The organism is Micromonospora sp. DT227, from assembly GCF_049841835.1.
Lineage (GTDB): Bacteria > Actinomycetota > Actinomycetes > Mycobacteriales > Micromonosporaceae > Micromonospora.
This window is the reverse complement of record NZ_JBNCLA010000007.1, coordinates 279,903-368,550: the sequence shown is the minus strand read 5'-3', so window position 1 is coordinate 368,550 and position 88,648 is coordinate 279,903. Positions and strand designations below refer to the sequence as shown.

At 73.4% G+C, this 88,648-nt stretch carries 94 protein-coding genes and 2 riboswitches (1 of these 96 running past the window's edge); of the genes, 45 read left to right on the top strand and 49 right to left on the bottom strand.

All coding sequences use genetic code 11. The annotated features are described in order from the left end of the window. Positions 1-342 precede the first annotated feature (342 nt). Positions 343-1,026: a response regulator gene (locus ACLQ2W_RS24705; RefSeq protein ID WP_405091361.1), complete on the bottom strand. Its 684-nt coding sequence runs from the start codon at positions 1,024-1,026 to the stop codon at positions 343-345. Between the two features lie 21 nt (positions 1,027-1,047). Further along, a complete protein-coding gene (locus ACLQ2W_RS24700) occupies positions 1,048-2,328 on the bottom strand; it encodes a sensor histidine kinase (protein WP_425789043.1) in 1,281 nt (426 codons plus the stop codon). A gap of 190 nt (positions 2,329-2,518) precedes the next feature. On the opposite strand from ACLQ2W_RS24700, the gene phoU reads away from it, so the two are divergent. Then, positions 2,519-3,163, top strand: a complete 645-nt coding sequence (phoU, locus tag ACLQ2W_RS24695) for a phosphate signaling complex protein PhoU (RefSeq protein WP_425789000.1) — start codon at positions 2,519-2,521, stop codon at positions 3,161-3,163. A gap of 102 nt (positions 3,164-3,265) precedes the next feature. On the opposite strand, the gene ACLQ2W_RS24690 is transcribed toward phoU, so the two are convergent. Then, positions 3,266-4,033: a phosphoglyceromutase gene (locus ACLQ2W_RS24690; RefSeq protein WP_405091362.1), complete on the bottom strand. Its 768-nt coding sequence runs from the start codon at positions 4,031-4,033 to the stop codon at positions 3,266-3,268. Between the two features lie 150 nt (positions 4,034-4,183). Here ACLQ2W_RS24690 and ACLQ2W_RS24685 point away from each other — a divergent pair, with 150 nt between their 5' ends. Then, entirely contained in the window at positions 4,184-5,509 is a 1,326-nt protein-coding gene (locus ACLQ2W_RS24685) for an MDR family MFS transporter (protein ID WP_425788997.1), read from the top strand. Between the two features lie 80 nt (positions 5,510-5,589). Continuing rightward, positions 5,590-6,840, top strand: a complete 1,251-nt coding sequence (locus tag ACLQ2W_RS24680) for an MFS transporter (protein ID WP_425788995.1) — start codon at positions 5,590-5,592, stop codon at positions 6,838-6,840. Between the two features lie 368 nt (positions 6,841-7,208). Here the strand turns inward: ACLQ2W_RS24680 and ACLQ2W_RS24675 are convergent, their stop codons facing one another. From ACLQ2W_RS24675 to mshA, 3 genes are all read right to left on the bottom strand, one after another. After that, on the bottom strand, positions 7,209-8,030 hold the full coding sequence (locus ACLQ2W_RS24675; protein ID WP_425789041.1) for a hypothetical protein: 822 nt from the start codon (positions 8,028-8,030) through the stop codon (positions 7,209-7,211). 188 nt (positions 8,031-8,218) lie between these two features. Then, positions 8,219-8,752 carry a YbjN domain-containing protein gene (locus ACLQ2W_RS24670; RefSeq protein ID WP_357300155.1) on the bottom strand — a complete coding sequence of 178 codons (534 nt, stop codon included), beginning with the start codon at positions 8,750-8,752 and terminating at the stop codon, positions 8,219-8,221. Between the two features lie 45 nt (positions 8,753-8,797). Then, on the bottom strand, positions 8,798-10,159 hold the full coding sequence (gene mshA / locus ACLQ2W_RS24665; RefSeq protein ID WP_425788993.1) for a D-inositol-3-phosphate glycosyltransferase: 1,362 nt from the start codon (positions 10,157-10,159) through the stop codon (positions 8,798-8,800). A 171-nt stretch (positions 10,160-10,330) separates the two neighbouring features. Between mshA and ACLQ2W_RS24660 the strand changes: the two genes are divergently transcribed. After that, positions 10,331-11,092, top strand: coding sequence for an SDR family NAD(P)-dependent oxidoreductase (locus ACLQ2W_RS24660; RefSeq protein ID WP_425788991.1), 762 nt, complete (start codon positions 10,331-10,333; stop codon positions 11,090-11,092). A gap of 62 nt (positions 11,093-11,154) precedes the next feature. Beyond that, positions 11,155-11,934, top strand: a complete 780-nt coding sequence (locus ACLQ2W_RS24655; protein WP_425788989.1) for a class I SAM-dependent methyltransferase — start codon at positions 11,155-11,157, stop codon at positions 11,932-11,934. Positions 11,935-12,137: 203 nt separating this feature from the next. On the opposite strand, the gene ACLQ2W_RS24650 is transcribed toward ACLQ2W_RS24655, so the two are convergent. Then, positions 12,138-13,235 (bottom strand): UDP-N-acetylmuramate dehydrogenase, encoded by a 1,098-nt coding sequence (locus ACLQ2W_RS24650; protein ID WP_425788987.1) that lies wholly within the window; start codon positions 13,233-13,235, stop codon positions 12,138-12,140. A 70-nt stretch (positions 13,236-13,305) separates the two neighbouring features. Here ACLQ2W_RS24650 and ACLQ2W_RS24645 point away from each other — a divergent pair, with 70 nt between their 5' ends. From ACLQ2W_RS24645 to ACLQ2W_RS24615, 7 genes are all read left to right on the top strand, one after another. Further along, on the top strand, positions 13,306-14,061 hold the full coding sequence (locus ACLQ2W_RS24645; RefSeq protein ID WP_425788985.1) for a maleylpyruvate isomerase family mycothiol-dependent enzyme: 756 nt from the start codon (positions 13,306-13,308) through the stop codon (positions 14,059-14,061). A gap of 178 nt (positions 14,062-14,239) precedes the next feature. After that, positions 14,240-15,547, top strand: a complete 1,308-nt coding sequence (locus ACLQ2W_RS24640) for an extracellular solute-binding protein (RefSeq protein ID WP_425788983.1) — start codon at positions 14,240-14,242, stop codon at positions 15,545-15,547. Positions 15,548-15,616: 69 nt separating this feature from the next. After that, complete coding sequence (locus ACLQ2W_RS24635) at positions 15,617-16,606, top strand: carbohydrate ABC transporter permease (RefSeq protein WP_425788981.1); 990 nt, start codon at positions 15,617-15,619, stop codon at positions 16,604-16,606. After that, positions 16,603-17,436: a carbohydrate ABC transporter permease gene (locus ACLQ2W_RS24630; protein WP_107160444.1), complete on the top strand. Its 834-nt coding sequence runs from the start codon at positions 16,603-16,605 to the stop codon at positions 17,434-17,436. The genes ACLQ2W_RS24635 and ACLQ2W_RS24630 overlap by 4 nt, the downstream gene beginning before the upstream one ends. Beyond that, a complete protein-coding gene (locus ACLQ2W_RS24625) occupies positions 17,433-18,800 on the top strand; it encodes a GH1 family beta-glucosidase (protein ID WP_425788978.1) in 1,368 nt (455 codons plus the stop codon). Before ACLQ2W_RS24630 ends, ACLQ2W_RS24625 begins: the two co-directional genes overlap by 4 nt. Positions 18,801-18,819: 19 nt before the next feature. Then, positions 18,820-19,827, top strand: coding sequence for a LacI family DNA-binding transcriptional regulator (locus tag ACLQ2W_RS24620; protein WP_425788976.1), 1,008 nt, complete (start codon positions 18,820-18,822; stop codon positions 19,825-19,827). A gap of 93 nt (positions 19,828-19,920) precedes the next feature. Further along, positions 19,921-20,826 carry a GNAT family N-acetyltransferase gene (locus ACLQ2W_RS24615; RefSeq protein WP_425788974.1) on the top strand — a complete coding sequence of 302 codons (906 nt, stop codon included), beginning with the start codon at positions 19,921-19,923 and terminating at the stop codon, positions 20,824-20,826. 60 nt (positions 20,827-20,886) lie between these two features. Here ACLQ2W_RS24615 and ACLQ2W_RS24610 read toward each other — a convergent pair whose 3' ends face one another. Both ACLQ2W_RS24610 and ACLQ2W_RS24605 read right to left on the bottom strand, forming a co-directional pair. Then, complete coding sequence (locus tag ACLQ2W_RS24610) at positions 20,887-21,408, bottom strand: O-acetyl-ADP-ribose deacetylase (RefSeq protein ID WP_425788972.1); 522 nt, start codon at positions 21,406-21,408, stop codon at positions 20,887-20,889. Positions 21,409-21,434: 26 nt separating this feature from the next. Further along, positions 21,435-22,226, bottom strand: a complete 792-nt coding sequence (locus ACLQ2W_RS24605; RefSeq protein WP_425788970.1) for an EI24 domain-containing protein — start codon at positions 22,224-22,226, stop codon at positions 21,435-21,437. Between the two features lie 41 nt (positions 22,227-22,267). On the opposite strand from ACLQ2W_RS24605, the gene ACLQ2W_RS24600 reads away from it, so the two are divergent. Beyond that, a complete protein-coding gene (locus ACLQ2W_RS24600) occupies positions 22,268-23,296 on the top strand; it encodes a helix-turn-helix transcriptional regulator (RefSeq protein ID WP_425788968.1) in 1,029 nt (342 codons plus the stop codon). Here the strand turns inward: ACLQ2W_RS24600 and ACLQ2W_RS24595 are convergent. Then, on the bottom strand, positions 23,287-24,201 hold the full coding sequence (locus ACLQ2W_RS24595) for an SDR family oxidoreductase (RefSeq protein ID WP_425788966.1): 915 nt from the start codon (positions 24,199-24,201) through the stop codon (positions 23,287-23,289). The genes ACLQ2W_RS24600 and ACLQ2W_RS24595 overlap by 10 nt on opposite strands. A gap of 75 nt (positions 24,202-24,276) precedes the next feature. Between ACLQ2W_RS24595 and ACLQ2W_RS24590 the strand changes: the two genes are divergently transcribed. Beyond that, entirely contained in the window at positions 24,277-24,948 is a 672-nt protein-coding gene (locus ACLQ2W_RS24590) for a nucleotidyltransferase domain-containing protein (RefSeq protein WP_425788964.1), read from the top strand. Between the two features lies 1 nt (position 24,949). On the opposite strand, the gene ACLQ2W_RS24585 is transcribed toward ACLQ2W_RS24590, so the two are convergent. From ACLQ2W_RS24585 to ACLQ2W_RS24565, 5 genes are all read right to left on the bottom strand, one after another. Beyond that, entirely contained in the window at positions 24,950-25,687 is a 738-nt protein-coding gene (locus ACLQ2W_RS24585; protein WP_107160463.1) for an alanyl-tRNA editing protein, read from the bottom strand. Positions 25,688-25,698: 11 nt separating this feature from the next. Then, complete coding sequence (locus ACLQ2W_RS24580; protein WP_425788962.1) at positions 25,699-26,586, bottom strand: alpha/beta fold hydrolase; 888 nt, start codon at positions 26,584-26,586, stop codon at positions 25,699-25,701. Next, positions 26,583-26,897 carry a DUF2516 family protein gene (locus ACLQ2W_RS24575; RefSeq protein ID WP_343444853.1) on the bottom strand — a complete coding sequence of 105 codons (315 nt, stop codon included), beginning with the start codon at positions 26,895-26,897 and terminating at the stop codon, positions 26,583-26,585. Before ACLQ2W_RS24575 ends, ACLQ2W_RS24580 begins: the two co-directional genes overlap by 4 nt. 72 nt (positions 26,898-26,969) lie before the next feature. Next, positions 26,970-27,701: a hypothetical protein gene (locus ACLQ2W_RS24570; RefSeq protein ID WP_425788959.1), complete on the bottom strand. Its 732-nt coding sequence runs from the start codon at positions 27,699-27,701 to the stop codon at positions 26,970-26,972. Next, positions 27,698-28,357: a helix-turn-helix domain-containing protein gene (locus tag ACLQ2W_RS24565; RefSeq protein WP_425788957.1), complete on the bottom strand. Its 660-nt coding sequence runs from the start codon at positions 28,355-28,357 to the stop codon at positions 27,698-27,700. Before ACLQ2W_RS24565 ends, ACLQ2W_RS24570 begins: the two co-directional genes overlap by 4 nt. A gap of 112 nt (positions 28,358-28,469) precedes the next feature. Here ACLQ2W_RS24565 and ACLQ2W_RS24560 point away from each other — a divergent pair, with 112 nt between their 5' ends. Continuing rightward, positions 28,470-29,267 carry an alpha/beta fold hydrolase gene (locus ACLQ2W_RS24560; protein ID WP_425788955.1) on the top strand — a complete coding sequence of 266 codons (798 nt, stop codon included), beginning with the start codon at positions 28,470-28,472 and terminating at the stop codon, positions 29,265-29,267. Positions 29,268-29,353: 86 nt separating this feature from the next. On the opposite strand, the gene ACLQ2W_RS24555 is transcribed toward ACLQ2W_RS24560, so the two are convergent. The 4 genes from ACLQ2W_RS24555 to ACLQ2W_RS24540 form a co-directional block, all read right to left on the bottom strand. Beyond that, positions 29,354-30,313, bottom strand: a complete 960-nt coding sequence (locus tag ACLQ2W_RS24555; RefSeq protein ID WP_425788953.1) for an asparaginase — start codon at positions 30,311-30,313, stop codon at positions 29,354-29,356. A 94-nt stretch (positions 30,314-30,407) separates the two neighbouring features. Next, the gene (locus ACLQ2W_RS24550) at positions 30,408-31,235 is read right to left on the bottom strand and encodes a 3-keto-5-aminohexanoate cleavage protein (protein WP_425788951.1); all 828 of its coding nucleotides are present in this window, start codon (positions 31,233-31,235) and stop codon (positions 30,408-30,410) included. Between the two features lie 101 nt (positions 31,236-31,336). Then, entirely contained in the window at positions 31,337-32,446 is a 1,110-nt protein-coding gene (locus ACLQ2W_RS24545) for a YgfZ/GcvT domain-containing protein (RefSeq protein ID WP_425788949.1), read from the bottom strand. Further along, entirely contained in the window at positions 32,443-32,874 is a 432-nt protein-coding gene (locus ACLQ2W_RS24540; RefSeq protein WP_405091385.1) for a Fur family transcriptional regulator, read from the bottom strand. The genes ACLQ2W_RS24545 and ACLQ2W_RS24540 overlap by 4 nt, the downstream gene beginning before the upstream one ends. A 137-nt stretch (positions 32,875-33,011) precedes the next feature. Between ACLQ2W_RS24540 and ACLQ2W_RS24535 the strand changes: the two genes are divergently transcribed. Further along, positions 33,012-33,875 (top strand): aminotransferase class IV, encoded by an 864-nt coding sequence (locus ACLQ2W_RS24535; RefSeq protein WP_425788947.1) that lies wholly within the window; start codon positions 33,012-33,014, stop codon positions 33,873-33,875. Positions 33,876-33,970: 95 nt separating this feature from the next. Here ACLQ2W_RS24535 and ACLQ2W_RS24530 read toward each other — a convergent pair whose 3' ends face one another. Both ACLQ2W_RS24530 and mtfM read right to left on the bottom strand, forming a co-directional pair. Beyond that, positions 33,971-34,558, bottom strand: a complete 588-nt coding sequence (locus tag ACLQ2W_RS24530; protein WP_405091386.1) for an FABP family protein — start codon at positions 34,556-34,558, stop codon at positions 33,971-33,973. Positions 34,559-34,562: 4 nt separating this feature from the next. Beyond that, positions 34,563-34,667, bottom strand: a complete 105-nt coding sequence (gene mtfM / locus ACLQ2W_RS24525; protein ID WP_013288813.1) for a small membrane protein MtfM — start codon at positions 34,665-34,667, stop codon at positions 34,563-34,565. Positions 34,668-34,679: 12 nt separating this feature from the next. Between mtfM and ACLQ2W_RS24520 the strand changes: the two genes are divergently transcribed. The 3 genes from ACLQ2W_RS24520 to ACLQ2W_RS24510 all read left to right on the top strand — a co-directional run bounded on the left by ACLQ2W_RS24520 (position 34,680) and on the right by ACLQ2W_RS24510 (position 37,567). Then, complete coding sequence (locus ACLQ2W_RS24520; protein ID WP_425788944.1) at positions 34,680-35,054, top strand: DsrE family protein; 375 nt, start codon at positions 34,680-34,682, stop codon at positions 35,052-35,054. A gap of 78 nt (positions 35,055-35,132) precedes the next feature. Beyond that, positions 35,133-35,516 carry an SCP2 sterol-binding domain-containing protein gene (locus ACLQ2W_RS24515; protein ID WP_425788942.1) on the top strand — a complete coding sequence of 128 codons (384 nt, stop codon included), beginning with the start codon at positions 35,133-35,135 and terminating at the stop codon, positions 35,514-35,516. Continuing rightward, complete coding sequence (locus ACLQ2W_RS24510; protein WP_425788940.1) at positions 35,513-37,567, top strand: glycogen debranching N-terminal domain-containing protein; 2,055 nt, start codon at positions 35,513-35,515, stop codon at positions 37,565-37,567. The genes ACLQ2W_RS24515 and ACLQ2W_RS24510 overlap by 4 nt, the downstream gene beginning before the upstream one ends. Positions 37,568-37,576: 9 nt before the next feature. Here the strand turns inward: ACLQ2W_RS24510 and ACLQ2W_RS24505 are convergent, their stop codons facing one another. The 6 genes from ACLQ2W_RS24505 to ACLQ2W_RS24480 form a co-directional block, all read right to left on the bottom strand. Next, complete coding sequence (locus ACLQ2W_RS24505; protein ID WP_425788938.1) at positions 37,577-38,440, bottom strand: hypothetical protein; 864 nt, start codon at positions 38,438-38,440, stop codon at positions 37,577-37,579. Positions 38,441-38,660: 220 nt separating this feature from the next. Then, positions 38,661-38,993, bottom strand: a complete 333-nt coding sequence (locus ACLQ2W_RS24500) for a DUF1416 domain-containing protein (protein ID WP_405091391.1) — start codon at positions 38,991-38,993, stop codon at positions 38,661-38,663. Between the two features lies 1 nt (position 38,994). Beyond that, positions 38,995-39,843, bottom strand: coding sequence for a sulfurtransferase (locus tag ACLQ2W_RS24495; RefSeq protein ID WP_405091392.1), 849 nt, complete (start codon positions 39,841-39,843; stop codon positions 38,995-38,997). 196 nt (positions 39,844-40,039) lie between these two features. After that, positions 40,040-40,117: an Ms5788A family Cys-rich leader peptide gene (locus tag ACLQ2W_RS24490; protein WP_310503780.1), complete on the bottom strand. Its 78-nt coding sequence runs from the start codon at positions 40,115-40,117 to the stop codon at positions 40,040-40,042. A gap of 60 nt (positions 40,118-40,177) precedes the next feature. Further along, a complete protein-coding gene (locus ACLQ2W_RS24485) occupies positions 40,178-40,960 on the bottom strand; it encodes an LmeA family phospholipid-binding protein (protein ID WP_357300087.1) in 783 nt (260 codons plus the stop codon). 82 nt (positions 40,961-41,042) lie between these two features. Next, a complete protein-coding gene (locus ACLQ2W_RS24480; RefSeq protein WP_425788935.1) occupies positions 41,043-42,095 on the bottom strand; it encodes a hypothetical protein in 1,053 nt (350 codons plus the stop codon). Positions 42,096-42,341: 246 nt separating this feature from the next. Here ACLQ2W_RS24480 and ACLQ2W_RS24475 point away from each other — a divergent pair, with 246 nt between their 5' ends. The 7 genes from ACLQ2W_RS24475 (at position 42,342) to pstB (ending at position 49,472) form a co-directional block, all read left to right on the top strand. Then, positions 42,342-43,061: a winged helix-turn-helix transcriptional regulator gene (locus ACLQ2W_RS24475; RefSeq protein ID WP_199199901.1), complete on the top strand. Its 720-nt coding sequence runs from the start codon at positions 42,342-42,344 to the stop codon at positions 43,059-43,061. Positions 43,062-43,210: 149 nt separating this feature from the next. Then, a complete protein-coding gene (locus tag ACLQ2W_RS24470) occupies positions 43,211-44,041 on the top strand; it encodes a polysaccharide deacetylase family protein (protein ID WP_425788932.1) in 831 nt (276 codons plus the stop codon). 67 nt (positions 44,042-44,108) lie between these two features. Next, the gene (mshD, locus tag ACLQ2W_RS24465; protein ID WP_425788930.1) at positions 44,109-45,065 is read left to right on the top strand and encodes a mycothiol synthase; all 957 of its coding nucleotides are present in this window, start codon (positions 44,109-44,111) and stop codon (positions 45,063-45,065) included. Between the two features lie 291 nt (positions 45,066-45,356). Next, positions 45,357-46,460 (top strand): phosphate ABC transporter substrate-binding protein PstS, encoded by a 1,104-nt coding sequence (gene pstS, locus ACLQ2W_RS24460; RefSeq protein ID WP_281938408.1) that lies wholly within the window; start codon positions 45,357-45,359, stop codon positions 46,458-46,460. Positions 46,461-46,501: 41 nt separating this feature from the next. Next, positions 46,502-47,587: a phosphate ABC transporter permease subunit PstC gene (gene pstC / locus ACLQ2W_RS24455; RefSeq protein ID WP_281938409.1), complete on the top strand. Its 1,086-nt coding sequence runs from the start codon at positions 46,502-46,504 to the stop codon at positions 47,585-47,587. After that, positions 47,587-48,675 (top strand): phosphate ABC transporter permease PstA, encoded by a 1,089-nt coding sequence (pstA, locus tag ACLQ2W_RS24450; RefSeq protein ID WP_281938410.1) that lies wholly within the window; start codon positions 47,587-47,589, stop codon positions 48,673-48,675. The genes pstC and pstA overlap by 1 nt, the downstream gene beginning before the upstream one ends. A 20-nt stretch (positions 48,676-48,695) precedes the next feature. Further along, positions 48,696-49,472, top strand: a complete 777-nt coding sequence (pstB, locus tag ACLQ2W_RS24445) for a phosphate ABC transporter ATP-binding protein PstB (protein ID WP_425789039.1) — start codon at positions 48,696-48,698, stop codon at positions 49,470-49,472. Between the two features lie 65 nt (positions 49,473-49,537). Here pstB and ACLQ2W_RS24440 read toward each other — a convergent pair whose 3' ends face one another. The 3 genes from ACLQ2W_RS24440 to ACLQ2W_RS24430 form a co-directional block, all read right to left on the bottom strand. Continuing rightward, positions 49,538-50,365 carry an NUDIX hydrolase gene (locus ACLQ2W_RS24440; RefSeq protein WP_425788927.1) on the bottom strand — a complete coding sequence of 276 codons (828 nt, stop codon included), beginning with the start codon at positions 50,363-50,365 and terminating at the stop codon, positions 49,538-49,540. A gap of 310 nt (positions 50,366-50,675) precedes the next feature. Next, positions 50,676-50,885 carry a hypothetical protein gene (locus tag ACLQ2W_RS24435; protein ID WP_425788926.1) on the bottom strand — a complete coding sequence of 70 codons (210 nt, stop codon included), beginning with the start codon at positions 50,883-50,885 and terminating at the stop codon, positions 50,676-50,678. A gap of 116 nt (positions 50,886-51,001) precedes the next feature. After that, entirely contained in the window at positions 51,002-51,133 is a 132-nt protein-coding gene (locus ACLQ2W_RS24430; protein ID WP_425788924.1) for a hypothetical protein, read from the bottom strand. Between the two features lie 245 nt (positions 51,134-51,378). Here ACLQ2W_RS24430 and ACLQ2W_RS24425 point away from each other — a divergent pair, with 245 nt between their 5' ends. From ACLQ2W_RS24425 to ACLQ2W_RS24415, 3 genes are read left to right on the top strand one after another with little or no spacing between them, the layout of a single operon-like run. Further along, positions 51,379-52,185 (top strand): helix-turn-helix domain-containing protein, encoded by an 807-nt coding sequence (locus tag ACLQ2W_RS24425; RefSeq protein ID WP_405091404.1) that lies wholly within the window; start codon positions 51,379-51,381, stop codon positions 52,183-52,185. Beyond that, positions 52,172-52,363 carry a DUF397 domain-containing protein gene (locus tag ACLQ2W_RS24420; RefSeq protein WP_425788922.1) on the top strand — a complete coding sequence of 64 codons (192 nt, stop codon included), beginning with the start codon at positions 52,172-52,174 and terminating at the stop codon, positions 52,361-52,363. The genes ACLQ2W_RS24425 and ACLQ2W_RS24420 overlap by 14 nt, the downstream gene beginning before the upstream one ends. A gap of 59 nt (positions 52,364-52,422) precedes the next feature. Next, the gene (locus ACLQ2W_RS24415) at positions 52,423-53,391 is read left to right on the top strand and encodes a Gfo/Idh/MocA family protein (RefSeq protein ID WP_425788920.1); all 969 of its coding nucleotides are present in this window, start codon (positions 52,423-52,425) and stop codon (positions 53,389-53,391) included. Positions 53,392-53,467: 76 nt separating this feature from the next. Here ACLQ2W_RS24415 and ACLQ2W_RS24410 read toward each other — a convergent pair whose 3' ends face one another. From ACLQ2W_RS24410 to ACLQ2W_RS24400, 3 genes are all read right to left on the bottom strand, one after another. Further along, positions 53,468-54,472: an inorganic phosphate transporter gene (locus ACLQ2W_RS24410; RefSeq protein ID WP_343444820.1), complete on the bottom strand. Its 1,005-nt coding sequence runs from the start codon at positions 54,470-54,472 to the stop codon at positions 53,468-53,470. A 4-nt stretch (positions 54,473-54,476) separates the two neighbouring features. Continuing rightward, positions 54,477-55,103, bottom strand: a complete 627-nt coding sequence (locus ACLQ2W_RS24405) for a DUF47 domain-containing protein (protein WP_089157475.1) — start codon at positions 55,101-55,103, stop codon at positions 54,477-54,479. Between the two features lie 120 nt (positions 55,104-55,223). Beyond that, positions 55,224-56,204, bottom strand: coding sequence for a PPK2 family polyphosphate kinase (locus ACLQ2W_RS24400; RefSeq protein ID WP_425788917.1), 981 nt, complete (start codon positions 56,202-56,204; stop codon positions 55,224-55,226). Between the two features lie 260 nt (positions 56,205-56,464). On the opposite strand from ACLQ2W_RS24400, the gene ACLQ2W_RS24395 reads away from it, so the two are divergent. Beyond that, positions 56,465-56,605, top strand: coding sequence for a sigma factor (locus tag ACLQ2W_RS24395; protein ID WP_425788915.1), 141 nt, complete (start codon positions 56,465-56,467; stop codon positions 56,603-56,605). A gap of 85 nt (positions 56,606-56,690) precedes the next feature. On the opposite strand, the gene ACLQ2W_RS24390 is transcribed toward ACLQ2W_RS24395, so the two are convergent. Further along, positions 56,691-57,197, bottom strand: a complete 507-nt coding sequence (locus tag ACLQ2W_RS24390) for a DUF402 domain-containing protein (protein ID WP_425788913.1) — start codon at positions 57,195-57,197, stop codon at positions 56,691-56,693. 124 nt (positions 57,198-57,321) lie between these two features. On the opposite strand from ACLQ2W_RS24390, the gene ACLQ2W_RS24385 reads away from it, so the two are divergent. Next, positions 57,322-59,454 (top strand): ATP-dependent DNA helicase, encoded by a 2,133-nt coding sequence (locus ACLQ2W_RS24385; protein WP_425788911.1) that lies wholly within the window; start codon positions 57,322-57,324, stop codon positions 59,452-59,454. Positions 59,455-59,506: 52 nt separating this feature from the next. Here the strand turns inward: ACLQ2W_RS24385 and ACLQ2W_RS24380 are convergent, their stop codons facing one another. Next, entirely contained in the window at positions 59,507-60,787 is a 1,281-nt protein-coding gene (locus ACLQ2W_RS24380; RefSeq protein ID WP_425789037.1) for an AI-2E family transporter, read from the bottom strand. Between the two features lie 172 nt (positions 60,788-60,959). Here ACLQ2W_RS24380 and ACLQ2W_RS24375 point away from each other — a divergent pair, with 172 nt between their 5' ends. Continuing rightward, positions 60,960-61,307 (top strand): GroES family chaperonin, encoded by a 348-nt coding sequence (locus tag ACLQ2W_RS24375; protein ID WP_396773744.1) that lies wholly within the window; start codon positions 60,960-60,962, stop codon positions 61,305-61,307. Between the two features lie 81 nt (positions 61,308-61,388). Then, a complete protein-coding gene (locus ACLQ2W_RS24370) occupies positions 61,389-61,556 on the top strand; it encodes a hypothetical protein (protein ID WP_199199902.1) in 168 nt (55 codons plus the stop codon). Positions 61,557-61,613: 57 nt separating this feature from the next. Here the strand turns inward: ACLQ2W_RS24370 and ACLQ2W_RS24365 are convergent, their stop codons facing one another. Then, positions 61,614-63,062, bottom strand: coding sequence for a PrsW family intramembrane metalloprotease (locus ACLQ2W_RS24365; protein WP_396773746.1), 1,449 nt, complete (start codon positions 63,060-63,062; stop codon positions 61,614-61,616). 23 nt (positions 63,063-63,085) lie between these two features. Then, a riboswitch (SAM riboswitch) is annotated at positions 63,086-63,207 on the top strand. 44 nt (positions 63,208-63,251) lie between these two features. Between ACLQ2W_RS24365 and ACLQ2W_RS24360 the strand changes: the two genes are divergently transcribed. Beyond that, positions 63,252-64,532: an aminotransferase class V-fold PLP-dependent enzyme gene (locus tag ACLQ2W_RS24360; protein ID WP_425788908.1), complete on the top strand. Its 1,281-nt coding sequence runs from the start codon at positions 63,252-63,254 to the stop codon at positions 64,530-64,532. A 97-nt stretch (positions 64,533-64,629) separates the two neighbouring features. Here ACLQ2W_RS24360 and ACLQ2W_RS24355 read toward each other — a convergent pair whose 3' ends face one another. Continuing rightward, entirely contained in the window at positions 64,630-65,835 is a 1,206-nt protein-coding gene (locus ACLQ2W_RS24355; RefSeq protein ID WP_425788906.1) for an FUSC family protein, read from the bottom strand. A 105-nt stretch (positions 65,836-65,940) separates the two neighbouring features. On the opposite strand from ACLQ2W_RS24355, the gene ACLQ2W_RS24350 reads away from it, so the two are divergent. After that, on the top strand, positions 65,941-66,576 hold the full coding sequence (locus tag ACLQ2W_RS24350) for an HD domain-containing protein (protein WP_425788904.1): 636 nt from the start codon (positions 65,941-65,943) through the stop codon (positions 66,574-66,576). On the opposite strand, the gene ACLQ2W_RS24345 is transcribed toward ACLQ2W_RS24350, so the two are convergent. Next, complete coding sequence (locus tag ACLQ2W_RS24345; protein ID WP_425788902.1) at positions 66,502-66,852, bottom strand: DUF4031 domain-containing protein; 351 nt, start codon at positions 66,850-66,852, stop codon at positions 66,502-66,504. The two genes, ACLQ2W_RS24350 and ACLQ2W_RS24345, sit on opposite strands and share 75 nt — an antisense overlap. Positions 66,853-66,883: 31 nt before the next feature. Between ACLQ2W_RS24345 and ACLQ2W_RS24340 the strand changes: the two genes are divergently transcribed. Beyond that, positions 66,884-68,284 (top strand): FAD-binding oxidoreductase, encoded by a 1,401-nt coding sequence (locus tag ACLQ2W_RS24340; RefSeq protein WP_425788900.1) that lies wholly within the window; start codon positions 66,884-66,886, stop codon positions 68,282-68,284. A 1-nt stretch (position 68,285) separates the two neighbouring features. Here ACLQ2W_RS24340 and ACLQ2W_RS24335 read toward each other — a convergent pair whose 3' ends face one another. Then, positions 68,286-68,795: a hypothetical protein gene (locus ACLQ2W_RS24335; protein WP_425788898.1), complete on the bottom strand. Its 510-nt coding sequence runs from the start codon at positions 68,793-68,795 to the stop codon at positions 68,286-68,288. 67 nt (positions 68,796-68,862) lie between these two features. After that, positions 68,863-70,665 (bottom strand): glycerol-3-phosphate dehydrogenase/oxidase, encoded by a 1,803-nt coding sequence (locus tag ACLQ2W_RS24330; RefSeq protein ID WP_425789035.1) that lies wholly within the window; start codon positions 70,663-70,665, stop codon positions 68,863-68,865. Positions 70,666-70,733: 68 nt separating this feature from the next. On the opposite strand from ACLQ2W_RS24330, the gene ACLQ2W_RS24325 reads away from it, so the two are divergent. From ACLQ2W_RS24325 to ACLQ2W_RS24315, 3 genes are all read left to right on the top strand, one after another. After that, positions 70,734-73,241 (top strand): S8 family serine peptidase, encoded by a 2,508-nt coding sequence (locus ACLQ2W_RS24325; protein WP_425788896.1) that lies wholly within the window; start codon positions 70,734-70,736, stop codon positions 73,239-73,241. Positions 73,242-73,274: 33 nt separating this feature from the next. Then, positions 73,275-74,201: a GNAT family N-acetyltransferase gene (locus tag ACLQ2W_RS24320; RefSeq protein ID WP_425788894.1), complete on the top strand. Its 927-nt coding sequence runs from the start codon at positions 73,275-73,277 to the stop codon at positions 74,199-74,201. A 63-nt stretch (positions 74,202-74,264) separates the two neighbouring features. Next, on the top strand, positions 74,265-74,483 hold the full coding sequence (locus ACLQ2W_RS24315) for a hypothetical protein (protein ID WP_281938453.1): 219 nt from the start codon (positions 74,265-74,267) through the stop codon (positions 74,481-74,483). A 69-nt stretch (positions 74,484-74,552) separates the two neighbouring features. Here ACLQ2W_RS24315 and groL read toward each other — a convergent pair whose 3' ends face one another. From groL to ACLQ2W_RS24300, 3 genes are all read right to left on the bottom strand, one after another. Further along, positions 74,553-76,175, bottom strand: a complete 1,623-nt coding sequence (gene groL, locus ACLQ2W_RS24310; RefSeq protein WP_107161321.1) for a chaperonin GroEL — start codon at positions 76,173-76,175, stop codon at positions 74,553-74,555. A gap of 274 nt (positions 76,176-76,449) precedes the next feature. Beyond that, positions 76,450-78,066 carry a hypothetical protein gene (locus ACLQ2W_RS24305; RefSeq protein WP_425788892.1) on the bottom strand — a complete coding sequence of 539 codons (1,617 nt, stop codon included), beginning with the start codon at positions 78,064-78,066 and terminating at the stop codon, positions 76,450-76,452. 109 nt (positions 78,067-78,175) lie between these two features. Then, on the bottom strand, positions 78,176-78,379 hold the full coding sequence (locus ACLQ2W_RS24300; RefSeq protein ID WP_107161326.1) for a cold-shock protein: 204 nt from the start codon (positions 78,377-78,379) through the stop codon (positions 78,176-78,178). 223 nt (positions 78,380-78,602) lie between these two features. Here ACLQ2W_RS24300 and ACLQ2W_RS24295 point away from each other — a divergent pair, with 223 nt between their 5' ends. Beyond that, complete coding sequence (locus ACLQ2W_RS24295) at positions 78,603-79,118, top strand: GNAT family N-acetyltransferase (RefSeq protein WP_425788889.1); 516 nt, start codon at positions 78,603-78,605, stop codon at positions 79,116-79,118. Between the two features lie 60 nt (positions 79,119-79,178). Here the strand turns inward: ACLQ2W_RS24295 and paaN are convergent, their stop codons facing one another. The 3 genes from paaN to thrC form a co-directional block, all read right to left on the bottom strand. Further along, positions 79,179-80,852: a phenylacetic acid degradation protein PaaN gene (gene paaN / locus ACLQ2W_RS24290; RefSeq protein WP_425788887.1), complete on the bottom strand. Its 1,674-nt coding sequence runs from the start codon at positions 80,850-80,852 to the stop codon at positions 79,179-79,181. Positions 80,853-80,904: 52 nt separating this feature from the next. After that, positions 80,905-81,924: a GNAT family N-acetyltransferase gene (locus tag ACLQ2W_RS24285; protein WP_425788885.1), complete on the bottom strand. Its 1,020-nt coding sequence runs from the start codon at positions 81,922-81,924 to the stop codon at positions 80,905-80,907. Between the two features lie 381 nt (positions 81,925-82,305). Continuing rightward, a complete protein-coding gene (gene thrC, locus ACLQ2W_RS24280) occupies positions 82,306-83,595 on the bottom strand; it encodes a threonine synthase (protein WP_405091422.1) in 1,290 nt (429 codons plus the stop codon). A 13-nt stretch (positions 83,596-83,608) separates the two neighbouring features. Beyond that, a riboswitch (SAM riboswitch) is annotated at positions 83,609-83,742 on the bottom strand. A gap of 211 nt (positions 83,743-83,953) precedes the next feature. On the opposite strand from thrC, the gene ACLQ2W_RS24275 reads away from it, so the two are divergent. Continuing rightward, positions 83,954-84,586 carry a DUF4232 domain-containing protein gene (locus ACLQ2W_RS24275; protein WP_425788883.1) on the top strand — a complete coding sequence of 211 codons (633 nt, stop codon included), beginning with the start codon at positions 83,954-83,956 and terminating at the stop codon, positions 84,584-84,586. 12 nt (positions 84,587-84,598) lie between these two features. Here ACLQ2W_RS24275 and ACLQ2W_RS24270 read toward each other — a convergent pair whose 3' ends face one another. Next, the gene (locus ACLQ2W_RS24270) at positions 84,599-84,838 is read right to left on the bottom strand and encodes a winged helix-turn-helix domain-containing protein (RefSeq protein ID WP_281938467.1); all 240 of its coding nucleotides are present in this window, start codon (positions 84,836-84,838) and stop codon (positions 84,599-84,601) included. A 203-nt stretch (positions 84,839-85,041) separates the two neighbouring features. Here ACLQ2W_RS24270 and ACLQ2W_RS24265 point away from each other — a divergent pair, with 203 nt between their 5' ends. Both ACLQ2W_RS24265 and ACLQ2W_RS24260 read left to right on the top strand, forming a co-directional pair. Then, a complete protein-coding gene (locus ACLQ2W_RS24265; protein WP_425788881.1) occupies positions 85,042-85,584 on the top strand; it encodes a hypothetical protein in 543 nt (180 codons plus the stop codon). Beyond that, positions 85,581-85,820, top strand: a complete 240-nt coding sequence (locus ACLQ2W_RS24260; RefSeq protein WP_343444792.1) for a hypothetical protein — start codon at positions 85,581-85,583, stop codon at positions 85,818-85,820. The genes ACLQ2W_RS24265 and ACLQ2W_RS24260 overlap by 4 nt, the downstream gene beginning before the upstream one ends. A gap of 66 nt (positions 85,821-85,886) precedes the next feature. Here ACLQ2W_RS24260 and ACLQ2W_RS24255 read toward each other — a convergent pair whose 3' ends face one another. Next, on the bottom strand, positions 85,887-86,345 hold the full coding sequence (locus ACLQ2W_RS24255) for a DoxX family protein (RefSeq protein ID WP_425788879.1): 459 nt from the start codon (positions 86,343-86,345) through the stop codon (positions 85,887-85,889). Positions 86,346-86,559: 214 nt separating this feature from the next. Here ACLQ2W_RS24255 and ACLQ2W_RS24250 point away from each other — a divergent pair, with 214 nt between their 5' ends. Then, positions 86,560-86,928, top strand: a complete 369-nt coding sequence (locus tag ACLQ2W_RS24250) for a hypothetical protein (RefSeq protein WP_425788877.1) — start codon at positions 86,560-86,562, stop codon at positions 86,926-86,928. Beyond that, positions 86,921-88,543 (top strand): hypothetical protein, encoded by a 1,623-nt coding sequence (locus ACLQ2W_RS24245; RefSeq protein WP_425788875.1) that lies wholly within the window; start codon positions 86,921-86,923, stop codon positions 88,541-88,543. Before ACLQ2W_RS24250 ends, ACLQ2W_RS24245 begins: the two co-directional genes overlap by 8 nt. A 6-nt stretch (positions 88,544-88,549) precedes the next feature. Here ACLQ2W_RS24245 and ACLQ2W_RS24240 read toward each other — a convergent pair whose 3' ends face one another. Then, positions 88,550-88,648, bottom strand: partial view of an ABC transporter permease gene (locus ACLQ2W_RS24240; RefSeq protein WP_425788873.1) — the final stretch only. It continues 786 nt past the right edge of the window; 99 of the gene's 885 nt are visible here — the last part of the coding sequence; its start codon lies off the right edge, out of view; the stop codon is at positions 88,550-88,552.

The window sequence follows — 88,648 nt, the reverse complement described above, 5'->3', positions numbered from 1 at the left end:
GCCTTCCTCGGCCGTGCACCGGGATACAACGCCGCGACCCCCCGACCCATTCCACCGCCAGCGTGCCGCCCACCACCACCCAACCGGACAAACCACGCACCGGGCCCTTTCGGCAGCACACCACCGGCACCTCGGAGCGCCCCAGACACCCACACCGTTCCACCCACCGAGAACTCCCCGCACCACATCCGACAAAGCGCCAGCGATCATGAAGTTGACCGGACCTGGCGTCCGATTTGTCGGCGCCAACTTCATGATCGACGCAGGCGGGCAGACGGCGGGCGGCAGGCGGCGGGCGGCGGGCGGCGAGCGGCGGGCGGCGGGGCCAGAGAGTCGGGGTGGTTACGGCTCGAACTTGTAGCCCAGGCCCCGGACCGTGACGATGTAGCGCGGCGCGGACGGTTCCGGCTCGATCTTGGAGCGCAGCCGCTTCACGTGCACGTCGAGCGTCTTGGTGTCGCCCACGTAGTCGGCACCCCAGACCCGGTCGATGAGCTGCCCCCGGGTGAGCACCCGGCCGGCGTTGCGCAGCAGCAGCTCCAGCAGCTCGAACTCCTTGAGCGGAAGCTGGACGCTCGCGCCCTCCACGGTCACCACGTGCCGCTCGATGTCCATCCGGACCGGGCCGGCGGCCAGCGTCGGCGCGCCCGACTCGCTCGCCTCGGTGCTCTGCCGGCGCAGCACCGCCCGGATCCGGGCGACCAGCTCACGGGGCGAGTACGGCTTGGTCACGTAGTCGTCGGCGCCGATCTCCAGGCCGACCACCTTGTCGATCTCGCTGTCCCGGGCGGTGACCATGATGATCGGGACGTGCGACCGCTGGCGGAGCTGGCGGCAGACCTCGGTGCCCGACATCTCCGGCAGCATCAGGTCGAGCAGCACGATGTCGGCGCCGGTCCGGTCGAACTCGGTGAGGGCGGAGGTGCCGGTCGCGGCGACCGAGACCTCGAACCCCTCCTTGCGGAGCATGTAGGACAGGGCGTCGGAGAACGACTCCTCGTCCTCGACCACCAGTACGCGGCTCAACGGGTGTTTCCTTTCCTGTGGTCAGACCTGCCGGAGCTCGGCCGGGCCGGCCTCGATCCCAGCGGAGGCGAGTGTCGCCTCCAGGTCGTCCGGGGGGCGGGCAGGCAGCCGGAGGGTGAACGTCGAGCCCCCACCAAGGGTGCTCGACACATCCACCCGACCGCCATGGTTGCTGGCGATGTGTTTCACGATGGCCAGCCCCAGGCCGGTGCCACCGGTCGCCCGGGAGCGGGCCTGGTCGGCGCGGTAGAAACGCTCGAAGATCCGGTCGACGTCGTTCGGGGCGATGCCGATGCCCTGGTCGGCCACCGCGATCTCGACGTGTTCGTCGGTGGCCCGCGTGGTCACCCGGACCGTGGTGTCCTCGGCCGAGTAGGTGACCGCGTTCTCCACCAGGTTGGCCACCGCGGTGGCGAGCTGGCTGTCGCTCCCGTACGCGGTCAGGCCCCGCTGCCCGGCCACGACGATCTCCACCCGGCGGGCGGTGGCCGCGGTGCGGGTCCGGTCGACCACCTCGGCGAGCACCCAGTCCAGCGAGACCGGCTCGGGTGGGGGCTGGGGTTCGGCGCCCTGGAGCCGGGTCAGCTCCAGCAGCTCCTGCACCAGCCGGCCGAGCCGGGTCGACTCGTGCTGGATCCGCTCGGCGAACCGCCGCGCGGCGATCAGGTCCTCGGACAGGCCGGGCCCGTCGTCGGCGGCCGGCTCGGTGGCGTCCACCAGCGCCTCGGCGAGCAGTTGGAGCGCGCCGATCGGGGTCTTCAGCTCGTGGCTCACGTTGGCCACGAAGTCGCGGCGGACCCGGGCCAGACGGTGCGACTCGGTGACGTCGACCGCCTCGATCGAGATGAAACCGGCGCCGAGTCCCATGGCTCGCAGGTGCACGCCGAGCGGGTTGTCACCGGCGCTGTCGCGACCTCGGGGCAGGTCCAGCTCGATCTCGCGACGCACGCCCGTGCGGCGGACCTGACCGGCCAGCGTACGGATCAGCGGGTGCGCCGCGATCGAGCCCGGCGTCGCCCCGGCCCGGAGCAGGCCCATCGCGCGGGCCGCCGGGTTCACCAGCACCGGCACGTCGTTCGGGTCGAGCACCACCACGCCTGCGCGCAACGAGTCGATCGTCTTGCGGCCGAGCCCGGAGAGGCCCCCCTGCGCTTCGTCCGGAATCGTCGGCCTCCCTGCGTCACGGCGGGCGGTCCCGCCGCCCCTCGACGCCCACCGGCGCCGCCACTGCCCCACCGGCCCGGACAGCATCGACCCGGCGACCAGTCCGGTCACCAGCGCCACGGCCACCGCGATGGCCACTGCCCACTCCACCCGGCGATCGTAGGGTCATTGTTAACCCAGGGATCGGTCAGAAAGGGATGAATCACCCTCGCTTCCGGGAATGTTCACCCACGGGTCCCGCGTCGTTCATCCGCGTTCACCCTGGTGCCGGCCGTCCGGCCTACCGTGGGGCGCGCACCTGCTCATGCCGTACCCGAAGGAAGTGACGATGCGCGACGAGTTCCGGGCCGACCTGCAGATTGTCAGCCAACTGCTGGTGGACATGGCCGAGGCGGTGCGCGCGGCCATGCGGCAGGCCACCAGAGGGCTGCTCACCGCGGACCGCGTGGCGGCCGAGACGGTGATCGCGCGGGACGCCGAGATCGACGATCTCTACCGGCACGTGGAGGAGCGGGTCTGCGACCTGCTGGCGCGGCAGGCCCCGGTCGCCTCCGACCTGCGGGCCATGATCACCGCGTTGCACGTGGCGGCCGACCTGGAGCGGATGGGCGACCTGGCCGACCACGTGGCCAAGACGGCGTTGCGCCGGCACCCCTCCCCCGCGGTGCCGGCCGAGCTGCGGCCGGTCTTCACCGACATGGCCGGTATCGCGGACCGGATGGCCGAGAAGATCGGCGCGGTGCTGGCCAAGCCCGACGCGGACGTCGCCGCCGAACTGGACCGCGACGACGACGCGATGGACGACCTGCACAAGAGCCTGTTCGGCGTGCTGCTCGGCGACGACTGGCCGTACGGGGTGGAGACCGCGATCGACGCGACGCTGCTGGGCCGCTTCTACGAGCGCTTCGCCGACCACGCGGTGAACGCCGGAGAGCACGTGGTCTACCTGATCACCGGCACGCCGTCCGCCTGACCCGCCCGGCCCCGGGGCAAGGAGGGGCCCCTTCTTAACAGGGGAGTGTTAAGAAGGGGCCCCTCCTCTACCGCAAGCGTTAAGAAGGGGCCCCGCCTTACATCAGCGGCCCTGGTTGGCTACTGCGGCGGCAGCCGTCTTGGCCGCGTCGGGGTCGAGGTAGGTGCCGCCGAGCACCTGGGGGCGCAGGTCGGCGTCCAGGTCGTAGCGCAGCGGGATGCCGGTCGGGATGTTCAGCTTGGCGATGGCCTCGTCGGAGATCTGGTCGAGGTGCTTCACCAGGGCGCGCAGCGAGTTGCCGTGCGCCGCCACCAGCACCGTCCGGCCGGCCAGGATGTCCGGCACGATCGAGTCGTACCAGTAGGGCAGCATCCGGTCGACGACGTCCTTGAGGCACTCGGTGCGCGGCATCAGCTCGGTCGGCAGCAGCGCGTACCGGGGGTCGCCGACCTGCGACCACTCGTCCGCGTCGTCGATCGGCGGCGGCGGCGTGTCGTACGACCGGCGCCAGAGCATGAACTGCTCCTCGCCGTACTCGTCCAGGGTCTGCTTCTTGTCCTTGCCCTGGAGCGCGCCGTAGTGGCGCTCGTTGAGCCGCCACGACCGGCGTACCGCGATCCAGTGCCGGTCGGCGGCGTTCAGCGCCAGCTCGGAGGTGCGGATCGCCCGGCGCAGCAGGCTGGTGTGCACCACGTCCGGCAGCAGGCCGTGCTCACGGAGCAGTTCGCCGCCGCGCCGCGCCTCGTTCTCGCCCTTCTCGGTCAGGTCGACGTCCACCCAGCCGGTGAAGAGGTTCTTGGCGTTCCAGTCGCTCTCGCCGTGCCGCAGCAGGACCAGCGTCCCGATGGTGGGCCCTTCGCTCGCAGTCATGCCGATCATCCTGCCGTACCGGCCCGGTGGACACGCGGGGACCGGTGGTGACGACCACCACGTGGAAATGCGGGTGACCGGCGTTCCGGCAGGCCACTAGGTTGTAAGGCATCTGCGTTTGATCGGTCATTACCAACGGGGGCGTCGGGGATGCGGACGGTACAGGGCTGGTTCCGGGACACGGCGGGCGGCTTGCCGCGTTCCTTCTGGTACCTCTGGACCGGCACGCTGATCAACCGGCTCGGCTCGTTCGTGCTGATCTTCCTCGCCATCTACCTGACCCGGGAGCGGGGCTTCTCGGCGGTCCAGGCCGGCCTGGTGATCGGCCTCTGGGGCGTCGGTGGCGCGATCGGCACCACCATCGGCGGCACACTCACCGACCGCTGGGGGCGGCGGCCCACGCTGCTCACCGCGCACCTCGGCGCGGCCACCATGATGGTCGGGCTCGGCCTGGCCCGCCCGCTCTGGGCGGTGGCCGCGGGCGCGCTGCTGCTCGGCCTGTTCGCCGAGGCGGCCCGCCCGGCGTTCGGCGCGATGATGGTCGACGTGGTGCCGGAGAAGGACCGGCTCCGCGCGTTCTCGCTCAACTACTGGGCGATCAATCTCGGCTTCGCCTGCGCCGCCGTGCTGGCCGGGCTCGCCGCCCAGGCCGGGTACCTGCTGCTCTTCCTGGTGGACGCGACCACCACGCTGGTCACCGCGCTGATCATCTTCACCCGGGTCAAGGAGACCCGGGTCGCGCCGACGGTCGTGGTCGCCAAGGGCGCGGTGGTTCCGGCCGGCGCGCTGCGCACCATCCTCCGGGACCGGGTCTTCCTCGGCTTCGTGGCGCTCAACCTGTTCGCCGCGCTGGTCTTCCTCCAGCACATCTCGATGCTGCCGATCGCCATGGGCGACTCCGGGCTCAGCCCGGCCACCTACGGCTCGGTGATCGCGCTCAACGGCGTGCTCATCGTGGTCGGGCAACTCTTCGTGCCCCGGCTCATCGCCGGCCGCAGCCGGTCGCACGTGCTGGCGTTGTCCGCGCTGATCATGGGCGTCGGGTTCGGGCTGACCGCGTTCGCGGACACGGTCTGGCTCTACGGCCTCACGGTGCTCATCTGGACGCTCGGCGAGATGCTCAACTCGCCCTCCAACGCCACCCTGATCGCGGAGCTGTCGCCGGCCGCACTGCGCGGTCGCTACCAGGGCGTGTTCTCCCTCTCCTGGCAGCTCGCCGGCGCCAGCGCGCCGATCCTCGGCGGCCTGCTCCGGGAGCAGGCCGGCAACACCGCGCTGTGGCTGGCCTGCGCCGCGATCGGCGCGCTGACCGCGATCACCCACCTGGTCTCCGGCCCGGCCCGGGAACGGCGGGCCGCCCAGCTCCGCGCCGCCGGCACCCCGGTCGCACCGGTCACCCTCACCCGCACCCCGGCGCCGGAGTCGGCCGAGGCCGCGGCGGCGTCCCCCGCCGCGCCGGTCCGAGCCGGTTCCTGAGTACGCCCGCGCGCGCCCGCCACCGACCCGGTCGCTACCGTGTCGGAAGGGATCAGTAAGGAAACTTTCCTGGAGGACGGGTGCGCGGCCTAAGGCGCTGGTGGGACGACACGGCCGGCGGGCTGCCCGCCACCTTCTGGTACCTCTGGTCCGGCCTGCTGATCAACCGGGCCGGCGCGTTCGCGCTGCTGTTCCTGTCGCTCTACCTCACCGCCGCGCGGGGCGCCTCGCCGTCGCTGGCCGGGCTCGTCGTCGGCGCCTACGGGGTCGGCGGCGCGGCCGGCACGCTGCTCGGCGGCGTACTGGCCGACCGCTGGGGCCGGCGGGCCACCCTGCTCGCCGCCCACCTCGCCGCCGCCGGGCTGATGGCCGCGCTGGCGTTCAGCCGGCACCTGGCGGTGATCGCCGTGCTGGCCACGCTGGTCGGGGTGGCGCACTCGATGCCGAGCCCCGCGTTCGTGGCGGCCATCGTGGACGTGGTGCCGGAGGCCCGCCGGTCCCGCGCGTTCAACCTCCAGTTCTGGGCGTTCAACCTGGGCATGGCGGTCGCCTCGCTGCTGGCCGGGGTGCTCGCCGAGGCGAGCTTCCGGGCGCTGTTCCTGGTCGACGCCGGGGCCACCCTGGCGGCGGCGGTGGTCATTGCGCTCACGGTGCCGGAGACGCTGCGCCACCGTCCGGCGGTGACCCCGGAGGCGGTGGTGGGGCGGCGACCCGGACTGCACACCGCGCTGACCGACCGCACCTTCCTCACCTTCGTCGCGCTGACGTTCCTGCTGGCGGTGCTGACCATGCAGACGTCGACGATCATGCCGCTGGCGATGCGCGCGGACGGCCTGCGCCCGTCGGCGTACGGGCTGGTGGTGGCGCTCGGCGGGGCGCTGATCGTGGCCGGGCAGCTCTTCGTGCCACGGCTGATCGAGCCGTACCGGCGCTCGACCGTGCTGGCCGTCTCGACCGGGCTGATGGCGCTCGGCTTCGGCACGCTGACCGTCGCCGACGGGCTGCCGCTCTATCTGGGGGCGGCGGTGGTCTGGACCGCCGGGCAGATGCTCGCCGCGCCACCGAACGCGCAGATCAACGCGGATCTCGCGCCACCGGAGCTGCGCGCCCGCTACCAGTCGGTGTTCTACCTGACGTTCCCGGCGGCGTCCTTCGTGGCGCCGGCGCTCGGCGGGCTCAGCCTGGAGCGACTCGGCGACCGGCACTGGCTGGTGGTGGGCGGGCTGGGCCTGCTGGCCGCCGCCGGCCACCTGATCGCCGGGCCGCCACGGGAACGCCGGGTCGCCGCGCTGCGGGCCGCGTCCCGACCGGTGGCGACGATCCGCCGGTGAGAACGGCCGAGCGCCCACCCCGACCCCCGTCGAGATGGGCGCTCGCACCGTACGCCCGGCGGCGGCGGGCGACACTCACCCCCGTAAGCGTCGCCCGCTCGCGCCGCCGGTTTCCCCGGGCGGCACCGTCCCCCAACGGTGTGCTCCGCCCGATCTTCGCGTCGCGCCTGCGCGGATCTGATCGATCCGCCGCTCCCCCGAACGAAAACAAGCGGGACGCGGTGCAATAAAGTTAGTTCGCCCGGATTCCGGATTCAACCCGGATCGCTGTCTTACCCGTCACAGCACCCGTGTCGGGAATCCGGCTCCCTGCTGCGGCCTCCCGGGGTGGCCAACACGCGGATTCCCGCCGGCCATTCCCGTAAACCTCAGCCGTCCTCGCGATTCGGGTTCTCGGTACGGAAGAAGTTGCTCTGCCGGCCGTCCCGCAGCTGCTCCTGGTAGATCAGATTGAGCCGCCGTGAGTCGAACGTCCGGAACCAGGCGTCCCAGGTGATCTCCCGGAGCCGGCTGCTCTCCCGGTAACCCGGCAGGTTGAACGTCAACACGCCGGGCCGGTCGCCCCGCTCGGTGCCGGCGATGGTGGCCGGTTTCGCGCCCCGGGCCCGCGCCCAGCGCTGGATCACCTCGTGGTTGCGGGTCACCAGGCTGCGCCCCGGGCGCTCCGGGCGGTCCGCGAGCGACGTGATGAGCTGGGACGATCCGATCGACCGACTGGACGCCGGCCCGCGCGTCGGCGCGGCCTGCGCCCGTGCCGGAGCCGACTTCCGTGCCGGCGCCGCCTTCGCCCGGGAGGGCACTGCCCCGGCCCGCGCCGGTGCCGCCTTCGCGCGGGCGGGTGTCGCCTTCGCGCGGGACGGTGTCGCCTTCGCGCGGGCGGGGGCCGCCTTGCGCGTACCCGTCGCCTTGGCCCGGGCGCCGGTGGCCCGGGTGGCCGGCGCGGCCTTGGCCGCGGAGGTGGCCTTCCGGCGGGCCGGCGTGGTCTTCCGGGCGGCGGTCTTCTTCGCGGCGGTGGTCTTCTTCGCCGCCGCCGGCCGACCGGCCGGGCCGGTGCTCCGCCGGGCCGCGCCGCCGCGCCCCTCCGCGCGCATGGTGCGCGCGAGCGTCCTCACCAGCTCCGGCTTGCGCAGCGTGGAGGTCCCGGAGACCCCGCGCCGACGGAGCTGGCCCCGGATGTCGTCGACCTTCATCCGGGAGATCTCGGACTCCGACACCTTCGGGGTGTTCGGCGTCCGGTTACCGGTGTGCCGCTTGGTCCGGGTCGCGGTCGTGCCGCGACCTGAGCTGTTGCGCTGAGCCATGGGACACGCTCCTCGACAGTCCGTCCTCGGCGCGCGGCGGGTCCCGATGCTCCGCACCGCGCGAGGCGGCATACCCGTCAGGCGGGCCCTGAACCTCCGGCGGCCGGACCGGCCGGGGTCGACGGCTCGAAGAGGTGGGCGAACGCGGCCAGGTTGGCGGTCGACTCGCCGCGCTTCACCCGCCACTCCCACTCCCGGCGGATGGCGGTCCCGAAGCCGATCTCCAGCATGCTGTCGAACGACTCGTCGGCATAGGTCAGCACGGAGCCGAACAGGCGGTCCAGCTCGTCGGCGTCGAGCCCGGCCAGGTTGACCCGGCCGGTCAGGTAGACGTCGCCGACCGCGTCGATGGAGAACGAGACGCCGTACATCCGCGCGTTGCGCTGCAACAGCCAGGCCCACAGCTCCTCGCGGCGCTCGTCGGGCTGGCGCATCACGAACGCCTCGATCCGCAACGCGTGCTCGCCGACGATCAGGTTGCAGATCGTCTTGAGCTTGTGCGTGCCCGGCAGGGTCACCGCGTACGACGCCTCGCCGGTGGACTCCCACTCCAGCTCGCGCTCCGCGCAGACGGCCTCGATCAGCGCGGCGACCTCACTCGTACGGCTCATCGCGTCCACTCTACGGTCGGCCGGGCCTCCTCGCCCGACGGGCGGTCACCAGGAGCAGCTCAGCGCCGGGTCGCCGAGCCGGCCGGCCAGCCGGGCCCGATGCTCGGTGATCGCCTCCCCGTAGACCGCGAGCAGCCCGGCGACGGTCCGGTGCCAGGAGAAGTCGCGGGCGTGCCGCTCGGCGCCCCGGGCCAGCACGGCGCGACGCCTCCGCTCGGGCAGCAGGCGGGCCAGGGCGTCGGCCCACTCGACCGGGTCGTGCCCGTCGATCAGCATCCCGCTGACGCCGTCGCGTACCGCGGTGACCAGCCCGCCCACGGCGGCGGCCAGCACCGGCGTGCCGCAGGCCTGCGCCTCCAGCGCGACCAGCCCGAACGACTCGTTGTGCGACGGCACCGCGACCAGGTCGGCGGCGCGGTAGAGCGCGGGGAGGTCGTCGCCGGTCCGCGGCGGGAGGAAGCGGACCCGGTCGGCCACGCCGAGCGAGTGGGCCAACTCGATCAGCGCGGTGGGCCGGTCCAGCCCGCTGCCGCTGGGGCCGCCGCAGATCACCACCGTCAGCTCGTCGGCGAGTGCCGGATCCCGTTCGCGCAGCGCGGCGACGGCGCGGACCAGCACGTCCGGGGCCTTGAGCGGCTGGATGCGGCCGACGAACGCGACCACGTACCCGTCGACCGGCAGGCCGAGCCGGCGGCGGGCGGCCCGGGTCGCGGCCTCCCGGTCACCGGCGGCCGGGCGGAAGCGGTCCAGGTCCACGCCGGGCTCCACCACGGCCACCCGGTCGGGGTCGGCGGCGTACCTGTCGAGCAGGTCGCGGGCCTCCACCCGGGTGTTGGCGATGAGCCGGTCCGCCTCGGCGACCACCTGCTCCTCGCCGATCACCCGGGCCTTCGGCTCCGGCCGGTCCCCGGCCGCCAGCCGGGCGTTCTTGACCTTGGCCAGGGTGTGCGCGGTGTGCACCAGCGGGACGCCCCAGCGCTCCTTGGCCAGCCAGCCGACCTGGCCGGAGAGCCAGTAGTGCGAGTGGATCAGGTCGTAGTGGCCGGGCGGGCGGGCCGCCTCGGCCCGCAGCACGCCGGCGGTGAACGCGCAGAGCTGCCCGGGCAGCTCCTCCTTGGTCAGCCCCTCCAACGGCCCGGCGGTGACGTGCCGGACGGTCACCCCGGGCGCCATCTCGACCACCGGGGGCAGGTCACGGGCGGTGGCCCGGGTGAAGATCTCCACCTCGACGTCGGCCTCGGCCAGCCGCCGGGCGACCTCCAGGATGTAGACGTTCATGCCGCCCGCGTCGCCCGTGCCGGGCTGGTGCAACGGCGAGGTGTGCACCGACAGGGTGGCGATGCGACGCGGCCGGGGCCACGGCAGAGCACCTCGCTGACGACCGACACCGGTGTGCACATCCGCCACGTCCGCTCCCTCTGTCACGGTTGATGCCGTCCCGCACGACCGGCGCCTCTCGGTCAACCCGTACGCCGGGTGTCATCTTCCCCATCGGGGTTCGGAAATGCCTGTCGCGGGTTCCCGGGCGTGACGGACCTCATCACGTCGCGGGCCGCGACGGCGGGAGAGAATGACCGGATGACCTCAGTCGCCATCGTCACCGGAGCGTCCAGCGGGATCGGCGCGGCCACCGCCCGCCGGCTGGCCGCCGAGGGTTTCCACGTGCTGGCCGCGGCGCGGCGTACCGACCGGCTGGCCGCGCTGGTCGCCGAGATCGAGGCGGCCGGCGGTACGGCCACCGCGGTGGCGTGCGACGTGACCTCGGACGAATCCGTCGCCGGCCTGGCCGCCGCCGCGGACGCCGCGCCCGGGCCGGTCACGCTGCTGGTGAACAACGCCGGCGGCGCGCGCGGCCTGGACCCGGTCGAGACCGCCGACGTCGGCGACTGGCAGTGGATGTACGACGTCAACGTGCTCGGCACCCTGCGGGTCACCAAGGCGCTGCTGCCCGCGCTGGAACGCTCCGGCGCCGGCACCGTGGTGATCGTCAGCTCGACCGCCGGGCACGTCGTCTACGAGGGCGGTGGTGGCTACACGGCGGCCAAGCACGCGCAGACCGCGATCGCCGGCACGCTCCGCCTGGAGTTGTGCGGCCGGCCGGTCCGGGTGGTCGAGATCGACCCGGGCATGGTGCGGACCGAGGAGTTCGGCCTGGTGCGGTTCGACGGTGACGCGGAGCGCGCCGAGGCGGTCTACGCAGGGGTGGCCGAGCCGCTTGTCGCCGACGACGTGGCCGACTGCGTCGCCTGGTGTGCCACCCGCCCGCACCACGTCAACGTCGACCGGCTCGTGGTCCGCCCGCTGGCCCAGGCCGCGCAGCACAAGGTGCACCGGGTCTAGCGTGAAGCGCGAGGAGTGAGCCGGGTCTGCGAGCCCCGCAGCCGCGAACCGGGGAGGCGCTGATGAAGCCCCTGGGCGTCGTCACCCGGGGCACGACGAACCCGAACCGGCTCCGGCGGGTGGACAACTGGATCGTCGGGGCCTGCGGCGACGCGCTCCGCGCCGCCGCCGACCCGCTCGTGGTGGACCTCGGCTACGGCACCACCCCGGTCACCCCGGTCGAGCTGCGGGCCCGGCTCGCGACCGGCGTCCGCGCGGACGTGCGGGTGGTCGGGCTGGAGATCGATCCGGTACGCGTGGCCGCCGCCCAGCCGGCCGCGGACCCGCCCGGGCTGACGTTCGCCCGGGGCGGCTTCGAGCTGGCCGGGTTGCGTCCCGCCCTGGTGCGGGCGTGCAACGTGCTGCGCCAGTACGACGAGAGCGAGGTCGCCGACGCCTGGCGCACGATCACCGGGCAGCTCGCGCCGGGCGGGCTGCTGGTCGAGGGGACCTGCGACGAGCTGGGCCGGCTCGGCGCCTGGGTGCTGCTGGACGCCACCGGCCCGCGCACGCTCACGTTGGCCGCGAAGCTGACCACGCTGGAGAGCCCGGCGTCGCTCGCCGAGCGGCTGCCGAAGGCGCTGATCCACCGCAACGTGCCGGGTGAGCGCGTGCACGAGCTGTTCGGCGCGCTGGAGCACGGCTGGCGCTCGGCCGCCGGCTACGCCCCGTTCGGCCCTCGCCAGCGCTGGCTGCGCACCGTGGCCGCCCTGAAGGAGGCCGGCTGGCCGGTCCAGGACCGCCCCCGAGCCTGGCGCCACGGTTACCTGACCCTCCCCTGGCCCGCCCTCGCCCCCACCTGACCCACCCTGCCCTGCCCCGCCCCGCCTGTCCTGCCCCGCCCCGCCCTGCCCCGCCCTGCCCCGCCTCAGCGATCTTGCAGTTGCGGCCCTCGAAATGCGGCATTGGCGATGATTGTCCGGGCCGAAAGTGCAAGATCGACGGGCGGAGGGGGCGGAGGGGCGGTGGGGGCGGAGTGGGGCGGGTGGGGCCGGAGGGACGGGGGTTAGAGGGTGCAGTTGATCAGGACGGGCTCGGGGTGGAGGGGGACGCCGAAGCGGGCGTGCACGCCGTCGCGGATCTCCCGGGCCAGCGCCACCAGCGCGGCGGTGCTGGCGGTGCCGGACCGGTTGGTGAGCGCCAGCGTGTGCTTGGTGGAGATGGCGACGCCCTCCGGGCCGGCGTACCCCTTGCCGAAGCCGGCCTGCTCGATCAACCAGGCCGCGCTGATCTTCACCACGTCACCGGCGCCCGGCCAGGCCGGCGGCTCACCCACGCCCAGGTCGGCCGCGCGCGCCCGGAGCAGCTCGTACGCCTCGCGGTCGAGCACCGGGTTGGTGAAGAACGAGCCGACCGACCAGGTGTCCGGATCGGTCGCGTCGAGCACCATGCCCTTGCCGGCCCGCAGTCGACGCACGGTGGCCCGGGTGTCGGCCAGTGGCGCCCGGTCCCCCACCTCGACGCCGAGCGCGCGGGCCAGCTCGGCGTAGCGGATCGGGGCGGACAGCGGCGAGCGGGTGAGCCGGAAGTCGACCGAGAGCACCACCCAGCGGTCGCTGTACTTGAAGATGCTGCCCCGGTAGGCGAACCCGCAGTCGGCCGCCGGGATGTGGACCACCTCGCGGTGCGCGCGGTCGTACGCCTCGACCGCGACGATCGTGTCGGCGACCTCCTGGCCGTACGCGCCGACGTTCTGGATCGGCGTCGCGCCGGTCGAGCCGGGGATGCCGGAGAGGCACTCCAGGCCGGCCCAGCCGCGCTCGACGGTGGCCGCGACCAACTCGTCCCACGGCTCGCCGGCGGCGACGCGTACCGTGACGGTGTCGCCGTGCTCGGCGACGACCGTGAGGCCCCGGGAGCGGACGAGCACGACGGTGCCGGGGAAACCCTGGTCGCCGATCACCACGTTGCTGCCGCCGGCCAGCACCAGGACGGCCTGGTCGCGGGCCTCCGCCGCGCGCACCTTCGCCACCAGCTCGGCGGCGTCGCCGGCGATCTCCAGCCGCCCGGCCGGGCCGCCGAGCCGCAGCGTGGTGTAGCGCGCCAGGCTGGCCGGATCGGTCGGCCCGGCGGCGGTCGTCGGTTCGGCGTAGACGTCTGGCACGCCTTTCACCCTAGGCTGAGGGGTAGCCGTGGCACCCACTGGTGGCCCGGTCACCCCCGGGAGGATGGCGATGAGCAGACTGCACCACACGAAGGACTTCTGGATCGGCGCGTTGCGGACGGAGGGGCCCGCGTTCGCCACGGCGGTGGCGGAGGCGCCTCCCGAGACACCCGTGCTGTCCTGTCCCGGCTGGACGGTCACCGATCTCGCCCATCACCTGAGCCGCGCCTACCTCTGGGTGGGCACGGTGCTGACCGCCGGTGGCACCGCCCGTCCGGAGCGGCACGAGGTGGAGCCGCCAGCCGGTCTCACCCCGGCCCAGTGGTACGCCCAGGAGTACGAGCGGCTGACCGCGCTCCTGGAGGGGCTGGACCCGGAGGCGCCGGCGTGGAACTTCGCGCCCCAGCCGAAGAAGGCCGGTTTCTGGCCGCGCCGGGTGGCGCACGAGACGGCCGTGCACCGCTGGGACGCCCAGCTCGCCATCGGCGCGGGCGACCCGATCGAGGCCAAGCTCGCGTCCGACGGCGTGAGCGAGGTGCTGGACACCTGGCTGCCGGCGGGCCGGCGGGTGCGGCCCGGCCAGTGGCACGGGGTGGTCCAGTTGACCGCCACCGACGCCGCGCAGGAGTGGTACCTGCGGTTGCGGGGTGAGGGGGTCGCGCTGCTGGACACCGCGACGATCCTGGACCACGACGACCACCGGGCGCGGGCGCAGGTGACCGGCACGGCAAGTGATCTGCTGCTGGCGCTGATGGGCCGGATCAGCTTCGACACGCTGGGCGTGGCCGGTGACCGCACCCTGTTGGAGGGGCTGCGGGTGGGCTGACCGAGGCTGTGATACCGGGCGGAGAGGGGCGGGAACGGCTCCTCTCCGCTTTTTTCGGGCAGTAAGAGAGCGCTCTCTTGACAGGATCGAGGGCATCGACCACGCTCTCGTGAGAGCGCTCTCTGAGTACCGGAACCGCCCTCCACCACCAGTTACGACCCCGAGAGGTCAGGACAGCATGCTCACCTTCACGCGCCGTCGACTGGCGGCGGTGGCCCTCGTCGCCGCCACCGCACTGCTCGGCACCACCGGCTGCGGCGGCGGCGACGAGCCCGCCGCCGACGGGCCGGTCACGCTCACCGTCGACGTCTTCGGCCAGTTCGGCTACGCGGACCTCTACCAGGAGTACATGGCCAGCCACCCCGACGTGAAGATCGTCGAGCGGGGCACCGGCAGCAACCTCGACGAGTACTCGCCGAAGCTCACCCAGTGGCTCGCCGCCGGCAAGGGCGCCGGCGACGTGGTCGCCATCGAGGAGGGGCTGCTGGTCGAGTACAAGGCCAACCCGCAGAACTTCGTGAACCTGCTCGACCACGGCGCGGCCGACCTGAAGGGCAACTTCCTCGACTGGAAGTGGAACCAGGGGCTCACCGCCGACGGCAAGCAGCTCATCGGCCTCGGCACCGACGTCGGTGGCATGGCCATGTGCTACCGCAAGGACCTGTTCGCCAAGGCCGGCCTGCCCACCGACCGGGAGGCCGTGTCCAAGCTCTGGCCCACCTGGCAGGACTACGTCAAGGTCGGCGAGCAGTTCACCGCGAAGAAGACCGGCGCCGCGTTCCTCGACGCCGCGACGAACACGTTCAACACCATCCTGCTCCAGACCGCCGGCAACACCAGCGGCTACAGCTACTACGACACCGGCAACAACCTGGTCGTGGGCAGCAACCCGGCGGTACGGCAGGCGTACGACACCACCATGGACATCATCGACTCCGGCCTCTCCGGCAAGTACGGCTCCTGGTCCGAGGAGTGGGTCTCCGCGTTCAAGCAGTCGAAGTTCGCCACCATCGCCTGCCCGGCGTGGATGACCGGCGTGATCGAGGGCAACGCCGGCCCGGCCGCCAAGGGCAAGTGGGACATCGCCCAGATCCCCGGCAACGGCGGCAACTGGGGCGGCTCCTTCCTCGCCGTGCCGAAGCAGAGCAAGCACCAGGCCGAGGCGATCGAGCTGGCCAAGTTCCTGACCAGCGCCAAGGGTCAGATCGGCGCGTTCAAGCTCAAGGGCCCGCTGCCCTCGTCCCCGCAGGCGCTGGCCGACCCGGCGATCGTCGACTCGAAGAACGCCTACTTCTCCGAGGCCCCGGTCGGCAAGATCTTCGCCGAGGGCGCCAAGAACCTGAAGCCGGTCTACATGGGCCCGAAGAACCAGGCCGTCCGCACCGAGGTGGAGAACGCCGTGCGCACCGTGGAGCTGGGCAAGCGCTCCCCGCAGCAGGGCTGGACCGACGCCGTCACCAACGCCGAGAAGGCCGCCGCCAAGTAACCCGAGCAGCGCGTGCGGGCGGTCCCGGCGACGGGTGCCGCCCGCACGGCGGAGAGGAGTTCTCAGGTCATGGCCGTCCAGCTCGACGCCCGCCCGCCGGTCACACCGGCCCCCCGGCACAGCCGTCCCGTCCGGGGCGCCCGGCTCAGCCGGTTCGACACGAAATACTCGCCGTACCTGTACATCGCCCCGTTCTTCCTGCTCTTCGGCGTCTTCGGGGCGTACCCGCTGGCGTACACGTTCTGGGTCTCGCTGCACGACTGGGACCTGCTCGGCGCGGAGCACCCGTTCATCGGCCTCGACAACTACAGCCAGCTCCTCGCCGACCCGGACTTCTGGCACTCCGTGGTCAACACGCTGGGCATCTTCGTCATCTCCACGGTCCCGCAGCTGCTGGCCGCGCTCTGGCTGGCCAACCTGCTCAACCGCCAGCTCCGGGCCCGCACCACGTGGCGGATGGCGGTGCTGGTCCCGAACGTGACCTCGACCGCCGCGGTGGCGATCGTGTTCGCGGTGCTGTTCGGCCGCGAGTTCGGCATGATCAACTGGCTGCTCGACCACGTCGGCGTGAGCGCGATCGACTGGAAGGCGAACAGGTTCGCCGCCTGGGTCGCCATCTCCACCATGGTCGACTGGCGGTGGACCGGCTACAACGCGCTGATCTTCCTGGCCGCCATGCAGGCCATCCCGCGCGACCTGTACGAGTCGGCGTCGATCGACGGCGCCGGCCGGGCCCGGCAGTTCTGGTCCATCACCGTGCCGCTGCTCAAGCCCACCATCATCTTCGCGGTCATCATCTCCACCATCGGCGGCCTGCAACTCTTCACCGAGCCGCGGATGTTCAACTCCGGCACCAACGCGATCCGCGGCGGGCCACTGCGCGAGTCGCAGACCGTGACCATGTACATGTTCGAGAACGCGTTCGCGCCGCACTACAACTTCGGTTACGGCTCCGCCATCGCCTGGCTGCTCTTCGCGCTGATCGCGGTGGTCGCGGCGATCAACGTCCTGCTCCTGCGCCGGCTCGGCGGCGGCTCCCGCAAGGAGGTCTCCCGATGACCCGCGTCTGGTCGGCCAGCCGGCTCACCTACCTGGCCCTGGGGCTGTCGGCCCTGCTGTCGATCTTCCCGATCTACTGGATGTTCGTGGTGGCCAGCCGCACCAGCGACGCCATGGGTCAGGTCCCGCCGCCGCTCACCCCCGGCGGCAACCTGGGCGCCAACATCGCCCGGCTGTTCGACAACACCGACGCGTACTTCCTCACCGGCCTGATCAACTCGACGATCGTGGCCGTCACGGTGACCGTCTCGGTGGTCTTCTTCGCCACGCTGGCCGGGTTCGCGTTCGCCAAACTGCGCTTCCGCGGACGCAACGCGCTGCTGCTGGTCATCGTCGCCACCATGATGGTGCCCACCCAGCTCGGCGTGATCCCGCTCTACCTGCTGATGACGAAACTGAACTGGAACGACCGGCTGCCCGCCGTGATCGTGCCGGCGCTGGTCACCGGCTTCGGCGTGTTCATGATGCGGCAGTACGCCGGCCAGGCGGTCAGCACCGAGCTGATCGAGGCGGCCCGGATGGACGGCTGCAACACCGCCCGGATCTACTGGAACGTGGTGCTGCCCGCGCTGCGCCCGGCCGCCGCCGTGCTCGGCCTGCTCACGTTCATGACCACCTGGAACGACTTCCTGTGGCCGTACGCGGTGCTCAACGACCCGGAGAACCCCACCGTGCAGCTGTCGCTGCGGGCCCTCTCCGACGGTTACTACCAGGACATGTCGCAGGTGTTCACCGGCACGGCCATCGCCACGTTGCCGCTGCTGCTGGTCTTCGTCCTGTTCGGCCGCCAGATCATCGGCGGGATCATGGAAGGTGCGGTCAAGGCATGACGGATCTCCGATTTCCCGAGGGCTTCGTCTGGGGGGCGGCCACCGCCGCGTACCAGATCGAGGGCGCTGCCCGCGAGGACGGCCGCGGCCCGTCGGTCTGGGACACCTTCAGCCGTACGCCGGGCGCGGTGCACTCCGGCCACACCGGCGACGTCGCCTGCGACCACTACCACCGGTACGCCGAGGACGTCGCGTTGATGGCCGAGCTGGGGCTGCGCGCGTACCGGTTCTCGGTGGCCTGGCCCCGGATCCAGCCGGACGGCACCGGCCCGGTCGAGCCGCGCGGGCTGGACTTCTACGACCGGCTCACCGACTCGCTGCTGGCGCGGGGCATCGACCCGATCGTCACGCTCTACCACTGGGACCTGCCGCAGTCGCTGGAGGACCGGGGCGGCTGGACCGTCCGGGAGACCGCCGAGCACTTCGCCGACTACGCGGTCGCGGTGCACCGCTGCCTCGGCGACCGGGTCCGCACCTGGACCACGCTCAACGAGCCGTGGTGCTCGGCGTACCTCGGCTACGGCAACGGGGTGCACGCGCCGGGCCGGCAGGACGCCGGGGACGCGTTCCGGGCCGTACACCATCTGCTGCTCGGCCACGGCCTGGCCGCGCGGGCGCTGCGCGCGGCCGGCGCGGAGACGCTCGGGATCACGCTCAACCTGGCCGACGTGCAACCGGCCGACGCCGCCAGCGCCGCCGACGCCGAGGCGGTACGGCTCGTCGACGGGCTGCACAACCGGATCTTCCTGGACCCGCTGACCGGCGCCGGCTACCCGGAGGACGTGCTGGCGCACGTCAGCCGGATCGTGGCGACGGACTTCGTGCGGGACGGCGACGAGAAGATCATCGCCGCGCCGCTGGACCTGCTCGGCCTGAACTACTACTCGCCCACCTACGTCGCCGGGCGGGCGGACGGCGCGGGCGGCAGCGCGTACCCGGGCACCGAAGGCGCGGTCGAGTTCCTGCCGGCGGCCGGGCCGCTCACCGACATGGGCTGGGCCATCGAGCCGGCCGGGCTCACCCGGCTGCTGGAACGGGTGGCCGCCGACCACCCCGGGCTGCCGCTGATGATCACCGAGAACGGCGGCGCGTTCCCGGACGCCACCCGGGACTCCTCGGGCCGGGTGGCCGACGCCGACCGGACCGCCTACCTCGACGGACACCTCCGCGCCGCGCACCGGGCCATCGCCCGCGGGGTCGACCTGCGCGGCTATCTCGTATGGTCGTTGCTGGACAACTTCGAATGGGCCGAGGGTTACCGGAAGCGGTTCGGGATCGTCCACGTCGACTACCTGACCCAGCGGCGCACACCCAAGCAGAGCGCCCGCTGGTACCAGGAGGTGATCGCCCGGAACGGGCTGTGACGAGGTGGTGGTAACGGGGATGACGACGGCACAACGGCCGACCCTGGAGGCGGTGGCCCGGCGGGCCGGCGTCTCCCGGGCCACGGTCTCCCGGGTGGTCAACGGCTCGACCACGGTCGCCGAGTCGATCCAACAGGCGGTCCGCCGGGCGGTCGAGGAACTCGGGTACGTCCCGAACCTCGCCGCCCGCAGCCTGGTCACCCAGCGCACCGACTCGGTCGCGCTGGTCATGCCCGAGGCGGCCACCCGGGTCTTCTCCGACGACCAGGTCTTCCCCGGCATCATCCGGGGCGCCGCCCAGGAGCTGGAGGCGGCCGACAAGCAGCTCGTGCTGATGCTGGCCGGCTCGCCGGCCGGGCACGAGCGGGTCGAGCGGTACACCACCGGGCGGCACGTCGACGGCGTGCTCTTCGCCTCGCTGCACGGCGAGGATCCGCTGCCCGGCCGGCTCGCCCGGCTCGGCATCCCGGTGGTGTGCAGCGGCCGGCCACTCGGCGGCGCCGACGTGCCGTACGTCGACGTGGACCACACCGGCGGGGTGACCCGGGCGGTGGAGCACCTGATCGCCACCGGCCGGCGGCGGATCGCCACCATCGCCGGCCCGCAGGACATGGTCGCCGGCATCGAGCGGCTGATCGGCTACCGCGCCGCGCTCACCGCCGCCGGGCTGCCGGAGCTGGTCGCGTACGGCGACTTCACCCGGGAGTCCGGCACCGCCGCGATGCGCGAACTGCTCGCCGCCGACCCGGAGCTGGACGCGGTGTTCGCCGCCTCCGACCTGATGGCGCACGCCGCCCTGCGGGCCCTGCGCGAGGCCGGGCGGCGGGTGCCCGAGGACGTCGCGGTGATCGGGTTCGACGACATCGAGACGGCCGCCTACACCGAGCCGCCGCTGACCACCGTGCGGCAGCCGATAGTGGAGCTGGGCCGGGCGATGACCCGGCAGCTCCTGCGCATCGCCGCCGGCGAGCACGTCGAGCAGGCGCTGATGCTCCCGACGGAGCTCATCCTGCGCGACTCCGCGTAAGGCGGGGCCCCCTGTTAACGCATTCTGCATAGCAGGGGGCCCCGCTTAACAAACCGGTCGCGGGGTCGACGTGGGGTGGCTAGCGTCGCCCGGATGAGTGAAGCCCTGATCCGGCCCGCCCACGTCGACGACGCGCCCGCCGTGGTGGCGCTGCGCGCGCTGGTCTTCCCCTACCTGGTACGCGGCGTCGAGTCGACCCGCCGGATGATCGGCCAGCCGCCACCCGGCGAGGACTGGGCGGCCTGGGTCGCCGAGGCGGACGGGCAGGTGGTCGGCTGGACGTCGGCGTACCGCAACACGCAGACCTCGACGCCCGGGGTCGGTGAGATCTCCACGCTGCACGTCCACCCGGGCCATCGCGGCCGGGGCACCGGCACCGCGCTGCTCGACACCGCGCTCGACCATCTGCGGACGCTCGGGTCGACCCGGGTCCTCGCCCACGCCCGCGCCGAGTCGCTCCCGTTCGCGCAGCGGCACGGCTTCACGCCCAGCCGGGAACTGCGCTACTCCGCGCTCGACCTCGACCCGGCCCCACCGGCGCCGGAGCCGCCGCCGGGCGTACGGCTGCTGCCGACCGCCGGGCTCGACCCGCTCCGGGTCCACCGGGTGGACTCCGAGTCGGCCCGCGACGAACCGGGTGACGTGCCGACGGACGCGCTCGGCTACGACCTGTGGCTCCACGAGTGCTGGGAGAACCTCGGGCTGGACCGGGAGGCCAGCACCGTCGCCGAGATCGACGGCGAACTGGTCGCGGTGAGCCTGGTGAAACGCGACGGCGACCGGATGTGGTCGGACTTCACCGGCACGCTGCCCGCGTACCGGGGTCGGGGGTTGGCCCGGCTGACCAAGCAGGCCGCGCTGCACGCCGCCGCCGCGCGCGGGGTGCGGACCGCGTACACCTCCAACGACGAGGCGAACGCGCCGATGCTGGCCATCAACGCGGCGCTCGGCTACCGGCCGGTCGACAGCCAGTGGTCGTGCCGGCGCACGCTCACCTGAACCGCCCGGCAACCCGGTGGCCGTGCCGGCGCACGCGCTCAGCGTCGTGCCGGCGCACGCTCAGCTCAGCGGCCCGGCGGCGACCCGCACCGCGGTCGCGTACGCGTCGGCGCCGAACAGCACCAGCCGGGCCTCGACCAGGTGCGCCGGGTCGGCCGCGTGCAGCACGGTCAGTGCCTGCGCGACCGCGTCCTCGACCGGCCAGCCGTAGATCCCGGCCGAGATCAGCGGAAACGCGACCCGGGTCGCGCCCAGCTCGTCGGCGACGCGCAGGCTGTTGGCGTAGCAGTCGCGCAGCAACGCCGAGCGGTCCTCGCGCGGCGAGAAGACCGGCCCGACGGTGTGCACCACCCAGCGCGCCGGCAGGTCGCCGGCGGTGGTGGCGACCGCCTGCCCGGTCGGCAACCCTCGCCCGTAGCGGGAAGCGCGCAGTGCCCGGCACTCGGCCAGGATCGCCGGCCCGCCGCGCCGGTGTATCGCGCCGTCCACGCCCCCGCCGCCGAGCAGCGACGAGTTCGCCGCGTTGACGATCGCGTCGACCTGCTGGGCGGTGATGTCGCCCTGGATCAGCACGGTGTCCATGGTGTCAGCGCTCCTCGTCAATGGTGTCAGCGCTCCTCGACGTGCTGGCCGAGCGACCGGCGGGTCAGCAGGGCGGCCCCGGCGACGGCGGCCGGCATGACCAGCACCGCGCCGAGCGGGATCAGGAAACACAGGAAGACCGCCACCCCGAAGCCCAGCGCGGTCGGCCGGTCCGCCCGGAGCTTCGACCGCCGGTCCGGCAGCCGCATCCCGCGCCGCTGGAACGGCGCGCCGACCAGCTCCAGCGCCAGGAACCAGCCGCCGACCAGGGCGCCGACCACCGGCACCACCGTCTGCCCCACCAGCGGGATGAAACCAGCCACGAACAGGGGTACGCCGACCAGCGCGGAGATGGCCACCAGGCGCAACGAGTCGGCGATGCTGCGCCGCATCGAGGCCCAGAACGGCACGTCCACCATGCCCGGGGTGCCGCCGAGCCGGTCCTCGACCCGCTCGGAGATGGCCTCGTAGAACGGGTCGCCGACGGCCAGCGTGACCGCAGTGAACGTGAGCACCCCGACCAGTGCGGCCACCCCGACGACGGCCAGCCCGGCGGCGACCCGCAGCAGCCCGCGCGCGGTCGACGACCAGTCGTCGGCGAACGGGGTGAGCCAGGCGGCCAGGTCGTCCACGAAGTAGAGCAGGGTGGCGAAGAGGGCCAGGTAGAGCACGCCGGAGATGAGCGCCGGCACCACGCCGAGCAGCATCAGTTTCGGACTGCGGACGTACATGCCGAAGCCACGCAGCAGCAGGCCGGCGCCGCCGAGGAAGCGGGTCGCCGCGCCGGTGACGGGCGCGACGGTACGGGAGGCGTTCACGACGGCACAGCCTAGTGGGCTCACGCACGCACAATGGGTGGGTGCGTGCGTCGCGGCTGATCTCGTTGGTGCTGCTGCTCCAGTCCCGGGAGACGATGACGGCGGCCGAGCTGGCCCGCGCGCTTGAGGTCTCGGAACGCACCGTCTACCGGGACGTGCTGGCGCTCTCCGCCGCCGGGGTGCCGGTCTACGCCGACCGGGGCCGGGCCGGCGGCTACCGGCTGCTCGGCGGCTACCGGACCCGGCTGACCGGGTTGAGCCGCGACGAGGCCGAGGCGTTGTTCCTGGCCGGGCTGCCCGGACCGGCCGGCGACATGGGACTGGCCGACGCGGTGGCCGCCGCCGAGTTGAAGGTGCTGGCCGCGCTGCCGCCGAGCCTGCGGGACGCGCCCGCGCGTACCGGTCAGCGGTTCCACCTGGACGTGCCGGGCTGGTTCCGGGAGAGCGCGCCGCCGCCCCGGCTGGCCGAGCTGGCCGGGGCGGTCTGGCGGGACCGGACCGTCGAGCTGCGCTACCGGCGCGGTGACCGGGAGGTGACCCGCACGCTGGCGCCGTACGGGCTGGTGCTGAAGAACGGCGTCTGGTATCTCGTCGGCCGCGTCGGCGACGGGTGGCGGACGTACCGGGTGGACCGGGTGGTCGACGTCGAGGTGGGCCCGGAACGCTTCGACCGGGACGAACGCTTCGACCTCGGCGCGTACTGGCGGGAGCAGGCCGGGGCGTTCCTGCGCGACCTGCTGCGGGACCGGGTCACCGTACGGCTCGGGCCGGCCGGGCTGCGCGTGCTGCGGCACCTGGTGGACGCGCCGTTCGTGTACGAGGAGGCGGTCGCCGCGGCCGGCCGGCCCGACGGACAGGGCCGGCTGGTGCTCCGGCTGCCCGTCGAGTCGGTCGACGTGGCGTACGCCCAACTGCTGGCGCTCGGCCCCGAGGTGGAGGTGCTGGCGCCGCCGGAGCTGCGGGCCCGGTTCGCCGAGGCGGCCCGCCGCGCGGCGGCGCTGTACGCGGACCCGCCGCCGGACGCCGGGCCGCCCGGAGACGGACCGTCCGGGGATGCCGGTCAGCGGTAGCCGGTGTCGTCGGCCGGCTTGCCCGGCGCGACCACCTCGTCGTGGTAGCGGGCCCAGTGCGGGCGGGTGCCGTCGAGGTCGGTGAAGCCGTACACCTGGGCCAGCCCGCCGCTGTCAAGCGACTGCCCGTTCCAGCGGTGCCGGTCCGGGTCGGCGGCCAGCGCGGCCACCGCCCGCCCGACGAACGCCGGTGTCTCGGACATCACGAAGTGCGGCTCCGTCGTCGCGCCGTCGCGCCAGTTGGCCTCCGTGACGCCGAAGTGCTCCAGCATCGCCTCGGAGCGCAGCCAGCCGGGCGTGAGCGCGACCGCGGTGCCGCCGTGCGGGGCCAGCTCGTGCGCCTGGGTGAAGCCGAGCCGGTTCACCGACACCTTGGCCAGGTCGTAGAAGACGGAGAGGCGGTACGTCGTGTCGTTGTACGCCTTCGTGCCGTCGCCGATCTCGACGACCAGCCCGCCCGGGTTGCGGATCAACAGCGGCAGCGCGAAGTGGCTGGTGATGATGTGGGTGTCGACGGCCAGCCGCAGCGTCCGGAAGCCGGCGTCGAGCGGCTGCTCCCAGACCGGCTTCTCCCAGGTGATCAGCGGGTCCGCGCCCCAGATGTCGTTGACCAGCACGTCGAGCCGGCCCTGCTCGGCGTCGATCCGCTCGACCAGGCGGCGTACCTGTTCCGGGTCGAGGTGGTCGACGGCGACCCCGATGCCGGTGCCGCCGGCGGCGGTGACCAGCTCGGCGGTCTCCTCGATGGTCTCCGGCCGGCCCATCTCCGAGCGGCGGTCCCGGGTGGTGCGGCCGGTGGCGTAGACGGTGGCTCCGGCGGCGCCGAGCTGGACGGCGATCTGCCGGCCGGCGCCCCGGGTCGCGCCCGCGACGAGCGCGACCTTTCCGGTCAGTGGTGAGTTCATGGGTTCACCGTGTCACCGATACCTGACAGCCGAAGTCCGGTTTCCCGACGACTGTGGATCGGCGATCATGACGGCATGCACCTGCTGCTCTCCGGCATCGTCGGCTCGGTCGCGTACGGGCTGGCCGGCCCCGGCTCGGACACCGACCGGCTCGGCGTCTTCGCGGCGCCGACGGTGGCGTTCCACGGCCTGCGTCCGCCCCGGGAGTCGGTGGTCACCACCGACCCGGACGTCACGCTGCACGAGGCCCGGAAGTACGCGCTGCTGGCGCTGAGCGGCAACCCGACCGCCACCGAGCTGATGTGGTTGCCGGACGACTGCTACGAGACCCGGACCGGGTTCGGCGAGCGGTTGATCGGCATCCGGTCGGCGTTCCTCAGCGCGCCCCGGGTCCGGGACGCCTATCTCGGCTACGCCGCCCAGCAGTTCCGGAGGCTGACCACCGCGCCGGCGGACGTGGGCGGCCGGCGACGGTCGGCCAAGCACGCCCGGCACCTGGCCCGGCTTCTGCACCAGGGCCGGGTCCTCTACGCCACCGGCGTGCTGGAGATCCGGCTGGCCGACCCGGAGTGGTTCCGGGCGTTCGGCGAGCGGGTCGCCGGTGGCGCGCTGGCCGAGGCGCAGGCGCTGGTGGCGAGCGCCGAGGCAGACTTCGCCCGGATCCGCACACCGCTGCCGGAGCGCCCGGACGAGGAGCCGGTGGAGCGGTGGCTGCTCGACGTCCGGGCGGCCCACCTACCGCACTGACTCAGTCCGCCAGGCGGACCCGGACCCGGCGGTTGGCCCGGCCCTTGCTCTCCACCTTGACCACCTGGACCTTGCCGATCTGGGCGGTGGAGGCGACGTGCGTGCCGCCGTCGGCCTGCACGTCCAGCCCGACGATGTCGACGATCCGCACCTCCTGCTCGTCCGGCGGGATCAGGTTGGACTGGGTCCGGATGATGTCCGGCAGCGCCAACGCGTCGGCGCGCGGCAGCACCCGGACCGCGACCGAACGGTCGGCGGCCACCTCGGCGTTGACCAGCTCCTCGATGCGGGTCTTGAAGTCCGACGGCACCTCGGGGAGGTTGAAGTCCATCCGGGCCTCGCCCGGTTCCATGTTGCCGCCGGTGACCAGCGCGCCGAAGTCCCGGAACACCACGCCGCAGAGCACGTGCAGCCCGGAGTGGGTCCGCATCAGCATGGTCCGGCGGGCGTCCTCCACCGCGCCGGTGACGTCGACGCCGACCGGCGGCACCGGATCACCCTCGGCCGGGATCAGCCACAGGTCGTCGCCCTTGCGGGTGCCCACGATCCGGGTCTGTACGCCCTGCCAGAGCAGCACCCCGTGGTCCGGTGGCTGGCCCCCGCCGCCCGGGTAGAACGCCGACCGGTCCAGCACGATGCCCTGCTCGGGGTCGGCCGCCAGCACCCGGCACGTCCACTCGCGCAGCGTGGGGTCGGCGAGGTCGAGGCGGTGCGTACGGCCGTGGTGTGTGACGCCCATGCCGCCCGACGTTACCCGTTGAGGAACGACGAGACGCGCTCCCGCACGTCGGCGCGTTCGGTCCAGAGCACGCCGGGCCGGTCGTACACGTGCAGGGTGGCGGCCGGCAGCGCGGCGGCGAGCTGCTCGGCGACGGCGACCGGGTGCAGGTCGTCGTCGACGCAGCCGATCACCAGCGCCGGGGCGGTGACCGCGGCGAGCGCGCCGGCGTCGTCCAGCGGGGCCTGGTCGGGCAGGCTGGCCAGGCCGGGCGCGAGCCCGTCGCGCAGCAGTTGGTCGAGCCGTTGCCGCAGGTAGGCCCAGCCGGCCGGGGTGTTGCGGACCGACGGTGGCAGCTCCAGCGACACGACCTCGGCGAGCGCGTGCGCGTCGCCGTCGGCCACCGCGTCGAGCAGGCCGGTGAGCCGGGCCCGCGCCACCTCGCCGCGCGGCGCGTCCAGCACCGCGGGGAGGAAAAAGACGAGTTTCTCGAAGCGGGCCGGGCTCTCGGCGAGCAGCCGGCACAGCGCGCCCGCGCCGAGGCTGGCGCCGAACGCCCGGGTGGCGCCGCCCAGGTCGGCGACGGCCCGTAGGTCCCGGGCGAGGTCGAGGTAGGTCCACGGCCCGGGTGGGGAGTCGGACCGGCCGTGCCCGCGGAACTGGAAGAAGATCCGCCGGCCGGTGACGCCGCTGCCGAACGGCCGGGTGGTGGCGATGCCGTTGCCCAACCCGTGCGCGAACACGGTGACCGGATCGCCGACGCCGGTGACCAGGCGTTCCAGGCTCACCCCGTGCGGGGTGTCGACAAGTTCGGTGTCCGGCTCGGGCAGCGCCGGCCGGCCGGTCCGTGGCCCGCCGGGGCCAGGCCCCCAGGTGCGGGGGCCGCCGTCCGGCGGCGGGGGCCAGCGGAAACCTCTCACCAGGACCCTCGGCCGTCGTGCAGGTCCCGTAGGCCGGGTCGCACGTCGAGCAGGTAGATGAGGCCGGCCGCGATGCCGACCAGTCCGAAGAGGCTGATCGGGCCGAAGCCCAGCAGGGTCAGCAGCAGGCAGACCGCCAGGATGGCGATCCAACCGCCCTTGGGCAGCGTGCCGAGGGCGGCGAAGCCGTCGCCGCGCTGGGTGAGTGCGTGCACCAGGGCCACGCCCTGGATGACCAGGGCGAAGACGAGCAGGATCAGCTGAATCACGGAGCGGACTTCGAACGCGAAGATCGGCGCGGCGTAGGCCATGTCGGCAAGCTTATGCCGAGACCCCGGAAACGTCCGACAGGACGCTGTCCGGGGTCTCGGTGGAGAGTCGGGTCACTCGGCGGCGGGGCGGGTCCGCTTCGTGGCCTTCGGCAGCTTCGCCGACGGGGTGGCCGGCTTGCCGGCGGCGGCCCGGGTGGCGGTCGCCTTGGTGGCCCGGGTCCGCTTCACGGCGGCCGGCTTGGCGGCCATCGCCTCGGCGACCTCGGCCGGGCTCGGCACCTCGGTCTTCGGGGCCTCGGTCGTCCCGGTCTTCGTGGCCACCGTCGACACGGCGGCCGGGGCGGTCTCGGCGGTCGCCTCGATGTCGGCGTTCACCGTGTCGGCGGCCTCCAGCACGCCGGCGCCGACGACCCGCTCGCCCCGGGCGACCAGCTCGGCGTACGCGGCCAGGGCGCGCTCCTGCGCGGCGTACGCGCCGGCCACCACGGCGGCGGCGTTGCGGGTGGCGGCCTCGCGGAGCTTGTCCAACTGAGCAGCCTCGCGGAGCTTGTCCAGATGAGCGGCCTCGCGGAGCTTGTCCAACTGGGCGGCCTCGCGGAGCTGGTCGAGGTCGGTGGAGCGCAGCCCGGTGGCGGTCAGGTTGGCCGTCTTCAGCGTCTCGGTGGCCTTCTGGCGCAGCTCGTAGCCGGTGCCGACGGCCTTGCCGCCGAGGTCGGCCACGACCCGCGTGCCCAGGCCGCTGACCACGGTGGGCAGCTTGCGGAGCTGCTCCAGGGCCAGCTCACCGGCGCCGGCGGCGGCGTAGAGGGGGGCGGGGATGCGGTTGGTCTTCGGCTGGGTCATGACTGCTGCTCCTCTTCGGCCGCACCGGCGGCCTTCCGGGCCGCCCGGCGGGCGGTCGTGCGTTCACGGGCGGCGGTGGTCGGCGCGGGCGCGGGGCCCGCCTCGGTGACGGCTACCGATTCGAGGACCGCCTCGGTCGGGGTGCCGTCGGGTGTCACGGGGCCGGTCGCGGCCGGCGCGACGGTGGCCGGGGCCTCGGGCGCGGCAGCCGGCTCGGCGGGCTCGGCGACCTCCGCAGCCTCCACCGGCCCGGGCGTGGCAGCCGTCGGCTCGGTGGGCTCCACCGGGCCGGCCGTGCCGGTCGCCTCGGCCAGGCGCGCGTTCTCCCGGCGGAACGTCTCGTAGATCTGGGTGAGCGACTGCTTCTGGGCCATGGTCAGCTCGGCGTCGACCGCGATGGCCGCGAGCACGCCCTGCCCCTCCTTGTCGTCCAGCAGTCCGGCCCGCAGGTACATGGCCGGGGTGGAGACGCGTAGCGCGCTGGCGAGCTGCTGGAGCACCTCGGCGCTCGGCTTGCGCAGCCCGCGCTCGATCTGGCTCAGGTACGGGTTGCTGACGCCGGCCTGCTCGGCGAGCTGACGCAGTGAGATCTTCGCGTTGCGCCGCAGGTCGCGAATGAACCCGCCGACATCGGGAAGGTCCTTGCTGGTGGCCATGACTCAACGCTAGCGCGGACTGCTAGCTGCTGCAAGCAAAGTGCTAGCCAGAGTTAGCGACGTCACCCGAAGTCGGTTGCGGGGTCGGCGTCCGCCTCCGTACCGTTCCGCCGTGAAGAAGATCGAGATCAACGGCGCGACGCTCGCCTACGACGAAGCGGGCAGCGGCAGCGCCGTGGTGCTGCTCCACGCCGGCATCGCGGACCGGCGGATGTGGCGCGACCAGGTGCCGGCGCTCGCCGCCCGGCACCGGGTGATCGTCCCGGACCTGCGCGGCTACGGCGAGTCGGAGCTGCCGCCCGAGCCGTTCGCCCACCACGACGACGTGGTCGGGCTGCTCGACGCGTTGGGCGTCGAGCGGGCCGCGCTGGTGGGCTGCTCGTTCGGCGGCCGGGTCGCGGTGGACACCGCGCTGGCCCACCCGGATCGGGTGAGCGCGCTGGCACTGTTCGGCGCCCCGCTCTCCGGCCACGAGTGGTCCGAGGAGACCGAACAGCTCTGGGAGAACCTGGTCGGCGATGTGGACCCGGAGGACTTCGGGGCCACCGCCGCCGGCGAGGTGCGGTTCTGGGTGGTCGGCCCGAGCCGGCAGCCGGCCGACGTCGACCCCGAGTTGATCCGGTTCGCCGAGGAGATGGACCGTCGGGCGCTCGCCGCCGAGCAGGCGCTCAGCGCGATCGAGGTGGGCGAGCTGGACCCGCCGGCCGTCGACCGCCTGGGCGAGCTGCGGATGCCGGTGCTGGCCGCGGCCGGCGCCGACGACATCCCCGACATCCGCCGCCTGGCCGACCGCATCGCCGCCGAGGCCCCCCACGTGGTACGCCTCCCCGACATCCCGAACGCCGCCCACCTGTTCCCCCTGGAGCACCCCACCGAGGTCAACACCGCCCTCCTCGCCTTCCTCCCCTGACCACCCCTCGTTGATCTTGCACTTGCCGCCCCGGCAAACCGGGCACAACGGGCGGGACAGGGGCCGCAAGTGCAAGATCAGCGGGGTCACCAGAGGGGGCGGACGGCACCTACCGGGAGGCCGCCGCCCAGCAGGGGCACCTCGGCGTACTCGGTGAGGATGGGGGCGGTCAGGCCCAGGCGGGTCAGGGCGGAGGTCAGGACCGGCATCCTCGGGCGGGCCGCGCCGTCGTCGATCTTCAGGGCCACCGCGCCGACGCCCGGAACCGCCGCCGCGATCACCCCCTCCGCGCCGATCTTGGCGAGCAGACCGGGTACGCCACGCATCAGCCGGGTGTCATCGGCCTGGGTGCCGCCGACCAACTCCGGGTACGCGCGCATGGCGTCCGCCACGGTCCGCTCCACGGTGCCCGGCTCGGCGGTGACCAGACGCAGGAAGGCGCGCGCCAGCCCGGTCACCGACACGGCGTGCACGGGTGCGCCGCAGCCGTCCACCCCGATCGCCGCCGCCCGCTCCCCGGTGAACTCCTCCACGGTGGCGGTCAGCCGGTGCTGGAGCGGGTGCTCCGGCCGCCAGTACCCATCCTGCGGCCAGCCGGCGGCCCGGCAGGTCAACAGCATGCCGGCGTGCTTGCCGGAGCAGTTCATCAGCACCCGGGACGGGCCGCCACCGGCCCGCAGCACCGCCTCCCGGGCGGCCTCACCGAACGGCAGGTCCGGCGGGCAGTGCAGCGCCTCCGGGGTCAGGCCGGCGCCCCGCAGCAGCGCGGTGACGCGTTCGACGTGGAACTCCTCACCGGCGTGGCTGGCGGCGACAAGCGCCACGTCCGCCGGGTCGGTCAGCGCGAGCCCGGCCCGGAGCATGCCGATCGCCTGCATCGGCTTGTTCGACGACCGGGGGAAGATCGGCGAGCCGACGTCGCCGGCGCCGGCGACCGGCGTGCCGGTGGCGTCCAGCACCACCACGGAACCACGGTGGACGCCCTCCACGAACCCGGACCGGACCACCTCGGCGAGCGGCACGCCACCCTCGTACGTCTTTCCCACGAGATGGACGGTACCGACGGGACGATCACAGCCGGCAGCGGGGTGACCTGGGATGTCGGCCGCGCGCGTACAGGTGCGGGTGTTTGTGCGCCGCTTACACGCCGAGCAGCGCGCGGGCCTCGGTGGTGGTCAGCGGCGGGCGCTGCGCGAGCTGGGCGAAGCCGACCGCGCGCGCGACGAGCTGCATGTTGGACTCCACCGGGCGGCCCTTCGCGTAGGTGACCGTGTCCTCCATCCCGACCCGCAGGTGACCGCCGGTGGCGAGCGAGGACAGCATCACCGGGATGGTGCTGCGGCCGATGCCGGTGGCCGCGAACGTGGTGCCCTCGGGCAGGTCGCGGAGCATCTGCTGGGCGGCGACGAGGGTGGCGGTGGTGCCCGGCATGCCGCCCGGCACGCCCATCACGAAGTCGACGTGGACGTGCCCGCCGTGCGGCAGGCCGTACTTGCCGAGCAGCCGCTGCAACGCGGTGAGGTGACCCAGGTCGAAGATCTCGTACTCGGGGACGACGCCCCGCTCCTGCATCCGGGTGTGCAGGTCGACGATGAACTCCCAGCGGTTGAGGAACACGTCGTCACCGAAGTTGACCGTGCCCATGGTGCAGGAGGCCATGTCCGGCCCGGCGTCGAGCACCGCGAGCCGGTGCGCCTCCGGGTCGGTCACCGCGCCGCCGGAGGAGAGCTGCACGATCAGGTCGGTGCTCTCCCGCAGCGCCGACACGGTGTCCCGCAGCCGGCCCTGGTCGAGCGTGGGCCGCGCCTCGTCGTCCCGGATGTGGACGTGGATCACGGCCGCGCCGAGCGCCTCGCACTCCTTGGCGGTCAGCAGCAACTCGTCGAGCGTCACCGGCAGCGCCGGCACCTCCGCCTTGGCCGACTCCGCACCGGTGGGGGCAACCGTGATCAACGTCCCTGTCGTCATGCCCCGGATCCTAGACCGCCCGCCAACCGCAAGTCTTCCCGTGTATGACGTGTTAAGCGGGGGCCCTTCCTCTACCGGAGGCGTTAATAGGGGGCCCTTCCTTACACGTCGACGGCGGCGGCGGTGTCGCCCACCATCAGGCGGGCGTCGTCGGAGGTGTTGCGCTTGAGCACGGCGAGCGCGATCTGCCCCAGCTCGTAGTGGTGCACGGCGGTGCCGACGAAGCCGACCGTCCGGCCGTCAAGCGTGACCGGCGTGCCGGCGGGCGGCGGCTGGTCGGTGGTCACGCCGTCCAGGTGCAGCAGCGCGAGCCGGCGCGGCGGCTTGCCCAGGTTGTGCACCCGGGCCACCGTCTCCTGCCCCCGGTAACAGCCCTTGTCCAGGTGCACGGCCGGAGCGATCAGGTCCACCTCGGCGGGGATGGTGCGGTGGTCGGTGTCCACCCCGACCCGGACCCGCCGGGCGGCCACCCGGATCGCCTCGTACGCCCACAGCCCGGCCACCGGCACGCCCGCGCCGCGCAGCGCGGTCACCACGTCGGCCATGGCCGGACGCGGCACCAGCAGGTCGACGCCGAGCGCCACCCGCCGGGCCCAGCCGCCGGACGGCAGCGGCTTGACGTCGTACACCACGGTGGGCCGCGCGGGCAGCTCGCCGGAACGGAACTTCGGACCCGGCACCCCGACCAGGTCGGGTGCGGCCAGGCCGGTGACGCCGAGCGTGCCGAGCGCGTCGACGGCCTCCGGCCCGACCAGCGAGAGCACCGCGTGCTCGGCGGTCGCGTCGCGCGGGTCGACCTTGCTGAAGAAGCGCATCTTCTCCAGGTACGACAAAAGCCCGCCGGTCATCCCCGGCTCGGTGTCCAGCCAGGTGGTCTCGCCGTCCTCGGCGACCAGCGCGTGCTGCTCGACGTGCCCGTGCGGGGAGAGCACCAGCAGCTCGGTGCCCTGCCCGGGCGCCAGCGCGGCCAGGTGCTGGCTGGTCAGCGTGTGCAGCCAGCCGATCCGCTCCTCGCCGGGCACCGCGATGACGCCCCGGTGCGAGCGGTCGACCAGGCCGACGCCGGTGGCGAGGACGCGCTGTTCGCGCATCGGGTCGCCGTAGTGCGCGGCCACCGGCGCGACGCCGGCCGCCCGGTGGACCGGCTCGGGCTGGTCCCGGGTCTCCTCGTCGATGGCGTCGGCGGCCACCGCGCCCGCGATGTCGATCATTTGCGTTCCCCGTCCTGTGCGCACCGGCCGCAGACCCCGAAGAGCGCCACGTGCCCGATGTCGACCTGAAATCCGCGCTGCCCGGCGAGCTGGTCGGCGAGCGGCCCGAGCATCTCCGGGGAGATCTCGTCGATCGCCCCGCACTCCCGGCACACCAGGTGCACGTGCTCGTGCTCGCCGGCCGCGTGGTAGGTCGGCGAGCCGTGCGACAGGTGGGTGTGGGTCACCAGGCCGAGCCGTTCCAGCAGCTCCAGCGTGCGGTAGATGGTGGTGATGTTGACCCCGGCCGCCACCTCGCGGACCGCCGTGTGCACCTGCTCCGGGGTGGCGTGCCCCAGATCCAGGACGGCCCGGAGGACGAGCTGCCGCTGCGCCGTGAGCCGCAGCCCGCGCGAGCGGAGCAGTTCCGCCAGGGAGGATTCCGACACCCTCCGATCATAGTTCGGCCGCCGCGCCGGTCCCGGTCGCCGCCGGGGTACGCCGCTACGCTGCGCCGGTGGAGGGTGCTCGGCGGCAGCATGGCCGGCCTGATCGCCGCCCGGGTGCTGAGCGAGGCGCGACCCGGGTGGCGGTGCCCGGCCGAGGGCTGGTCCCGGCCGGCGAGCCGGTGCTGCGCGGCGACGACCGGGGCGTCCTGCACGGCGACGGCCTGTTCGAGACGCTGCACCTGCGCGACGGCCGGCCCTGGCTGCGCGACGCCCACCTGGCCCGGCTGCGGGCCGGCGCGGCGGCGATCGACCTGCCGCTGCCGCCGGTCGAGGCGCTGTTGGAGCTGCTGGACGCGGTGCGGGTCGGCTGGCCGGCGGAGACCGAGGGCGCGTTGCGGCTGGTCTGCACGCGCGGGCCGGAGGACGACGGCCCGCCCACGGCGTACGCCACGCTCGGCGAGGTGCCGGCGGCGGTTCGGCGGGCCCGGCGGGACGGGGTGACGGTGGCCACCCTGCCGCTCGGCGTGACCGCCCGGTCCCGCCCCGAGCTGGGCTGGCTGCCGGCCGGTGTGAAGTCCATCTCGTACGCGACGAGCACTGCGGCCCGGCGGTGGGCGCGGCGCGTCGGCGTGGACGACGTGCTCTGGGTCTCGACGGACGGCTACGTGCTGGAGGCGCCCACCGCGAACGTGGTGTGGCTGACCGCGGGCACGCTGCTGACCGTGCCGGCGGCGGCGACCGGCGTGCTGCCCGGCGTGACCGCCGACCACCTGCTGGCAAGGGCCACCGAGCTGGGCCTGACCGCGGCCGAGCACCTGCCCACCGTCGCCGACCTGCACGACGCCGAGGCGATCTGGCTGACCAGCTCCCTACGCGGCCCCACCGAGGTCACATCCCTGAACGGAACCCCCCGCCCCCGCTCCCCCCTGACCCCCCGCCTGCAATCCCTCCTGGGCTTCCCCGCCCCGGGCCCCCTCTCCCACCCCGAGCGTCGATCATGAAGTTGGCGGTCTCGGCTGTCCGATTCGTCACCGTCAACTTCATGATCGACGAGGCGGGGTGGGGGTGGGGTGGGGTGGGGTGGGGTGGGTGGGGGTCAGCCGGCTACTCGGGTTAGGCGGGCGGAGAGGTGGGGGGTCAGGGGGTGGCCCACGGCGGCCATCTCCTGCGCGTAGAGCAGGGCGCCCTCCACGATGCCGAACAGGCGGGCACCGGCGGTGACCTCCTTCGCGGTGGCCGTGCGGACCACCGCGTCAGTGGCGAACTCGATCTGGGTGCCCTTGCGCTTGCCGATGTGCAGCTCCATCACGCCGGTCGGCACGCTCATCAGCGCCTCGATCTCGTCGGTGACCCGCTCGCCGTCCAGCACCGGACGCCACCAGCCCACCTCGCGACCGGCCGGGCGGACCGGGCGGCTCTGCTCGTCCAGGATCCACGCCCGGGACTCGTAGAACAGGAACGGCCGGCCGTCGTGGCTGATCCGGATCTCCTGCGCGTAGTCGAAGTCCTCGATCGTCGGGAACCCGCCCCGGCCCCGGCCGCGCCACACCCCGATGTACGGCAGCAGCCCGTCCAGGCTCGGGTGCAGCTTGGGACCGACGCGCAGGTCGTGGCTCTCCTCGTACGGGTACTCCTCGACCGGCGGCGCGTTCAGCCACGGCGGCTGGAGCGGATTCTCACTCACGGCTTCACCACTTACCTCTTGCTATCCGGACTGCGACGTAGACCAGACCGCCGGCGAGCGCGCCCAGACCGGCGACCAGCAGGCTGACGAACCCGATCTCGGTAACCATCCGGGCCATCCTATGCTGGGCGGTATGACGCGCACTCTCGTCGTCAAGGCCACCGCCGGCGCGGACGCCCCGGAGCGGTGCGCCCAGGCGTTCACCGTCGCCGCCACCGCGGCCGCGACCGGGGTCGACGTGTCGCTCTGGCTGACCGGCGAGTCGACCTGGTTCGCGCTGCCCGGGCGGGCGGAGTCGTTCGAGCTGCCGCACTCGGCGCCACTGGGCGAGCTGCTGCACGTGGTGCTGGCCACCGGCCGGGTGACCGCCTGCACCCAGTGCGCGGCCCGGCGGGACATCGGCCCGGACGACGTGATCCCGGGCGTACGCATCGCGGGAGCGGCGGTCTTCGTCGAGGAGGCCATGGCCGACGGCGCGCAGGCCCTGGTCTACTGACCCACGCGCCGGGTTGTCCATTCTGACCGGTGCGCCGATCCTGACCCGATATGCCGGGACCCCGCCTACCATTCGGATGTGAGTGAGGCGATCGAACGGTTCTTCGCGTCGTTGCCGGCGCGCGCCCCCGCCGTGCTGCGCAGCCCGATCGGCGGCACGCTCCGGATCGATCTGGCCGACGGCAACCGCACCGAGCACTGGTACGTGACGCTGGCGCCCGGGTCGGCCCGGGTACGCCGGCAGGAGGACCGTCCACCCGACGCCGTGCTGACCGTCCGCACCGAACTCTTCGAGCGGCTGATCACCGGCCGGGAGGCCGGGCTGGCCGTGGTGCTGCGCAACGAGGCCACGTTCAGCGGGCACGTCGTGCTGTTCCTGGCGCTCCGCCGCTTCCTGCCCGACCCGCCCGGCGTGCGGGACCCGAGGGAGACCGCCCGCGAGCACGTCCGGCGGTCGACGTGAAGGAACGGGTCAGCATCCTCGACGGCAACACGTTCCTGGTCAGCGACCGACGCGGCAACATCGAGCCGTCGTACGACTTCCCGACCGGGTTGTTCTCCTTCGACACCCGGTTCCTCTCCACCTGGATCCTGTCCCTGGACGGCCAACTGCTGCACGCGCTCTCCATCGACGACTCGCTGTCGTACAAGACGCGGTTCTTCATGGTTCCCGGCGAGCCGACGCACTACCTGGACGCCGACGTCTCGGTGATCCGCAGCCGCTCGATCGGCGGCAGCTTCGACGAGGAACTGACCCTGCTCAACCACTCCGAGCAGGAGAAGGAGTTCCGCCTCCGGCTCGACATCGCCTCCGACTTCGCCGACCTGTTCGAGATCAAGCACCAGCGGGAGAAGAAGGGCAGCACCACGCCCACCGTGGAGGAGAACGGGCTGCGGCTCACCTACCGGCGGCAGGGGTTCCACCGGGAGGCGAGGATCAGCAGCACCGCCCCGGCCGAGGTGGACCGGGGCGGGATGACGTTCCGCATCCGCGTCGGGCCGCACGGCGAGTGGACCACCCGGCTGCACGTCGCCACCATGATCTACGGGGCCCGGGGCGAGGACATCCGGGCCACGCTGCCACTGGGCGGCCACCGCTCGGTGGCGGCCATCGAGGCCGAGCACCACGAGCTGATCGAGCGCGCGCCGACGCTGGGCTGCGACTGCGAGCCGCTGGCCGGCGCGTACCGGCGCAGCCTCACCGACCTGGCCGCGCTCCGGTACGAGTCGATCACGCTCGGCGTCCGGCTGCTCGCCGCCGGCCTGCCCTGGTTCATGACGCTGTTCGGCCGGGACAGCATCTTCACCTCGCTCCAGATCCTGCCGTTCCTCCCCATGGTGATCCAGCCGACGATCCTCATGCTGGCCGGGCTCCAGGGCGGCCGGATCGACGACTTCCGCGACGAGGAACCCGGCAAGATCCTGCACGAACTGCGCTACGGCGAGACCGCCGGCTTCGAGGAGCAGCCACACTCGCCGTACTACGGCGCGGCCGACACCACCGCGCTCTTCGTGATCCTGCTCGACGAGTACGAGCGGTGGACCGGCGACGGGAAGCTGGTGCGGCAACTGGAGTACGAGACGCGGGCGGCGCTGGACTGGCTCGACACGTACGGAGACCTGCTCGGCACCGGTTACGTCTGGTACATGTCCCGCAACCCGGAGCACGGGCTGCCGAACCAGTGCTGGAAGGACTCCCCGGACGGCATCTCCTACTCCGACGGCCGGCTGCCGGAGTTCCCGCTCGCCACCTGCGAACTACAGGGATACGCGTACGACGCCAAGCTGCGCGGGGCCCGGATGGCCCGCGAGTTGTGGGGCGACCCGGCGTACGCGGACCGGCTGGAACGCGAGGCGGCGGCGCTGAAGGAGCGGTTCAACCGCGACTTCTGGATTCCCGAGCGGGAGTACTACGCGCTGGCGCTGGACCCGCAGGGACGACGGGTGGACGCGCTCGCCTCGAACATCGGGCACCTGCTGTGGAGCGGCATCGTCGACGAGGCCAAGGCGCCGGCGATCGCCGCCCACCTGCTCGGCCCGCGCCTCTTCTCCGGCTGGGGCGTGCGCACGCTCGCCGACGACCAGGGCCGGTACAACCCGATCGGCTACCACGTCGGCACGGTGTGGCCGTTCGACAACTCGATCATCGCGTGGGGCCTGTGGAAGTACGGCTTCCGCGAGGAGGCCGGCCGGATCTGCGAGGCGATGCTGGACGCGTCCCGGTACTTCGACGGGCGACTGCCCGAGGTGTTCGCCGGCTACGAGCGCGGCCTCACCGACTACCCGGTGGAGTACCCGACCGCATGCAGCCCGCAGGCCTGGTCCGCCGGCACGCCGCTCCTGCTGCTGCGCGTCATGCTCGGGCTGGAGCCGCAGGGCGAACACCTGATCATCGACCCGGCGGTGCCGCCGGGGATGGGCCGGGTGGAGCTGCTCGACATCCCGGGCCGGTGGGGCCTGGTGGACGCGCTGGGCCGCAGCCGCACCCCGGACGACGAGAACCGTGGGCACTGACCACTCGGGTCAGGCTCGGCAGGGGCTGGTGACCGCCACCCGGACCCGCCCGTCGACCCGCTCGGCCAGCACCGCCGGGTCACCCTGGCGGGCGTACCGGTCGGCGGAGTCCACCACCGGCGCGGCGCCGGCGCCGAACGCGGCGGCCAGCGGCTGGTCGGCCGCCAGGGCGGCCTCGCCCCGGGCGGTCCGGGCAGTCCCACCACCCGGGCACGGCGCGGCCAGCACCTGGACGGTCCCGACCGGGCCGCCCCAGCGGCCCAGCGCGCGGGTCAGCGCGGCCGACTCGACGGCGGCGTCGACGGCCGGCGCCCGGTAGCCGTCACCGACCGGACGGCAACCGGTGTCGGCGGTCAGCAACACCCGGCCGGGCCCGCCCGAGCGGCCCTCGACCGCCACGAAGTCACCGGCGTCGGCACGTAGCAACGGCTCACCGTCGAACGTCGAGACGCCCGCCCGCCACTCCGGCGGCAGCCGGTCGGCCACCCCGCGCAGCAGTTCGCGGACGTCATCATCGGCGGTCGCCACCTCGATGCCGCGTTCCAGCGACGTGCCGGCGTCGATCGGCGTCACCCGGCAGCCCCGCTCCAGCCGGTCGGGCAGGAGCGCCGGCACCCCGGCCGACCCGATCGCGGCGGTCAGCTCGCCGATCGCCCGGTCCACCACCGGGCCGGCCTGACTCAGCGAACGCTGCTCCTTGACGGTGGGCGGATCGGTGCGCACCGACCACCAGGTCAGCCCGGCGAGCAGCACGGCCCAGACCACGGTGGCGACCACCAGCCAGCGCTGCCGTCGCCGGCCGGACGGCCGGTCGGGCGCATGCTGGTCGGGTCGGGACGGCGGGGCGTACCCCGGCTGGACAGCACCGCTCACCGGGCCATGGTGTCACGCCCTCACGACCCGCCGACCGTGACCGGTCACCCCGACGTTCGGATCTTGGAACGAAACGGCCCCCACCGGGGCACTTTCGGTCCCGGCACGGCTCGGGCCGGTCACCCCTGTGCGGGGCGACCGGCCCGAGCCGATGCGCGTGGTGCGGAGGTGTCAAGCGGGGGCCCCTCCTATACCGGAGGCGTTAACAGGGGGCCCCTCCTTACGCCTTCACGGTGATGGTGACCTCGTTGATGCCGCGGGCCGCCGTCACGGGCGTGTCGCCGTTGCCGTGGCGGGAGAGCGCCCGCAGCGTCCACGAGCCCGGCGCGGCGAAGAACCGGAACTGACCGGCCGGGGACGTCACCACCTCGGCGGTGAACTCGCCTGTCGAGTCGAGCAGCCGGACGTACGCGCCGGGCACCGCCTCGCCGGACTCGGCCAGCACCTGACCGGTGATGACGGTTTCCTTCTCCAGGTCGAGGCTGGCCGGGAGCGGGGCGGCCTGGTCCGGCGCGGCGCAACCGGCGGCGGTGGGAGCGGTCGGAGCGGTCATGTCAGGCCTCCCCAGGCTCGTCGCCGAGCGCCACCGGCACGCCGACCAGCGAGCCGTACTCGGTCCAGGATCCGTCGTAGTTCTTCACGTTGCGGTGCCCGAGCAGCTCCTGGAGCACGAACCAGGTGTGCGAGGAGCGCTCGCCGATCCGGCAGTAGGCGATGGTCTCCCGGCCGTCGTCCAGCCCGGCGTCGGCGTAGATCTTGCGCAGCTCGTCGTCGGACTTGAACGTGCCGTCCTCGTTGGCCGCCTTGGACCACGGCACGCTGATCGCGGTCGGCACGTGGCCGGCGCGCTGCGCCTGCTCCTGCGGCAGGTGGGCCGGGGCGAGCAGCCGGCCGGCGTACTCGTCGGGGCTGCGCACGTCGACCAGGTTCTTGGTGCCGATGGCGTCGACCACCTCGTCGCGGAACGCGCGGATCGAGGTGTCCGGCGCCTGCGCGACGTACTGCGTGGCCCGGCGGGTCACCGCGTCGGTGACCAGCGGGCGGGCGTCCAGCTCCCACTTCTTGCGACCGCCGTCGAGCAGCTTGACGTCGCGGTGGCCGTAGAGCTTGAAGTACCAGTACGCGTACGCGGCGAACCAGTTGTTGTTGCCGCCGTAGAGGATGACGGTGTCGTCGTTGGCGATGCCCCGCTCGGAGAGCAGCTTCGCGAACTGCTCCTGGTTGACGAAGTCACGGCGGACCTGGTCCTGGAGGTCGGTCCTCCAGTCGAGCTTGATGGCGCCGGCGATGTGGCCGGTGTCGTAGGCCGAGGTGTCCTCGTCGACCTCGACGAAGACGACGCCCGGGACGTCGAGGTTCTTCTCGGCCCACTCGGCCGAGACGAGTGCGGTGTCGCGACTCATCAGATCACTCCCTGGTGACGATGGGTGGTGAGCCTGCGCGCGGAGATCGAAGCCGGTGGTAGTCGCACCACGCGCGGGACCCTGAGCTAGGAACGGATCACGGGTATGTGCGACGGCGCCGCTGCCGGGCGTTCGGGGGGTGTGAGAAACCCTTTGGTGCCGGTGGTCGCTCAGGCGACCGGGGACAGCCCCGCCGTCAGATGACGGGGCGACACAGGCAGGTGGCCACGCGGCACAGGTCGACCGCGCGCCGTTTGGTGAGGTGGGTCCCCATGGGAAGGGACACTACCAGCCGACCCGGCGTGTGCCACCGGGCCGACCAGCATGCGAGACGTCAGCGGGCGGAGTTGATCGGCACGTTCGCGGCGTCCGCGGTGACCACCAGGCCCTCCGGCCTCGGCTCCACCTTGCGGACGTTGAGCTGGAACGGCAACTCCGGCAGCGGCACGTCGATCGAGATGCTCCGGGCGTAGTTGGCCAGCAGCGTCCGCGCCAGCGCCACGTTCGGCAGGCCGTCGGCGGTGAGGTCGCTGAAGCGCAGCGCCACCTTGCCGTCGGCCACCGTCACAGCGGCGGTGCCGTTGACGGTCAGCTTGACGCCGAGGATGTCCACCGGGGCGGTGACCGCCAGCTTGCCGTCCCGCTCGCCGAGCGTCAGGCCGGGCCGCTTCAGCAGCTTGGCCAGGCTGTCGTAGGTGACGGTGCCCCGCCCGTCGACGCGCTCGGCCACCACGTCGCCCCGGCCGGAGCGGATCGTGTCCAGTGACGCGGTCACGTCGCGGGCGTCCACGTCCAGTCGCGGCACGTCGACCGTGTCGCCCTGCACGCTGCCCTTGACGTCGGTCAACTGGATGGAGATGCGCTCGTACTTGCCGGCGAGCACCTGGTTGAGGAACGGGAAGCCGCCCACCTCGACCTTGGGCGCGGCGGACTGGGCGTCCTGCTTGGCGACCTCCTGCCGGACCTGGTCGGCGATCGCCCGCTCGGCCACCCCGGCGGCCACCCGGTCGGCCACGACCAGCAGCCCGGCGAGCACCAGCAGCAGCACGAGGAAACCGATCAGCACCTTCCGACCCCGGCGACGGGGCCGGCCCTCCGCCGGGTACGCCTCTGCCACGCCGCCTCCAGTCCTCGCCGCCGTCACCGCGCCTCGCGGCGCAACCGTACTTACCCGGGGCGAGCTTCCCGCAACCGGGCGATCAGAGGAAGAGCACGCACATGGCGTACGCGGCCGGCGCGGCGAGCGCGAAGCCGCCCAGCGGCCCCTGCATGTGCCGGGCCGCCCACATGGTCGGCGGCTCCCCCGCCATCAGCCGGCCCGCCTCGGCGTACCCGACGGCGAGGTCGGCCAGCACGGCGGTGGCGGCGGTGACCACGCCGACCAGCGCGGCGCTGGTCGGGGTGAAGCCGACCAGGTAGCTGCCGAGCACGGCGCTGGTCAGCGTGCCGAGCATGGCGCCCGCCACCACGCCGGTCGCGCCGCGCGGCACCTGCGGGGCGAGCCGGGGCCACGGGGCCACCGCGTCGGTCAGCCGGGCCACCAGCAGGGCCACCCCGGCGGCGGTGAGGCAGACCGTGATCGCCTGGGTGCCCTTGGGGATCCGGCTGAGCACGATGAGCGAGGCGAAGGCGACCACCCCGACCACGATGAGCAGGGTGCCGCCCAGCGAGTCGGTCACCCGGACCCGGTCCACCCGGCGGACGAGCTGGCCCAGCACGCCGAGCACGAGGCCGGCGACCGCGGCGTACCCGAGGGGGGCCAGGCCGGCGACGTCGGCCCGTACGGCGGCGACGTCGGCGATCACCGCGGTGCCGGCGCTCACCAGCGCGACGACCAGCAGCGCGGGCGGTCGCATGGCCATCGTCCAGGCGAGCACGTAGAGCAGTTGGACGCCGAAGATGACTGCCGCGAACGGCAGCCGGTGCCCCGGGCCGGCGGTCTGCGCGCCGAGCACCAGGCCGACGCCGAGCAGCGCGGCGAAACCGGCCACGGTGAGCGCCAGCGGCCGGCGGAACTCCACCGGCGGCACCTCGTCCTCGGGCGCCTCGTCGGGGGCGTCGTCGGGGCGCCGGCTCGGGCCGCCCTTGCGGAGCCGACGGGGGCCCTTCCGCTCCTGCGGCTCCCCCTCCTCCGCACCCGTCCCGGCGCGCGGGGCGGGCGGGTAGCCACGGGCCGGGCCGGACGGCCCGGAGGACGGGTCGTCGTCGGCCCACGGTTCACGACCGGCGTCGGGCGAGGTGGAGGGAAACACGCCCCGATCGTGCCAGACCCGGGCGGCCCGGCGGAGGTCACGGTTTCGGCAACGTTAAAACCTAGGCCGCGATCGAGGGCAGAAAGGGCAAACGGGAAAAGGCGCGAAGGTGACGGCCGGACCATCGGTTACGCTCAACCCGTTACCCCGCCCGTCAGCGACGCCGGGACCCACGCAAGTTCACAGCGCCGCCCCCACCCGGGCGTGCCGCTGGTCGCGCGCGGCCGAAGGGCCGCCGGGACGGAGGTGATCGTGGAGCTCCTGCTGCTCGTGACCGCACGGGCCGGTGAGCCGTCGGCGGTGTTGCCGGCACTCGACCTGCTGCCGCATTCGGTGCGCACCGCACCCCGTGACGTCCGCACGCTGGTCTCCGGCCCGACGCCGGACGCCGTCCTGGTGGACGCCCGCTCCGAGCTGAGCGAGGCGCGGGCCACCTGCCGGATGCTGCACGCCACCGGGCTCGGGGTGCCGCTTGTCGCGGTGGTCACCGAGGCCGGCCTGATCGCGCTGAACGCCGACTGGGGCGTGGACGACGTGATCCTCGCCGGTGCCGGCCCGGCCGAGGTGGAGGCGCGGCTGCGGCTCGCGGTCGGCCGGCTGAACAACGCCGTCGCGGGCGCCGGCGGCTCGATCCGGGCCGGCGAGCTGAACATCGACCCGGACACGTACGCCGCCAAGCTGAAGGGCCGGCCGCTCGACCTGACGTACAAGGAGTTCGAGCTGTTGAAGTTCCTCGCCCAGCACCCGGGGCGGGTGTTCACCCGGGACCAGTTGCTGCGTGAGGTCTGGGGCTACGACTACTTCGGCGGCACCCGCACGGTCGACGTGCACGTCCGGCGGCTGCGCGCGAAGCTCGGCTCGGAGTACGAGTCGATGATCGGCACGGTCCGCCAGGTCGGCTACAAGTTCGTCGTGCCGCCGTCGCGCTCGCTGCCGGAGTCGGAGCCCGCCCCGCTGCCGGTCTGATCGGCGTCGACCCCCACCGGGGGGCACTTTTCCCATATGCCCTATTTGCCCACCGAGCCCCCCATATCCTGACTGCCTGATTTGTCAGGATAGAGGGGGGCCACGGTGCGCGCGGTGACCACGGGGGCGGCGAACGGCCGGTACCACTGATGTCCGGCTCGACGCTCAAAGCGGTGACGGTGGTGACGGCGGTGCTCATCGGGCTGCTGGCCTCGGCGTACGCGCTGGGCCGCGGCCTGGTGCCGCAGCGGCACCCGACCGCCACCGGCGTGACCACCTCCGCCAACGCCCCGCACTACGCCGACCAGCCGCCGGACACCGCCCGACCGAGCCCGGACGCCGCCGCGAGCGCGCCAGCCGTCACCGGCGACGGCGACGGCCCGTACGGCGCACACGTCACCACCGGCTCGTCCCGGGTCGCGTTGACCTTCGACGACGGCCCCGACCCCCGGTGGACGCCACAGGTGCTCGCCCTGCTGAGCCAGTACGGCGTCAAGGCCACGTTCTGCGTCGTCGGCGAGAACGCGGAGAGCTACCCCGACCTGGTCCGCTCCATCGCGGCCGAGGGGCACACGCTGTGCAACCACTCCTGGAAGCACGACGTCAACCTGGGCCGCCGCACCCCGGAGACGATCCGGGCGGACCTGACCCGCACCAACGACGCGATCCTGGCCGCCGCGCCGGGCGCCCGGATCGCGTACTACCGCCAGCCGGGCGGCGCCTGGACCGGCCCGGTGGCGTCGACCTGCGCGGAGCTGGGCCTCACGCCGCTGCACTGGAGCGTCGACCCGTCGGACTGGCGGGCGCCGGGGGCGGCGACCGTGGCCGCGCGGATCCGCGCGCAGATCGCGCCCGGCGCGATCGTGCTCATGCACGACGCGGGCGGGGACCGCTCCGGCACGGTCGCGGCGTTGCAGCAACTCCTGCCCGAACTGCTCGCGCGGTACGAGCTGGAACCGCTGCCCACCCGCGCCCCGTGACGAGCGCCACCGCACGCCGTCGCCGCTCACCGGGACCGACCGCCCGCCGGCCGCTACCGTGACGGGGGTGAGCAGCACCGAGCCGACAAGCGGTCCCGAATCCGAGACAGCGACCCCGACCGGCCCTGTCGCCTCCACCGACCGGCTGACCACGGCCGAGATCGCCGACGTGCTGGCGCTGGCGGGCGCGGCCGGCGACACCGACGGCGCCGATCCGCTCGACGAGCACGTGCTGCTGCGGCTGCGCGACCCGGCGGCGCCGGCCATGCACCTCACCGCCCGTGCCGCCGACGGCACCCTGACCGGGTACGCGCACCTGGACACCACCGCCCCGGCCGAGGGCGTCGGCGTGGAGCTGGTGGTGCACCCGGCGCACCGGCGGCGGGGCACCGGCCGGGCGCTGGCCCGCGGCGTGCTGACCGCCGCCACCGGGCCGCTGCGCGCCTGGGCGCACGGTGACCACCCGTCCGCCGCCGCGCTCGCGGTCGACCTCGGCTTCACCCGGGCCCGGGTGCTCTGGCAGCTCCGCCGCCCGCTGACCGAGGCGGTGCCCGCGCCGGCCCTGCCGGCGGGTGTGGAGTTGCGCGCGTTCCGCCCCGGGGAGGACGACGAGAACTGGCTGGCGGTCAACAACGCGGCGTTCGCCCAGCATCCCGAGCAGGGCCGGTGGACGCTCGACGACCTGCGCGTACGCCTCGCCGAGCCGTGGTTCGACCCGGCCGGCTTCCTGCTCGCGGTGGACGCCGCCACCGGCCGGCTGCTCGGCTTCCACTGGACCAAGGTGCACGAGCGGCCCGGCTCGGCCCGGATCGGCGAGGTCTACGTGCTCGGCGTCGACCCGTCCGTGCACCGTGGCGGGCTCGGCCGGGCACTCACCGCCGCCGGCCTGGCCCACCTGCGCGAGCGGCGCGGGCTGGACCGGGTGATGCTCTACGTCGACGAGAGCAACACCGGCGCCGTCTCGCTCTACGAGCGGACCGGTTTCGCCCGCTGGTCCGCGCACGTCAACTACCAGCGCGGCTGAGCACCGACAGGGCGCCGAGCGGCGGTCACGGGAGCATCACGCCAGGGGCTCGGCGGGATAACGGCCGCCCGGATAAATCACGCTAAAAGCGATAGCGGGTCGCGAGTTCACGAAATGGACAGGCCCGCCTCAGCATACGGCCACCTCGCCGGCCGGACGTGTTCATCCCGCGTTCACTTCCGACCGGCGAACCGTCCACCTGGTCCTCCTAACTTTCACGTCAAGCCGGTCAGCGCCGGCCCCCGGCAACCCCGGGCGACCTGACCAAAGACGTGAAGGGAAACCCCTCAAGTGAAGCTCCAGCGGCACGGCGCCATCGCCTGTCTCGCTCTTACCGCGGTTCTCGGTCTCAGCGCCTGCGGCTCGGACAACAACGAGCCGGCCGGCGCGTCCGCCTCCGGCTCCGCCGCCGCCGTGGACTGCGGCAAGGGCACGCTGAACGCGCAGGGCTCCTCCGCGCAGAAGAACGCCATGGCCGAGTGGATCAAGGCGTACCAGCAGAAGTGCGCGGGCACCACGATCAACTACGAGCCGAGCGGCTCCGGCGCCGGCATCCAGGCGTTCATCGCCGGCACCGCCGACTTCGCCGGCTCCGACTCCGCGCTCAAGCCGGAGGAGCAGCCGCAGGCCGACGCCAAGTGCGCCGGCGGCCAGGCCCTCAACCTGCCGATGGTGATCGGCCCGGTCGCGGTCGTCTACAACGTCAGCGGCGCGGACAACCTCCAGTTCAGCCCGGCCACCCTGGCCAAGATCTTCGCCGGCAAGGTCACCAAGTGGGACGACCCGGCGATCAAGGCCGACAACCCGGACGCCAAGCTGCCGTCGGCCGCGATCCAGGCGGTGCACCGCTCCGACGAGTCGGGCACCACCGACAACTTCACCAAGTACCTCGCCAAGACCGCCGCGTCCGACTGGACCTTCGAGAACTCGAAGGCGTGGAAGGCCCCGGGCGGCGTCGGCGCGGCCAAGTCCGACGGTGTGGCCAGCAAGGTCAAGAGCACCGACGGCACCATCAGCTACGTCGAGTGGTCGTACGCCGAGAACTCCGGCCTGAAGATGGCCAAGGTCAAGAACGGCGCCGGTGAGTTCACCGAGCTGACCGCCGAGTCGGCCGGCAAGACCATCGCCGGGGCCAAGTTCGAGGGCCAGGGCAACGACCTCAAGATGTCGATCGACTACAACACCAAGGAGGCCGGGGCGTACCCGATCGTCCTGGCGACCTACGAGATCGTCTGCAGCAAGGGCCTCGCCGCCGACAAGCTCCCGCTGGTCAAGGGCCTGCTCGGCCACGCGGCCAGCGCGGAGGGCCAGCAGGAGCTGGTCGAGCTGGGCTACGCCCCGCTCCCCGACGAGGTCCGCACCAAGGTCGAGGCCGCGGTCAAGAGCCTCTCCTGACGCCCTGATCGACACCACCTCAACGCGAAACGAGCGAGCAGATGGGTGACACCCCTCAGCGCTCGGCGCACGCCGGCACCGGCGGGACCCCCGTGGCCACGAGCCACGAGCGGCCCGCCGGTGCCTCGGCGCGTGTGGCCGAGCGCTCCGGCAACCCTGGCCGCCCCGACGGCGGCCTCGGCGGGGGCGGCGGCCTGCCCCGCGCCCGCGCCTTCGGCGCGGAACGGGCGTTCCGTGGCCTGACCCTGGCCGCCGGCAGCACCGTACTGATCGTCATCGCGGCCATCGCGATCTTCCTGATCGCCAAGGCCGTACCGGCGCTGCGGGCCAACACCGAGTCGTTCTGGACCTTCGAGGGCTGGTTCCCGAACGACAACCCGCCGAAGTTCGGCATCGGCGCGCTCGCCTTCGGCACCGTCCTCAGCTCGCTGCTGGCGCTGCTCGTGGCCGTGCCCGTCGCGCTGGGCATCGCCCTCTACCTGTCGCACTACGCCCCGCGCCGGCTCGGCAACAGCCTGGGCTTCCTGATCGACCTGCTGGCCGCCGTGCCGAGCGTGGTGTTCGGCCTCTGGGGCCGGGACTACTTCGCCGGCCCGGTCGCCGACCTCTCCGTCTGGCTGAACAAGTACTTCGGCTGGATCCCGATCTTCGGCGAGGGCCCGTACGGCAGCTCGATCCTGCTCGGCTCCGTGGTGCTGGCGATCATGGTGCTGCCGATCGTCACCTCGCTCTCCCGCGAGGTGTTCCGGCAGACCCCGACCGCCAACGAGGAGGCCGCGCTCGCGCTCGGCGCCACCCGCTGGGAGATGATCCGCACCGCGGTCCTGCCGTACGGCCGGCCGGGTGTCATCGCCGCGGTGATGCTGGGCCTGGGCCGGGCGCTCGGCGAGACCATCGCGCTGGCGCTGACGCTCGGCTCGACGTACGCCATCTCGTTCAACATCCTCGAAGCCGGCGGCAACTCGATCGCCGCGAACATCGCCAACCGCTTCGGCGAGGCGAACGACACCGGCCGCGGCGCGCTGATCGCCTCCGGCCTGGTGCTGTTCGCGATCACGCTGATCGTCAACATCACCGCGCGGGCGATCATCTACCGTCGCCGCGAGTTCACGGAGTCGGCTGCCTGATGACCACCACACTCCCCACCCACCGCCCGCGCCCGCCGGCCCAGCCGGCCACGCTGCGGGCGAGGCGGCTTCCCGCGTACGCCGCGCCCGCCATCGCCGTCGCGGCGCTGCTGCTGTCGGCGGGCCTCGTCTACGGCGCCGGCATCGGCGGTCCGGTCCTGGTCGTGGTGGTCGGCGCGCTGCTCTACCTGGCCGGTCTCTTCGTCGCGGCGAACGCGGTGGAGGGCCGCCGGTCGGCCCGCGACCGGACCTGGAGCGCGCTGATCCACTCCGCGTTCGTGCTGGCCGTGCTGCCGCTGGCGTCGGTGGTCTGGACGCTGGTGAGCAAGGGCTCCGAGCGGTTGGACGCGAACTTCTTCGGCACCTCGATGAACAACATCGGGGCGCGGGACGCCAACGGCGGCGCCTACCACGCGATCATCGGCACGCTGGAGCAGGTCGGCATCGCCGCGCTGATCACCGTGCCGCTCGGCGTGCTCTGCGCGATCTACATCGTCGAGTACGGCCGCGGCCGGTTCGCGTTCACCATCCGCTTCTTCGTGGACGTGATGACCGGCATCCCGTCGATCGTCACCGGCCTGTTCGTGCTGGCGTTCTGGGTGCTGATCGTCTCGCCGTGGTTCAACGACGGCCGGCCGGGCTTCTCCGGCTTCGCCGCCGCGCTGGCGTTGAGCGTGCTCATGCTGCCCACCGTGGTCCGCTCCACCGAGGAGATGCTCCGGCTGGTGCCGGCGCCGCTGCGCGAGGGCGCCTACGCGCTCGGCGTGCCGAAGTGGAAGACCATCCTGCGGGTCGTGCTGCCGACCGCGCTGCCCGGCATCGTCACCGGCATCATGCTCGCCATCGCGCGGGCTGCCGGCGAGACCGCGCCGGTGCTGCTCGTCGCCGGCGGCGGCGCGGCAATCAACTTCAACCCGTTCGAGAACAACCAGTCGTCGCTGGCCCTCTTCGTCTACCAGCAGGCCGGCGAGGCGTCGAAGTACTCGCCGGCGCGGGCGTGGACCGCGGCGTTGACCCTGGTCGCGCTGGTGCTCGTCCTGACCGTCGCGGCGAAGCTGCTGGCCCGTCGAAACCGGCTCGGCCGATGAACCCCGGAGGTACCGCCACCATGGCCAAGCGCGTCGAAGCCTCGAACGTCACCGCCTACTACGGCAGCTTCAAGGCGATCGAGAACATCAACCTCACCGTCGAGCCGAAGACCGTGACCGCCCTGATCGGCCCGTCCGGCTGCGGCAAGTCGACCTTCCTGCGGTCGATCAACCGGATGCACGAGGTGCTGCCCGGTGCCCGGGTCGAGGGCAACCTGACCATCGACGGGCAGGACGTCTACGACCGTGACGTGGACGTCACCGCGGTCCGCCGGATGATCGGCATGGTCTTCCAGCGGCCGAACCCGTTCCCCACCATGAGCATCTTCGACAACGTGGTGGCCGGCCTGCGGCTCAACGGCGTACGGCGCAAGTCGATCCTGGAGGAGGCGGCCGAGAAGGCGCTCCGCTCGGCCAACCTCTGGGACGAGGTGAAGGACCGGCTGGGCAAGCCCGGCGCCGGCCTCTCCGGCGGCCAGCAGCAGCGGCTCTGCATCGCCCGGACCATCGCGGTCGAGCCGCAGGTGGTGCTGATGGACGAGCCGTGCTCGGCGCTGGACCCGATCTCCACGCTGGCCATCGAGGACCTGATGTTCCAGCTCAAGGACAAGTTCACCATCATCATCGTCACGCACAACATGCAGCAGGCCGCGCGGGTGTCGGACCGCACCGCGTTCTTCTCGATCGAGAAGACCGGTGACCCGGGCCGCCTGATCGAGTACGACAACACCCAGAAGATCTTCAGCAACCCCACCCAGAAGAAGACCGAGGACTACATCACCGGCCGCTTCGGCTGAGGTGTAAGGCGGGGCCCCCGGTTAACGCATTCCGCATAGGAAGGGGCCCCGCTTAACAACCACGCTCAGCGCAACACGAAGCGCGGCTCGGCGCCGTCCAGGCCCTCGATGCGCGGCACGATCGGCGTACCCGGGTCGCGTTCCGCCGCGGCGCGGGCGACGCCGCCGAGGTCACCGGCGGCGGCTATCTCGCCGAGCGTGACCATGGTCGGCGGCAGCATGGTCAGCTCGCCGGCCTCCGCCCGGGCCGACGCGTCCGCCGGGCGCAGCCACAGCGTGTGGTCGGCCTCGCCGGAGACGTCCCGGGTCCGCTGCCCCTCGGGCAGCAGGGCGACGAAGAAGTACGTGTCGAAGCGGCGCGGCTCGAACTCCGGGGTGATCCACCGGGTCCACGGCAGCAGCAGGTCGGACCGGAGCGTGAGCCCTCGCCGGGCCAGCAGGTCGGCGAAGCCGGTACGCCGGCCCACCAGGTCCTGCCGGGCCGCCTCCCAGTCGTCGCCGCTCACGTCGCCGACCACCGTTGTCTCGTCCGGGCCGGCCAGCAGCACACCCGCCTCCTCGAAGACCTCGCGGGCGGCGGCACAGACCACCGCCTGCGCGGCCGGCGGGTCGAGTCGGAGCCGCTCGCCCCAGGCGGCCGGCGTCGGGCCGGCCCAGCCGAGGTGCGCCTCCGAGTCGGAGCGGTCCACCCCGCCGCCGGGGAACGCGTACATCCCGCCGAACGTCATCGCCGCCACCCGCCGGATCAGGTAGACCTCGAAGTCGTCGCCGGCCGGGCGGAGCAGCAGCACGGTCGCGGCGACCCGGGGCACCGCGGGCATGCCACCCTCGGCGTGGAACCGGCGGGCGTGCTCCACCAGGGCGGGGGGTGCGGCGAAGCCGTCGATCGTCATGCGCCGAGCCTAGTTCCCGGCCAGCCAGCCCGAAGCGCGCCGGGACGGGCCGGTCAGCGGCAGGGCTCAACCCAAGCCGTGAAGCGGTCGTCAAGGCCCGCCGGGCGCTGACCGCTGTCCAGCTCAGCGAGGTCATCGGCGGCGGTCTCGCGCTGTCTCACCAGGAACTTCCTCAGCTCGGTCTTCCGTTCGCGGTAGCGGGCAAGGAGGCACAGCTTCGCTGTGGAGCACGGCCAGGCCACCCCGCACGCCCGGCAGCGCCAAGTAGGGCGCGACGGGACGTGGTCGGCTGGGCGAGGGCGACGCACCATCAGCCACCCACCCGGACCGGCGTGCGGCGGATCGGGGTACGGCGGCGGGTCAGCGTCGGGCCCTGCGGCTCGGTCAGCAGGCGCACCCCGGAGAGCATCACGAACAACTCGCGGCGGGCGACCGCACTACCGTCTGGGCCGAGCTGGTAGATGTCGATCCACTCCCACCCGTACGGAGGCGGGGAGGGCAGGTCGCACAGGCGGATCACGCGAACCACGATGGGTGTCACGAACTGCGGTGAGGCCGCGCGGGTCAGGTGAAGGACGTCGCCGCCCCGAATCTCCCGCACACCCGGCGGTACGTTCTCACGGCGGGCCGACGCTCTCACCGCTCGCTCTCCCGGCGTGGGAAGACGGTCGTCGCGGCCGGCGACGACAGCCAGCGCGACACCGGAACGCGGTTCGGTCGGGCCGGCGGTGCCGGCTGCGGGTCGGTGATCGGCTTCTCCTCGGGCACGGCGCGCTCCTCTCGTGTGGGAACTGGGAGGGGGACCGCCCCGCGCTACTGCCTGCGGGACGGGGCGGTCCCCTTGACTGGCACGACCGCCGGGCCCTTCCCCTGCCGGCCGCGCCGCCTGGTGACACTCTGCTGTGGATCCCGTTACGCTCGGAAGGTCGATCGAGTGTCCGGGCTGAGCTGGCCGAACACGCTCCCGCCGTGGGGCGCGATGAGTAGTCGATCTCTACTTTGGGAGGCTCTGAGTGGGCTACGTACCGAGTCCCCTCGCGGACTTCATCGTGGGCGAGATCCGCCGCGCCCGCGGAGCCGGCGGCATGACGCAAGAGACGTTCGGCCGTCAAGCGGGCTTCAGCGCCTCACACGTGAGCGCCGTGGAGAGTGGCACGCGGGCTCTCACCATGGACTTCATCCGCGGCGCGGATCGGGCCTTCGGCAACGGCGGCATGTTTGAGCGTCTGGTGGCGAAGCTCGGTGCGCCTTCGTGGTTCCTGCCCTGGCTCGACGCAGAGCGGAGCGCGCGGCAGCTTCGGCTCTTCGAGCCGCTTCTGATCCCGGGCCTCCTGCAAACCGAGAACTACGCTCACGTGGTGATGCGCCTGAACGACCTCATGTCTACGGCCGAGGTCGACCAACAGGTGAGCGCCCGCATGAGCCGTCACAAGATCCTGACCGGCGAGACGCCGCCTCAGGTGGTGGCCGTCCTCGACGAGACCGCGCTTCGTCGCGGGAGCGAAGAGCACGCCGGCATCATGGCCGAACAGGTCGCCCATCTGATCGCGGTCGCCGAGCTTCCCCACGTTCACGTCCATGTGATCCCGGCAGCGGCGGGCCTCCACATCGGACTCTCGGGGCCGTTCGCGATGGCACGGGTCAGCGACGGGAATTGGGTAGGACACCTCGAAAACCAGCTAGGCGGGATCGTGGTCGACGGCGAAGATGGGCTGGATACTCTTCACGCGAGGTGGGAGAACGTTCGGAACGAAGCGCTCCCGCGCCGGCCGTCCATCGAACTGATGAAGGAAGTGCACAGCGATCATGGACCTCACTAACGCCACCTGGCGCAAGTCCAAGCGCAGCGGTTCGAGCGGCGGCAACTGTGTCGAGGTCGCCGACAATCTTGCCGGCGTGGTCGGCGTACGCGATTCGAAGGACCCGACCGGGCCGGCGCTGGTCTTTCCGGCGGCGTCGTGGCGGGTGTTCGTCGCGGAGGTAGCCGGCCGGGCCTGACGTCCCGACGGGTGGATCATGCTGCCGGCGAACGGGCCGGGCGGGATAGCGTCTCGGGCATGACGCGTTGGGGAATCCTGGCCACCGGGCACATCGCCGCCTGCTTCGCCGCCGACCTGCGCCTGGTGCCGGACGCCGAACTGGTGGCGGTCGGGTCGCGTACCCGGGAGAGCGCCGAGGCGTTCGCGCGGCGGTTCGACGTGCCCCGGGCGTACGCCTCCTGGGCCGAACTGGCCGCGGACCCGGACCTGGACGCGATCTACGTGGCCACGCCGCACGCCGCGCACCACGAGGCGGCGCTCGCCTGCCTGGCCGGCGGCAAGGCGGTGCTGGTGGAGAAGCCCTGCACGCTGGACCTGCCCACCACCGTCGAGTTGGTGGAGACGGCGCGCGCCCGCGGGCTCTTCTTCATGGAGGCCATGTGGATGCGGACGAACCCGCTGATCCTGCGCGTGCTGGAGCTGATCTCCGACGGCGCGATCGGCGAGGTCACCCACGTCCGGGCCGACTTCGGGGTGGCCGGGCCGTTCCCGCCGGAGCACCGGATGCGGGCCCGTACGCTCGGCGGCGGTGCGCTGCTGGACCTCGGCGTCTACCCGCTGAGCCTGGCCCATCTGGTGCTCGGGGTGCCACAGCACGTGCAGGCGTGGGCCCGGCTGGGCCCGGAGGCGGTGGACGAGAACACCGGCATGGTCCTGGGCTGGGACTCCGGCGCGGTGGCCACGCTGAGCTGCGGCATGGTCGGCGCCACCGCGATCACCGCGTCGATCACCGGCACCACCGGCCGGATCGATCTGCCGGAGCCGTTCTTCCGGCCCGGGTCGGCGGTGCTGCACCGGCTCGGCGCCGAGCCGGAGACGATCCCGGCGGACCTGACCGGTGGCGGCTACCAGTACGAGGCGATCGAGGTGGGGCGCTGCCTGGCCGCCGGGCTGACCGAGAGCCCGCTGGTGCCGCACGCCACCACGCTGGAGATCATGGCTTTGATCGACGACATCAAGGCCCGGATCGGCGTCTCCTACGTGTAAGGAGGGGCCCCTTCTTAACACTCGGTGTTAAGAAGGGGCCCCTGCTATGCAGAATGCGTTAATAAGGGGCCCCGCCTTAGAACAGCGGGCGGACCAGCAGGTACGCGAGGCAGGCGATGGCGGCCGCCGCCGGGAACGTGATGATCCACGCGATCACGATGTTGCCGGCCACGTTCCAGCGGACCGCGGAGAGCCGCTTGGTCGCGCCGACACCCATGATCGCCGAGGTGATCGTGTGGGTGGTGGAGATCGGGGCCTTGAGCACCAGCGCGTTGAAGTAGAGCACCGCGCTGGCCACGGTCTCGGCCGCGAAGCCCTCCGCCGGGCCCAGGTCGATGATCTTCCGGCCCAGCGTCCGGATGATCCGCCAGCCGCCCGCGTACGTGCCGAGCGCCAGCATCGTGGCGGAGGTCCAGAACACCCAGCCGGGGATGTGCGTCTTGCTCTCCTGGAAGCCGCCGGTGTAGAGCGCCAGCACGATGATGCCCATGGTCTTGGCGGCGTCCTGCATGCCGTGGCCGACCGACATGGCGGCGGCGGACACGGTCTGCGCCCAGCGGAAGCCGCGGCTGAGCTTGCCCGGCTGCCCCTTCCGGAACAGCCACATGATCGCCAGCATCACCAGGAAGCCGAGGATCAGGCCGACCACCGGCGACAGCACCATCGGGATGAGGACCTTCTCCACGATGTTGCCCCACTGGACGATGCCGTCGGCGGCGAACAGGGTCGCGCCGACCAGGCCGCCGAAGAGGGCGTGCGAGGAGGACGAGGGCAGGCCGAAGTACCAGGTGATCAGGTTCCAGGCGATCGCGCCGAGCACGCCGGCGAAGACCACGCCGAGGCTCTCCACGCCGGTCGGGAGCGTGACCAGGCCGTCGCCGACCGTCTTGGCGACCCCGGCGCCGAAGTGCGCGCCGACGAAGTTGCCGACGGCGGCCAGGCCGAGGGCGATCCGGGGTGTCAACGCCCGGGTCGAGATGCTGGTGGCGATCGCGTTGGCCGCGTCATGGAAGCCGTTCGTGTAGTCGAACGCCATGGCGACCGCGATCACCGCCAGCACGGCGATGAGTTCGGGGCTCACAGGATCAGGACTCCTTGACCGCGATGGTCTCGACGGTGTTGGCGACGTGCTCGAAGGCGTCGCAGGCGGCCTCCAGCTCGTCGGCGACCTCCTTCATCTTCAGCACCGTGAGCGCGTCGTACTCGCCGGAGAAGAGCCGGACCAGCAGCATCCGGTACGCCTGGTCGCCGTCGTTCTCCAGCCGGTTGCACTCGATCCAGTAGTCCTCGAGGTCCTTCATCGACTTCAGCCGGGGCATCGCCTCGGCGGTGAGCTTGGCCTGCTGGTCGAGCACGTTGACCAGCTCGTGCAGCTCTCGCGGGAGCGACGGGAGCTTGGTCAGGCCGTACAGGTAGAGCAGGTTGCCGACCGCCTCCAAGTGGTCCATCACGTCGTCGAGCAGCGAGCCCAGCCGGTAGATGTCCTCCCGGTCGAACGGCGTGATGAAGGTGGAGTTGATCTTCTTGTAGAGGTCGTGCGTGATCTGGTCGCTGTCGTGCTCGACCTCGGTCAGCCGCTCGCTGATCGACTGCACGTCGGCGCCGGGCAGGCCCAGCTCGTTGAGCAGGTCGGTCCCCTTCACCAGGTTCTGCGCGGCCCTGGTGAAGAGCTCGTAGAAGGCGCCCTCGGTGGGACGGAAGGAAAACTTCACAGCACGGACCTCGTCGTGTCGGTGGAAGGGTGGCCGTCGCCTGGCAAGGCGCCTGCTCTGGGCATGCTAGGGACCCGGTGGAACCGGGCATCGACCGGCCCACCCCTGGTCAGACCCGATTCACCGCTCGTTCACCTGCTGTTCACCTGAATGCTCGAAGCCCTGGTCACGTAACCGGTCACGCTCCCGTTCCACGTCGAAATCGGCAGCCGGATACCCGAGATCCAAGCCGTCGAACGTCTCGCGCAGCAGGTGGGCCAGCGCCCAGTCGCGGTACCACTTGCGGTCCGCCGGCACCACGAACCAGGGCGCGGCGTCCGTGCCGCAGCGCTCCAGCGCCTCGGCGTACGCGGCCTGGTAGTCGTCCCACCGGGCCCGGGTGTCCAGGTCGCTCGGGTTGTACTTCCAGTACTTCGTCGGGTCGGTCAGCCGCTCCATCAGCCGCTCACCCTGCTCGGCGTAGGAGATGTGCAGCATGACCTTGACCACGGTGACCGCCTGCTCGGTCAGCTCCCGCTCGAAGTCGTTGATGATCTCGTAGCGGGACCGCCAGGTGGCCTCGTCGACCAGCCCCTCCACCCGCGCGATCAGCACGTCCTCGTAGTGCGAGCGGTTGAACACGCCCACGTAGCCCGGGGGTGGCAGCGCCCGCCGGATCCGCCACAGGAAGTCGTGCCGCAACTCCTCCTCGGTGGGCGGGCCGAACGAGCGGATGTGCAGCCCGAGCGGGTTCATCGCGCCGGCCACCCGCTTCACCGCGCCGTCCTTGCCGCCGCAGTCCATCGCCTGGAGCACCAGCAGCACCCGGCGCGGCCGGCCCGCACCCAGGTGCGCCCCGGCCTGGACGGGCGCGCTGGTGGCGCTGCCCGGGCCGGCGGCGACCTGGGCGGCGGCGTACAGCATCTCCTGCTGCCGGGCCAGCTCCGCGCCGATCAACTCGACCTGACCACGGGCCCATTCCTTGCGCGCCGACCCGCGACCGGCCGCCTTCGGCAGCCCCGGCGTCGAGCGGGGGTCCACGGCCGTGAGGTCCGTCGACCCCGGCCCCACCCGCAGCAGCTCCCGCATCGACCCGTCCTCGGGCCTCACCAGTCCACTCATCCCCCGATCCTCACCCTTACGGCCCAGCCATGGGCACGACGCGTCCGGTACGCCCGCTTTGCGGTTCCACCCGGCCGCGCCCGCCCGCCGCCAAGCGGCGCGGCGCGGAGGAGATCTTGGTACGAAATGGCCCTCATAGGGGCCGATTTCTTCCAAGATTCACTGCAATCCTGCTATTCGGAAGATCGATCTCGTATTCCAGGAGACGGGCGGGGGTGAAGGCGGCGAATGGAGATGTGGGCGATCGCGGGGGAGTCCGGGTGGAACGCGGGCACCTCCTGGCGGTGGCGCGGCGGATGCTGGGCAGCCGCAGCGAGGCCGAGGACGCCCTGCAGGAGACCTGGCTGCGGTACACCTGCGCGCCGCTCGTGCCCGCGTCCGGGACCTGCGCGGCTGGTTGACCACCACCTGCTCGCGGCCCTGCCCGGACGTCCTCCGCTCGGCGCGGGTGCGCCGCGAGGCGACCGGCGCGCTGGTGAGCGCGGCTCAGACCACCAGGGCCAACCACTTCCGGTACGAGGTGGCGAACGGCTCGGTGCCGTCGCCGAGCGCGCCGAGCAGCCAGCGGGACGCCGCCTCGGCCTCGGCGACCAGGTCGTCCGGGTAGTTCCACCGGGCCCGGTGCTCGGCGAACTCGTCCTCGTCGCGCAGCTCGACCAGGCCGGTCTCGCGGCGGCGCACCACGTCCAGGTCGAGGTCGACCAGGTGAACCGTCTCGTCGCCCTCCCACCGGGCCGGAGTGGTGATGTCGCAGTAGACCTCGCTGGTGCGCGGCGGCGGGTTGAACATGCCCGTCCACCAGGCGTTCCGGGGCACCAGCAGGACGAACGGAATCTGCTCGACCGACGGCCGGCCGTGGTAGACCGACTCGGTGCCGACCGGCACGCCGAGCCAGATGCCGAGGTCGTCCTCGGCGAGCCGACGGGCCGGGTAGTCGCGGTGGGCGCTGCCGTCGTACTTGCGGTAGATCACGCGGACCACATCGCTCGGCATGCCTGGCACCCTAACCGATTCCGGCCACGCCACGCGATCGGCAGGTAACCGGACGCGACCCGGCACCGCGCCACGCCGCCGGAGCGGCCGGACCGGCGTCGGTGCCGGCGGGTACGGTCGCACGGTGAGCCCGTCCCGCACCGCCACCCCCGTCCCGAAGAAGCGCCGGAGTGGCCGCGCGAGCGGCACGGAGCTGCTGGCCGCCGCGGTCGGCGCGGTCCCGGGCGGCGCGACCCGGCCCGGCCAGCAGCTCATGGCGGAGGCGATCGAGCGCAGCATCGCCTCCGGCGAGCACCTGCTGGTGCAGGCCGGCACCGGCACCGGCAAGTCCCTGGCCTACCTGGCGCCGGCGCTGACCGTGGACGGCCCGGTGGTGGTCTCCACCGCCACGCTGGCGTTGCAGTCCCAGCTCGTCGACCACGACCTGCCCCGGCTGGCCGACGCGGTCGAGCCGGTGCTCGGCCGTCGACCCACGTTCGCCGTGCTGAAGGGCCGGCACCACTATCTCTGCCTGGCCCGGTTGGACAGCTCCGTCGAGGACGAGCCGGACGACGCGCTGTTCGACGCGCCCCGGCCCGGCGGCACGAAGTGGCTCGGCGAGGCGGGCCGGCTGGGCAAGCAGGTGCAGCGGCTGCGCGACTGGGCGGAGGAGACCGCCACCGGCGACCGCGACGAGCTGGATCCGGGCGTCGACGACCAGGTCTGGCGCAGCGTCTCGATGCCGGCCCGGGAGTGCGTCGGCGCGAGCCGGTGCCCGTTCGGGCAGGAGTGCTTCGCGGAGGCGTCGCGGGCCCGCGCCCGGGAGGCCGACCTGGTGGTGACCAACCACAGCCTGCTCGCCGTGGACATGCTCGCCGGACGGCACATCGTGCCCCCGCACCGGCTGCTCGTGGTGGACGAGGCGCACGAGCTGGCCGACCGGGTCTCCTCGGCGGCCCAGGCCGAGCTGGTGCCGGAGCTGATCGACAGGTCCACCCGCCGCGCCCGGCCGCTGTTGCGCCCCGACCACGCCGACCGGCTCACCGAGGCCGGCGACGCGCTGGCCGTGGGGCTGGCCGAGGCGCCCGCCGGTCGGCTCACCGCCGGCCTGCCGCCCGCGCTGCGCGAGGCGTGCACGTTGCTCGACTCGGCGACCCGGGCCGCGCTGGAGGCGATCGGCGACGTGAAGGCCGACGACCCCGACCCGGTCCGCAAACAGCAGGCCAAGGCGGTGCTGGACGAGCTGTCCACCACCGCCCAGCGGTTGCTGGAGGAGGGCGACCACGACGTGGCCTGGGTGGAGAAGCCGGAGAACGGCAGCCGCCGGGCGCTTGTGGTGGCGCCGCTGTCGGTGGCCGGCACGCTCGCCACCCACCTCTACGACGAACGCACCGTGGTCGCCACCTCGGCCACGCTGGCGCTGGGCGGGCGCTTCGACACGGTGGCCCGGGCGCTCGGGCTGGACGCGCCGCCACCGGCCCCGCCCTCGCCGGCCGCCGCCGCGGCGGCCACCGCTGCCGCCGCCGGCCGCGGCACCGACCCGGCGCCGGTGGCGAGCACCGAGGGCAGCCGGGCGGCGATCGGCACCGTACCGGCCACCGAGGGTCCGGGCTGGCGGTCGCTCGACGTCGGCTCGCCGTTCGACTACGCCCGGCAGGGCATCCTCTACGTGGCCGCGCACCTGCCCCGCCCCAGCGTCTCCGGGCTGCCCACGGCGGCCGGCGAGGAACTGCTGGCGCTGGTCGGCGCGCTCGGTGGGCGTACCCTCGGGCTCTTCTCCTCCCGGCGGGCCGCGCAGCAGGCGGCGGAGCTGCTCCGCGCGCGGACCGACCTGCCCGTGCTGCTCCAGGGCGAGGAGGCGTTGCCGCTGCTGGTCCGCCGCTTCCGGCAGGAGCGGGAGAGCTGCCTGTTCGGGGTGATGTCGCTCTGGCAGGGGGTGGACGTGCCGGGCGACGCCTGCCAGCTCGTGGTGATCGACCGGCTGCCGTTCCCCCGGCCCGACGAGCCGCTCGCCGCGGCCCGGGCGGCGGCGGTGGACGCCGGCGGCGGCTCCGGGTTCGCCGCGGTCAGCGTGCCGATCGCGGCGGTCCGGCTGGCGCAGGGCGTGGGTCGGCTGATCCGGGCCACCGGCGACCGGGGTGTGGTGGCGGTGCTCGACTCGCGGCTGGAGACGGCACGCGGCTACGGCCCGTTCCTGCGCCGGTCGCTGCCCCCGTTCTGGTACACGACCCGGCCCGAGGTGGCCCGGGGCGCGCTGGAACGGCTGGCCAAGAGCTGACGCCCGCGCCTCCCCGGGCGGGGTGACGCGGGCGTCGGCGGATCGGGCCGGGTCAGGGCGCCTGGGAGGCGACCACCACGGCGTCCGGTGGGGTGTCCGGCACGGTACGCGCGGCGAGCCGGCGGACCGCGGTGTTGAGCACGGCGATCAGCGGCACCGAGACCAGCGCGCCGGCGATGCCGGCCAGCACCACCCCGGCGGCGATGCCGATGATCACGGCGAGCGGGTGGATGGCCACCGCGCGGCCCATGATCAGCGGCTGGAGCACGTGGCCCTCGATCTGCTGCACGCCGACCACCACGCCCAGGATGATCAGGGCGGTCACCGGGCCGCTGTCGACCAGCGCGACCAGCACGGCCACCACGCCGGAGAGGAACGCGCCGACGATCGGGATGAACGCGCCCAGGAAGACCAGCGCGGCCAGCGGGAACGCGAACGGGATGTCGAAGATGACCAGGAAGATGCCGATGCCCACGGCGTCGATGAACGCGACAAGCACGGTGGCCCGCACGTACGCGCCGAGCGTCGCCCAGGACGCGCGCCCGGCGTCGTCGACCTTCCAGCGCGCGGCCACCGGCAGCAGCCGGACCAGGAACCGCCAGATGTTGTTGCCGTCGCGCAGGAAGAAGAACGTCGCGAAGAGCACCAGGACGGTGCCGGTGAGGACCTCGGCGAGCGTCGCGGCGGTGCTGAGCGCGCCGCTGGTGAACCGCTCGGTGTTGCCGTTGATCCAGGCCTGCGCCTCGTTGATGTAGCGATCGAGCTGGCTGTCGGACAGGTGCAGCGGCCCGGTCTTGAGCCAGTTCTGGATCTGCCGGACGCCCTGCGAGGACTTCTCGCTCAGCTCCGGCACGCCCTGGATGAACTCGTTGACCACGAGCGTGAGCGTGCCGATCACCGCGGCCAGGCCGCCGACCAGCACCACGCCGGTCGCCAGCGAACGGGGGAACCGGGCCTTCAGCAACCAGCCGACCGCCGGGGCGAGCAGCGCCGAGAGCAGCAGCGCGACGGTCAACGGGATGATCACGATGCTGATCGTGCCGACGATCTTCAGCAGGGCCCAGGTGACGATGCCGATCACGATCAGCCGCCAGCACCAGGCGGCGGCGATGCGCAGCGCGTGCGGCACCTCGGTGTCGTCCCGGCTGACCGTCGAGGAGTGCATCGCGGCCGGCGGCGGGGCACCCACCACGGTCGCCGACGGCGACGCCACCGGACCCGGCGAGGTCGGCGACGCCACGCCTGCGTCCGCCAGCGTCGGGTCGTCCTCGTACCGGCGGGACCGGGCCGACTCACGGCCTGTCTCGTACGCGCGGCGGAGCCGTCCGCGCATCCGCTCGAAGCGGCTCAAGCGCACCTCCCGCACAGTTGACCCACCCACGTCACAGGGGGGACAGGATACGTCCGACCGCCCCACCCTAGGGCGGTCCCGCCACACATTGCCCCGCCGCCGCTCCCGGCAACCACGACGGAAGCGGCCGATCGGCACGCGGTAGCGTTTCGGTGTGACCGCCGACCAGAGTCTCGACGCCGGGCTGCCCATCCGCCTGCTGCACGATCGCGTGCTGGTGCGTACCGAGGGTGGTGAGGGGGAACGCCGCTCCACCGCCGGCATCGTGATCCCGGCGACCGCGGCGGTCGGCAAGCGGCTCGCCTGGGCCACGGCGGTCGGCGTGGGGCCGCACGTGCGCTCGATCGTGTCCGGGGACCGGGTGCTCTTCGACCCGGACGACCGCTCCGAGGTCGAGCTGCACGGCCGGGCGTACGTGCTGCTGCGCGAGCGCGACGTGCACGCGGTGGCGGCGGAACGGGTGGAGGACAGCGCGACCGGCTCCACCGGGCTCTACCTCTAGTCCGCCGCCCCTCCCCCGGCGCCGTTTGCGGCGCTGCCCGGCGGGAAGCCCAGGCACCTCAGTGCGCCCTGGGGAGGGACCATGCCGATCGTGATCAAGAGGATTCTCGCCTGGGGGTTCCTCGCGTTCCTGATCTACTTCATGGCGTTCCGGCCGGACGGCGCGGCGCAGCTGTTCCGGGGGATCGGGGCCGCGCTGATGGCCATCGCCCAGGGGCTCGGCGACTTCCTCACCGGCCTGATGGCCTGACCCCGCTCGGGCCGGCGCGCGACAGGCCGCTCAGCCGCGCGCGACAGCGGGCCCGGCTCAGCCGTGCGGGTGCCAGGCGTGCGGGCCGTAGCCCGGGGGCGGGGGCGGCGGGGCCAGCACCACCGGGATCGGCACCACCGGCTCGTCCGGCGCCTCGACCGCCCGCCGGGACCCGTCCGGGAACCGCAGGTGGTAGCGCTGCCCGTCCCAGACCCCGACCGGCGCCTGCGGATCACGACCGACGAAGAACGACCGGTACGCGGCGATCGCGTCCAGCAGCTCCCGTTCCTCCCGTGCCGTCCGGTCCCGCTCGGCGGGCTTGCGGTCCAGCCCCCGGCGCATCCCGTCGCGCAGCAGCGCCAGCCGGGTCGCGGCGAACTGGTAGCCGCGCATCGCCTTCACGCCGCCGTCGCCGGCCACCCGCCGGGCCCAGGTGCGGGCCGCGTGTCGCCGGCCCAGGCTGCCCAGCGCCGCCACCTCGGGCGGGGTGAGCCAACCGGCCCGGACGTAGTCGGGCAGCGTGCGCTCGGTGAGCCGGCCCTCCCAGGCCCGCAGCCAGACGGCCAGCCCCACCATGCCGAAGAAGATGGGCACCATGACGCCGAGGTAGCCGTAGAGCACGATCACCTGCTGCCCGGTGGCCTGGGCCAGTGACGGCAGCAGGTTCCAGGTGCCGTGCAGCATCATGGCCAGCAGCAGGCCGGCGAGCGGGGCGAGGATCCGCACCCGCCGGTCGGCGGTCCGCGCGGCCACGCCCAGCCCGACGCCGGTCATCGAGGTGAACAGCGGGTGGGCGAAGCCGAAGAGCAGGATCCGCACGATGAAGATCGCGATCACCTGCTGCGCGCCGGTGGCCGGGCCATACTCCTCCACGCCGGTGCGGTAGCCGTATCCGCCGAGGTAGAGGATGTTCTCGACCATGGCGAAGCCGACCGCGGACAGCCCGCAGTAGACCAGCCCGTCGGTGATCCCGGAGATCTCCCGGCGCCGGAAGATCAGCAGCAGGATCGGGCCGGCCGCCTTGGTCAGCTCCTCGATGAACGGCGCGACGAGCACGGCGGTCAGCGCGGCGGGCAACCCGCGGTCCTCGAACAGTCGCGCGCCGGTCTCGTTGACCAGCAGCGAGATGGCGGTGGAGACGAACGCGCCCCAGGCGAAGCAGAAGATGAGGTATTTCAGCGGCTCGGGTTCGTAACGGTCGAGCCAGAGGAAGCAGGACACCAGCACCGGCACCGGCAGGATCGCCGCGATCACGCCGACCAGCAGCGCCTCCGCGCCCAGGCTCTCGCCCAGCGTGAAGACCATGAACAGCGCGCCGGCCGCGATCAGCAGCACCACCGCGGCCAGCGCCAGGAAGCGCCGCCAGCCGAGCCGGCGCAGCGGCATGCGCGGCGTCGACGCCCCGGGCGGCGGGACGGCGGGCGCGGGCGGCGGCGGTGCTCCGCCGGGCGGGGTGACGGCCATGCGGTCAGCGTAGCCACCCGCGCCCCACTGGTCCGGCCGCATCGTGACGGCTATGCTGCCGGGCAGGTCACGAGCGCCAGCGTCAAGCCCCGGCTTGCTGGCCGGCAACCCTCGTCGAGTTCGCGGTGGGGTGCCCCGGGTGATGACCGGGCCCAGCGCCGTGTCGCGTGCTGGGCAAGCGCGGACCCCGTCCCGGCACCCCGGGGTCCCCGGTTACCCGGAGGCTCCGCCATGACCGTCACCCTCGTACCCGCCATCCCCACGCTGCCCGTTCCGGTCCGGCCGGACCCGCTCGGCGTGCTCGGCGTACCGGGAGAGATCAACCTGGACCACGCCGCCAGCGCGCCGTGCGCGCGGGCCGCGGCCGACGCGGTGGCCGAGCTGCTGCCCTGGTACGCGAGCGTGCACCGCGGCGCGGGCGCGCTGTCCCGGCGCTGCACGCTCGCCTACGAGCGGGCCCGGCAGACCGTGGCGGACTTCGTCGGCGCGCGTCCCACCGACCACGTGATCTTCACCCGGAACACCACGGACGCGGTGAACCTGCTGGCCCGGGCGCTGCCGGCCGGCACCACGGTGGTCACGTTCGGCGGGGAGCACCACGCGAACCTGCTCCCCTGGCCGCGCGGCTCGGTCCGGCTGCCGGTGCCGGACAGCCCGGCCGGCGCGGTCCGGTCGCTGAGCCTGGCGCTTGCCGAGCTGGCCCGCGACGCCCGGCCCGGCCGGCCGGTGCTGGTCGCGGTGACCGGCGCCAGCAACGTCACCGGCGAGTGCTGGCCGGTCGCCGAGCTGGCCCGGGTGGCCCACCGGTACGGCGCACGCGTCCTGGTGGACGCCGCGCAGCTCGCCCCGCACGCCCCGGTCGACGTGGCCACGCTGGACGTGGACTACCTGGCGCTCTCCGGCCACAAGCTGTACGCCCCGTTCGGCGCCGGCGTGCTGGTCGGGCGCGCGGACTGGCTGGACGCCGCCGCGCCGTACCTGGCCGGCGGCGGGGCCACGGGTCACGTCGGCGCGGCCACCCACGAGGTGCGGTGGGTGACCGGCCCGGCCCGGCACGAGGGCGGCACGCCGAACCTGCTCGGCGCGGTGGCGCTGGCGGCGGTCTGCGCGGCGTTCACGGCGGCGGACCGGACCGCGCAGCACGCCCGGGAGCAGGCGCTGCTGTCCCGGCTGCGGTCCGGCCTGGCCGCGCTGCCGGACGTGGTGGAGCTGCGCACGTTCGGCCCGGACTCGCCCCGGGTGGGCATCGTCAGCTTCGTGGTCGCCGGGTGGGACTCCGCCGAGGTGGCCGCGCACCTGGCGGCCCGGCACCGGATCGGCGTGCGGGACGGCCTGTTCTGCGCCCATCCGCTGACCCGCCGCCTGCTGACCGAGGCCGCCGCCCGCTCGGCCCGCACCGACCTGCCCCCCACCGCGCTGCGCGCCAGCCTCGGCCTGGGCACCACCGCCCACGAGATCGACACCCTCCTGACCGCGCTGGCCACCCTGGCCACCCTCCCCCATCCCCGTTGATCATGAAGTTGACCGCCCCGGAAAACGCTCTCCCACCCGCCAACCTCATGATCACCGAGGCGGGGGCAGGGGTGGGGGGTGGGGGTGGGGGTGGGGGTCAGCCGACCGGCGGGGCGGTGGGGGCGGTGGGGGGAGCTTCGGCGGGCTGGTCCTTTCCGTGGAACGCCTGCCGGACCAGGCGGTTCGCCTCCTCCTGGTCGATGCCGGACGCCACCATCAGGTCGCTGGCGGCGGTCCGCACCTGGGCGATCACCACGCTGCCGGAGAAGCCGACCCCCTCGGCGTACGCCCGGCCGGCCTCGCTGACCGCCCGCAGCGCCCGCTCCCGGGCCTGTTCCGGCTCCTCGCCGACGGCGAACTCGTGCCGGAGCAGGCGTACCGACTCGGCGAGGTGGGCGACGGAGTCGGGCATCGGCTCGGGGATCGACTCCTCGTCCTCGATCATGGTGACCGCGCGGCGGATCAGCGTGCCGCTGTTGCGCATCGCCCGGTCGATCGGCTCGGCCGCCTCCGCGTAGTGGGTCAGCTCGCTGCGCCGGTGCCAGCGGGCCGGCGAGATGGTGATGGTCTCCTTCGCGCCCTCGATCGCCTCGCTGAGCGCGTCCAACTCCTCCTTGTTCTCCCGGAGCCGGAACAGCGCCCGCTGGGCCGCGCCCCGGTCCCGGTTGCGCAGCGCCTCGGCGCACACGTCGAGCTGCTCGGCGAGCAGGTCCAGCGCCGGCCGGGCGGCCCGGTTGATCACCCGGAGCGGGTTGAGCGGGAGCAGGACGGCGGTCACCAGCAACGCGATGCTGCCGCCGATGAAGGCGTCGACGAAGCGCGGGAACTCGATGTTCTGGGTGGACGGGCTGAGCGTCACGATCAGCACCGCGGTGGCCGCCGCCTGGATCACGATGGCCACGCTCGCCCCGGCGAAGATGGTCAGCAGGATCGCCGAGGTCACCACCAGCGCGAGCTGCCAGGCGCCGGTGCCGAGGAAGTAGATCAGCACGTCACCGACGAGGACGCCGACCGCCACCCCGATGATCAACTCGACGGTACGCCGGAACCGCTGCCCCACCGAGGCGGCGAGCGTGCCCACCGCGGAGATCGGGGCGAACACCGGCTGCGGGTTGTGCAGCAGGCGGTGCGAGACCAGGTACGCGAGGCCGGCCGCGAGCCCCGCCTGCAACGCCAGGCCGAACGCGGTCCGGACCCGGTGCAGCCGGTCGTGCAGCGTGGCCTTGCTCCGGTGGCGCAACTCGTCCATCGCGGCGGCGATCCGTGGCCCGTCGAGGTCGCCAAGCGATTCGCGCGACGTCATGCGCCGCAGGAACGGCGGTTGTCGGTCCTGGGCCATGGCGGGTACTACCCGTCCCGCCCCCGGTGAATCCTCGCCCCGACGACGGAGTGGGGCAGACTGCACCGGATGGACGAGCTGACGACGCGGTGGCGGGCGACGGCCCGGGCGGCCGGCGCGACCGATCCGGACGCCGTGGCGCGGGCCGGGGCGCGGCTGCTGGCCGGCTGGCGGGAGCCGCACCGGCACCACCACACGGAGGATCACCTGCGGGCGGTGCTCGACGTGGTCGACGCGTACGCCGATCGGGCCCGCCACCCGGACCTGGTCCGGCTCGCGGCGTGGTGCCACGACGCGGTCTACGACCCGCGGGCCGGCGGCGACGCCAACGAGCGGGCCAGCGCCGACCTGGGCGACGCGCTGCTCACCGCCGCCGGGCTGCCGGCCGCGGCGGTGACCGGGGTACGCCGCCTGGTGCTGCTCACCGCCGGCCACGCGGTCGGGCCGGACGACCCGGACGGCGCGTTGCTCTGCGACGCCGACCTGGCGGTGCTGGCCGCCGCGCCGGACGACTACGACAGGTACGCCGCCGCGATCCGCCGCGAGTACGCCCACGTCCCGGAGCCGGACTTCCGCGCCGGCCGAGCCGCCGTGCTGCGGCACCTGCTGGCCCTGCCGGCGCTCTACCGGCTACCCGAGCCGCACGCCCGCTGGGAGGCGCCCGCCCGCGCCAACCTGACCCGCGAGCTGAGCACGCTGAGCTGAGACCGGCGCGGCCGGGGCGGAGACGTGTTTCGGGCGGCGCAGGCCGCCGGCGCGCAGCAGGCGGACGATCTCGCGGGACGGGACCACCGTCGCGCCCAGCCAGACCGCCACCCGGAACCGCTCGGCGGGCAGGTCGTAGTGGTCCCGGTCGAAGCCGCGCCGGCCGGCGCCGAGCAGCTCGGCGAAGGCGTGCAGCTCCGCGAAGGAGACGTCGCTGATCAGGTGCGACCAGAGCCGGCCGCGCCAGGGCACCGCGGGCGGGTCCAGGTAGAGCACCGTTCCAAAGTACGCCGGTAGCCTTCCCGGCATGGCTGCCCATCCCCTCCTCGACGAACTGCGGGACGCGCTCGGTGAGTCCGCCGTGCTGACCGACCCGGACCTGCTGGCCGGGCACGAGCGGGACGAGGCCGACCTGTGCGCCTCGGGCACCCCGCTGGTGGTGGTCCGCCCCCGGGACACCGCGGGCGTGGTGGCGGCGGTACGCGCGGCGGGCCGGCACGGCGTACCGGTGGTGCCGCAGGGCGCCCGGACCGGGCTGGCCGGCGCGGCGAACGCGGTGGCCGGCGCGCTGGTGGTGAGCACGGTGGCGATGGACCGGATCGTGGAGATCGACCCGGTGGGCCGGATCGCCGTGGTGCAGCCCGGCGTGGTCAACGCCGCGCTGGCCGCGGCGGTGCGGGCGCGCGGGCTCTGGTACCCGCCGGACCCCGGTTCCTGGGAGTCGTCCACCATCGGCGGCAACGTGGCCACCAACGCCGGCGGCATGTGCTGCGTGAAGTACGGCGTGACCAGCGAGTACGTGCTCGGCCTGGAGGTGGTGCTCGCCTCCGGCGAGGTGCTGCGCACCGGCCGGCGCACCGCCAAGGGCGTCGCCGGGTACGACCTGACCCGGCTCTTCGTCGGCTCGGAGGGCACGCTCGGCGTGATCACCGAGGTGACCGTGGCGCTGCGTCCGGCGCCGGAGGCGGCCCTGACCCTGGTGGCGGTCTTCGGCACCACGGCGGCGGCCGGGGGCGCGGTGGCCGGCATCGCCGAGCGGGGGCTCACCCCGAGCCTGCTGGAGCTGCTGGACCGGACGCACCTGCGGGCCATCGAGGCGTACCAACCGATGGGGCTGCGGACCGACGCGGAGGCGCTGCTGCTGGCCGCGGTCGACACCGGCGGCCGGGCGGCCGACGACCTGGCCCGGATCGCCGAGGTGTGCACGGCGGCCGGCACCGACGAGGTCTGGGCGGCCACCGACGCGACCGAGGCCGCCGCGCTGCTCCAGGCGCGGCGGCTGGCCCACCCGGCGATGGAGCGGTTCGCCGCCGAGACGTTCCCGGCCGGCAACGGCGGCCTGGTCATCGACGACGTGGCGGTGCCACGCGGTCGGCTGGCGGAGCTGCTGGACGGCGTGGCCCGGATCGCCGTCGCGTGTGACGTGCCGATCGGGGTGGTCGGGCACGCCGGCGACGGCAACATGCACCCGAACATCGTGGTCGACCGCGCCGACCCGGCCAGCCTGGAGCGGGGCCGGCGGGCCTTCGACGAGATCATGCGGCTCGGGCTGGACCTGGGCGGCACCTGCACCGGCGAGCACGGCGTCGGGCTGCTCAAGCGGGACTGGCTGGCGCGGGAGATCGGCCCGGTGGGCGTCCGGGTGCACCAGGCGATCAAGGCGGCGCTGGACCCGGCCGGGCTGCTCAACCCCGGCAAGGTGCTCTGACTCAGCCCTTGTCGTCGGCGGGCGTGGCCTGGGTGAGCAGCAGCAGCACCTCGTACGCCACCGGCGGCGCCGGCTCGCCCGGGCAGTCCTGGATGGTGACGGTCAGCCCCGGCGGGATCAGCAGCGTCGAGGTCAGCACGCCGATGCAGAGCTGCCGGTACCGCCGGGCCTGGTCGGTCTCCCGGGCCAGCGCCGGGTCGGCGAGCATCCGCTGCAACCGGGACGTCTGCTCCGGGTTCAGCGAGCCGGTCGCGTCGACGCCGTCGCCGGCGCAGTCCCGGCACTGCCACCGGCCGGTCGGCTCCACGTCGAGCGTGCGGACCGGGCCGTCCCCGCCCAGCCGCTGCATCAGGGTGACGATGTTCCCGGTCGGTGTCGGGGTGGCCGAGCCCTGCTGACCTGAGGTGGCGGCGCTCCCGGCGTCGCCGAGGAGCGCGCAGCCGGTCAGGGCGGTCGCCAGCAGGACACCGGCGGACAGGGCGGGGACGCGCGACCACGATGGGCGAACCACGCGGGAAACCTACACTTCCGTAGGTAGCGCGCACTAGCCGTCGAGCGGCCGTTAGGGGTAGGGCCGGCTAGCGGGGCGAGGCCGGGAGGTCGGTGCCCCGGTCGGCCGCGAAGCCCCGCACGTCGGGCGCGCCGAGCCGGGCCGCGTCGGCCCCGATGTCGTCCGGCATGAGCTGCGACGCCCGCTCGGCCTCCACCCGCGCCCGGTAGTGGGCGACCTCCCGGGCGCGGGTCGCCGCGTCCCAGCCGAGCACCGCGCCCATCAGCTCCGCGACGTGCTCCGCCGACTCCAGGCCGCGGTGGCTGGTCTCGATGGAGATCCGGGTACGCCGGGTGAGCACGTCCTCCACGTGCAACGCGCCCTCGGCCCGGGCCGCGTACGTGACCTCGGCGGCGAGGTACTCCGGCGCGCCGGCCAGCGGCGAGGCGAGCAGCGGATCGGCGTCGACCAGGGCGAGCAGGTCCAGGGTGAGCGTGCCGTAGCGCTCCAGCAGGTGCTCCACCACCCCGACCGGCACCCGGTGCCGGCGGGCCAGGTCGGCCCGGTCCCGCCACATGGCGGCGTACCCGTCGGCACCGAGCAGCGGCAGGTCGGCGGTGCGCGACGGGCGGGTCCGGCCGAGCCGGCGCGCCGCGTGGTCGACCACGTCGGCGGCCATCACCCGGTACGTCGTGTACTTCCCGCCGGCCACCAGCAGCAGGCCGAGCATCGGCTCGACCACGGCGTGTTCCCGGGACAGCTTGGAGGTGGAGTCCGCCTCGCCGGAGAGCAGCGGGCGCAGCCCGGCGTAGACGCCCTCGATGTCGGCGGTGGTCAGTGGCCGGTCCAGCACGGCGTTGACCTGCTCCAGCAGGTAGTCGATGTCGCGCGCGGTGGCGGCCGGGTGGGACCGGTCGAGCTGCCAGTCGGTGTCCGTGGTGCCGATGATCCAGTGGCCGCCCCACGGGATGACGAAGAGCACGCTGGTGGCGGTGCGCAGGATCAGCCCGGTCTCGCCGACGATCGCCGAGCGTGGCACCACCAGGTGCACGCCCTTCGACGCCCGGACGCGCAGGCCGGGACGCAGCCCGACGTCGTTGAGCATCCGCGACATGTCGTCGCTCCACACGCCGGTCGCGGCGATCACGGTGCGGGCCCGCACCTCGAACTCGGCGTCCGGCGAACCGGCCGGCGCCTCCAGGTCACGCACCCGGACGCCGGTCACCTCGCGGGCCTGGCGGATCAGGCCGACCGCCCGGGCGCTGGTGACCACCGTCGCGCCGAGGCTGGCCGCGGTGCGGGCCAGTGTGACCACCAGGCGGGCGTCGTCGACCTGGCCGTCGTAGTAGCGGATCGCCCCGGCCAGCGTGTCGGGCCGCAGGCTGGGGAAGATCCGGCGGGCGCCCTCCCGGGTGAGGTGCCGGTGCAGCGGCATGCCGCGTCCACCGCCGAACACGCCGGCGAACACGTCGTACGCGGCCACGCCGAGCCCGTAGTAGGAGCGGCGGAGGATCCGCCGGGGCAGGTCGCGGACGCCGCCCTCGGTCGGCAACGGCACCAGGATCGGCACCGGGCGGACCAGGTGCGGGGCGAGCCGGGTGGCGAGCAGCCCGCGCTCGGTCAGCGCCTCGTGGACCAGGTGGAACTCCAACTGTTCCAGGTAGCGCAGGCCACCGTGGATCAGCTTGCTGGACCGGCTGGACGTGCCTGCCGCGTAGTCGCGCGCCTCCACCAGGGCGACCTTCAGCCCTCGGGACGCGGCGTCCAGCGCGGCGCCCGCCCCGGTCACCCCGCCGCCGATGACCAGCACGTCGAACCGCTCGGCGCGGAGCCGGCGCAGGTCGGCGGCGCGGCGCTCGGCGGAGAGCTGGCCGGCCTCGGATCGGGACACATTGGGGTCGCGCACCCGTCCACGGTAGCCGTCCGCACGCCACGGCGACACGTCCCGGCCGTACCGTGATGACCATGCTGACCGGCCCGCCCGTTGCCCCCGTACCCCCGCCGCCGCCGCGCGAGACCGGGCCGTGGCCGGTCGTCGCGGCGGTCGCGGCCGGCGTCTGGGTGGTGCTGGTGACCGTGCCCGGCCAGGTCACCGGCTGGCTGGTCGACCAGGTGGTGCTGGTCACCGGGCTGGACCGCGCGGTGGCCGTCTGGCCGGTGGTCGCGGCGGTCACCGTGCTGCTGGTCGGCGCGCCGGTGCTGGCGCTGGCGCTGGTGCCGCGTTCCCCGGCGCTGCGGGCGACCGGGCGGGCGTGGGCCGGCGGCGCGCTCACGCTGGGCGCGGCGACGCTGCTCCGGGCGCTCCCACCGGTGCACCACGAGGCGTACCTGGCGGCGCTGGCGGCGACCGCCGCGCTGCTCGCGCTCGCCGCCGCCCGGCTCGCCCGCCGCCGCCCGCCCACCCCGGCGGCCACCGCCGGGCCCTCCGGCCCCATCCCGGTGGACGGGCCGGCGACGGCCACCGGGGCAGCCGGCCCGGGGGCGGCGGACGGCGGGACCGGGCCGGCCGTCCGCCGGGGCGCGCGTCCCGGCGCGGTGACGTTGCTGGCGGTGGCCGCCGGGCTGGCGATGCTGCTGCCCTGGGTGTGGGTGGGCGCGCTGGGCGGCGCGCTGGAGACGCTGCTCGCCGGCCTGGCCGCCGCCGCGTTCGGCGTGCTGGCCGGCGTGCTGCTCGGCCCCGGGTTCTGGGCCGCGTTCGCCGCCGGGCCGACGCCCCGGCCGGTCCGGCTGGTGCTGCTCGGCGGTCTGGTCGCCGGCGTCACGCTGACGATGCTGGCGGCCGGTGCGGGGCAGTCCGGCGCGCAGTTGCCGGGCCTGGTGCTGCTGCCGCCGCTCGGCTTCGTGCTGGGCGCGCTGGAGGCCGCGGCCCGACGCGCCGGCCGCCCCGCCGGGGCCGCGCCGGCGCGCTGGCTGGTCGGCCTGGCGCTGGCCGGGCCGCTGGCCTTCACCGACCCGGAGGAGATCACCCTGCTGCTGGCCAGCAGTCGCGACGTGCCGTTCTGGGTCGCGGTGGGCACCGGCGCGGCGTTCGCCGTCGCGGTCCTGCTCGCCGTCGGGTACGCCGTGCTGCTCGCCCGTCGCCATGCCGGCGCGCCCCGGCGGGGGGTGGCCGGGCTGGCCGCCGGGGCCCTGCTGGCCGCCGTGGCGGTGGTGTACGTGGTCCCCGGCCAGCCGGGCCTGTACGGCGAGCGGCTGCTTGTGGTGCTGCGCGAGCAGGCGGACCTGAGCGGCCTGCCGGCCGGCGCGCCGGGCCGGGCGGGGCGGGACGCGCGGGCCGCCGAGGTCTACCGGCGGCTGGTGGCGACCGCCGACCGCACGCAGGGCGACCTGCGCCGCACGCTGACCCGGCTGCGCCTGAACCCGACCCCGTACTACCTGGTCAACGCCATCTCCACGGACGGCGGTCCGGGCGTCCGGGCGTGGTTGTCCGGCCGGCCCGAGGTGGCCCGGGTGCTCGTCGACCAGCGCCCGCGTCCGCTGCCCGCGGCGGCGCCGCCGGCCCGGGGCGACACCCCGGCACCGACCGGCCCCACCTGGAACGTGTCGCTGATCGGGGCGGACCGGGTCTGGTCGGAGCTGGGCGTGACCGGCGCCGGCGTGGTGGTGGGCAGCTCCGACTCCGGGGTGGACGGCCGGCATCCGGCGCTGGCACCCGGTTTCCGGGGCGGCGACGACTCCTGGTACGACCCGTGGGAGCACCGCCGCACGCCGGCCGACCAGGGCGGCCACGGCACCCACACGCTCGGCAGCGCGGTGGGCCGCGACGGGATCGGGGTGGCGCCCGGGGCGAGCTGGGTGGGCTGCGTCAACCTGGACCGCAACCTCGGCAGCCCGGCCCGCTACCTCGACTGCCTCCAGTTCATGCTGGCGCCGTTCCCGCCGGGCGGGAACCCGCTGACCGACGGCCGGCCGCGGCGCGCGCCGGACGTGCTGACCAACTCGTGGGGCTGCCCGCCGCTGGAGGGGTGCGATCCGGGGGCGCTGCGCCCGGCGACCGCCGCGCTGGCGGCGGCCGGCATCCTGGTGGTGGCCGCCGCCGGCAACACCGGCCCGTACTGCGGGTCGATCGTCGACCCGCCGGCGCCGTACCCGGACGTGCTCACGGTCGGCGCGGTCGACCGGGCGCGCCGGCTCACCGAGTTCTCCAGCCGGGGCCCGACCGGGGATGCCCCCAAGCCCGACCTGGTGGCACCGGGCGCGGCGGTGCCGTCGGCGTTCCCCGGCGGCGGGTACGCCACCCTGGACGGCACCTCGATGGCGACACCGCAGGTGGCCGGCGTGGTGGCGCTGATGTGGTCGGCGAACCCGGCGCTGGTCGGGGACCTGGCGCGGACCCGCCGGATCCTCACCGAGACCGCCACGCCGGCCACCGCCCCGGCCGGTACGACCTGCGGAGGCACCCGGGACCTGGTCGGCGCCGGCCTGGTCGACGCGTACGCGGCGGTGCGAGCGGCGCGGAACGGTTAACAACCCTGCCGGAATGGCCTAGGGTCGGCGACCATGGACGTGGAGATCATCGAGCTGGGTCCGGACCGCCTCCCCGAGGTCGTCGCGCTCTGCCGGCGGTCGCTGGACCTGCCGGAGGACGCGGCCGAGGCGCCGGCCGTGGTGGCCACGCTCGCGGAGCGGGCGGCGGCCGACCGGCCGGTGCTGCGGCTCGGCGCGGTCCGCGACGGCACGCTGGTCGGCGTGCTGGTCGGGTCCCGGTCGGCGACCGATCCGCGGCTCGGTCACGTCGACCTGGTCGCGGTGGCCCCGGCGCACCGACGCCAGGGGATCGGCGCGGCGCTGCTGGCCGGCGCGGAGGCCCGGCTGGCCGCGCTCGGCGCGTCCGAGGTGCTGCTCGCCGGCAACCCGCCGCACTACGCGTGGCCGGGCATCGACGTCCGCTACACGCCGGCGGTCTGCGCCGCGTTGCGGCTCGGCTACCGCCAGGACCGGACCGCCTGGAACATGACCGCCACGCTGACCGAGGGGTCGGCCGCGCTGCGCCCCACCGAGGCCACCGAGCGGCGGCTGGCCGAGCGGGGCGTGACGGTACGCCGGGCCGTACCCACGGACCTGCCGGCGCTTGAAGCGTTCGCCCGCGCCACGTTCGGCGGCGTCTGGGACGGTGAGCTGGCCGGTTCGGTGGGCCGCCCGGACGCCGGCACCCACCTGGCCGAGCGGGACGGCGAGATCCTCGGCTTCGCCGCGTACGGGTCGGCGCGGCCGAGCTGGTTCGGGCCGATGGGCACCGCCCCGGCGGTCGAGGGTTCCGGGATCGGTGGGGTGTTGCTGCGCCGCTGCCTCCGCGACCAGGCGGCGGCCGGGATCACCGAGGCGCAGATCGGCTGGGTCGGCCCGGTGCCGTTCTACTCGAACGCGGTCGGGGCCCGGATCGAGCGCGTCTTCTTTCTCTACCGGAAGGCCATCAACGGGGCATAACGCCGTTCGCCCTCCGCGCCTGCCGGCCGGCCCCTACCGTTCGAGGGGCAGAGGAGGCCCGTTATGACCACCGAGAACGAACGGACCGACGACCCGGCGACGGGCCGACGCCCGAGCGGCGAACTGCCCACCGAGCGGCTCGACGTGGGCGACGCCGAGCAGGACGCGGCGGACCAGCCGGCCGTGGAGGAGCCCCGGCAACCGGTGGACGAGCCGAGGCGGCTGCTGCCGCCGTACGACCGGGCGCACAAGCGACGCAACCAGCGCCCGCTGCCCACCTGACGCGGACGCGGAAGGGGGCGGACCGCTGACGCGGCCCGCCCCCTGTCGGCGTACTGGGTGGAGCTGGACTCAGAAGTCCATCTCCCCGCCACCCGGGCCAGCCGGGGCGGCCGGGGTCTTCTCCGGCTTGTCCGCCACGACGGCCTCGGTGGTGAGGAACAGCGCGGCGATCGAGGCGGCGTTCTGCAGCGCGGAACGGGTCACCTTGGCCGGGTCGATGATGCCGGCGGCCAGCAGGTCGACGTACTCGCCGGTCGCGGCGTTGAGGCCGTGACCCGGGTCGAGGTTGCGGACCCGCTCGACGACGACGCCACCCTCGAGGCCGGCGTTGACGGCGATCTGCCGCAGCGGGGCGTCCAGCGCGATCTTGACGATCTGCGCGCCGGTCGCCTCGTCGCCGGCCAGGTCCAGCTTGTCGAAGGCGGTCTTGCCGGCCTGCACCAGCGCGACGCCACCACCCGGGACGATGCCCTCCTCGACGGCGGCCTTCGCGTTGCGGACGGCGTCCTCGATGCGGTGCTTGCGCTCCTTCAGCTCGACCTCGGTGGCCGCGCCGACCTTGATCACCGCAACACCGCCGGCCAGCTTGGCCAGACGCTCCTGCAGCTTCTCCCGGTCGTAGTCGGAGTCGCTCTTGTCGATCTCGGCCCGGATCTGGTTCACCCGGCCCTGGATCTGCTCGGCGTCACCGGCGCCGTCGACCACGGTGGTCTCGTCCTTGGTCACCACGACCTTGCGGGCGCGGCCCAGCATGTCGAGGTTGACGGCGTCCAGCTTGAGGCCGACCTCCTCGCTGATGACCTGGCCACCGGTGAGGATGGCGATGTCGGTCAGCATGGCCTTGCGGCGGTCACCGAAGCCCGGCGCCTTGACGGCGACCGACTTGAAGGTGCCCCGGACCTTGTTGACGACCAGCGTGGCGAGGGCCTCGCCCTCCAGGTCCTCGGCGATGATCAGCAGCGGCTTGCCCGACTGCATGACCTTCTCCAGGATCGGGAGCAGGTCCTTCACCGACGAGATCTTGCTGTTGACGATCAGGATGTACGGGTCGTCGAAGACGGCCTCCATACGCTCCGGGTCGGTCATGAAGTAGGCGGAGATGTAGCCCTTGTCGAAGCGCATGCCCTCGGTGAGCTCAAGCTCCAGGCCGAAGGTGTTGCTCTCCTCGACGGTGATGACGCCTTCCTTGCCCACCTTGTCCATCGCCTCGGCGATGATCTCGCCAACGCTGGGGTCGGCGGCGGAGATGGAGGCGGTGGAGGCGATCTGCTCCTTGGTCTCCACGTCCTTGGCGAGCTTGAGCAGCTCCTCCGAGACGCTGGAGACGGCGGCCTCGATGCCCCGCTTCAGGGCCATCGGGTTGGCACCGGCGGCCACGTTGCGCAGGCCCTCGCGGACCAGAGCCTGGGCCAGGACGGTCGCCGTCGTCGTGCCGTCACCGGCGACGTCGTCGGTCTTCTTCGCGACCTCCTTGACCAGCTCGGCGCCGATCTTCTCGTACGGGTCCTCGAGCTCGATCTCCTTGGCGATGCTCACACCATCGTTGGTGATGGTGGGGGCACCCCACTTCTTCTCGAGCACGACGTTGCGGCCCTTGGGTCCGAGCGTCACCTTCACGGCGTCGGCGAGCTGGTTCATGCCCCGCTCGAGGCCGCGGCGCGCCTCTTCGTCGAACGCGATCATCTTGGCCATACGGCGTTGTCCTCCTGGACACTCACGGGCCACCCGGGATGCCCGGATGGGCCGTCTGGTGTACGCACCTTGGGGACGTCGCCACCTGGCGACGACGACGTCCTCCTCGGTCGGGCCGGACAGCCCGCGACGACCGGCCCCGTTCCGCTCCGGCACCCCTGAGGCACCGGCGCGGCCGTGGCCCTACCGCCCCGACCATTGGCACTCACCGTACGCGAGTGCCAATGACTTGTTTAGCACTCTCCCTAGCCGAGTGCAAGCACGACCGCACCGCTCAGCCGAGTTCCGCAGCCAGCCGGGCCGCGTTCACCGGGCCTTCGTGGGCCCGCTGCTCGGCGTACGCGACGACCAGCCCGACGAGCTGCGCGAGATAGGCCGGCGCGGCCAACGCGGCACCCACCACGGCCAACGTCACCGCCCCGACCGCGGTGCCCAGCCCGGACATCGGATCGGTGCCGAACGCCGCGCCGCTCACCGCACCCACCACGGCGTCCAGCACGGCAGCCGCGACCAGCGCGCACGCCACCAGCGCCACCCGACCCAGCACCATGCCGAAGCGGTTGTGGAACATCCGCCAGGCCCGTCCGATCGGCTCCTGCCGCTCGAACAGGTAGACCGGCCCGAACAACGCGACCGCGAACCCGGCGTAGATGCCGGGCAGCAGGCAGAGACAGGCGCCGACCGTGATCAGCAGCGAGACGACGATCGTCCAGCCCCAGAGGCCGAGCGCGCGCCGCGCGCCGTACCGGAGCGCCCCGCCCAGGCCGGCCGGCTCGCCGGCCGCCTGCCGGGCGACCACCCAGGTGCCCGCACCCCAGCCGAGCGCCTGGAGCGGACCGAAGACCAACGCGGCGAACAGGACCGCGCCGTAGAACACGAAGACGTGCTCCAGGTAGCCGTCCGGCAGCACCAGCGCGCCGTCCGGGCCGGTCGCCATCTCGTCGGCGGGAACCAGGAAGAGCGAGAGTACGGAGATCACCGCCGCCGGGACGCCCTGGGTGAGCAGCATGATCGGCAGGAGGTGCCGCCACCCCCGCCGCACCGCGCCGGCGCACCGCGCGAACCATCCCCCGACGCCCGCGTACGGCGGGGTGACCAGCGGGTCCTGCGGATCGAGACCGGGGTACCAACCCCCGGACACCGGGTGCCCCGGATACGTGGCGCCCGGCATCGGCGGCCCGGGGTAGACCGCGCCCGGCATCGGCTGACCCGGATACGGCACGCCCGGCATCGGCTGGCCCGGATACCCCGCACCCGGCATCGGCTGACCCGGGAACGGCACGCCCGGCATCGGCTGGCCCGGATACGGCACGCCGGGCATCGGCTGGCCCGGGTGCGCCGGCCCGGCGGCGGGCCCGGGCCAGCCGGCGGGTGGCGTGGAGCCCGGCGCGGACCCGCCCGGCGGGAGAGCCGACGCGGCGGGCCAGCCGGGCGGCGGGGTACCGGGCGGGTTCGGCACCCCCGGGTCGGAGCCCGGCGCGGACCAGCCCGACGGGACGTCCGGCGCGGCCGGCCAACCGGGCGGCGCGGGCTCCGGCGCGGGCCAGCCGGCCGGCGGGGCCGAGTGGGGCCAGCCGGCCGGCGGGGCGGAGTACGGCGGATCGGCGGTGGTCAGGTCGGCCCACGGATCGACGGGCGTCTGACCGGCGGGCGCCTGACCGGCGGCGGGCAGTTGCGGCCCGGACGGCCCGGACTGCTCCGGCACCGGCCCGGCGGGCGGCTGGCCGGCAGCGGGCGGCTGCGGCCCGGACTGGTCCGGCACCGGCCCCGCGGGCAGTTGCGACCCGGGCGGACCCGACTGCTCCGGCACCGGCCCGGCGGGCGGCGTGGGCCGGGCCGGGTCGGCCGGGGGCACCGGCTCGGTGGAACCCGACGGGGGCAGGTCGGACATGGGCCCTCCTCAGCGGCAACGGCTGGAACGGCTCATGATCTTCCACGGTGCGGGGCGGCATCGCAGCCCCGGTCGGGGTGGTTCGGCCGTGGGCGACGGCCGGTAGCGATCAGGCGATGACGCGGACGTGCTCGGCCTGCGGACCCTTCTGGCCCTGGGCGATCTCGAACTCGACCCGCTGGCCGTCGTCCAGAGCCTTGTAGCCGTCCATCTCGATCGCGGAGAAGTGGACGAAGACGTCCTGACCGCCGTCGACGGCGATGAAGCCGTAGCCCTTTTCGGAGTTGAACCACTTCACGGTGCCCTGTGCCACGGTGCACTTCCTCACTCTGCGCGGCGTCCAACACCCGGAGACCGGCGGACCGGCACCGGCGGCGCACCGGTTTTCGGCGATCGGCGAGGGCCGCTGAATCGGTGACCGAAATCGCACGCTACACGAGGAGTGACGACCGCGCACGACCACAAATCGGGCATATTCCGGGCGCGACACGGCACCCGGACGCGCCTGCTCCGACCCGGTCCGGTATGTATGCGGCATGACCAGCGCGCCCGTCCCGCCCACGGTCCGGCGGATCCGTCCGGAGGACGCCGCCCGGATGCGGGCGCTCCGGTTGGAGATGCTGGCCGACAGTCCGCTGGCTTTCCTGGAGACGGTGGCCGAGGCCGCCGCCCGCCCGCACGCGGACTTCGCGGCCCGGGTGGCGACGGTCTCGCGCGGCGACCAGATCGCCCAGTTCGTCGCCGAGGCGGACGCCCGCCTGGTCGGTCACGCCGGTGGCATCGCCGCCCCGGACGAGCCGGGCCTGACGCTCGTCTACGCGGTCTACGTGACCCCGGCTCGCCGGGGCACCGGGCTGCTGGCCGGGTTGGTGGACGCGGTGGCGGCCTGGTCCCGGGCCTGCGGGCGGCCCGAGTTGATGATGGAGGTGGTGGTCGGCAACGACCGCGCCTGCCGGGCCTACCGCAAGTTGGGCTTCACCGACACCGGGGTACGCGTCCCGCACCCCCGGCTGCCCGCCCTACGCGAACTTCAGATGCGCCGCCCCGCCTGACGGGCGGTGCTAAGAGGGGGCCCCTCCTCTACCGAATGCGTTAAGAAGGGGCCCCGCCTTTCATGCGTGGCGGCGTGACTGGACGACTCGGAAGCGGTTGGCCACGTAGGCGCCGTCGGTGAGGGCGGAGTTGGCCGCCGCGTTTGCGCCGGAGCCGTGGAAGTCGGAGAACGCCGCCGACTGGTTGACGAACACGCCACCGGTCAGGTTGCAGGACAGGTGCACGCCGGCGTCGATCGCCGCCGCCTCGGCCGCGTCCAGCACGGCCTCGTCGGTGGAGTAGACGGCCGCGGTCAGCGCGCCCTTCTCCCCCACCGTCTCGCGCAGGATGCGCAGGCTGTGCGCGGTCGAGTCGGTCGCGATGGCGAACGAGATCGGCCCGAACCACTCCCGCGCGTACGTCGCGGTGTCGCCGGCGTCCAGCTTGACCACGGTCGGCGTACGCACCACGGCGCCCGGGAAGGACGGGTGCTCGACGGTGCGGGACTCCAGCACCGGCTCGCCGACCTTGGTGACCTCGTCGAGGCGCTCCAGCACCCCGTCGTTGACGATCGCGCCGGTCAGCTCCACGCCCCGGGCCGGGTCGGCGGTGAGCTTGGCGACCGCGCCGGCGATCCCGGCGGCCACCTCGTCGAAGCTCTTGTGCCCCTGGTCGGTCTCGATGCCGTCGCGCGGGATGAGCAGGTTCTGCGAGGTGGTGCACATCTGGCCGCTGTAGAGCGTGAGCGTGAAGCCCAGGTTGCGGCAGAGCCCGGCGAAGTCGTCGGTGGAGTCGATCACCACCGTGTTCAGGCCGGCCTTCTCGGTGTAGACGGCGGCCTGCCGGGCGTTCGCCTCCAGCCAGTCGCCGTACTCGGTGGAGCCGGTGAAGTCGACGATCTTCACGGCCGGGTGCAGGGCCAGCGTCGAGGCGAGCTTCTCGCCGTCCGCCTCGGGGGCGAGCTGCACCAGGTTCGGGTCGAAGCCGGCCTCGGCGAGCACCTGGCGGGCGTACTTGACGGTGATCGCCAGCGGCAGCACGGCGCGCGGGTGCGGCTTCACGACCACCGGGTTGCCGGTGACCAGCGACGCGAAGAACCCGGGGTACGAGTTCCAGGTCGGGAACGTGTTGCAGCCGATGACCAGCGCCACCCCGCGCGGCACCACGTGGAACGTCTTGGTCATCCGCAGCGGGTCGCCCTTGCCGGCGGCCTTCTCCCAGCCGGCCGTTCCCGGGTGGCGGCTCATCTCGGCGTACGCGTAGGCGACCGCCTCCAGCGCGCGGTCCAGCGCGTGCGCGCCGCCGGCCTGGAACGCCATCACGAACGCCTGGCCGCTGGTGAACTGCACGGCGTTGGCCAGCTCGAACACGTTCTTGTGCAGCCGGTCGAGGATCTCCAGGCAGACGCCCGCGCGGGCCTTCGGGCCGGCGTCGCGCCAGGCCGGCAGCGCGGCGGTGGCGGCGGCCACCAGCTCGTCCGCGCCGGCGTGCGGGTAGCGGACGTCCAGCGCCACGCCGAACGGGCTGGCCTCGGTGGCCACGGTGGTGCCGTCGCTCGCCTGGTCGAGCGGGAAGTCGCCGCCCAGGTACGCCTCGAAGGCGGCCTTACCGTCGGCGGCGGCGGTCTCGCCGTACACCCGAGGGCTGGGCGACTCGGGATAGGCGGACCAGTACCCGCGCTCCGTGATGGCGGTCAGCGCCCGGTCGAGGGTCTCGGCGTGCCTGGCGTACAGGGGGTGCGGGGTCTCCGTCATGCCCGCCATCATGCAACAGGAAGGCACCAGATCAGTAGGGGCGTGTCACAACTCAGATCGTCAACTGCCAGTCGACCGAGCCGGCGACCGGACGGAAGCCGAGCTGCTCGTTGATCGCGATCATGTGATCGTTGGCGGCGGCGTTCCAGGTGTCGACCGTCCGCAGCGCCGGCTCGTGGCCCAGCGCGTACGCCAGGTTGGCGACCTTGCAGAGCAGGCCGAGCCGGTGGCCGCGGTGGCCGGGGTCGACGATGGTGATCTGCTGCCAGGCGTGCTCGGTGCTGCTCGCCTCCAGGCTGAGCTGGCTCCAGCCGACCAGCCGGCCGGACGCCTCGTGCACCGCGCCGGTGTTGTAGCGGCGCACGCCCCGGGCGTCGAGCGCCCGCTCCACGCCCCGCTTCCGCTGCGCGTCCATCTTCTGCTGCTCCCACGCCAGCTCCCCCATCGGCGCGTCGAGCAGCAGCCGGCCCTCCAGGTGCGCGGTGTCCGCGACGTACTCGTCGGGCGTGTGGTCACGCCAGTGCACGGTGCGGTAGCCGGTGGCCGCCGCGCGGGCGTCGGCCAGCAGCGCGGCCAGCCGGGGCCGGTCGAGCGCGGTCACGTCGAGCCGGCGGCGCACGTCGGCGTTCGCCGGCTTCGCCCCTACGGCGGCGGCGAACGCCGCGCCGGGGAACACCGGCCCTTCCGCGCCGGGCAGCGCGGCGGCGGTGGAGCCGACCAGCCGCTTGCCGCCGTGCTCCCGGAGCAGGCGCACGCCGTGTTCGTGCAGCGCGCGCCCGATCCCGCGACGCCGGTGGATCGGATCGACCACCAGCTCGGCGCTGGCGTTCTCGGTGTTCTCCAGCGTGTGCAGGTGGAGCCGGAGCCAGCCGACCGGCTCGCCGTCGAGGCGGGCGACGAGCCACCGCCCGTCGATGCCGGGCATCGGGTGCCGCAGCAGCGCCTCGAACCGCCGCCGGCAGGTCGGCGGCAGGTCCGGCTCGTCGACGGCGCGGGCCGCTTCCGCGATCCGGTACGCCGCGTCGAGCGTCGGCAGGTCGGCTGCGTCCAGCGGGGTGACGGTCAGGCCCATGGCGGCGAGCCTGCCCCGGAAAAAGCGACAGGGCCAGCGGTTTTCCACTGGCCCTGTCCTACGTTGGTCGGGAGGGACGTTCGCACAACGCCTCCGGCGTTGGGTCGCAAAACTTTGAAAAGTCTCCGGCGAATGCCCTCCCGCACCGAGCATCTTGCGCCGTCCGGTTCCTGCCGTCAAGTCCTGCGGTGACAGTTTTCCGACACGCGCCGCACATCCCCCGTCACCGCTGGTCGCCCGCGATCCCCCTCCCGGGCGAGCCACCCCCCACCGGCCCTTCACCCCGCCGACCCGCGAGTTGATCAAGGAGTTTGCGTCGGGGCAGCACTGCGCACCGACACAAACTCCTTGATCACCCTCTCGAGGGCGGGGCGGGGCGGGTTAGCCCAGGAGGCCGGCGTCGCGGGCGGCGCGGAGGCTGGGCTTGATGCGGTGAGTGGGGCCGGAGGCGGCGGCCACCGCGTCAAGCGTCTTGAGGCCCTCGCCGGTGTTGAAGATCACCGTCTCGGCGGTCGGGTCCAGCCGGCCCGACTCGATCAGCTTGCGCAGCACCGCCACCGTCACGCCGCCGGCCGTCTCGGCGAACACGCCGGTGGTCCGCGCCAGCAGTGTGATCCCGGCGCGGATCTCGTCGTCGTCGGCGTACTCCATCCAGCCGCCGGTGCGGCGGACCGCCTCCAGGGCGTAGAGGCCGGCGGCCGGGTCGCCGATGTTGAGCGACTTGGCGATGCCGGTCGGCTTGACCGGGACGATGGTGTCGCGGTCGTCGTGCAGCGCGGTGGCGATCGGGTTGCAGCCGGCGGACTGCGCGCCGAACACCTTCCAGCCGCCGGCCGGCGCCTCGACCAGGCCGATCTCCACCAGCTCGGTGAACGCCTTGTCGATCTTGGTGAGCAGCTCGCCGCTGGCCATCGGGATCACCACCTGGGCCGGGATCCGCCAGCCGAGCTGCTCGGCCACCTCGTAGCCGAGCGTCTTGGAGCCCTCGGCGTAGAAGGGCCGCACGTTCACGTTGACGAACGCGGTGTCCTCGAACTCGTCGGTCTCCACCAGCTCGCCGCAGAGCCGGTTCACGTCGTCGTACGAGCCGTCGATGGCGACCAGGTCACCGCCGTAGACGGCGGTGGTGACCACCTTGCCCTGCTCCAGGTCGCTGGGGATGAAGACCACCGACGGCACACCGGCACGGGCCGCGTGCGCGGCGACCGAGTTGGCCAGGTTGCCGGTGGACGCGCAGGCGTAGCGGGTGAAGCCGAGCGCCCGGGCGGCGGTCAGCGCCACCGACACCACCCGGTCCTTGAACGAGTGGGTGGGGTTGGCGCTGTCGTCCTTCACCCACAGCGGCGCGGTGATGCCCAGCTCGGCGGCGAGGTGACCGGCGGCGACCAGCGGGGTGAGCCCCGGGTCGAGGGTGACCCGGGTGGCCGGGTCCTGACCGGCCGGGAGCAGGGCGGCGTAGCGCCAGATGCTGTTCGGGCCGGCCTCGATCTGCTCCCGGGTGACGGCGGCCAGGGCGGCGGTGTCGTAGTCGACCTCCAGCGGGCCGAAACACTCGTAGCAGGCGTGCTGGGCGGCCAGCGGGTAGCGCGCGGAACAGGCGCGACAGACCAGGGCGCGGGCCGGGCTGCGGGAGGTGTCGATGCCGGGGACGGCGGAGAGCGTCGACGTCATGTCGAGGAAATTCCTCTCATCTTTCCCCGCATCGCCGGGTGCGGCGGGGACGGAATTGGCACCTGCCCGCAGGGCGCTCGGCGTCGAGCGTGCGGGTGGTTGCCGGGGCGTCGTCGGGCCGTATCCCTCAGCCCCTCTGGATGAGGTATGCAGTTGTGCCGCCGATTCTATGCGCCGCCCACCGCCCCGCCACCCCGGGTCTCACGCATTGGGCCGCCCCACCGACCCCGCCTCCCACCCCTGACCTCGGTCGATCATGAAGTTGGCGGCGACAAATCGGACGGTGCCCGCGGTCAACTTCATGATCGCCGGGAGGTGGTGGGCCACGGGGCGGGCGGTGGGGTGGGATGATCGCCGGATGCGACGGGTGGTTGGCCGGGTCGGGGGGCTCGCGGGGGTTGCGCTGCTGGCGGGCTGTACCGCGATGCCGTCCCGGGTCGAGCCGCTGCCCGGGCGGCCGGGCGCCGAGGTCGCGCCGTCCCCCTCGGTGGCCTGCGCACCGGAGGGCATCCGGATCACCGAACTCGGGGTGAGCGCCGCGATGGGGTTGCGGGCCATGGGCCTGGACCTGGTCAACTGCGGAACCCAGCCGTACGCGCTGCGCGGCTACCCGGCGGTCAGCCTGCGGGACGCCGACGGGGACCCGATCAAGGTCACGATCATCCCGGGCGCGACGGGGATCACCTCCGGCTTCGACGCCCCACCCACAGGGCTCGTGCTGCGCCCCGGCGAACGGGCCGGCGCCGCGCTGCTCTGGCGCAACACGTTCACCGATCCGACCGTGGAGGCCACCGAGGGCGCTCAGCTCGACGTCGCGCCGGTGGCCGGCAGGCCGGCGTACGCGGTGGCGATGGACGGGACGATCGACCTCGGCAACACCGGCCGGCTCGGGGTCAGCGCCTGGAAGCGCCGCGACGCCGACCCGACCACGGAACCGGTCACGCCGAGCGCCCCGCCCTCCCCGGTCGAGACGCCGGACAATCCGCTGTAGCCGGTCAGCCCGTCACTCGGCAGCGTCCGGCACGAACACACCCAGGCCCTGGTGGCCGTACAACTCTCCGGTCTCGATCAGGATCGTGATGGCCTGCCGCACGGTCGACTGACTGCCCACCTCATACAGGTCAGCCAACTCCTTGGTGGAGGGCAGCTTGTGTCCGGGCGGCCACTCGCCATCGGCGATGCGCCGCCTGATGTCGGCGATGATCCTGCGGTAGTGCGGTTCGAACCGGCGCGGTGTGGACATGCGGGTACTCCCAGCTAGGCATGCCCATCTGATCACGAGGCCCGGAGAAACCTCAAGCGCATCGTTGACTTTACCAGCATTATCGGTAAAGCTGCCCACGGGAGCGCCCAGCTAGGCACTGGTCGATCCCCCGGCCGGGGCGGCGCGGATCTCCACCGGAATTCGCGCTGTCCCGGCACCCTGCCAGGCGAAGGAGACGTGGTGTGACGGATGCGGAGACGAGTTCGGAGGTGCCCGCCGCGAGCGCGATCTGGGCGGTCGAGCAGGTCACCGGTGAGCTGCGGGAGGCGTACCTCGGGGTGGCCGCCGCCACCGTGCTGCTGGAGCGCGTCGGCGCGGGCTGCGCCCATCCGGCGATCAAGCTGGCCCGGCGCAGCGGCGAGGACGCCCTCGACCTGGCCGGGGACGCGGAGTTCCAGGTCAGCGACGGGATACGTCGGCTGCGCGTCGCCGCCGGCCACCGGGAGACCGCCACCATCGGCGGGCTGGTCGAGGCGCTCGACGATGTGCGGGACCGGTTGGGCACGGCGGCCGATCGGATCGGGCGGCTCCCGGCCCGGATCACCGCTGCCGGGCAGCAGCTCTCCGACGCCGGCCGGACCGACGACCCGGTCACCGGGACGACCGTTCGGCAGTGGCAGGACGGCGCCGAACGCCTCGCCCTGATGGCGAAGAGCCTGACGTCGGCCGCGGCGGCGCTTTCGTCGTACACCGAGGGGTTGACCGACGGGGGTCGACCACGGTGACCGAGCCGCACTGGATCATCCACCTGCCCACCACGCTGACCAGCGTGGACGAGGCCGCTGCGCTGTCCATGGCGTTGCGCCGCTCGCTCGGTCACGTGCTCGCCATCGACTTCGGCGAGACCACGCTGTCCGAGGAGGACCGGCAGTCGGTGCGTACCCGGGTCTGGTGCGACGCCCCGCTCCCCCGCTCCCGACGCTGCCTGCTCCCCGTCGCCCATTCCGGCCGCTGCCGCTGACGGATCTTGGTACGGAACCGCCCTCGGAGGGGCGCTCCCGTACCAAGATCTGGGACGCGCGGCGGGTCAGGCCGGGACGGACGCGCGGCGGGTCGCCGGGGCGGCGTCGGCGGGGTCGGCGGGGGTGCGGCGGCGGGAGATCAGGGCGTCGAGCGCCCAGGTGCCCGGGCCGAGCACCGCGACCAGCAGGAACGACCAGCAGAAGAGCGCGGCCAGTTCGCCGCCGTTCTTCATCGGCAGCAGGCCGTGCGGCTGGTGCACCACGAAGTACGCGTACGCCATCGAGCCGGAGGCGAGCAGCGCGGCGGGCCGGGTGACCAGGCCGACGAGCACGAGCACGCCGCAGACGAGCTGGATCAGCGCGGCCCACCAGCCGGGCCAGGTGCCGGCGGGAACCGCGCCGCCGGTGGCCGGGTTGCCGCCGAGTATTCCGAAGATCGACGCCGCGCCGTGGAGCAGGAAGAGAAAGCCGACGACGATGCGGAACAGGGAGAGCACGGGACCGTTCAACTGCGCCGGGACCATGGGAAACCTCCTGGGACGGGTGTGGGACGACGTCCAGGATGGCCGGCATAAACATTGAAGGTAATAAATTCCTTGCTGGCGGGACAATCTCGTGGGAACGCTCCCATGATATGGAAGTCGGGTAGCCGACAGGAAGACCTCGGACCGGTCGGAGTGTGGCGGCGGTGCATTAGCGTGCTCATTGCTCCCCAGTGGACCTTTCGGGAGGTGGCCGGTGGGATCGGAGCGGGTCACGTTGGTGGCGGTGTGCGCCGAGGAGGCCGCACAGCCGCTGGTCGACACACTGACGGCGCGGGGGGTCGCGGCGCAGGCGTCCGGGCGGCGCAACCTCGACGGGGCCGCCGTCACGTCGTGGATGGTGGTCGCCGGGGTGGCGCTGAAGATGGCGCCGGACATCCTCCGCGCCCTGGCGGAGCTGGTCAAAGAGTTCCGCGTCGGTCGGGTCGAGGTGAACCTGGCCGAGCGCACCTTCGCCGTCGACAACCCGGGCCCGGCGGACATCGAGGAGCTGTTGCGCCAGTTCCGGGCCGCGACGGAGCTGCCGGCGGGCGACGACGCGGCGGACCGACCACCGGATGCTTGACGACACCGCCCTCGACCACGTCGTCCGGTCGCAGGTGGGAGCCGCCGTCCGGACGTGGCGGCACGAGCGCGACGGTCACAGCCCGATGAACGTGGTGCTGGACGTGGTGGACGAGGTGATCGGCCACCCGTACGCGGTGTACTGGGTCGACGGCGGCGTGCCGGAGATGTTCTCCCTGCCGGGCCTGGACCCGTCGGTCGTGCTGTTCAACACGCGGTACCTGGAGATGATCGGGCACCTGCGGGAGATCGTGACCGCCCGCCACCTGTCTCCCGAGCTGATGGCGGAGGTGGCCGAGCAGGTCAGCCTGCGCATCATCGCCGAGCTGGCCCTCCGGTACGGCGACCCGGGCCTGGCCTGTCACCTGCTGGTGGAGTCGCTGCCGGCCAGCACGACCTACTACGCGCCGGTGACGCTCAGGGATCTCGAACGCGCGCCGGTCGGCCACCCCTACATGTCCGTGTGGTTCTACCCGCTGCTGCACGAACTCGGCCATGTCCACGCCGTCACCCACCCGCCGGGGCGGCCGGAGCCGGCCGACGCCGCGGAGCACCTCGACTGGCTCATCGACGAGGTGACCCGCGGGTTGTTCGCCGCCGACCGCCACGACGACGTCCGGGAGTCGCGTCGCCGCAGATCGCGGCCCGACTCGCTGGACCACGGGGTGCTCCGGGAGGAACTCCACGCCGACATGTTCTCGGCGCAGGTGCTGTACACGGCCACCGCCCGCGTGCTCCAGCGCGACGGCACGCCCGACGCGTTCCGCGCCGACCAGCTCGCCGGCGAGATCCTGCTGATGTTCGGCCTGATGCAGTTCATGAACAGTTGCGTCATGGTCGCCCGCTACGGGGCCCGGCTCGGGCGGGAGGCGATCGACGCATTCAACGCCGTGGCGCACAGCGTCCGCCTCAACGTGATGATCGACTTTCTGTCGGTGCACCTGGCGTCCGGCGGTCGCCCCGTACGGGGCGCCGACCCGCAGGCCGTCGAGGAGATGCAGGCCGCCCTGCTGGCGATGCACGCCCGGATGAACGAGCAGTTCACCGCGTTCGAGGTGGGGCACATGCGGGCGATGCGGCACAGCGTGCTCCCGGAGGAGCGGGGGCTCAACGTCTTCGACCGCCTGGCCGAGGCGTTCACGCACGAGGCGACCGCGGCCGTCATCCGGTCGGAGACCGAGCGGTTCCTCGACCTGGCCCGGACGCTCGACGTCCAACACCCGGACCTGGACCTGCTCGCCGCGTTCGTCGCCCGGCCCGCCGACGCGGCGGAGACACTCGGCCGCCAACAGCGCGTCTTCCTGGTCCCCTGGGTGACCGGCGAGGGCGTCGACCAGCCGTTCGGCCTGCCCGCACGCGACGAGCTGGTGGTCTTCGTCTTCGCCACCCAGCGCGCCGTCAAGTACTTCATCGAGGAGTCCCGCCCGATGCTCGCGCCCGGCCTCGACCTGAAGCTCGCCGCCTTCGTCAGCCCCACCAACCAGAACGTGATCACGCTGCTGTTCCAGCTCCTGCCCGAGCACCGGCCGCACATCGAGGTGGTGTTCCAGGACAGCGACACCTTCGCCGAACGCTTCCGCCAGCTCGGCGACGGGACGTTCTGGCCGCCGGAGTGACGGCCCTCAGCTCGTGATGTCCTTGCGGGTGAAGCGCCAGAACGCCAGCCCCCAGAACAGCGTGGCGTAGACGATCGCCGAGATCGCGCCCTTGACCACGTCGTC

Bases quoted from the DNA above. Each gene is read 5' to 3' on its own strand.
- ACLQ2W_RS24550 (WP_425788951.1), bottom strand. From the start codon at position 31,235: ATGACGACAGGGACGTTGATCACGGTTGCCCCCACCGGTGCGGAGTCG.
- pstB (WP_425789039.1), top strand. From the start codon at position 48,696: ATGGCCAAGCGCGTCGAAGCCTCGAACGTCACCGCCTACTACGGCAGC.
- ACLQ2W_RS24420 (WP_425788922.1), top strand. From the start codon at position 52,172: ATGGACCTCACTAACGCCACCTGGCGCAAGTCCAAGCGCAGCGGTTCG.
- ACLQ2W_RS24635 (WP_425788981.1), top strand. From the start codon at position 15,617: ATGGCCGTCCAGCTCGACGCCCGCCCGCCGGTCACACCGGCCCCCCGG.
- ACLQ2W_RS24320 (WP_425788894.1), top strand. From the start codon at position 73,275: ATGGACGTGGAGATCATCGAGCTGGGTCCGGACCGCCTCCCCGAGGTC.
- ACLQ2W_RS24565 (WP_425788957.1), bottom strand. From the start codon at position 28,357: ATGGCCACCAGCAAGGACCTTCCCGATGTCGGCGGGTTCATTCGCGAC.
- ACLQ2W_RS24645 (WP_425788985.1), top strand. From the start codon at position 13,306: ATGAGCAGACTGCACCACACGAAGGACTTCTGGATCGGCGCGTTGCGG.
- ACLQ2W_RS24595 (WP_425788966.1), bottom strand. From the start codon at position 24,201: ATGAACTCACCACTGACCGGAAAGGTCGCGCTCGTCGCGGGCGCGACC.
- ACLQ2W_RS24315 (WP_281938453.1), top strand. From the start codon at position 74,265: ATGACCACCGAGAACGAACGGACCGACGACCCGGCGACGGGCCGACGC.
- ACLQ2W_RS24520 (WP_425788944.1), top strand. From the start codon at position 34,680: ATGCTGGGCGGTATGACGCGCACTCTCGTCGTCAAGGCCACCGCCGGC.
- ACLQ2W_RS24390 (WP_425788913.1), bottom strand. From the start codon at position 57,197: ATGCCGAGCGATGTGGTCCGCGTGATCTACCGCAAGTACGACGGCAGC.
- ACLQ2W_RS24630 (WP_107160444.1), top strand. From the start codon at position 16,603: ATGACCCGCGTCTGGTCGGCCAGCCGGCTCACCTACCTGGCCCTGGGG.
- ACLQ2W_RS24640 (WP_425788983.1), top strand. From the start codon at position 14,240: ATGCTCACCTTCACGCGCCGTCGACTGGCGGCGGTGGCCCTCGTCGCC.
- ACLQ2W_RS24470 (WP_425788932.1), top strand. From the start codon at position 43,211: ATGTCCGGCTCGACGCTCAAAGCGGTGACGGTGGTGACGGCGGTGCTC.
- ACLQ2W_RS24415 (WP_425788920.1), top strand. From the start codon at position 52,423: ATGACGCGTTGGGGAATCCTGGCCACCGGGCACATCGCCGCCTGCTTC.
- ACLQ2W_RS24350 (WP_425788904.1), top strand. From the start codon at position 65,941: ATGGACGAGCTGACGACGCGGTGGCGGGCGACGGCCCGGGCGGCCGGC.
- ACLQ2W_RS24610 (WP_425788972.1), bottom strand. From the start codon at position 21,408: ATGGACACCGTGCTGATCCAGGGCGACATCACCGCCCAGCAGGTCGAC.
- ACLQ2W_RS24575 (WP_343444853.1), bottom strand. From the start codon at position 26,897: ATGGCCTACGCCGCGCCGATCTTCGCGTTCGAAGTCCGCTCCGTGATT.
- ACLQ2W_RS24270 (WP_281938467.1), bottom strand. From the start codon at position 84,838: ATGTCCACACCGCGCCGGTTCGAACCGCACTACCGCAGGATCATCGCC.
- ACLQ2W_RS24620 (WP_425788976.1), top strand. From the start codon at position 18,820: ATGACGACGGCACAACGGCCGACCCTGGAGGCGGTGGCCCGGCGGGCC.
- paaN (WP_425788887.1), bottom strand. From the start codon at position 80,852: ATGACGGAGACCCCGCACCCCCTGTACGCCAGGCACGCCGAGACCCTC.
- ACLQ2W_RS24245 (WP_425788875.1), top strand. From the start codon at position 86,921: ATGCTTGACGACACCGCCCTCGACCACGTCGTCCGGTCGCAGGTGGGA.
- pstC (WP_281938409.1), top strand. From the start codon at position 46,502: ATGGGTGACACCCCTCAGCGCTCGGCGCACGCCGGCACCGGCGGGACC.
- ACLQ2W_RS24615 (WP_425788974.1), top strand. From the start codon at position 19,921: ATGAGTGAAGCCCTGATCCGGCCCGCCCACGTCGACGACGCGCCCGCC.
- phoU (WP_425789000.1), top strand. From the start codon at position 2,519: ATGCGCGACGAGTTCCGGGCCGACCTGCAGATTGTCAGCCAACTGCTG.
- ACLQ2W_RS24255 (WP_425788879.1), bottom strand. From the start codon at position 86,345: ATGGTCCCGGCGCAGTTGAACGGTCCCGTGCTCTCCCTGTTCCGCATC.
- ACLQ2W_RS24295 (WP_425788889.1), top strand. From the start codon at position 78,603: ATGACCAGCGCGCCCGTCCCGCCCACGGTCCGGCGGATCCGTCCGGAG.
- pstA (WP_281938410.1), top strand. From the start codon at position 47,587: ATGACCACCACACTCCCCACCCACCGCCCGCGCCCGCCGGCCCAGCCG.
- ACLQ2W_RS24400 (WP_425788917.1), bottom strand. From the start codon at position 56,204: ATGAGTGGACTGGTGAGGCCCGAGGACGGGTCGATGCGGGAGCTGCTG.
- mtfM (WP_013288813.1), bottom strand. From the start codon at position 34,667: ATGGTTACCGAGATCGGGTTCGTCAGCCTGCTGGTCGCCGGTCTGGGC.
- ACLQ2W_RS24340 (WP_425788900.1), top strand. From the start codon at position 66,884: ATGGCTGCCCATCCCCTCCTCGACGAACTGCGGGACGCGCTCGGTGAG.
- ACLQ2W_RS24305 (WP_425788892.1), bottom strand. From the start codon at position 78,066: ATGTCCGACCTGCCCCCGTCGGGTTCCACCGAGCCGGTGCCCCCGGCC.
- ACLQ2W_RS24545 (WP_425788949.1), bottom strand. From the start codon at position 32,446: ATGATCGACATCGCGGGCGCGGTGGCCGCCGACGCCATCGACGAGGAG.
- ACLQ2W_RS24675 (WP_425789041.1), bottom strand. From the start codon at position 8,030: ATGAAGGTCGACGACATCCGGGGCCAGCTCCGTCGGCGCGGGGTCTCC.
- ACLQ2W_RS24440 (WP_425788927.1), bottom strand. From the start codon at position 50,365: ATGACGATCGACGGCTTCGCCGCACCCCCCGCCCTGGTGGAGCACGCC.
- ACLQ2W_RS24685 (WP_425788997.1), top strand. From the start codon at position 4,184: ATGCGGACGGTACAGGGCTGGTTCCGGGACACGGCGGGCGGCTTGCCG.
- ACLQ2W_RS24495 (WP_405091392.1), bottom strand. From the start codon at position 39,843: ATGAGTCGCGACACCGCACTCGTCTCGGCCGAGTGGGCCGAGAAGAAC.
- groL (WP_107161321.1), bottom strand. From the start codon at position 76,175: ATGGCCAAGATGATCGCGTTCGACGAAGAGGCGCGCCGCGGCCTCGAG.
- ACLQ2W_RS24370 (WP_199199902.1), top strand. From the start codon at position 61,389: ATGCCGATCGTGATCAAGAGGATTCTCGCCTGGGGGTTCCTCGCGTTC.
- ACLQ2W_RS24355 (WP_425788906.1), bottom strand. From the start codon at position 65,835: ATGACGTCGCGCGAATCGCTTGGCGACCTCGACGGGCCACGGATCGCC.
- ACLQ2W_RS24570 (WP_425788959.1), bottom strand. From the start codon at position 27,701: ATGACCCAGCCGAAGACCAACCGCATCCCCGCCCCCCTCTACGCCGCC.
- ACLQ2W_RS24660 (WP_425788991.1), top strand. From the start codon at position 10,331: ATGACCTCAGTCGCCATCGTCACCGGAGCGTCCAGCGGGATCGGCGCG.
- ACLQ2W_RS24365 (WP_396773746.1), bottom strand. From the start codon at position 63,062: ATGCGGCCGGACCAGTGGGGCGCGGGTGGCTACGCTGACCGCATGGCC.
- ACLQ2W_RS24380 (WP_425789037.1), bottom strand. From the start codon at position 60,787: ATGCGCGGACGGCTCCGCCGCGCGTACGAGACAGGCCGTGAGTCGGCC.
- ACLQ2W_RS24360 (WP_425788908.1), top strand. From the start codon at position 63,252: ATGACCGTCACCCTCGTACCCGCCATCCCCACGCTGCCCGTTCCGGTC.
- ACLQ2W_RS24500 (WP_405091391.1), bottom strand. From the start codon at position 38,993: ATGACCGCTCCGACCGCTCCCACCGCCGCCGGTTGCGCCGCGCCGGAC.
- ACLQ2W_RS24625 (WP_425788978.1), top strand. From the start codon at position 17,433: ATGACGGATCTCCGATTTCCCGAGGGCTTCGTCTGGGGGGCGGCCACC.
- ACLQ2W_RS24670 (WP_357300155.1), bottom strand. From the start codon at position 8,752: ATGAGCCGTACGAGTGAGGTCGCCGCGCTGATCGAGGCCGTCTGCGCG.
- thrC (WP_405091422.1), bottom strand. From the start codon at position 83,595: ATGACGTCGACGCTCTCCGCCGTCCCCGGCATCGACACCTCCCGCAGC.
- ACLQ2W_RS24690 (WP_405091362.1), bottom strand. From the start codon at position 4,033: ATGACTGCGAGCGAAGGGCCCACCATCGGGACGCTGGTCCTGCTGCGG.
- ACLQ2W_RS24590 (WP_425788964.1), top strand. From the start codon at position 24,277: ATGCACCTGCTGCTCTCCGGCATCGTCGGCTCGGTCGCGTACGGGCTG.
- ACLQ2W_RS24325 (WP_425788896.1), top strand. From the start codon at position 70,734: ATGACCATGCTGACCGGCCCGCCCGTTGCCCCCGTACCCCCGCCGCCG.
- ACLQ2W_RS24655 (WP_425788989.1), top strand. From the start codon at position 11,155: ATGAAGCCCCTGGGCGTCGTCACCCGGGGCACGACGAACCCGAACCGG.
- ACLQ2W_RS24490 (WP_310503780.1), bottom strand. From the start codon at position 40,117: ATGGGGACCCACCTCACCAAACGGCGCGCGGTCGACCTGTGCCGCGTG.
- ACLQ2W_RS24275 (WP_425788883.1), top strand. From the start codon at position 83,954: ATGCGACGGGTGGTTGGCCGGGTCGGGGGGCTCGCGGGGGTTGCGCTG.
- ACLQ2W_RS24585 (WP_107160463.1), bottom strand. From the start codon at position 25,687: ATGGGCGTCACACACCACGGCCGTACGCACCGCCTCGACCTCGCCGAC.
- ACLQ2W_RS24285 (WP_425788885.1), bottom strand. From the start codon at position 81,924: ATGGGCCTGACCGTCACCCCGCTGGACGCAGCCGACCTGCCGACGCTC.